This is a genomic window from Microtetraspora sp. NBRC 16547 (genome assembly GCF_030268965.1).
Classification (GTDB): Bacteria; Actinomycetota; Actinomycetes; order Streptosporangiales; family Streptosporangiaceae; genus Microtetraspora.
The window spans coordinates 1-87,342 of the sequence record NZ_BSSE01000030.1 but is presented as its reverse complement, the minus strand read 5'-3'; the positions used below and the strand labels follow the sequence as shown (position 1 = coordinate 87,342).

Annotated in this window: 78 protein-coding genes and 1 rRNA gene; 15 read left to right on the top strand and 64 right to left on the bottom strand. The window is 70.3% G+C overall.

Annotated elements, in window-relative coordinates; translation table 11 throughout:
• Together QSK17_RS30170 and tyrS are read right to left on the bottom strand one after the other, a co-directional pair.
• Window positions 1–97 (bottom strand): 16S ribosomal RNA (locus QSK17_RS30170); the annotation flags it as partial.
• A gap of 721 nt (window positions 98–818) precedes the next feature.
• Window positions 819–2,084, bottom strand: a complete 1,266-nt coding sequence (gene tyrS / locus QSK17_RS30165) for a tyrosine--tRNA ligase (protein WP_285708894.1) — start codon at window positions 2,082–2,084, stop codon at window positions 819–821.
• A 258-nt stretch (window positions 2,085–2,342) separates the two neighbouring features.
• Between tyrS and QSK17_RS30160 the strand changes: the two genes are divergently transcribed.
• Complete coding sequence (locus tag QSK17_RS30160) at window positions 2,343–2,717, top strand: arsenate reductase family protein (protein ID WP_285708893.1); 375 nt, start codon at window positions 2,343–2,345, stop codon at window positions 2,715–2,717.
• Window positions 2,718–2,820: 103 nt separating this feature from the next.
• On the opposite strand, the gene QSK17_RS30155 is transcribed toward QSK17_RS30160, so the two are convergent.
• From QSK17_RS30155 to argC, 9 genes are all read right to left on the bottom strand, one after another.
• A complete protein-coding gene (locus QSK17_RS30155; RefSeq protein ID WP_502889324.1) occupies window positions 2,821–3,711 on the bottom strand; it encodes a DNA-3-methyladenine glycosylase in 891 nt (296 codons plus the stop codon).
• The gene (argH, locus tag QSK17_RS30150) at window positions 3,693–5,132 is read right to left on the bottom strand and encodes an argininosuccinate lyase (protein WP_285708891.1); all 1,440 of its coding nucleotides are present in this window, start codon (window positions 5,130–5,132) and stop codon (window positions 3,693–3,695) included. Before argH ends, QSK17_RS30155 begins: the two co-directional genes overlap by 19 nt.
• 62 nt (window positions 5,133–5,194) lie before the next feature.
• Window positions 5,195–6,394 carry an argininosuccinate synthase gene (locus QSK17_RS30145; RefSeq protein ID WP_285708890.1) on the bottom strand — a complete coding sequence of 400 codons (1,200 nt, stop codon included), beginning with the start codon at window positions 6,392–6,394 and terminating at the stop codon, window positions 5,195–5,197.
• A 143-nt stretch (window positions 6,395–6,537) separates the two neighbouring features.
• Window positions 6,538–7,044 (bottom strand): arginine repressor, encoded by a 507-nt coding sequence (locus tag QSK17_RS30140; RefSeq protein WP_285708889.1) that lies wholly within the window; start codon window positions 7,042–7,044, stop codon window positions 6,538–6,540.
• Window positions 7,041–8,057, bottom strand: a complete 1,017-nt coding sequence (argF, locus tag QSK17_RS30135; RefSeq protein WP_285708887.1) for an ornithine carbamoyltransferase — start codon at window positions 8,055–8,057, stop codon at window positions 7,041–7,043. Before argF ends, QSK17_RS30140 begins: the two co-directional genes overlap by 4 nt.
• Entirely contained in the window at window positions 8,050–9,195 is a 1,146-nt protein-coding gene (locus tag QSK17_RS30130) for an acetylornithine transaminase (RefSeq protein ID WP_285708901.1), read from the bottom strand. The genes argF and QSK17_RS30130 overlap by 8 nt, the downstream gene beginning before the upstream one ends.
• Before the next feature lie 68 nt (window positions 9,196–9,263).
• Window positions 9,264–10,220, bottom strand: a complete 957-nt coding sequence (argB, locus tag QSK17_RS30125; RefSeq protein ID WP_285708885.1) for an acetylglutamate kinase — start codon at window positions 10,218–10,220, stop codon at window positions 9,264–9,266.
• Complete coding sequence (gene argJ, locus QSK17_RS30120; RefSeq protein ID WP_285708884.1) at window positions 10,217–11,371, bottom strand: bifunctional glutamate N-acetyltransferase/amino-acid acetyltransferase ArgJ; 1,155 nt, start codon at window positions 11,369–11,371, stop codon at window positions 10,217–10,219. Before argJ ends, argB begins: the two co-directional genes overlap by 4 nt.
• A gap of 156 nt (window positions 11,372–11,527) precedes the next feature.
• Entirely contained in the window at window positions 11,528–12,550 is a 1,023-nt protein-coding gene (argC, locus tag QSK17_RS30115; RefSeq protein ID WP_285708883.1) for an N-acetyl-gamma-glutamyl-phosphate reductase, read from the bottom strand.
• A gap of 193 nt (window positions 12,551–12,743) precedes the next feature.
• Here argC and QSK17_RS30110 point away from each other — a divergent pair, with 193 nt between their 5' ends.
• The gene (locus QSK17_RS30110; RefSeq protein WP_285708882.1) at window positions 12,744–14,426 is read left to right on the top strand and encodes a class I adenylate-forming enzyme family protein; all 1,683 of its coding nucleotides are present in this window, start codon (window positions 12,744–12,746) and stop codon (window positions 14,424–14,426) included.
• A gap of 115 nt (window positions 14,427–14,541) precedes the next feature.
• Here the strand turns inward: QSK17_RS30110 and QSK17_RS30105 are convergent, their stop codons facing one another.
• The 16 genes from QSK17_RS30105 to QSK17_RS30030 form a co-directional block, all read right to left on the bottom strand.
• Window positions 14,542–17,739, bottom strand: coding sequence for a penicillin acylase family protein (locus QSK17_RS30105; RefSeq protein ID WP_285708881.1), 3,198 nt, complete (start codon window positions 17,737–17,739; stop codon window positions 14,542–14,544).
• A gap of 210 nt (window positions 17,740–17,949) precedes the next feature.
• Window positions 17,950–20,514 carry a phenylalanine--tRNA ligase subunit beta gene (locus QSK17_RS30100; RefSeq protein ID WP_285708880.1) on the bottom strand — a complete coding sequence of 855 codons (2,565 nt, stop codon included), beginning with the start codon at window positions 20,512–20,514 and terminating at the stop codon, window positions 17,950–17,952.
• A complete protein-coding gene (gene pheS / locus QSK17_RS30095) occupies window positions 20,514–21,614 on the bottom strand; it encodes a phenylalanine--tRNA ligase subunit alpha (protein WP_285708879.1) in 1,101 nt (366 codons plus the stop codon). The genes QSK17_RS30100 and pheS overlap by 1 nt, the downstream gene beginning before the upstream one ends.
• A gap of 118 nt (window positions 21,615–21,732) precedes the next feature.
• Window positions 21,733–22,827, bottom strand: a complete 1,095-nt coding sequence (locus QSK17_RS30090) for a sensor histidine kinase (RefSeq protein WP_285708878.1) — start codon at window positions 22,825–22,827, stop codon at window positions 21,733–21,735.
• A 97-nt stretch (window positions 22,828–22,924) separates the two neighbouring features.
• On the bottom strand, window positions 22,925–23,764 hold the full coding sequence (locus QSK17_RS30085; RefSeq protein ID WP_285708877.1) for a TrmH family RNA methyltransferase: 840 nt from the start codon (window positions 23,762–23,764) through the stop codon (window positions 22,925–22,927).
• Window positions 23,765–23,832: 68 nt separating this feature from the next.
• On the bottom strand, window positions 23,833–24,213 hold the full coding sequence (gene rplT, locus QSK17_RS30080; protein ID WP_066943892.1) for a 50S ribosomal protein L20: 381 nt from the start codon (window positions 24,211–24,213) through the stop codon (window positions 23,833–23,835).
• A 24-nt stretch (window positions 24,214–24,237) separates the two neighbouring features.
• The gene (rpmI, locus tag QSK17_RS30075; protein ID WP_285708876.1) at window positions 24,238–24,432 is read right to left on the bottom strand and encodes a 50S ribosomal protein L35; all 195 of its coding nucleotides are present in this window, start codon (window positions 24,430–24,432) and stop codon (window positions 24,238–24,240) included.
• A gap of 132 nt (window positions 24,433–24,564) precedes the next feature.
• Window positions 24,565–25,164: a translation initiation factor IF-3 gene (infC, locus tag QSK17_RS30070; RefSeq protein WP_285708900.1), complete on the bottom strand. Its 600-nt coding sequence runs from the start codon at window positions 25,162–25,164 to the stop codon at window positions 24,565–24,567.
• 265 nt (window positions 25,165–25,429) lie between these two features.
• Window positions 25,430–26,290: a shikimate dehydrogenase gene (locus QSK17_RS30065; protein WP_285708875.1), complete on the bottom strand. Its 861-nt coding sequence runs from the start codon at window positions 26,288–26,290 to the stop codon at window positions 25,430–25,432.
• Window positions 26,287–27,429: an endolytic transglycosylase MltG gene (gene mltG / locus QSK17_RS30060; protein WP_285708874.1), complete on the bottom strand. Its 1,143-nt coding sequence runs from the start codon at window positions 27,427–27,429 to the stop codon at window positions 26,287–26,289. The genes QSK17_RS30065 and mltG overlap by 4 nt, the downstream gene beginning before the upstream one ends.
• Window positions 27,430–27,933: 504 nt before the next feature.
• Window positions 27,934–28,428 carry a Holliday junction resolvase RuvX gene (ruvX, locus tag QSK17_RS30055; protein ID WP_285708873.1) on the bottom strand — a complete coding sequence of 165 codons (495 nt, stop codon included), beginning with the start codon at window positions 28,426–28,428 and terminating at the stop codon, window positions 27,934–27,936.
• Window positions 28,429–28,456: 28 nt separating this feature from the next.
• Entirely contained in the window at window positions 28,457–31,129 is a 2,673-nt protein-coding gene (gene alaS, locus QSK17_RS30050; protein WP_285708871.1) for an alanine--tRNA ligase, read from the bottom strand.
• A gap of 1 nt (window position 31,130) precedes the next feature.
• Window positions 31,131–31,385, bottom strand: a complete 255-nt coding sequence (locus QSK17_RS30045; protein WP_285708870.1) for a hypothetical protein — start codon at window positions 31,383–31,385, stop codon at window positions 31,131–31,133.
• Window positions 31,382–31,759, bottom strand: a complete 378-nt coding sequence (locus QSK17_RS30040) for a DUF948 domain-containing protein (protein WP_285708869.1) — start codon at window positions 31,757–31,759, stop codon at window positions 31,382–31,384. The genes QSK17_RS30045 and QSK17_RS30040 overlap by 4 nt, the downstream gene beginning before the upstream one ends.
• A 172-nt stretch (window positions 31,760–31,931) precedes the next feature.
• Complete coding sequence (locus QSK17_RS30035) at window positions 31,932–33,248, bottom strand: replication-associated recombination protein A (RefSeq protein ID WP_285708868.1); 1,317 nt, start codon at window positions 33,246–33,248, stop codon at window positions 31,932–31,934.
• A 72-nt stretch (window positions 33,249–33,320) separates the two neighbouring features.
• Window positions 33,321–33,767: a DUF2231 domain-containing protein gene (locus QSK17_RS30030; RefSeq protein ID WP_285708867.1), complete on the bottom strand. Its 447-nt coding sequence runs from the start codon at window positions 33,765–33,767 to the stop codon at window positions 33,321–33,323.
• 427 nt (window positions 33,768–34,194) lie between these two features.
• On the opposite strand from QSK17_RS30030, the gene QSK17_RS30025 reads away from it, so the two are divergent.
• Entirely contained in the window at window positions 34,195–35,055 is an 861-nt protein-coding gene (locus QSK17_RS30025; protein ID WP_285708866.1) for a peptidylprolyl isomerase, read from the top strand.
• Between the two features lie 154 nt (window positions 35,056–35,209).
• Here QSK17_RS30025 and aspS read toward each other — a convergent pair whose 3' ends face one another.
• From aspS to QSK17_RS30010, 3 genes are read right to left on the bottom strand one after another with little or no spacing between them, the layout of a single operon-like run.
• Window positions 35,210–36,970: an aspartate--tRNA ligase gene (gene aspS / locus QSK17_RS30020; protein WP_285708865.1), complete on the bottom strand. Its 1,761-nt coding sequence runs from the start codon at window positions 36,968–36,970 to the stop codon at window positions 35,210–35,212.
• A complete protein-coding gene (gene hisS, locus QSK17_RS30015) occupies window positions 36,967–38,223 on the bottom strand; it encodes a histidine--tRNA ligase (RefSeq protein WP_285708864.1) in 1,257 nt (418 codons plus the stop codon). The genes aspS and hisS overlap by 4 nt, the downstream gene beginning before the upstream one ends.
• Window positions 38,223–38,927: an MBL fold metallo-hydrolase gene (locus QSK17_RS30010; RefSeq protein WP_285708863.1), complete on the bottom strand. Its 705-nt coding sequence runs from the start codon at window positions 38,925–38,927 to the stop codon at window positions 38,223–38,225. The genes hisS and QSK17_RS30010 overlap by 1 nt, the downstream gene beginning before the upstream one ends.
• 157 nt (window positions 38,928–39,084) lie before the next feature.
• On the opposite strand from QSK17_RS30010, the gene QSK17_RS30005 reads away from it, so the two are divergent.
• Entirely contained in the window at window positions 39,085–39,918 is an 834-nt protein-coding gene (locus QSK17_RS30005) for a peptidylprolyl isomerase (protein ID WP_285708862.1), read from the top strand.
• A 21-nt stretch (window positions 39,919–39,939) separates the two neighbouring features.
• A complete protein-coding gene (locus QSK17_RS30000; protein ID WP_285708861.1) occupies window positions 39,940–41,208 on the top strand; it encodes a DUF349 domain-containing protein in 1,269 nt (422 codons plus the stop codon).
• A 175-nt stretch (window positions 41,209–41,383) separates the two neighbouring features.
• Here QSK17_RS30000 and QSK17_RS29995 read toward each other — a convergent pair whose 3' ends face one another.
• The 19 genes from QSK17_RS29995 to pgsA form a co-directional block, all read right to left on the bottom strand.
• Window positions 41,384–43,570, bottom strand: a complete 2,187-nt coding sequence (locus tag QSK17_RS29995) for a RelA/SpoT family protein (protein WP_285708899.1) — start codon at window positions 43,568–43,570, stop codon at window positions 41,384–41,386.
• A 245-nt stretch (window positions 43,571–43,815) separates the two neighbouring features.
• Window positions 43,816–44,322: an adenine phosphoribosyltransferase gene (locus tag QSK17_RS29990; RefSeq protein WP_285708860.1), complete on the bottom strand. Its 507-nt coding sequence runs from the start codon at window positions 44,320–44,322 to the stop codon at window positions 43,816–43,818.
• Between the two features lie 110 nt (window positions 44,323–44,432).
• Window positions 44,433–45,485 (bottom strand): protein translocase subunit SecF, encoded by a 1,053-nt coding sequence (gene secF / locus QSK17_RS29985; protein WP_285708859.1) that lies wholly within the window; start codon window positions 45,483–45,485, stop codon window positions 44,433–44,435.
• Window positions 45,485–47,218, bottom strand: coding sequence for a protein translocase subunit SecD (gene secD / locus QSK17_RS29980; RefSeq protein ID WP_285708858.1), 1,734 nt, complete (start codon window positions 47,216–47,218; stop codon window positions 45,485–45,487). The genes secF and secD overlap by 1 nt, the downstream gene beginning before the upstream one ends.
• Window positions 47,219–47,260: 42 nt before the next feature.
• Window positions 47,261–47,686 carry a preprotein translocase subunit YajC gene (gene yajC / locus QSK17_RS29975; protein WP_285708857.1) on the bottom strand — a complete coding sequence of 142 codons (426 nt, stop codon included), beginning with the start codon at window positions 47,684–47,686 and terminating at the stop codon, window positions 47,261–47,263.
• Between the two features lie 305 nt (window positions 47,687–47,991).
• Window positions 47,992–49,053, bottom strand: coding sequence for a Holliday junction branch migration DNA helicase RuvB (gene ruvB, locus QSK17_RS29970; RefSeq protein WP_285708856.1), 1,062 nt, complete (start codon window positions 49,051–49,053; stop codon window positions 47,992–47,994).
• A gap of 84 nt (window positions 49,054–49,137) precedes the next feature.
• A complete protein-coding gene (gene ruvA, locus QSK17_RS29965; RefSeq protein ID WP_285708855.1) occupies window positions 49,138–49,758 on the bottom strand; it encodes a Holliday junction branch migration protein RuvA in 621 nt (206 codons plus the stop codon).
• 97 nt (window positions 49,759–49,855) lie between these two features.
• Entirely contained in the window at window positions 49,856–50,425 is a 570-nt protein-coding gene (gene ruvC / locus QSK17_RS29960) for a crossover junction endodeoxyribonuclease RuvC (protein ID WP_285708898.1), read from the bottom strand.
• A gap of 109 nt (window positions 50,426–50,534) precedes the next feature.
• Window positions 50,535–51,698, bottom strand: a complete 1,164-nt coding sequence (locus QSK17_RS29955; RefSeq protein ID WP_285708853.1) for a GNAT family N-acetyltransferase — start codon at window positions 51,696–51,698, stop codon at window positions 50,535–50,537.
• Window positions 51,699–51,865: 167 nt separating this feature from the next.
• Window positions 51,866–52,621: a YebC/PmpR family DNA-binding transcriptional regulator gene (locus QSK17_RS29950; protein WP_285708852.1), complete on the bottom strand. Its 756-nt coding sequence runs from the start codon at window positions 52,619–52,621 to the stop codon at window positions 51,866–51,868.
• A 3-nt stretch (window positions 52,622–52,624) separates the two neighbouring features.
• Window positions 52,625–53,215: a pyridoxal 5'-phosphate synthase glutaminase subunit PdxT gene (gene pdxT / locus QSK17_RS29945; protein WP_285708851.1), complete on the bottom strand. Its 591-nt coding sequence runs from the start codon at window positions 53,213–53,215 to the stop codon at window positions 52,625–52,627.
• A gap of 68 nt (window positions 53,216–53,283) precedes the next feature.
• The gene (locus QSK17_RS29940; RefSeq protein ID WP_285708850.1) at window positions 53,284–53,418 is read right to left on the bottom strand and encodes a hypothetical protein; all 135 of its coding nucleotides are present in this window, start codon (window positions 53,416–53,418) and stop codon (window positions 53,284–53,286) included.
• Between the two features lie 68 nt (window positions 53,419–53,486).
• Window positions 53,487–53,912, bottom strand: a complete 426-nt coding sequence (locus QSK17_RS29935; protein ID WP_285708849.1) for a MarR family winged helix-turn-helix transcriptional regulator — start codon at window positions 53,910–53,912, stop codon at window positions 53,487–53,489.
• A 129-nt stretch (window positions 53,913–54,041) separates the two neighbouring features.
• On the bottom strand, window positions 54,042–54,953 hold the full coding sequence (pdxS, locus tag QSK17_RS29930) for a pyridoxal 5'-phosphate synthase lyase subunit PdxS (RefSeq protein ID WP_285708847.1): 912 nt from the start codon (window positions 54,951–54,953) through the stop codon (window positions 54,042–54,044).
• Between the two features lie 159 nt (window positions 54,954–55,112).
• Window positions 55,113–56,117 carry a DUF3048 domain-containing protein gene (locus QSK17_RS29925; protein WP_285708845.1) on the bottom strand — a complete coding sequence of 335 codons (1,005 nt, stop codon included), beginning with the start codon at window positions 56,115–56,117 and terminating at the stop codon, window positions 55,113–55,115.
• Between the two features lie 131 nt (window positions 56,118–56,248).
• Entirely contained in the window at window positions 56,249–56,791 is a 543-nt protein-coding gene (locus tag QSK17_RS29920) for a LemA family protein (protein ID WP_285708844.1), read from the bottom strand.
• Window positions 56,788–57,921 (bottom strand): glycosyltransferase family 4 protein, encoded by a 1,134-nt coding sequence (locus tag QSK17_RS29915; protein WP_285708843.1) that lies wholly within the window; start codon window positions 57,919–57,921, stop codon window positions 56,788–56,790. The genes QSK17_RS29920 and QSK17_RS29915 overlap by 4 nt, the downstream gene beginning before the upstream one ends.
• Window positions 57,918–58,850, bottom strand: coding sequence for a phosphatidylinositol mannoside acyltransferase (locus QSK17_RS29910; RefSeq protein WP_285708841.1), 933 nt, complete (start codon window positions 58,848–58,850; stop codon window positions 57,918–57,920). Before QSK17_RS29910 ends, QSK17_RS29915 begins: the two co-directional genes overlap by 4 nt.
• Window positions 58,847–59,455, bottom strand: coding sequence for a phosphatidylinositol phosphate synthase (gene pgsA / locus QSK17_RS29905; RefSeq protein WP_285708897.1), 609 nt, complete (start codon window positions 59,453–59,455; stop codon window positions 58,847–58,849). Before pgsA ends, QSK17_RS29910 begins: the two co-directional genes overlap by 4 nt.
• A 262-nt stretch (window positions 59,456–59,717) precedes the next feature.
• Between pgsA and QSK17_RS29900 the strand changes: the two genes are divergently transcribed.
• On the top strand, window positions 59,718–61,850 hold the full coding sequence (locus QSK17_RS29900; RefSeq protein ID WP_285708840.1) for an elongation factor G-like protein EF-G2: 2,133 nt from the start codon (window positions 59,718–59,720) through the stop codon (window positions 61,848–61,850).
• A 120-nt stretch (window positions 61,851–61,970) separates the two neighbouring features.
• Window positions 61,971–63,593 (top strand): glycoside hydrolase family 10-like protein, encoded by a 1,623-nt coding sequence (locus QSK17_RS29895; RefSeq protein WP_285708839.1) that lies wholly within the window; start codon window positions 61,971–61,973, stop codon window positions 63,591–63,593.
• Between the two features lie 92 nt (window positions 63,594–63,685).
• Here QSK17_RS29895 and QSK17_RS29890 read toward each other — a convergent pair whose 3' ends face one another.
• The 3 genes from QSK17_RS29890 to QSK17_RS29880 form a co-directional block, all read right to left on the bottom strand.
• On the bottom strand, window positions 63,686–64,234 hold the full coding sequence (locus tag QSK17_RS29890; RefSeq protein ID WP_285708838.1) for an HIT family protein: 549 nt from the start codon (window positions 64,232–64,234) through the stop codon (window positions 63,686–63,688).
• Between the two features lie 235 nt (window positions 64,235–64,469).
• Window positions 64,470–66,449: a threonine--tRNA ligase gene (gene thrS / locus QSK17_RS29885; protein ID WP_285708837.1), complete on the bottom strand. Its 1,980-nt coding sequence runs from the start codon at window positions 66,447–66,449 to the stop codon at window positions 64,470–64,472.
• Between the two features lie 455 nt (window positions 66,450–66,904).
• On the bottom strand, window positions 66,905–67,180 hold the full coding sequence (locus tag QSK17_RS29880) for a hypothetical protein (RefSeq protein WP_285708903.1): 276 nt from the start codon (window positions 67,178–67,180) through the stop codon (window positions 66,905–66,907).
• Between the two features lie 15 nt (window positions 67,181–67,195).
• On the opposite strand from QSK17_RS29880, the gene QSK17_RS29875 reads away from it, so the two are divergent.
• On the top strand, window positions 67,196–67,804 hold the full coding sequence (locus tag QSK17_RS29875) for an ATP-binding protein (protein WP_285708896.1): 609 nt from the start codon (window positions 67,196–67,198) through the stop codon (window positions 67,802–67,804).
• 107 nt (window positions 67,805–67,911) lie between these two features.
• On the opposite strand, the gene QSK17_RS29870 is transcribed toward QSK17_RS29875, so the two are convergent.
• The 5 genes from QSK17_RS29870 to QSK17_RS29850 all read right to left on the bottom strand — a co-directional run bounded on the left by QSK17_RS29870 (window position 67,912) and on the right by QSK17_RS29850 (window position 73,480).
• Complete coding sequence (locus QSK17_RS29870; protein WP_285708836.1) at window positions 67,912–70,272, bottom strand: ATP-binding protein; 2,361 nt, start codon at window positions 70,270–70,272, stop codon at window positions 67,912–67,914.
• A gap of 185 nt (window positions 70,273–70,457) precedes the next feature.
• Window positions 70,458–71,432, bottom strand: coding sequence for a non-homologous end-joining DNA ligase (ligD, locus tag QSK17_RS29865; RefSeq protein ID WP_285708835.1), 975 nt, complete (start codon window positions 71,430–71,432; stop codon window positions 70,458–70,460).
• 33 nt (window positions 71,433–71,465) lie between these two features.
• Entirely contained in the window at window positions 71,466–71,951 is a 486-nt protein-coding gene (locus QSK17_RS29860; protein WP_285708834.1) for a flavodoxin domain-containing protein, read from the bottom strand.
• 107 nt (window positions 71,952–72,058) lie between these two features.
• Window positions 72,059–72,535, bottom strand: coding sequence for a CBS domain-containing protein (locus QSK17_RS29855; protein WP_285708833.1), 477 nt, complete (start codon window positions 72,533–72,535; stop codon window positions 72,059–72,061).
• A gap of 78 nt (window positions 72,536–72,613) precedes the next feature.
• Window positions 72,614–73,480 carry a universal stress protein gene (locus QSK17_RS29850; protein WP_285708832.1) on the bottom strand — a complete coding sequence of 289 codons (867 nt, stop codon included), beginning with the start codon at window positions 73,478–73,480 and terminating at the stop codon, window positions 72,614–72,616.
• 164 nt (window positions 73,481–73,644) lie between these two features.
• Here QSK17_RS29850 and QSK17_RS29845 point away from each other — a divergent pair, with 164 nt between their 5' ends.
• Window positions 73,645–74,286 carry a response regulator gene (locus QSK17_RS29845; protein ID WP_285708831.1) on the top strand — a complete coding sequence of 214 codons (642 nt, stop codon included), beginning with the start codon at window positions 73,645–73,647 and terminating at the stop codon, window positions 74,284–74,286.
• 117 nt (window positions 74,287–74,403) lie between these two features.
• Here the strand turns inward: QSK17_RS29845 and QSK17_RS29840 are convergent, their stop codons facing one another.
• Window positions 74,404–75,066, bottom strand: coding sequence for a CBS domain-containing protein (locus tag QSK17_RS29840; protein ID WP_285708830.1), 663 nt, complete (start codon window positions 75,064–75,066; stop codon window positions 74,404–74,406).
• Window positions 75,067–75,294: 228 nt separating this feature from the next.
• On the opposite strand from QSK17_RS29840, the gene QSK17_RS29835 reads away from it, so the two are divergent.
• Both QSK17_RS29835 and QSK17_RS29830 read left to right on the top strand, forming a co-directional pair.
• Window positions 75,295–75,963, top strand: a complete 669-nt coding sequence (locus QSK17_RS29835) for a pyridoxamine 5'-phosphate oxidase family protein (RefSeq protein ID WP_285708829.1) — start codon at window positions 75,295–75,297, stop codon at window positions 75,961–75,963.
• A gap of 101 nt (window positions 75,964–76,064) precedes the next feature.
• Complete coding sequence (locus tag QSK17_RS29830) at window positions 76,065–76,340, top strand: dsRBD fold-containing protein (RefSeq protein WP_285708828.1); 276 nt, start codon at window positions 76,065–76,067, stop codon at window positions 76,338–76,340.
• A 111-nt stretch (window positions 76,341–76,451) separates the two neighbouring features.
• Here the strand turns inward: QSK17_RS29830 and QSK17_RS29825 are convergent, their stop codons facing one another.
• Entirely contained in the window at window positions 76,452–77,297 is an 846-nt protein-coding gene (locus tag QSK17_RS29825) for a universal stress protein (protein WP_285708827.1), read from the bottom strand.
• 156 nt (window positions 77,298–77,453) lie between these two features.
• Here QSK17_RS29825 and QSK17_RS29820 point away from each other — a divergent pair, with 156 nt between their 5' ends.
• The 3 genes from QSK17_RS29820 to QSK17_RS29810 all read left to right on the top strand — a co-directional run bounded on the left by QSK17_RS29820 (window position 77,454) and on the right by QSK17_RS29810 (window position 79,673).
• Entirely contained in the window at window positions 77,454–77,804 is a 351-nt protein-coding gene (locus QSK17_RS29820) for a GerW family sporulation protein (RefSeq protein ID WP_285708826.1), read from the top strand.
• 5 nt (window positions 77,805–77,809) lie between these two features.
• Window positions 77,810–78,808, top strand: coding sequence for a zinc-binding alcohol dehydrogenase family protein (locus tag QSK17_RS29815; RefSeq protein WP_285708824.1), 999 nt, complete (start codon window positions 77,810–77,812; stop codon window positions 78,806–78,808).
• Between the two features lie 160 nt (window positions 78,809–78,968).
• Window positions 78,969–79,673 carry a CBS domain-containing protein gene (locus QSK17_RS29810; protein ID WP_352231863.1) on the top strand — a complete coding sequence of 235 codons (705 nt, stop codon included), beginning with the start codon at window positions 78,969–78,971 and terminating at the stop codon, window positions 79,671–79,673.
• 128 nt (window positions 79,674–79,801) lie between these two features.
• On the opposite strand, the gene QSK17_RS29805 is transcribed toward QSK17_RS29810, so the two are convergent.
• Window positions 79,802–80,245 carry an Hsp20/alpha crystallin family protein gene (locus QSK17_RS29805; protein WP_285708823.1) on the bottom strand — a complete coding sequence of 148 codons (444 nt, stop codon included), beginning with the start codon at window positions 80,243–80,245 and terminating at the stop codon, window positions 79,802–79,804.
• A 267-nt stretch (window positions 80,246–80,512) separates the two neighbouring features.
• Here QSK17_RS29805 and QSK17_RS29800 point away from each other — a divergent pair, with 267 nt between their 5' ends.
• The gene (locus tag QSK17_RS29800) at window positions 80,513–81,094 is read left to right on the top strand and encodes an Rv1733c family protein (protein WP_285708822.1); all 582 of its coding nucleotides are present in this window, start codon (window positions 80,513–80,515) and stop codon (window positions 81,092–81,094) included.
• 137 nt (window positions 81,095–81,231) lie between these two features.
• Here the strand turns inward: QSK17_RS29800 and QSK17_RS29795 are convergent, their stop codons facing one another.
• The 4 genes from QSK17_RS29795 to QSK17_RS29780 all read right to left on the bottom strand — a co-directional run bounded on the left by QSK17_RS29795 (window position 81,232) and on the right by QSK17_RS29780 (window position 86,167).
• On the bottom strand, window positions 81,232–82,563 hold the full coding sequence (locus tag QSK17_RS29795) for a hypothetical protein (RefSeq protein ID WP_285708821.1): 1,332 nt from the start codon (window positions 82,561–82,563) through the stop codon (window positions 81,232–81,234).
• Between the two features lie 282 nt (window positions 82,564–82,845).
• Window positions 82,846–83,493: a TetR/AcrR family transcriptional regulator gene (locus QSK17_RS29790; protein WP_285708820.1), complete on the bottom strand. Its 648-nt coding sequence runs from the start codon at window positions 83,491–83,493 to the stop codon at window positions 82,846–82,848.
• Window positions 83,494–83,772: 279 nt separating this feature from the next.
• A complete protein-coding gene (locus QSK17_RS29785) occupies window positions 83,773–85,410 on the bottom strand; it encodes an MFS transporter (RefSeq protein WP_285708819.1) in 1,638 nt (545 codons plus the stop codon).
• A gap of 241 nt (window positions 85,411–85,651) precedes the next feature.
• A complete protein-coding gene (locus tag QSK17_RS29780; protein WP_285708818.1) occupies window positions 85,652–86,167 on the bottom strand; it encodes a hypothetical protein in 516 nt (171 codons plus the stop codon).
• Between the last annotated feature and the right edge of the window lie 1,175 nt (window positions 86,168–87,342).

The window sequence follows — 87,342 nt, the reverse complement described above, 5'->3', positions numbered from 1 at the left end:
CGCCGCTCGAGTACCCCGAAGGGCCTTTCCGCTCGACTTGCATGTGTTAAGCACGCCGCCAGCGTTCGTCCTGAGCCAGGATCAAACTCTCCAAACAATGTCTTCGAGTTTTTCCTGGCCAACATTCGACATGAATGTCAACCAAAGGAATCCATCCCCCGCATCCGAAGACACGGTAAGACGGGGTTGTGCATCATGCACTGGCTTTTAGCACACTGTTGAGTTCTCAAGAAACGGACGCAACCACCATCGTGACCAGCCATGACGGCCGACCCCTCAGGGACGTTGATCTCGTTTTGTTCTCATCCCGAGAGTCTCTGCCGATCGCCGGCTGAGACCCACCGTGGGACTCAATCCCTGTCTCCAGGGCAACCATTCCAGACTACCTCACCCCCCGCTCCCTGTCCAGTCAGCCTGGTGGGCTGGGATCTGGACACCTTGCGGACCGGCCGGACACGACACCAGGGCCGGATCCATGAGGCTTGTCAGAAGTGACTGGCCCCCAGGGGACCCGTCCGCCTCGCGGCGTCCCGGTCTCTCGGGGCGAAGAGAACATTAGGCAACACCCGGCCCATCGTCAAATCGGCGCCATACCTACAAAACCGCAGGTCACAGCACTGATCAGGAAATTTTCGGCCGCTTCGCCGCAAGACTGTTACCCCCGTCACAGGCAATTTTGACCGTCATCCGACCTTCGCGGCGACGCCCGGACACTCTCTTCCCCGTGGTCGGACCGGCCCCGCAACGCCGTACGGCACGGCCTCGGGTCGGGAACCACGAGGCCGTGCCGTACGAAGTGAGACGGAACCGAGATGAGGTCAGCCGACCTCGATACCGCCGACGGTGCGCTTGCCGCGACGGAGCACGAGGAAGCGGCCGTGCAGCAGGTCGTCCTGAGCCGGCACGTACTCCTCATCGGTGATCTTCACGTTGTTGAGGTAGGCCCCGCCCTCCTTGACCGCGCGGCGGGCGGCCGACTTGGAGTCGACGAGGCCGCTCTCGGCCAGCAGGTCGACATACGGCATCCCGAGCGCGGGAACGGTCGCCTTGGGCACCTCGGACAACGCCGACTCGAGTGTCCGGGCGTCGAGCTCCTCCAGGGATCCCTGCCCGAACAGGGCGCGCGACGCGGCGATCACCTTGGCGAGCTCGTCCGCTCCGTGGACCATGGTCGTCAGGTCCTCGGCGAGCGTCCGTTGCGCGGCACGCGCGGCCGGACGCTCCGCGACGTCCTTCTCCAGTTCGGCGATCTCCTCCTGGGTCCGGAACGTGAAGACCTTCAGGAAACGCACCACGTCCCGGTCGTCGGCGTTCAGCCAGTACTGGTAGAACGCGTACGGCGAGGTGAGCGCCGGATCGAGCCAGATGGCGCCTCCGGCGGTCTTGCCGAACTTCGTGCCGTCGGCCTTGGTGATCAGCTTGCCGGTGAGCCCGTGGACGTGGGCGCTCTCGACGCGGCGGATCAGATCCACGCCCGCCGTGATGTTGCCCCACTGGTCGCTGCCGCCGAGCTGCAGTGTGCATCCGTGCCGGCGGTACAGCTCCAGGTAGTCGTTGGCCTGGAGGATCTGGTAGCTGAACTCGGTGTAGCTCAGCCCCTCACCGCCGAGCCGCGCGGACACGGACTCACGGGCCAGCATGCGGTTCACCGGGAAGTGCTTTCCGACGTCGCGCAGGAAGTCGATCGCGGACAGCTTCGACGTCCAGTCGAGGTTGCTGACCATCGTCGCGGACGTCGGCCCGCTGTCGAACGAGAGGAACTTCTCCACCTGGCCACGGATCCGGCTCACCCAGTCGGCGACGACCTCCGAGGAGTTCAGCGAGCGCTCGGTGCTGCGGCCGCTGGGGTCGCCGATGAGGCCGGTGGCCCCGCCGACCAGCGCGATCGGCCGGTGCCCCGCCCGCTGGAACCGGGTGAGGAGCAGAAGGCTGGCGAGGTTTCCGACGTGGATGGACGGCGCGGTCGGGTCGAAGCCCTCATAGACCGTGATCGGACCCTCGGCCAGTGCCTTACGCAGCGCGTCGGCATCGGTGGTCTGCGCGATGACATCGCGCCATTCGAGCTCATCGAGGATGTCGGTCACGATCCTGGCTTTCGGTGTCGATGGATGTACGGCTTTCGCCCCCGTACAAGCCTGCCTGATCACAAAACCCTATCGCCACTCAATAGCTGACCGGTCCGGGCGGTCGTGACGCGAGCGACCCGACGTACCGCTTGGGCCTGCCGGAACAAGCGGGTCGCCGTCCGCTCTCCCTCGCCGTGTGATTCCGGACACCTCGGGGGCGACGACCACCGCCGCGGTTCCGCGACCTCGCCGGGGCGCCGGCGAAAGAATGGCGGCATGGAAATCTGGATCAACCCGGCCTGCTCCAAGTGCCGCTCCGCGCTGTCCCTGCTGGACGCGGAGGGCGCCCAGTACACGATCCGCCACTATCTGGACGAACCGCCGACCGTACCCGAACTCGAAGACGTGCTCCGGCGTCTCAACCTGGAGCCCTGGGACATCGCCCGTGTCGGAGAACCCGTGGCGGCGGAGCTCGGCATGGCGTCGTGGCCGTGCGACGAGGGGAACCGCGGCCGGTGGATCGAGGCCATGGCGGCCCATCCGGTTCTCATCCAGCGGCCGATCATCACCGCGGACGACGGCACGGCGGTCGTCGGCCGGTCTCCGGAAGCGGTCCGCTCGGTCCTGCCCACAGCGGAAGATCCGGCCTGAGACTCCCTCGCCGCGCGCCGGACAGCGCGGAACCCGGCAGCGCGGAACCCGGCAGCGCGGAACCCGGCAGCGCGAGGCGGCCGACGCGGCCGACGCGAGACGGTCAGCGCACGTCGGGCTGAGGTCCCTCGGTCCGGCCGCGCCGACGCGGTACGTGGGGGCGGTAGGGCGAGACCGTCGGATCGCCGTCGATCCAGAAGCGCCAGGGGGTCTCTGCCCCGGTGGAGACCCCCGTACGGGGCCCCGTGTGGATGCGCGCCGGATCGGCCGGCACGCCGGAGAACACCCGGACCGGTCCCGTGCCGCAGCAGTCGAGGCCGTTGTGCCGCCGCTCGAAGCCGAGGGCGACGGCCAGCCGCGCCGGTCCCCTGGCCAGGTCCCGGTCGGGGACGTTCCGGCGTCCGCCGGAAGGGGTACGGCTCCCGCCCGTCCCGGCACCACCGGGGCTCACAGCATCCGAGGCATCGGGACGGCCAGGCGTTCCGGAGCCGGCCGGAACGGAGCCGCCCGCGCCGGACGGGAAGCGGCGGCGACGGACGAGGTCGGCTCCCGCTATCACCTCGCCGGCCCGCAGGAGGACGGCGGAGGCGTGGCCCTCCGGCAGGCAGACGAGGTTGGCGCAGAAGTGCATGCCGTACGTGAAGTAGACGTACAGGTGGCCGGGATCTCCGAACATCACGGCGTTGCGGAGGGTCCGGCCGCGGTAGGTGTGCGAGGCCGGGTCCTGGCCAGGCCCGCCGTACGCCTCCACCTCGGTGAGCCGCACGGCCACGGCACCGTGCGTGATCACCCGCCCCAGAAGGTCGGGCGCGACCTCATCGGACGGGCGGTCGAAGAACCCCCTGTCCAGGGCCGTCCCCGCGGGCGTGACACCTCCGGGCGCCGCGCCACCGGACCCGCCGCTCCCGGGCGCGTCGAGCCCGGGAGCCGATGTGACGGGGTCGCACTTGCGCGGCGCCGGGCCGGAGGCCATGGTCAGTTTCCGCTCGCCCACGCCGCCTGGACGTCGACGGTCTCGCGCAGGGCGGCGAGCTGGTCCAGGACGCGGTCGGGGGCGGTGCCGCCGTGAGCCTTGCGGGCCGCGAGGGCGCCGGCCACGTTCAGCACGTCCCTGACGTCCGGGGTGAAGTGCGGCGAGACCTTGGCCAGCTCCTCGTCGGTGAGGTCGCCGAGGTCCTTGTCGTTGACCTGGCACCAGACGACCAGGTGGCCGACGGCCTCGTGCGCGTCACGGAAGGGCACGCCCTTGCGGACGAGCAGCTCCGCCAGGTCCGTCGCCAGGGCGAACCCGTCGGGGGCGCTCGATTCGAGCTTGGCCGTGTTGACCCGCATGGTGGACACCAGGCCGGACACGGCGGGCAGGACCAGCAGCAGCGTGTCGACCGCGTCGAACACCGGCTCCTTGTCCTCCTGCAGGTCGCGGTTGTAGGTGAGCGGCAGGCCCTTGAGCGTCGTCAACATGGTCATCAGTGCGCCGATCAGCCGGCCGCTCTTGCCCCTGGCCAGCTCGGCGACGTCGGGGTTCTTCTTCTGCGGCATGATCGACGAGCCGGTCGAGTAGGCGTCGTCCATCTCGATCCAGCGGAACTCCTGCGAGGCCCACAGGACGATCTCCTCGCCCAGGCGGGACAGGTGCACGCCGATCATCGCGGCGCAGAACAGGAACTCGGCGGCGAAGTCGCGGTCGGCGACCGCGTCCATCGAGTTGGGCGCGGCGGCGTCGAAGCCCAGCTCCGCCGCGACCGCGGCCGGGTCGAGCGGCAGGGAGGAGCCGGCGAGGGCACCGGACCCGAGCGGGGAGATCGCGGCGCGCCGGTCCCAGTCCCGCAGCCGGTCGATGTCCCGCGTCAGCGGGTGGACATGGGCGAGCAGCTGGTGGCCGAACGACACCGGCTGGGCGTGCTGCAGGTGGGTCATGCCGGGAGCGGCGGTCGAGGCGTGCTCCTCGGCCTGGCTCATCAGCGCCGTCTCCAGCTCGACCAGGCGCGACACGATCGTGCGGACGTGGTCGCGTAGATAGAGCCGCAGGTCGGTGGCCACCTGGTCGTTGCGGCTGCGGCCGGCCCGCAGCTTCCCGCCGAGCGTGCCGAGCCGCTCGAGCAGCCCGCGCTCAAGGGCGGTGTGCACGTCCTCGTCGGCGACCGTCGGCCGGAACTCGCCGGATTTGCAGGCCCGCTCCAGGTCGTCCAGCGCTCCGATCATGCGCCCGAGCTCGTCCTCCGTCAGCAAGCCGGCACGGTGCAGCACCCGGGCGTGCGCGCGCGAGGCCAGCAGGTCGTACGGCGCGAGCCGCCAGTCGAACTGCACGCTCACCGACAGGCGGGTGAGCGCGTCCGCCGGCCCTCCCTCGAACCTGCCGCCCCACAGCCGCATCGGCTTGTTGTCCGCCACCGTCGTTCTCCCTCCGAGTTCCATCCGCGACCTTAACCGACGTGCGCCCCGGCTCCGCACCAGAGCCGGGGCGCACGGTGAACACCTCAGCCCTGGCGGGCGTCCCGGGCGGCCGCGATCTTGCTGGGCAGCGACCAGAGCTGGACGAAGCCCTTGGCCAGCGACTGGTCGAAGGCGTCGCCGGTGTCGTAGGTGGCCAGCGAGAAGTCGTACAGCGAGGCGTCGGAGCGCCGGCCGGTCACGACCGCGCGGCCGCCGTGCAGAACGAGCCGGATGTCACCGGACACGTGCTGCTGGGCGTCGGCGATGAACGCGTCGAGGGACTTCTTGAGCGGCGAGAACCACAGGCCGTCGTAGACGAGCTCGCCCCACCGCTGGTCGACCGAGCGCTTGAACCGGGCGAGGTCGCGCTCGACGGTGACGTTCTCCAGCTCCATGTGGGCCGTGATCAGCGCGACCGCGCCGGGCGCCTCGTAGACCTCGCGGGACTTGATGCCGACGAGCCGGTCCTCCACCATGTCGAGCCGGCCGACGCCCTGCGCGCCCGCACGCCGGTTGAGCTCGGCGACGATCTCGAACGGCGACAGCGCCCGGCCGTCGATGGCCACGGGGACGCCCTTGGCGAAGGTGATGACGACCTCGTCGGCCTCGCGCGGCACGGTCGGGTCGGCGGTGTAGTCGTACACGTCCTCGATGGGCGCGTTCCAGATGTCCTCCAGGAAGCCGGTCTCGACGGCGCGACCCCACAGGTTCTGGTCGATGGAGTACGGCGACTTCTTGTTGACGTCGATCGGCAGGCCCTTCTCCTCGGCGAAGGCGATGGCCTTGTCCCGGGTCCAGGCGTAGTCACGCGCGGGGGCGATGACCTTCAGGTCGGGGTTCAGCGCGGCCAGGCCGGCCTCGAAACGCACCTGGTCGTTGCCCTTGCCGGTGCAGCCGTGCGAGACGTGGGTGCCGCCGAACTCCTCGGCCGCCGCGGCGAGGTGCTTGACGATCAGCGGCCGGGAGAGGGCGCTCACCAGCGGGTAGCGGTCCATGTAGAGCGCGTTCGCCTGGAGCGCGGGGACGCAGAAGTCCCGGGCGAACTCCTCGCGGGCGTCGACGACGACGGCCTCGACCGCGCCGCAGTCGAGGGCGCGCTTCCGGATGACCTCCATGTCCTCGCCGCCCTGGCCGACGTCCACCGCGACGGCGATGACCTCGGCGCCGGTCTTGTCGGCGAGGAACGGGATGGCCACCGAGGTGTCGAGGCCGCCCGAGTAGGCGAGTACGACCCTGTCACTCATGATCTTTCTCCAATTGCGTGGTCACGTTTCATGTTTTCACAGGTCACAGCGCCTGCCGGCGCTGGTCTGCATGATCACGGGCGGAGAGTCGCCGGGCCCGCGGCGCGGTGCGAGCCGCCCGTGTGATCGCCGCCGCGACGACGTCAGCTTCGGCGGTCCGCCAGTTTCAGCAGGGCCTCCGCCAGGGCCTCTCCGCCCAGAGGGTCGCGGCTGATCACCAGGATCGTGTCGTCGCCGGCGACCGTGCCGAGGATCGACTCCCAGTCGGCGTGGTCGATGGCCGAGGCTAAGAACTGCGCCGCCCCCGGCGGAGTGCGCAGGATGACCAGGTTGGCCGACGCCTCCGCCGACACCAGCAGCTCCTCGGCGATCCCGCGGAGCCTGGCGTAGGGGTTCTCCCCCGCGCCCGTCCGGTAGAGCGGGATCCGGCCGCCTCCCTCGCCGGGCACCGCGTATACCAGTGTCCCGTCATCGGCCCGCAGCTTCAGCGCGCCCAGCTCGTCCAGGTCGCGCGAGAGCGTGCCCTGGGTCACCTCGACGCCGCTCTCGGCCAGCAGCCGGGCCAGCTCGGGCTGGGAACGGATCTTGTTGCGGGTGAGCAGGTCGACGATCCTGCGGTGCCGCGCCGCCTTGGTGAGAGGGATGGTCACGACGCCCCCAGTTCCGGCGAGTCCGCTCCGGCGGCCTGCCCGCTGCGCGTCACCAGCCAGTGCAGGAGCGCCTTCTGGGCGTGCAGCCGGTTCTCGGCCTGGTCCCAGACGACACTCTGCGGGCCGTCGAGCACCTCGGCGGTGATCTCCAGCCCCCGGTACGCGGGCAGGCAGTGCAGCACGATCGCGTCCGGCGCCGCCCGCGCGAGCAGGTCGGCCCCGAGCTGGTAAGGAGTGAACGCCGCCACGCGCTCGTCCTTGCCGTCCTGCCCCATCGACACCCAGGTGTCCGTGGCGAGGACGTGCGCCCCCGCGACCGCCGCCACGGGGTCGCTGACCGCCGCGACGGATCCGCCCGTGGCGGCGGCGATCTCGGCCGCCCGGTCGAGGATCACCCCGTCCGGCATGTATCCGGCCGGCGACCCGCTCCGCACGTGCATCCCGGCGGTCGCGCCGCCCAGGAGGTACGAGTGGGCCATGTTGTTCGCACCGTCGCCCAGGTACGCCAGGGTGACGCCCTTGAGCATGCCCTTGTGCTCGCGGATCGTCTGCAGGTCCGCCAGGATCTGGCACGGGTGGAACGCGTCCGTCAGCGCGTTCACGACCGGCACGGACGACACCGACGCCATCGCCTCGACGCGCTCCTGCCCGGACGTCCGCCACACGATGGCCGCCACCTGCCGTTCCAGGACGCGGGCGGTGTCCTCGATCGGCTCGCCCCGCCCCATCTGGGACGAGCCGCCGTCGACCACCAGCGGCAGGCCGCCGAGCTCGCCCACACCGACCGCGAACGAGACCCGGGTACGCGTGGACGGCTTGTCGAACAGCACCGCCACCGTGCGCGGCCCCGCGAAGGGCCGGTAGCCGTAGCGGTCCTTCTTCATCGCGTCGGCCAGGTCGAGCACCTGCCCCTGCTCCTCGGGCGTCAGGTCGTCGTCCCGCAGGAAGTGCCTCACCCGCGCCGGGTCCGCGCCCTGCCCGATCTGCTCCGAAATCGGTCCGTGACTAGGCATTGGCGGCCTCCAGGATTCCGGGAAGCGCGTCCACGAAGGACCGCACCTCGGCCGATGTGACGACGAGCGGGGGCGCGAGCCGTACGGCGTCGGGCCGCACCGCGTTGACGAGGAACCCGGCCTCCTGCGCGGCCTCCTGGACCTGCGCCGACCGGTCCGCGGTGAGCACGGCGGCGAGCCACAGGCCGCGTCCGCGCACCCCCTTGAGCAGCGGATGCCTGATCGCGGCGATGCCGTCCCTGAGCTCCTGCCCGACGGCCCTGACGTGCGTCAGCAGGTCCTCGCGCTCGATCGTGTCGAGCACGGCGAGGGCGGCCGCGCAGGAGACCGGGTTGCCGCCGAACGTGGAGCCGTGGTCGCCCTTGTCGAAGATCGTGCCGGCCGCGCCGAGCCCCACGCACGCGCCGATCGGCATGCCGCCGCCGAGCCCCTTGGCCAGGGTCAGCAGGTCGGGGAGCACGCCGTCCGCCTGGTGCGCGAACCAGTGACCGGTGCGGCCGATCGCCGACTGGATCTCGTCGGCCACCAGGAGCGCGCCGGTCGCGGAGCAGATCTCCCTGACCGCCTTGAAGTATCCGTCGGGCGGCGGCACGACGCCGGCCTCGCCCTGCATGGGCTCCAGGAAGACCGCCGCGCACTCATCGGTCACCGCGTTCTTCAGCGCGTCGGCGTCGCCGTACGGGACGAACCGGACATCGATCGGGAACGGGCCGAAGGCGTCGCGGATCGCCGGCTTGCCGGTCAGCGACAGGGCTCCGAGCGTCCGGCCGTGGAAGCCCATCTCGGCCGCGACGAAGTAGCTCCTGCCGTTCGCCTTGCCGTACTTGATGGCCAGCTTGAGCGCCGCCTCGTTGGCCTCGGTGCCCGAGTTGGCCAGGAAGACCCGGGCGGGCGCCCCCAACAGACCGCCCAGCCGCTCGGCGAGCAGCACCTCGGGCTCGTGCAGGTACAGGTTCGAGGTGTGCGCCAGCGTCGCCACCTGCCGGGACACCGCCTCGACCAGCGCCGGGTGGGCGTGCCCGAGGGAGCTGACCGCGATGCCCCCGATGAAGTCGAGATAGCGCTTGCCGTCGACGTCCCACACGGCGCTGCCCTCGCCGCGCGCGAGCGCGACCGGAGGCACGCCGTAGTTCGGCATGAACGCCGCCTCGAAACGCTTCCTGAGCGCCTCTCCTGCCGGGCTCCGGTCCGGCCTCGTCGCCTCGCTCACGCGTCCCCCTTGATCGGAATGGTGACCTGCATGCGATGTCCCGCCGGTGCGGGCACGGCCTGGGCGGGGGTGGAGTCGGGCAGCACCATCGTGCCGATGCCCTCGTCCGTGAAGATCTCCAGCAGCAGGGAGTGCGGTACCCGGCCGTCGAGCACGTGCGCCCCCGGGACGCCACCGCGCACCGCCGTGAGGCACGCCTCCATCTTGGGGACCATGCCGCTCGACAGCGACGGCAGCAGCTCGGCCAGCTCCGTCGCGGTGATCCTGCTGACGACCTCGTCGCTGTTCGGCCAGTCGGCGTACAGGCCCTCGACGTCGGTGAGCACGACCAGCTTGGACGCGCCCAGCGCGACCGCCAGCGCGGCGGCGGCCGTGTCGGCGTTCACGTTGTAGATCGCGCCGTCCTCACCGCGCGCGATCGACGACACCACGGGGATCCGCCCGTCGTCCAGCAGGGCCCCTACGGCTCCCGCCTCGACGCCGACGATCTCGCCGACCTGACCGATGTCGACCGTGACGCCGTCGACGACGGCGTGCTTGCGCTCGGCGGTGAACAGGTGGGCGTCCTCGCCCGACATGCCGACCGCGAACGGCCCGTGCCGGTTGATCAGGCCGACCACGTCGCGGTTGACCTGACCGACCAGGACCATCCGGACCACCTGCATGGCCTCGGGCGTGGTCACCCGCAGGCCGCCGACGAAGTGGCTCTCGATGCCGAGCAGGTCGAGGTGCCGCTGGATCTGCGGGCCCCCGCCGTGCACGATCACCGGCCTGAGCCCGGCGTACCTGAGGAAGACCACGTCGTCGGCGAACTTCTCGCGCAGGTGCTCCTCGGTCATCGCGTTGCCGCCGTACTTGATGACGACGGTCGCGCCGTGGAAGCGCGCCATCCAGGGCAGCGCCTCGATCAGCGTGTGCGCCTTGTCGAGCGCGCCGTTCTGCCGGGCCGTCATGAGGAGTACGCCGAGTTCTCGTGGACGTACGCCGCGGTGAGATCCGTGGTGTGGATCGTCGCGGAGTGCGGGCCGGCGGACAGGTCGATGGTGATCGTCACGTCGCGGGGACGCAGGTCGACCTTGGACCGGTCGTCGCCCACGGCGCCGCCGCGGCAGATCCAGACGCCGTTGATGGCCACGTTGAGCCGGTCCGCCTCGAACACCGCGTCCGTCGTACCGACTGCGGCGAGCACGCGGCCCCAGTTGGGGTCCTCACCGTGGATCGCGCACTTGAGGAGGTTGTTCCTGGCCACCGTCCGGCCCACCGTCACGGCGTCCTCCACGCTGGCGGCGCCCACGACCTCGATCGCGATCGCCTTGGAGGCGCCCTCCGCGTCGACCAGGAGCTGCCGGGTGAGGTCGGCGCAGACCGTGGTGACGACCTTCTCGAACTCGGCGAGGTCGGGCCGCACCCCGGACGCGCCGCTGGCCAGCAGCAGCACGGTGTCGTTGGTGGACATGCAGCCGTCGGCGTCCAGCCGGTCGAAAGTGACGCCCGTCGCCTTGCGCAGCACCGCGTCCAGCTCCTCAGAGGTGAGCTCGGCGTCGGTGGTGATGACGCACAGCATGGTGGCCAGCGCCGGGGCGAGCATGCCCGCGCCCTTGGCCATGCCGCCCACCATGTAACCGCCCTCGCCCTTGCGGAAAGCGATCTTGCTGACCGTGTCGGTGGTCCTGATCGCGTCGGCGGCGGCCAGGCCGCCGTCCCGGGAGAGCTGGGACACGGCCGTTTCGACGCCGCCGAGCAGCGCGTCCATCGGCAGCCGCTCGCCGATCAGCCCGGTGGAGCAGACCGCGATCTCGCCCGCGGAGTCCTCCAGCGCCGCGGCGACCTTCTCGGCCGTGGCGTGCGTGTCCTGGAAGCCGAGCGGCCCCGTGCAGGCGTTGGCGCCGCCGGAGTTGAGGATCACCGCCTTGACCCGGCCTCCGCTGAGAACCTGCGCCGACCAGAGCACCGGCGCGGCCTTGACCCGGTTGGCGGTGAAGACGCCCGCGGCCGCGCGCGACGGCCCGTCGTTGACGACGAGCGCGAGGTCGCGCGCGCCGCTCGCCTTGATGCCCGCGACGACGCCCGCCGCCCGGAACCCGAGTGGAGCCGTGACGCTCATACAACCTCCTCGCCTCGCGGCCGGGGGCCGCATTCGCGTGTCGCGTGTCGTTCTGTTCGCTCGCCGCGCCGTGTCACGCGACGTCCTCGCCTCACCGGAGGCTCACCGGAACCGCACCGGATCTCCGGTGGATTCGCGGGTCACGGGCCGGTCTGTTCACGGGGCCAGCCCGTTCACGGGCAGGCCGAGTTCCTCGGGAAGGCCGAGGGCCAGGTTGACGCTCTGGACGGCGCCGCCGGCCGTGCCCTTGGTGAGGTTGTCGAGGGCGGCGACGGCGACGACCCGCCCCGAACGCTCGTCGAGGGTGACCTGCAGGACCGCGGTGTTGGCACCGGCCGTCATCGCGGTCGCCGGCCACGTCCCCTCCGGCAGCAGGTGGAGGAAGGGCTCGTCCTTCACCGCCGTCTCGTACGCCTCCCGGAGCGCCGCGGCGGTGAGGCCGGGCGCGGCCGGCGCCGTGCATGTGGCGAGGATGCCCCGGCTCATCGGCGCGAGAGTCGGGGTGAAGGAGACCCGGACCCGCCTTCGGGCGACCCGCGCCAGGTTCTGCTCCATCTCCGGGGTGTGCCGGTGGACGCCGCCCACGCCGTACGCGCTGACCGAGCCCATCACCTCACTGCCCAGGAGGTTCGGCTTTGGCGCCCGGCCCGCGCCGGAGGTGCCGCTGGCGGCGACCACGACCACGTCGGGCTCGACGAGCCCGGCGGCGAAGGCCGGGAACAGGGCCAGCGTCACCGACGTGGGGTAGCAGCCGGGGACCGCGATCCTGCGGGCCCCGCGCAGCACCTCGCGCTGCCCGGGCAGCTCGGGCAGGCCGTACGGCCAGGTGCCCGCGTGCGTGCCTCCGTAGAAGTGGGTCCAGTCCTCGGCGCGCTCCAGCCGGAAGTCGGCGCCGCAGTCCACCACGACCGTGCCCTCGCCGAGCTGGGCGGCGATGGCGGCCGACTGGCCGTGCGGCAGCGCGAGGAAGACGACGTCATGGCCGGCCAGCGTCTCGGCGGTGGTCTCCTGGATGACGCGGTCCGCCAGGGCGGGGAGGTGCGGCTGGTGCTGACCGAGCCGCGTTCCCGCGCTGGAACCGGCGGTCAGCGCGCCGATCTCGAAGGACGGGTGACCGAGCAGCAGCCGGAGCAGCTCGCCCCCCGCGTAACCGGTCGCCCCCGCGATCGCCGCCCTCATCGGTCCCCCTGCATGTTCATGCGAACGTACTCATCTTCTTACCGAGAAAGAGTATGCATCGCATAGCATGATCATGCAAGCCGAAACGCCCGAGGTCGGGACGCCGGATCTATGCGTTCACATCCCTGGCCTACGTACCTACCGGTCGGTATCGTGACATTTCCGGTTACCATCGCGGCTTGGAGCACACTCCATGGCTATCACTCATGCCCAGGTTCAGGCCCAGCTCACCGCGCCCGGCCAGCTCTTCGAGATGGAAGAGGTAGAGGTCGGCGGAACGACGATCCGCGCATGGAAGCACGCTCCCCGGACGTTCCGGGATCTACTGGAGATCAGCCGTTTCCACGGGGAGAACGTCTTCCTCATCTATGCGGACGAACGGATCACCTACGAGGAGCACTTCCGCCGCGCGGCCACCCTGGCCCGCCGCCTCGTCGAGGACTACGGCATCGCCAAGGGCGACCGGGTCGCGCTCGCGATGCGGAACTATCCGGAGTGGGTCGTCTCGTTCTCCGCCATCCTGGCCTCCGGTGCGGTGGCGGTGCCGCTGAACGCGTGGTGGACCGGCCAGGAGCTGGCGTACGGCCTGGCCGACTCGGGGGCGAAGCTGCTGATCGCCGACGCCGAGCGGGCCGAGCGGGTCAGGGGCGCCGAGCCGGTCGGGGACCCGGAGGAGACCCGCGTGCCCGTGATCGTCGCCCGGGGCCCCGGTGCGAACCTGGCCGAGGTCATGGGAGAGGTGCGGGCCGACGTGACCCTTCCCCCGGTCGAGCTGGGACCCGACGACCCCGCGACGATCTTCTATACCTCCGGCACCACTGGCCGCCCCAAGGGCGCGCTCGGCACCCACCGCAACCTGGGACAGGCCCCCATGACCGTGGCGTACGCGATGATGCGCGCCACGGCGCTGGCCGGGAAGGACCCGGCGGGAGCGGCGTCGGTCCGGCGCGTCACGCTGCTCGCGGTGCCGCTCTTCCACGTCACCGGCTGCTTCGCCGTGCTGATCACCACGATTTTCAGCGGCGGCGGGCTGGCCCTCATGTACAGATGGGATCCCGAGCGCGCGCTCCAGATGATCGAGCGCGAGAAGGTCACCGTCCTGACCGGCGTGCCGACCAACGCCTGGCAGCTGCTGTCCCATCCCGCGTTCGGGCGCTACGACATCTCCTCCCTGACCTCCATCTCGTACGGCGGCGCGCCGGCGCCGCCCAAGCTGCTGGAGCGGATCACCGAGCTGCTGCCCGACCGGACGCCGTCCAACGGGTACGGCATGACCGAGACGACGGCGCTGGCCATCTACAACGCCGGCAAGGACTACGCCGCCCGGCCGGACAGCATCGGGCTTCCGCTCGCCGTCACGGAAGTGAAGATCTGCGACCCCCACGGAACGGAGCTGCCTACCGGCGAGGTCGGCGAGCTGTGCATCCGCGGCCCCATCGTGATCAGCGGATATTGGAACCGGCCGGAGGCCACGGCGGAGACCTTCGTGGACGGCTGGCTGCACACCGGCGATCTCGCCCGCGTGGACGAGGACGGCTTCGTCTACATCGTCGACCGGGCCAAGGACATGGTGATCCGCGGCGGTGAGAACGTCTACTGCGCCGAGGTCGAGGCCGCGCTGTTCGAGCATCCGGGTGTCGACGACGCCGCCGTGATCGGCGTCCCGCACGACGAGCTGGGCGAGGAGGTGGGCGCCGTCGTGCGCCGCAGGTCCGGCTCGGCGGTCGCCGCGGCGGAGCTCCAGGACTTCCTGCGCGGCCGCGTCGCGGGGTTCAAGGTGCCGGCGACGATCTGGTTCCTGAAGGAGGAGCTGCCCCGCAACCCGGGCGGCAAGATCCTCAAGACCGTGCTGCGCCGCCGGGTCCTCGACGCGTGACGCGCGTCACGGACCGCATTTGCATCCGCGACGTGCCCGGATTCCTGGGCGGCGCCGCACGCCTCCGGCGGGCGGGAGGCGCCCCGCCCGCCGGAAGGTCCGGAACGGCCGCTCGCTACCGGCCGTAGACCTCGAACTCGTAGAGCGAGTACCCGTAGGACGTGGCGCGTGTGACGCCCTGCATGCGGACATAGCGCGCGTTCACCGGAGCGAACGTGACGTTGTCCACGCCGCCGTCGCCCGTCGTGGTGGAGTAGACCGTGGTCCAGTTGCTCCCGTCGGTCGACGTCTGGATCCGGTACGCCTTGCCGTACGCCGCCTCCCAGCGCATGATCACCCGGGCCACGCTCGTGACCGACCCGAGGTCCACCTGGAAGTACTGGTTGTCACTGGACGCGCTCGACCAGCGGCTCGACCGGTCACCGTCGTTCGCCTTGGCCGCCGGGTAGAGGAAGCTCTCCTTGCTGGACGCGCTCGCCGTGGCACCGAGCGCCGCGTTGGCGACCGAGTCCCCGCGCCGCGCCGGGAAGGAGACCACCTGCTGGTAGGTCGGCCGGTTCTGCCAGGAGATCAGGTCCTGCTTGATCCCGCCGAGCGGCGACTGCCGTATCGCGTCCGCGCACCACTGGTTCCCGGCGGAGCACACTCCGTCGGCCGGGTAGGTGACCGTCGCGGGCTCGGCCAGCGCCGCGGACAGGCTGTCCAGCAGGACCGTACGGCACGCGTCCACGGTGGCCCCGCAGTACTTGTCCGGGAACGCTCCCTGCACAGGGTCCCCCAGCACGTTCCTGACGTCCTTGTCGACATAACCCCACCAGCCGTACTGGAACGACGATCCCTTGTGCGTCTGGGCCTCGTTCGCCGAAGGGGCAATGGCCGAGACGTCGCCCTGCTGCTGCCCGGAGGGCGATTCGTTGATCTGCAGGGCGTTGACCAGTGACTGGTACAGTCCGTCGCCGAGGCCGGGCCTGAACTGCGCCCGCACCAGCTTGGGCCACCAGGCGTCGAAGACGCGGATCGCGTCCGCGTGCGCGTACGTCTTGCTACCCGCGCTGGTCTCGGCGCGCCGCGCTCCGGCGGACGCCCAGGCGGACAGCTTGGACACGGCCGAGGCGAGCGCGGGGTCGGTCACCGTGGCGCTGTCGATGACGCGGAGCAGGTTGGGCAGCACCTTCCAGCCGCGCAGGTCGGTCGTCGCCGCGCCTGCCATGATCTTCGCGGCGCCGGCCCGGTCGAGGGTGCCCGAGGCGAGCGCGGCCTTCACCGGCGCGTCCAGGAGATCGCCCCGGTGCACCGAGCCGAAGCTGAAGTTGCCGTCCGCCGCCCCGTAGTCCTTGGCCTGCTTGTTGTTCCAGCTGACGAAGTAGTCCTGGTTGACCGCCTGCGGGTGGGTGCTCGCGGCCTCGTACGTCGCGGTGTTGGCGGCCGGATCGTACCCCGCCCACTCGTGCGCGGCGTCGGCGGCCATCGGCAGGTTCGGGTCCGAGACGGCCGCCCGCACTGGGCTGTTGCCCGACATGAAGTACGCCGAGTCCTGCGAGTTCACGTAGAACCAGTTGAACGCGAAGCCGATGTTGGCGGCCGAGTTCTGGAACGCCGCGGCCGATCCCATCTCCGTCGGGTCGTTGAACATCTGGAAGCCGACCGCCGAGTCGGGCTCGTGCCGGTAGGTCGAGCGCAGCGTGGTGAAGGCGGTCGGGACCCCGCCGACGGTGCCGCGCCACGTCACCAGCCCGTAATTCGTGCGCTTGATCACCAGGTCGTACGTTCCGGCGCCCGTCGAGTCGGCCGTGTTCGGCTTCCAGGAGTTCTTCTTGCGCAGCGTCTCCATGGCGGTGCAGGTGCCGTGGTACAGGTAGTGGTCCGAGCCCGTGGTCACCGTCCCGCCCTTCGGGTCGCACAGCGTGATCGCGTACGTGTCGGTGATGTCCTGGCCGGCGGATGTGGCGCTCCAGGCGTAGTCGGCGCCCCGGCCGAGCAGGACGTACAGGCTGAGCCCGGCGAAGGCGGCGCCGCGCGCCCGGATGCCGGGTCCGTTCAGTTCCTCCAGCATGAGCAGTTGCGGCGCGAAGTAGCCGGTCTGTGGGCCGAAGACCGCGACGGGGTGGCCGGTGCTCGACTTGGCCGCGGAGATCACGATCGCGTTCGACATGCCGGGCTTGGCGTTGTCGACGGTGAGACCGTCGAGCGGGCTCTTCGCGGCCGTCGTCGCGGAGGTCGCCGTTCCCGTCTTGTTCTCGACGATGTCGACGGGCGCGGCGGAGGCGTCCGGCAGGACGACTCCGGTCGCGCCCGCGGGCGCCGCTCCGGAGGGGAAGCTCTGCCCGTCGTGCAGGGTGAGCACGGTCTCCGGGTCGTTCTGGCTGCCGAACGCCGCCCAGATCTGGTCGCCCACCTCGGCGCCGTACTTGGCCCGCGCGGCGACCCTGACGAGGGCCGACTGCATCTCGCTGCCGCCGCCGCCCCCGAAGAGACCGCCGATCACCCCGGAGATCGCGACCAGGTCGGTCATGGCGAAGGCGACCGGTCCGCCCGCGTTGGTGATCGCGTCCATGTGCCCGGTCAGCACGTACTCGCCCGGGCAGTTGCGCTTGGACATGCAGGTGCGGATGTACGCGTTGATCCCGTCGATGTAGTTCCGGACGTCGGCGTACAGCTGAGCGCCCCTGGGGCCGGAGTCACGCAGCCGGTCGATCTGGGCCTGGAGGTCGGCCTCCGTGTAGGGGGAGTTACGCCAGACGCTCTGCTCCAACTCCCTGTTGCCCTGGGCGCCCCCGGCGAACGGGGTCAGCTCGCCCCGGCCGACGTGCCGCATCAGGTCCATGACCCACAGGCGATCCTGCGCGCCCGCGTAGCCGGCGCCGAACATGGTGCCCTCACGGGTGGTGCCGGTGATGTGCGGCACGCCGGTGGCCTTGTCCCGGACGATCGTGACGTCCGACCGGGGGCTGATCGTGCTCTCGACCTCGCCGGCGGGCACGCCGAAGGAGGCGTCGTTGAAGAACGAGGCGATCTGGTCCTCCGTCAGCCCGGTGTAACTCGAGATGAGCCCGGCGTACTTGCCCATCTGGTCGGCGCTGTGCGCGGGCCGGGTGCCGACGGACTGGTTGCCGAGGATGTCGGCCAGCGTGGCGTTGCCGTTCTCTCCTGGAGGGAGGACGTCGGCGCACTGCCCGAGGCAGTAGTCGCCGGAGACCTCGGCGGCCGCCGCCGGGGAGGAGGAGGCTGAGGCGGCGGGGGACGCCGGTAAGCCGGTGATCACGAGGGCGCACACGGCAGCGGCCGTGAACGCCCCTCGAAGGCGCGCGTGCATGGGGGAACTTCCCTTCGCGAGAAGCCGGGGTGGGGGTGATGTCATTCGCGCGCACGAATATGAGGGCTGCTCAGCTTGGGACGATACTCGTTGGTAACCCGGGGATCAATGGGCCATTTCGGCTCCGGACACGGCGATGCCCGCCCGGCACGGAGCCGGGCGGGCATCGACGGACCTCGTTCAGGCGGGTCCGGGCAGGTCCAGGCGGGGTCAGACGCCGCGGAGCTGGGCCCCGGTGCGCTCGTGGGCGAGCGCCACGGCGGCGTCGCGGGCCGCGGTGGTCTCCTCCACCGTGAGCGTCCGGTCCGGAGCGCGGAAGCGCAGCGAGTACGCCAGGGACTTGCGGCCCTCGCCCACCTGCTCGCCCGTGTACACGTCGAACAGCCGGACGGACTCCAGCAGCTCGCCGGCCCCCTCGCGCAGCGCGGCCTCGACCTCGGCCACGGTGACTCCGGCCTGGACGATCAGCGCGACGTCCTGGGTGGCCACCGGGTACGCGGACACGGCGGGGGCCTCCACCGGCCCCTGGGGAGTCAGGAGCGACAGCTCCAGCTCCATCGCGGCAGTGCGCTGCGGCAGGCCGTACGCCTCGACGACACGCGGGTGCAGCTCACCGGCGTGCCCGACGAGGACGTCACCCGCGTACAGGGCGGCGCAGCGGCCAGGATGCCAGGGCTCGTGCTGGTCGGCGCGGACCTCCAGCTCGATCCCGGCCTCGCGCGCGACGACCCGGGCCGCCTCCACGGCGTCGGCCCAGGACGCCTGACGGCCCTCACCCCACCAGCCGGACCGCTCGAACTCACCGGCCAGCACCGTGGCGACCCGGAACGGCTGCCGCGGCAGCGCGGTCTGGATCTCCGCGAACTCCTCGGGGGTCGGCCTGCGGTCGACCGCGAGCACCGGCGCCGCGGCCGGGGCGTCCGGCTCGGGCCGGTAGACCAGGCCGGTCTCGAACAGCGCCACGTCGCCGGCGCCGCGGCCCACGTTGCGGACCAGCGTCTTCAGCAGGCCGGGCAGGAGGGTGGTCCGCATGAGCGGCTCGTCCTCGCTGAGCGGGTTGACCAGCCGGGTCGCCCGCCGGCGCGCGTCCTCCGCGGGAAGCTGCAGGTTGTCCAGGTCGCGCACGCCGATGAACGGGTAGCAGAGCACCTCGACATAGCCGGAGTAGGCCAGCGCCCGGCCGACCCTGCGGCGCAGCCGCTGCCCCTCGGTCAGCCCGGCCCCGGCGGGGGCGGCGGGCAGCACCGATGGCAGATGCTCGTAGCCCTCCAGGCGGATGACCTCCTCCGCCAGGTCGTTCGGGTCGGTCAGGTCCGGCCGCCAGGACGGCGGGGTGACCGTGAGCGGGTCGTCGCCGCGCACGGCCAGCTTCTCGTGCAGGTCGCCGGTGGACACCATGCCGGTCGCGGCCACGCCGTGGCCGCCGGACTCGGCGATCTCACCCTCGGCGGCAGCGCCTTCGACCACCGTGCAGCCCACCTGCTCCAGTCGGCGGATCACCGTCTCCCGCTCGTACGGCAGGCCCGCGACGCGCCCGGGGTGCCCGGAGGGGATGACGATCCGGACCGGGGCGACGTCCACCTCGGCGTGCGTGACGCCCGGGTGGGCGGTGCCGGAGCCCAGCTCGACCAGGAGCCGGACGGCACGCCAGGACGCGGCGAGCGGCAGCTCGCGGTCCACGCCCCGCTCGAACCGCTTGGACGCCTCGCTGACCAGGCCGTGCCGACGCGACTCCCTGGCGATGCCCGTGGCGGAGAAGTGCGCCGCCTCGATCACGATGTCGGTCGAGGAGTCGGAGATCTCGGTGTGCAGTCCGCCCATCGTGCCGGCCATCGAGATCGGTCCCGAGTCGTCGGTGATGAGGATGTCCTCCTCGTGGAGCTTCCTCGTCACGTGGTCGAGCGTCTCCAGGGTCTCCCCCGGCCTGGCCCGCCGTACGACGATCTCGCCGGACAGGCGGGACCGGTCGAACGCGTGCAGCGGCTGGCCCAGCTCGAGCATGACGTAGTTCGTGACGTCGACGGCGAGCGAGACCGGCCGCATGCCGGCGCGGATGAGCCGCACCCGCATCCAGAGCGGGCTCTCGGCGGCGGGGTCGAAGCCGGACACCGAGCGCAGCACGAACCGGTCACAGGCCGTCGGGTCGGCGATCGACGCGGGATAGGACGGCTCCGCCGCGGCCGGGAGCTCGATCACGGCCGGGTCGCGGAACGGCACGCCGAACGCGGTGGCCGCCTCGCGGGCGACGCCCCGGATCGACAGCGCGTACCCGCGGTCCGGCGTGATCTCCAGCTCCAGCACGTCGTCACGGAGGCCGAGGAGCTCGACGACGTCCGTCCCGAGAGGCGTGTCCGGCGGGAGCAGCAGGATGCCCGGCGAGGACTCGGCGATGCCGAGCTCGGCCTCGGAGCAGATCATGCCGTCGGACTGCCGCCCGTAGGTCTTGCGCGAGCCGATCTCGAAGCCGCCGGGCAGGACCGCGCCGGGCAGCGCGACCGGCACGACGTCGCCCTCGGTGAAGTTGGTCGCGCCGCACACGATCTCGCGCGGCGCTGCCTCCCCCACCTCGACGAGGCAGTGCCTGATCGGCTTCTTGAAGCCGGTGAGCTCCTCGATGGCGACGACCTGGCCGACGACCACGTTCTTGATCTCGTGACCGTGGGACGCGATCGACTCGAGCTTGAGGCCCGCCGAGGTGAGCTTGTCGGCCACCTCCTGGGCCGTGACGGCGGGGAGATCGACGTACTCCCGCAGCCATGAAAGCGGGACCTTCATCAGACCTCCATTCCGAACGGCAGGGTGAAGCGGATGTCGCCCTCGACCATGTCGCGCATGTCCTCGGCGTTGTGGCGGAACATCAGGGTGCGCTCGATGCCCATCCCGAACGCGAAGCCCGAGTAGACGGACGGGTCGACGCCGCAGGCGATCAGCACGCGGGGGTTGACCATGCCGCAGCCGCCCCACTCGATCCAGCCCTCCGACTTGCACGTACGGCACGGCGGGTTGCCCGGGGAGGCCGACGCGCCGCGGCAGACGAAGCAGCGCAGGTCCATCTCGGCGGACGGCTCGGTGAACGGGAAGTAGTTGGGCCGGAACCGGGTGGTGATGCCCTCGCCGAACATCACCTCGGCGAACCGGTCCAGCGTGCCCTTCAGGTGGGCCATCGTGAGCCCCTTGTCGACCGCGAGCCCCTCGACCTGGTGGAAGACCGGGGTGTGGGTGGCGTCCAGCTCGTCGGTGCGGAAGACCTTGCCCGGGGAGATGACGTAGACCGGCAGATCACGCGAGAGCAGCGCGCGGATCTGCACCGGCGACGTCTGGGTGCGCAGCACCTTGCCGGAGTCGGGGCTCTCGACGAAGAACGTGTCATGCTCGGAGCGGGCGGGGTGGTCCGGCGCGATGTTCAGCGCGTCGAAGTTGAACCACTCGCCTTCGAGCTCGGGCCCCTCGGTCACCTCGTAGCCCATCGCGACGAACGCGTCGGCGACGCGCTCCTGCAGCGTGGTGAGCGGGTGCCGGGCGCCGCGCGTCCGGCGGTCCCACGGCAGCGTGACGTCGACGGTCTCCTCCACGAGGACACGCGCGTCACGCTCGGCCTCCAGCTCGGCCTGGCGGGCGGAGAGCGCCTCGCCGATGGCCTTGCGTGCGCCGCCGATGCGCTTGCCCGCCTCGCTCCGCGCCTGCGGCGGCAGCGCGCCGATCTCGCGGTTGGCCAGCGCGATCGGCGAGCGGTCGCCTGCGTGCGCGAGCCGTACCTGCTTCAGTTCGTCGAGGTCGCCCGCCGCGGCGATCGCGGCGAGGGCGTCGGCCTGTGCCCGCACGACCTCGTCGGCGTGCAGTGGCGTCACCTCGACCGGGTCATAGGTGTTCGACAAGAGAGAGCTCCGTATCCAGGGCTTAAGCGTGCACGAGTCTAGTGCCGGATGCGTCAAGATTCGCCCCCGCGAAGATCGACGGCGGGGTCCGGCGCGGTCGGCCCACCGGGTCTGAGGGTCAGGCGAAGTCAGGGGTCCCGGTGGGCACGGTAAATCGGAACTCGGCGCCGCCGCCGGGCGCGCGCTGCACGGTGATGGTGCCGCCGTGGGCCTCGACCAGGCCCTTGACGATGAAGAGACCGAGGCCGGTGCCGCCCCGCCTGCGGCCGTTGCCGCGCCAGAACTGGCGGAAGACGCGCGTGACCAGCTCGGGTGCGACACCCTCGCCCTGGTCGCGCACGGACACGGCCACTCCCCATTCGACGGCTTCGACCACTACCGTGACAGTACCGCGCCCGTGGCGCACTCCGTTTTCCAGCAGGTTGCCGAGGATCTGGTCGATCTTGTCCTGGTCGAGCCAGGTCTCCGGCAGCTCGCCGCGCACGTCGAGCCGGAACCGGTCGGCGGACTCACCCGCCGCGACCCGGCCCGCGATGAGCCTGCGGGCCCGGGCCGGAACGTCCACGACCTGGCGGTGGACCTCCAGCCGGCCGGACTCGATCCTGGACACGTCGAGCAGGTCGGTGATCAGGCGGGTGACGCGGTCGGCGTCGGCGTTGACCGTCTGGAGCATGACGAGCTTCTGCGCGTCGGTGAAGCGTTCCCACTTGGCCAGCAGCGTGGCGGTGAAGCCCTTGACGCTGGTCAGCGGCGATCTGAGCTCGTGCGCGACGGTGGAGACGAGGTCGGCCCTGCTGCGCTCCAGCCGGGCCCGGGCCGAGGCGTCGCGCAGCGTGATGACGACGCGGATCACCGGACCGGCGCGCTCCGGGCGGCGGACCAGGCGGGCGGCGAGGAGCACCTCCTGACGGCCGGGCAGGTGCACCGTGCGCTCGGGCTGCCGGGTCCGGGTGGGCAGGCCGCCGTGCGGGTCGAGGCACTTCCACCAGTCGCGGCCCTCGGGGTCGCGGAACGGCAGCGCGTCCGTGATGTGCCGGCCGACCGCCGTCCGGCGGGCCACTCCGGTCAGCCGCTCCGCGGCCCGGTTGACGAGCAGGACGACGCCTTCGGAGTCCGCCACGACGAGCCCGTCGGGGAGATCGTCGGAACAGACGTCCACACTCCCACCGGCGGCCGGTTCTCCGGCGCCCCGGGGAGTGCCCTCACCACGCACGAGACCGCCTCCCTCGATCCTGTGAAAGCCCGCCCGATGGGGAACCGAGCGCGCTCCAAGGCCGACAATAGCGGGTTTCCCGCTCTAGTCGGCCTTGTCAGACCGCGGGAGTAGATGGCTCTTCCCCATGATGTAAGGTCTGCCGCTGCGCCCGGGCCGAGGCGTACAGGCAGACCGCGGCCGCGGTGGCGAGGTTGAGGCTCTCCGCCCGGCCGTAGATCGGCACCCGCACCACCTCGTCGGCGAGTTCGAGCAGCTCCGGGGGCAGCCCCCACGCCTCGTTGCCGAACAGCCAGGCCGTGGGCGCGCCGAGATCGACGTCGTCGAGGGTCGCCTTGCCCGTGCCGTCCGCCGCGAGGACGCGCAGCCCGGCGTCCCGTACGTGCCGCACGGCCTCGGCCACCGGAGCCCCGGTCGCGACCGGAAGGTGGAACAGGCTGCCCGCGCTGGCCCGGACGCACTTGCCGTTGTACGGATCGACCGAGGCGTCGGTGAAGACGACGGCGTCGGCTCCGGCGGCGTCCGCCGTGCGGAGGACGGTGCCGGCGTTGCCGGGGTCGCGGACGTGGGCGAGCAGGGCGACCAGCCGAGCGCCGGACGGCACCGCCTCGGAGAGCGGGACGTGGACGAACCGGCAGACACCCATCAGCCCCTGTGGGGTGACGGTCTGGGCCAGCTCGGCCATGACCTCGCCGCTGACCCGGAAGACGGGGACGCCCGCGGCGGCCGCCGCTCCGACGATGTCGGCGTGCCTGGTCTCGGCCTCCGCCGTGGCGAACAGCTCCACCGTCACGCCGTCGAGCGTGAGGGCTTCACGGACGGCCTGCGGCCCCTCGGCCAGGAAGGCCCGGTCGCGGTCCCTGAAAGCGCGCTTGGCGAGCCGCCGCGCGGCCTTGACCCGCGGGGACCTGATGTTCGTGAGCTCGGATCCGGCCATGCCTTCCCTCGTCGAAAAAAGGGGCCCACCGGATGCCGGTGAGCCCCTTGAGTTCTGATTCGCCCGGCTCAGGCGACCGGCGCGTTCACGTCGGCCGGCAGGGCCTTCTTCGCCGCCTCGGCCAGGGTGGCGAAGGTCTGGCCGTCGTTCACCGCGAGATCGGCGAGGATCTTACGGTCCACCTCGATGCCGGCGAGACGCAGGCCCTGGATGAACCGGTTGTAGGTGATGCCGTTCGCGCGGGCCGCGGCGTTGATCCGCTGGATCCACAGGCGCCGGAAGGTGCCCTTCTTGTCCTTGCGGTCCCGGTACGCGTAGGTCATCGAGTGGAGCATCTGCTCCTTGGCCTTGCGGTACAGCCTGGACCGCTGACCCCGATAGCCACTCGCCCGCTCGAGGACGACCCTGCGCTTCTTCTTGGCGTTGAGCGCCCGCTTCACGCGTGCCATGTTGTTCAGTCTCCCCGGGGTCGGTTACTTCGCGAGCAGCTTCTTGATCTTCTTGGCGTCGGCGTCGGAAACGATGACGTCGCCCTCGAGCCGGCGCGTACGGGTGGACGGCTTGTGCTCGAAAAGGTGCTTCCGGTTGGCCCGCCGGCGAACGATCTTGCCGGAGCCGGTCACCCGGAACCGCTTCTTCGCACCGCTGTGCGTCTTCATCTTCGGCATCTCAGCCGTCTCTCCCTCGTTGGTCCGTGCCGACAGCCCGGGCCGGTAACCCGAGCCGGCGGCATGCCTGGCTCTGCGAGACCGTCCCGGTCTCGGCTTCTCCATGCGTGTCTGATCACTCAGACGAGCGCGTCACTCCGCGGGCGCGGATTCCTGCTCCTCGAAGGGGGCTTCCTGCTCCGCGTACTCTTCGCCGCGCTGTGCCTTGGCCGCCGCCTTCTCGGCCTTGGCCTCGGCCTTCTTCTTGTGCGGGCCGATGACCATGATCATGTTTCGCCCGTCCTGCTTGGGCTGTGACTCCACGAAACCCAGCTCGGTGACGTCCTCGGCAAGCCGCTGCAACAGCCGGAAGCCCAACTCCGGCCGGGACTGCTCGCGACCCCGGAACATGATCGTGACCTTGACCTTGTCCCCCGCCTTGAGGAAGCGCACGACGTGACCCTTCTTGGTCTCGTAGTCGTGCGGGTCGATCTTCGGCCGGAGCTTGATTTCCTTGATGATCGTATGTGCCTGGTTGCGGCGGGCCTCGCGCGCCTTCATGGCCGACTCGTACTTGAACTTGCCGTAGTCCATGAGCTTGCACACGGGCGGCCTGGCCGTCGCCGCGACCTCGACGAGGTCGAGATCGCTCTCCTGGGCCAGCTTCAGTGCATCGCCGATCGAGACGATGCCGACCTGCTCGCCGTTCGGGCCTACGAGGCGAACCTCCGGCACGCGAATACGATCGTTGATGCGGGGCTCGGTGCTGATGGGACCTCCAAAGGACTTCCGCTTGATGCTCGACCGTGCGGGAAAAACACAAAACCCCGCACGTCACGCATGCGGGGTCACTGAGCTCTCGTGGAGAAAGCTCTGGTTGTGATCCTTGACCCGTCCGCCTTTCGGCCGATCAGGTGGGAGGAGGACCTCCGCTTGCGCGTCCAGCCGGCATGCCGGACCGATCGAGTGACAACATTACCACAACCCGGCGACCGCCCCGGCTATTCCGTCCGGGCGGTCAGCCGGCCGCGGCGGCCCGCCTGAGGATCTCCGCCTCACCGGCCGCGCGCATCTCCTCGACCGGCACGTCCGTCCTGCCGGTCATCAGCTCGACCTGCCTGACCGCCTGGTGCAAGAGCATGGGGAACCCGCCGATGACGACACCGCCCCGCTCCCGTACGGCCGCGGCCAGTCGCGTCGGCCACGGCGAGTAGACCACGTCGAAGACCGCCTTCGCCCGGGCCGCCCGCGAGACGAAGACGTCCGCGGCTCCGGAGGGCAGCGTGGAGACCAGTAGGTCGACGTCGGCGTCGAAGTCCTCAAAGGTCCGTACGGCGACCATGACGCCGAGCCGTTCGGCCACCTCCAGCGTCTCGGCGGCCCGGGACCGCTCGCGCACGACCAGCGTCACCTCGCGCAGACCCGTCTCGCGCAGCGCCGCGATCGCGGATGCCGCCGTCGCGCCTCCGCCCAGGATCGAGGCGCTGGACGGCGCGATCACCCCGGCCTCGGCCAGCGCCCGGACGATGCCGTACACGTCGGTGTTCTCGCCGTGGCGGCGGCCGTCACGGAAGACGACCGTGTTGACCGCGTTCACCGCGACCGCGAGATCGGAGACCGTGTCGAGCAGTGGGAACACCACGCGCTTGAGCGGCATCGTCAGCGACAGCCCGGCCCACTCGGGGCCGAGCCCGGCGACCAGCTTCGCCAGCTCCTCCTCGCCGCACTCGATCGCGTCGTACCGCCAGCCGGACAGGCCGAGCCCGGCGTACGCGGTGCGGTGCAGGATCGGGGAGAGCGAGTGGAGAACCGGAAGGCCGAGGACCGCCGCTCTCCGCGCGTACGGCCCGGCTCCGGCGGCCGGGAGATCTCCGGTCATCCGTTGTTCCGGTTGAACTCTTCGACGAACTTCCCGAACTCCGACTCCTTGTCGGTGAACTTGGTGATGCCCTTCTTCGGATCGACGGTCACGAACCACAGCCAGGTGCCGTCGGCGGGCTTGAGCGCCGCCTCGATGGCGTGGTCACCGGGGTTGGCGATCGGACCGGGAGGCAGCCCGGGATACTTGTACGTGTTGTACGGCGATGTGCTCTCCAGGTCCTTGTGGCTGGCGGCGATGCCGTACTTGTTCAGGCCGTACATGACCGTGCTGTCCATCTTCAGGTTCATCGGCGGGTTCAGGCCGAGGCGGTTGTAGATGACGCGGGCGACCTTGGGCATGTCCTGCTGGTTGCCGGACTCGGCCTGCACGATGCTGGCGATGGTCATGATGTCGTGCGCGGTGTAGCCGAGCTGCTTCGCCTGGCGCTCCAGATCGAGCCGCTGGGCGGTCTGGTTGAAGCGGTCGACCATCTTGGTCAGGATCTGGTCCGCGCTCATCTTGGGCGAGATCTCGTAGGTCGCGGGGAAGGCGTAGCCCTCCAGCCGTCCCTTGGCGTACCGGGGAAGGCCGATGTCCTTCTTGGCGGCCTTCTGGAACTCCTCGACCGGCTTACCGCTGGCGGTGGACAGATCGGCGAAGATCTTGCTGAGCCGCAGGCCCTCGCGGATCGTAAGCGTGCCGCTGACCACGCGGTTCTTCGGGTCCAGCATGGTGACCGCGGACTCCGCCGACATGCCCTTGCGCAGCTTGTACTCACCCGGCTGGAGCGAGGAGCTCTTGCCCGCCGCGCCGATGGCGTTGACGAACGCCCGCGCGCTGGCCACGACGCCCTGCTCCTCCAGCTCCTGGGCGACGTCGGAGGCGGTCGCCCCCTCCTTGACCTCGACCACGACCTCGCCATTGCCGGTGCCGGTGAAGTCCTTCGGGACCAACATGCCGCGGAACCAGTGGAAGCCGTAGTAGCCGGCGCCGCCGAGCACCCCGGCGACGATGACCATGGCGAAGAAGGTGGCGGCGAAACCCTTGCGGCGCTGCCGTTTGCGCCGCCGGCGGCTGCGGTGGCGCTGGCTGCGGCTCGGGCCATGGGAACGGCGCCGTGAGGGCCCGTCGTCGTCGGATCCCAGCAGGAAGTCCATATCGAGATCATTCATAGTGCGCTGGCCAATCTCCCGGTACGACGCGCCCCACGTCAAGCGAGTGCGCAGAACCGAGGGGGTTCCGGCGTTCGATTACGCGCCCGACCCTGCTAGGTCGTGTCTGACACTCCCTAGGAGCGGGCGTGGGCCCCCGGTTCCGGGCCGACCGTCCTCCGCATGGGGAGGCGGCGCCCCGGACCGCCAGAGGGCCAGGACGATCCTTCCGGGCTCGGATGGTCATGTCCTAGATGGTCCCTAGGTACGCGTTCAGCTCTTCCCGGTATTTCACAAACTCGCCCTCTTTGTCGGTGAATTTGATGATCCTACGGTGAAGAGCGGTTCTGACAAACCGGCACTTTTCGCCCGTTTTGGAGCGAAGTGCCCTAAGTATGGCATCACTACCGGGTTGATCGGCGCGCTCGACCGAGAGCCGGGAACATGAACAGGCGGCCCGCTGGGCCACCGAAGCATCGGAACGGGCGGCCGGGGTCGCCGCGGCGGGCATCAGCCGGCTCCGCCGCTCGCTTCCTCGCCGCCGGCTCCGCCCGGCGGTCCGAGGGGGCGGCCCGGCGGCCTGCCGGTGGAGCGCTCGGAGTCGAGCGCGGCCTGAAGCAGCACCACGGCCGCCGCCTGGTCGATGACGGAGCGCTGGTTCTTCGCCTTCACGCCACTGGAGCGCAGCCGCTGCTGGGCGGTGACCGTCGTCAACCGCTCGTCGAAAAGCCGGATCGGGATCGGCGCGAGCCGCTCGGCGAGAACGGCGGCGAACTCCCGCGCCACCCCGGCCGCGTGGCTCTCCCGCCCCGAAAGGGACGTGGGCAGCCCCACGACCACCTCGATCGCCTCGTGCTCCGCGACGATCGCGGCGATCCGATCCACGTCACCCCGGCCCCGGCGCACGGTCTCGACCGGCGTGGCGAGCAGCCCCGAAGGGTCGCTGCGCGCCACGCCGATGCGTACCGCTCCCGCGTCGACGCCGAGTCGCACACCCTGCCTCATGGCCGGTTCTCCCCGACAGACCCGGCCGTCAGGTGAGGGACGAGGAGATCGTCTCCTCCACGGCGCGCAGCGCGTCGCCGATCGCCTCGGGGCGGGTGCCACCGCCCTGCGCGACATCGTCCTTGCCGCCACCGCCACCCCCAAGCGCCTTGGCGGCGACGCCGACCAGCCGGCCCGCCTTCAGGCCACGCTCGCGTCCCGCCTCGTTCACCGCGGCGACCACGACCGGCCGGTCGGAGGGGACACCGGCGACCACGACCACCGCGGCGCGGTCGCTCGGGAATCGGCCGCGCACGTCGAGGGCGAGTTTACGCAGGTCGTCGGGTGAGGTGCCAGCGGGCGCGCGGTGCGTGACGACCGACACGCCGTGCACGTCGGCCGCCCCGGCGGCCAGCTCGCCCGCGACCGCGAGCACCTGTGCCGAGCGGAGCTTCTCCAGCTCCTTCTCGGCCGTCCGCAGCCGGGTGACGATGCCCTCGACCCGCTCCGGCAGCTCCTCGCGGCGCGTCTTGAGCTGCTCGCTGAGCTGCGCCACCAGCACGCTCTCGCGGGCCAGGAAGCGGAAGGCGTCCAGGCCGACCAGCGCCTCGACCCGGCGCACGCCCGCGCCGATCGACGCCTCGCCGAGGACCTTGACCAGGCCGAGCTGGCCGGAGCTCGCCACGTGGGTGCCACCGCACAGCTCGCGGGAGTAGTCGCCGACCTCGACCACGCGCACCTCATCGCCGTACTTCTCGCCGAACAGCGCGAGCGCGCCCATGGCGCGGGCCTCGGACTGCGAGGTGTAGAACGCGTTGACCCTGAGGTCGTTGATCAGGACCGCGTTGACCTCGTCCTCGACGTCGCGCAGGACGCTCGGGGAGACGGCTCCGGCCGCCGTGAAGTCGAACCGGAAGCGGCCGGGGGAGTTCTCCGAACCCGCCTGCGCCGCGGACTCACCGAGCGCGTTGCGGAAGCCGCGGTGCACGAGGTGGGTCGCGGTGTGGCTGCGGGAGATCGCACGGCGCCGCTCCAGGTCGATCTCGGCCTGCGCCTGCTCGCCGACCCGGATCTCGCCGGTGCGGACCTTGCCGCGGTGCACGACGAGGCCGCCGATCGGCGACTGCACGTCGATGATCTCGACCTCGGCGCCCGCGGTGCGGATCACGCCCTGGTCGGACAGCTGGCCGCCGCCCTCGGCGTAGAACGGCGTCCGGTCGAGGACGATCTCCAGGGTCGTCCCCTCCCCCGCCGCCGGGACGGAGCCGCCGTCGACGATCAGGCCGATGACGTTCGCCTCGGCGGTCGTGTGGTCGTAGCCGAGGAAGTCGACCTTGCCGGCCTTCTCCAGCATGCCGCTGAAGACGGAGATGTCGGCGTTGCCGGTCTTCTTGGCCGCGGCGTCCGCCTTCGCCCGGTCCCGCTGCTCCTTCATGAGCCGGCGGAAACCCTCTTCGTCGACCTTGAGACCCTGCTCGGAGGCCATCTCCAGGGTGAGGTCGATCGGGAAGCCGTAGGTGTCGTGGAGCTGGAACGCCTGGTCGCCGCCCAGGGTGACGGCGCCCTTGCGCTTGGACTCCTCCACGGCCGCGTCGAAGATCGCCGTGCCGGTGCGGAGCGTGCCGAGGAAGGACGTCTCCTCCGCGTCGATGACGGTGTGGATGTTGGCCGCGTCGCTCTTCAGCTCGGGGTACAGCTCGCCCATCACGTCGATCGTGGTCGCGGTGAGCTCGTGCATGTACCGCTCCTCGCCCGCGCCGAGCAGGCGGAGGTTGCGGATGCTGCGGCGCAGGATGCGGCGAAGGACGTACCCACGGCCCTCGTTGGAGGGCAGGACTCCGTCGGCGACCAGCATCACGCCGGCGCGCGTGTGGTCGGCCACGACGCGCAGCGACACGTCCGCGCGGCTGTCCCGGCCGTACTTCGTGCGGGTGAGCTCGGCCGCCCGGTCGAGGATCTTGTAGGTGGTGTCGATCTCGTAGATGTTGTCGACGCCCTGCAGGATCGCCGCCATGCGCTCCAGGCCCATGCCGGTGTCGATGTTCTTGCTCGGCAGCTCGCCCGCGATGTCGAAGTCGACCTTGTTGCGGACCGCGCTGAGCTGGAACTGCATGAAGACGTTGTTCCAGACTTCGAGGTAGCGGTTCTCGTCGGCGACCGGACCGCCCTCGCGGCCGTACTCCGGACCGCGGTCGTAGTAGATCTCCGAGCAGGGACCGCCCGGGCCGGGCACGCCCATGTGCCAGTAGTTGTCGGCCAGACCCCGGCGCTGGATGCGGTCAAGCGGGACGCCGACCGTCTTGTGCCAGATGTCGGCCGCCTCGTCGTCGTCCTCGTAGACGGTGACCCAGAGACGCTCCTCGGGGAAGCCGAAGCCGCCGTCGGACTCCGACCGGGTCAGCAGCTCCCAGGCGAAGGGGATCGCCTGCGCCTTGAAGTAGTCACCGAAGGAGAAGTTGCCCAGCATCTGGAAGAACGTGGCGTGCCGCGTGGTCTTGCCGACCTCGTCGATGTCCGGGGTGCGGATGCACTTCTGGACGCTCACCAGCCTCGACGCCGGCGGCGTGCGCTGGCCGAGGAAGTAGGGCTTGAAGGGCACCATGCCCGCGGGTACCAGAAGCAGCGTCGGGTCCTCGGCGACGAGGCTGGCCGAGGGCACGACGGTGTGCCCGCGCTCTTCGAAGAAGCGCAGGAAGCGGCGGGCGATCTCTGCCGACTCCATTTCAGCGGCCATCCTTTACGTCGTGGTCGTGGTTTCTGTCAAGACTCTCGAGTCCCATGCGGGCCCGCAACTCGGTTTCCCGCTCCCGTGCGAGGGCGCGGACGTCCCCGGCGAACTCCACGAGCTCGCCGGCGATCCCGGCCGCCCGGCCGGCCGCGCGTCTGGCCACGTTCTCGGGCCGCATCGCCTGAAGCTTACGCATGGCCCAGACGGCGAGGCACGCGCCGACGGTGATGTAGAAGAACCGGCGGATCACGGGCGGCGCCCTCCGATCGCGCGACGGTCGCGCCGGGCCAGCGCCTCGCGCACGCCGTAGCCCAGGGCGGACATCTTGATCATCGGCCCGGCGAACAGCATGGCGGCGACACCGGTGATCTTCACCATGTTGCCGCTGACGTCCTTGACGTTCTCCGTGATCGCCTCGACCGCGACGAGCTGGCGGTTGGTCTCGTTGACCGTGTGGCCGACGTCCTCCAGGAGCGGCACCACCCGATCGCTCAGCTCGGACACCACCTTGGTGGTCTCGGTGAGCAGGCGGGCCAGCCTGACGAGCACGACGGCCATGAAGCACACCAGGATCGCCCAGAACATCGCGACGATCAGACCGGCGACCTCTCCCGCGGTTAGCATGTGCGGATCCGTCTCCTCGATAGGTGGCAGGCGCGTGACTCCGCTCGAACCCGCGCCGCGCGGAGTCGGCCTGGCGGATTCGGCTGGAATGGCAAGACCCTACCGCGAACGCCGAGTACGCCGAGGCCCACCACGCCTTTCCCTGGCTCTCCCGGGCCCTCCCCCGGCCCCGTCACGGACGGCTCTCGCCCCGGAGGAAGTCGCGGATCCGCGCCCAGCGCTCGGCGAACCGGGCCTCCGCGCCATGCTTGGTCGGCTGGTAGTAGCGCCGCTCCCTGAGCTCATCCGGGGCGTAGTCCTGCCGGACCAGGCCGTGCTCGAAGTCGTGGGGGTACTGGTAGCCCTTGCCGTGGCCGAGCTTGCTCGCCCCCGGATAGTGTGCGTCCCTCAGATGGGAGGGGATCTGCCCGATCATGCCGCGGCGCACGTCGTCCGCGGCGGCGCCGATGGCCGCGACGACGGCGTTGGACTTGGGCGCGAGAGCGCAGTGGATCACCGCCTGCGCGAGGTTGATGCGGCCCTCCGGGAGCCCGATGAACTCCACCGCCTGCGCGGCCGCGACGGCGACCTGGAGGCAGGTGGGATCGGCCATGCCGACGTCCTCCGAGGCGAAGATCACAATCCGGCGGGCGATGAACCGGGGGTCCTCCCCGGCCTCGACCATGCGGGCCAGGTAGTGCAGGGCGGCGTCGGCGTCCGAGCCGCGCATGCTCTTGATGAACGCGCTGATCACGTCGTAGTGCTGGTCGCCCTGCCGGTCGTAGCGGACCGCCGCCTTGTCGACCGCCCGCTCCACGACCTCGACGGTGATCTGGTCGGACAGCAGCGCGGCCGCCTCGAGGTAGGTCAGAGATCGCCGGGCGTCGCCGCCCGCGAGCCGTACGAGCTGGTCGAGAGCCTCGGGGTGCAGCGTGGCGCGCCCGGCCAGGCCGCGCGGGTCGCCGACCGCCCGTTCGAGGACGGCCCGCACGTCGTCCTCCGTCAGCGACTCGAGGGTGAGGAGCAGCGACCGCGACAGCAGCGGCGAGATGACGGAGAAGAACGGGTTCTCCGTGGTGGCGCCGATGAAGGTGACCCAGCGGTTCTCGACCGCCGGAAGCAGGGCATCCTGCTGCGCCTTGTTGAACCGGTGCACCTCGTCGACGAACAGCACGGTCTGCCGGCCGCTCATGCCGAGCTCGCGGCGGGCCTGGTCGATCGCGGCGCGTACGTCCTTGACGCCGGCGGACACGGCGGAGATCTCCACGAACCGGCGCTTGGTGGCGCCCGCCACGACGTAGGCGAGCGTGGTCTTGCCGGTGCCCGGCGGCCCCCACAGGAACAGCGACATGGGGGCCTCGCTCTCGACCAGGCGGCGCAACGGCGTACCCGGGCCGAGCAGGTGGCGCTGTCCGATCACCTCGTCCAGGCCGCGCGGGCGCATCCGGACGGCCAGCGGCTCCTGGCTTCTGTGGGCCTCCTCGGCCGCCGAATCGAACAGACTGTCCACAACCTCGACTCTAGCCGCTCCGATCCCCCCGGCACCCGCCCGTCGCGTCCGACGGGGTCGCCGCGGGAGCCGTCAACCGCCCCAGACCGCCGTCGCCCCGCTGTGCCCGGCGCGTACGACGTAGTACCCGGCGACGACGGCGAGAACCACGGAGGCGGCGGACAGCGCCGTGCCGACGGCCTTGGGCCACCTCCTGGCGCCGAAGACGAGCAGCAGGCCGACCAGGCCCAGCGCGGCCGTGCTGATCAGCAGCGGGGTCGCGAAGCTCTCGTGCGCCGCGACGGTGGCCGACGGCCGCCCCTCGAAGAGGCTCCGCTCGAAGGACTCGCCGCTCTCCTTCGCCACGAACACGGCGACAGGCGCACCGACCGCCGTCAGGACGACCATCCAGTCGAGCTTCCCGCGGAACCGGGGCAGCACGGCGTACGCGACGGACAGGAGGGCCAGCAGCGGCGTGAGCACGACCGCCGCGTGGACGAGCAGGGGATGGACGGGCAGGCCGAGGATCTCGTCGAACATGGGCGTCGCTCCTGGCTTCGTGATCGTGGCGGGGTGGTTCCTCACCCTGATACGGATTTGACCACGGCGAGGTTCTCAGAGGGATCTGAGAACAATATGAGCGCAAACGGCACTCCGGCCAGCGTAAGGACCCCCGCGCGGCCGTCACGTGGCGGCCCGGCCCCTGTGCGGGCGGGTGGCGGGTAGCGGAGCGTCCGCGTCGTCGTCTTCCGCGACAAACGTCAAAGATTGCCGGTGAACGTGGGGAAAGTGGAGGTAAGGCCCACCCGTCACCAAATAGCCGTAACGGGATGGCCTCATACCGCAAGATCGTGATTTTTGCTACTTGAGATACCTGTGAGTCTCCTGTTTACACCTACCCGACATGAACGCCGATAAAGTGACGCATCGCAAGTGGTCAAGATAGGTAAAAAGGGAAGGCGTAACGGTGACCGACACGGACCGACAGCAGCACCCGGCTCGGCCCAGGAGCAAGGCCAGGCGCACCATCGGCGTCGGCCTCAGTGTGCTCGCGCTCGTAGGGAGTCTCGCGGCGTGCAGCGAGGCGAAGGACTCCGCGGACGGGGCACCGACGCCCCTCCCCTCGGACGTGCCCTCCGCCATCCCCTCGGAACTCGCTGAGCCGACACCCACCGTCAAGGAGACCGACCTGCGCAAGGTCACCTGCGAGTACCGCAAAGACGACACCGGCAGCCCGGCGAAGTTCGTCGGCTTCCCGCCGAAGCAGCTGTCGAAGGCGGTGATCAACGCCAAGACGATGCTGATCCAGACCAACCTCGGCAACATCGTCGTCGACATCGCCCCCGGCGACACGCCCTGCACGATCAACTCGTTCGCGTACCTGGCGAGCAAGAAGTTCTTCGACAACACGGTCTGCCACCGGCTCACCACGGTCGAGACCAACGGCCTCGGCCTGCTCCAGTGCGGCGACCCCCAGGCCAAGGGCGACGGCGAGAACCCGACCGACGGCACCGGCGGCCCCGGCTACCTGTTCCCCGACGAGAACCTCGGGCCGCAGTACGCCCGCGGCGTGGTCTTCATGGCACAGGGCGGCGACGCCTCCAACTCCAACGGCAGCCAGTTCGTCATCTCCTACACCGACGAGAACGCTCAGCTGCCCGCGGCGTACACGCCGTTCGGGATCGTGCGCAAGGGCATGGAGATCGTCGACAAGATCGCCAAGGGCGGCGTCAACACCGCCAAGGACGGCGTCGACATCACCAGCGACGACGGCGGCTCGAACGCCCCCAAGACGAAGGTCGAGATCAAGACCATCCGGATCCTCTGACCCTCCGCGCACGCGCGACATGACATGGCCCCCGGGCCCGGCGGTGAACCGCCGGGCCCGGGGGCCATGTCATGTCCGGGTCATGTCCGTGTCATGTCCGGGCCGCCGGTTCCGCGGCGCCTCAGGAGCACCGCGGAACCGGCAACAGACCACGTCAGGCCTGCGGGGCCGCCTCGCCCTTCGGCTTGGCGTCCACCCCGGCCTCCTTGCGCTGCTCGGTCGTGATCGGCGTGGGAGCGGCGGTCAGCGGGTCGAACCCGGAGGCGGTCTTCGGGAACGCGATCACGTCGCGGATCGACTCGCCGCCCGCGAGGAGCATGCAGACGCGGTCCCAGCCGTAGGCGATGCCGCCATGCGGCGGCGGGCCGTAGTTGAACGCCTCGAGGAGGAAGCCGAACTTGCTCTCCGCCTCCTCCTTGGAGATGCCGAGCACCTCGAAGACCCGCTGCTGCATCTCTGCGCGGTGGATACGGATCGAGCCGCCGCCGATCTCCATGCCGTTGCAGACCATGTCGTACGCGTACGCCAGGGCCTCGCCGGGGTTGTCGTGGAAGGTGTCGGCGAACTCGGGCTTGGGGCCGGTGAACGGGTGGTGCACGGCCGTCCAGCCGGTCTGCCGGCCGACCTCGTCGACCACCGGCTCGAACATGGGGGCGTCCACGACCCACAGGAACGACCACTGCGACTCGTCGATCAGGCCGCAGCGGCGGCCGATCTCCAGCCGGGCCGCGCCGAGCAGCTCCCGCGAGGGGTGGGGCAGGCCGGCCGCGAAGAAGATCGCGTCCCCGGGCTGCGCGCCGGCGGCCTTGGCCAGGCCGGCGATCTCGGTCTCGGACAGGTTCTTGGCCACCGGGCCGCCGAGTCCGTCCTCCTGGACCAGCACGTACGCCAGGCCCCGGGCGCCGCGCGACTTGGCCCACTCCTGCCAGGCGTCCAGCTCCTTGCGGGTCTGCCCGGCGCCGCCCGGCATGACGACCGCGCCGACGTACGGCGCCTGGAAGACGCGGAAGGAGGTGTTGGCGAAGTACTCGGTCAGGTCGGTCAGCTCGACCCCGAAGCGCAGGTCCGGCTTGTCGGAGCCGTACCTGGACATCGCTTCGGCGTAGCTGATCCGCGGCAGCGGCGTCGGCAGCTCGTAGCCGAGGGTCTCCTTCCAGATGCGGCCGATCAGCGCCTCACCGAGCTCGATGACGTCGTCCTGGTCGACGAACGACATCTCGATGTCGATCTGAGTGAACTCCGGCTGCCGGTCCGCCCGCAGGTCCTCGTCACGGAAGCAGCGGGCGAGCTGGTAGTAGCGCTCGAGGCCGGAGACCATGAGGAGCTGCTTGAACAGCTGCGGGGACTGCGGCAGGGCGTACCAGTTGCCCGGCTGGAGCCGTACCGGCACCAGGAAGTCACGGGCGCCCTCGGGGGTGGAGCGGGTGAGGTTCGGGGTCTCGACGTAGACGAACCCGCGCTCCTTCATGACCTCGTTCGCCAGGTATGTCGCCTGCGAGCGAATCCGCAGCGCGTCGGCGACCTGGGCCCGGCGGATGTCGAGGTAGCGGTACTTCAGCCGCGCCTCCTCCGACACGCCGCTGCTGCCCTCGATCGGGAACGGCAACGGCGCGGCCTCGCTCAGCACCTCCACCTCGGAGGCGACGACCTCGACGGCGCCGGTCGGCAGGTCGGGGTTCTCGTTGCCCTCCGGGCGCACCCGGACCTCGCCCGTCACCTTGACGCAGTACTCCGAGCGCAGGTCGTGGGCGTGATCCTCCTCACGGAACACCACCTGGGCGGAGCCGGAGGCGTCCCGAAGGTCGATGAAGACGACCCCGCCGTGGTCCCGGCGGCGGGCCACCCAGCCCGCCAGCGTCACCCGCTGGCCTGCATGCTCCCTACGAAGCGTCCCTGCTTCGTGACTGCGGATCACGAGAATTTCCCCTTCAGGATGTCGACGACCTCGGCGATCGGCACCGCGGTCTGCTCGGCTGTGGTCAGGTCCTTGAGTTGCGCGGCTCCCGCCTCGAGATCTCGGTCGCCGATGATCAGGGCGTAACGGGCTCCGCTGCGGTCCGCGGCCTTCATCGCGCCCTTGACGCCGCGCCGGCCGAAGGCCATGTCGACCGACAGGCCCGCCCGGCGCAGCTCCGTCACCAGCGCGAACACCCGGCGCCGCGCCTCCTCGCCGAGGGGCACGGCGAACACGTCCATCGCGGCGGGCCGCTCGGCGAGCAGGCCCTCCGCCTCCATCGCGAGGACCGTGCGGTCCACACCGAGCGCCCAGCCGACACTGGGCAGCGGCGGGCCGCCGATCATCTCGCTCAGCCCGTCGTAGCGGCCCCCCCCGCCCACGGCCGACTGCGCGCCGAGGCCGTCGTGCACGAACTCGAAGGTCGTCCGGGTGTAGTAGTCGAGGCCGCGCACCAGCCGGGGGTCGTCGGTGTAGGAGACGCCCACGTCCGAGAGCAGGCCGCGGACCTCCTCGTGGTAGGCCTTGCAGGACTCGCACAGGTGGTCGACCACGAGCGGCGCGTCCGCCAGTTGGGCCTGCACGTCGGGACGCTTGTCGTCCAGCACCCGCAGCGGGTTGATCTCGATGCGCTGGCGGGTCGGCTCGTCCAGGTCCAGCCCGCGCAGGAACTCCTGCAGCGCGGCGCGGTAGGCGGGCCGGCACTCGCGGCAGCCCAGCGAGTTGAGCAGCAGCCGCACGTTCCGCAGGCCTAGACCGGCGTAACCGTCCACGGCGAGCAGGATCAGCTCGGCGTCGAGCGCCGGGTCCTCCGCGCCCAGCGCCTCGGCCCCCACCTGGGAGAAGTGGCGGTATCTGCCCTTCTGGGCCCGCTCGTAGCGGTAGTAGCTGCCGGAGTACCACAGCTTGACGGGCAGCGGTCCGCCCGGCAGCCCGTGCTCGATCACCGCGCGCACCACGGAGGCGGTGCCCTCGGGGCGCAGCGTGATGGACCGCCCGCCCTTGTCCTCGAACGTGTACATCTCCTTGGTCACGATGTCGGTCGACTCGCCGACACCGCGTGAGAACAGCCGGGTGTCCTCGAAGGCGGGCGTCTCGATGTAGCCGTAGCCGGCCCGGCGGGCCGGCGCGGACAGCCCGTCGCGTACGGCGAGTGCCCATTCGGAGCGCGGCGGCATCCAGTCGAAGGTGCCCTTCGGCGCTTGAAAGCTCATCACAGTCCCCTGGTCGGGCCGGCGGGCGGCGCGTCCCCGCCCGAGGCCTGCTGGTCGAGCAGCCCACGGAGGTAGGGGTTGGTCGCGCGCTCGCGGCCAATGGTCGTCTGCGGTCCATGGCCGGGCAGCACCGTCGTCTCGTCCGGCAGCGGCAGGCACACGGTGGCCAGGCTGCGCAGGATCGTCGCGTAGTCACCGCCCGGAAGGTCGGTACGGCCGATGGAGCCGGCGAACAGCAGGTCGCCCGAGAACATGATCTCAGGAACCCGGAACGTCACCGACCCCCTGGTATGGCCGGGCGCGTGGTCGACCGTGATCTCCAGCCCCGCGAGTTTCATGACGGCGCCGTCGGTCAGCTCGCGGACGTCGTCAGGCTCGGTGAACTCCAGCCCGCCGAACAGCATCTGCTTCGTCTGCAGGGACAACCCCTTGGCCGGATCCGACAGCAGCTCGCGGTCGTCGGGGTGGATCCAGGCGGGGATGTCACGCGCGCCGCAGACGGGCACGACCGACCACATGTGGTCGATGTGGCCGTGGGTGAGCAGCACCGCGACCGGCTTCAGCCGGTGCTCGCGCAGGACCTCGTCGAGGCCGTCGACAGCGTCCTGACCTGGGTCGATGACGACGCACTCCTCGCCTGCGGCGGGAGCGACGACGTAGCAGTTGGTCTGGAACGACCCTGCGGGAAACCCGGCGACGAGCACGGAATCGGCCTCTTCGTCTCAGAAGATGTATCAAGGAATGCGCGAGCGAATGTAACCGAAGGGTACCGGTGCGGGTCGGCGGGCTGCGAACCAATGCCCGTGTGCCGATACGATTCGCCCACCTCAATAGTCATTCTTGGACAGTCGGGAGGACGAAGTGGCCACCGGCAAGGACCGCCAGAAGCAGCTGGCCCGGGACCATTACCAGCGGCAGACGCAGGCGAGACTTGAGCGGCAGCGCAAGGCGCGGCGCACCGCGGTCATCGGGACGAGCACCGCCGTGGTGGTCGTAGTGGGCGCCGTCGTGGGGGCGGTCGCCTTCATGGGTCGCGGTGACAACGCCACCGCGACGGCCAAGCCGAGCGCGGCGGCCGAGGAGCCCAAGCCGTACGACCCGTCGACGGGGACGTGCTCCTACGTCGCCTCCAAGCCAGGGGAACAGGTCAAGAACGTCGGGATGCCGGCGGAGAAGGTCAGCACCGCGCCGGCGATCATGACGATCAAGACCAACTACGGCGACATCGTGGCGAACCTCGACGCGGTCAACGCGCCCTGCACGGTCAACTCGTTCAAGTTCCTCGCGTCGAAGGACTACTTCGACGACACCCGGTGCCACCGGATGGGCACCGACTTCCCCATCCTGCAGTGCGGCGACCCGCTCGCGAAGGCCGACGGCAAGAACCCCACCGACGGCCAGGGCGGCCCCGGCTACCGGTTCGTCGACGAGAACCTCGCGGGCGCCAAGTACAACCGCGGCGTGCTCGCCATGGCCAACAGCGGGCCCGGCACCAACGGCAGCCAGTTCTTCATCGTCTACGGGGACACCGGGCTAAGCCCCGACTACACACCTTTCGGTACCGTGACGAAGGGGCTGGAAATCCTGGACAGAGTGGCCAAGCGGGGCGTGATCCCCGGGGGCCTTAACGACGGCACGGGCGCACCCAAGCGGCCCGTCGAAATCAAAGACGTGACAATAACCAGCAAGAGCTGACGTAATACAACCAAGGGCACAATGAGGCCCTGGAGGCTGATTCGAGTGCGGGAGGACACCGTGACCACCGACCCGTGGGGCCGGGTAGACGACGACGGCACCGTCTACGTGCGTACGGCCGAGGGCGAACGAGCCGTCGGGTCCTGGCAGGCCGGTGAGCCGGAGGAGGCTCTCGCCTACTACCACCGCAAGTACGAGGAGCTGGCCGGCCAGGTCCAGCTTCTCGAGCAGCGGGTGAAGGGCACCGATCTGCCGCCCGCGCAGGCGGAGGCGAGCATCCTGAAGCTCCGCGAGGCGGTCGCCGAGGCTCACGCCATCGGCGACCTGGGCGCGCTCCAGGACCGTCTCGGCGCGCTCGGCGAGCTCGTCGGCAAACGCCGGGAAGAGGTGAAAGCCGCCCGTGACAAGGCGCGTGTCCACGCGCGCGACGTCAAGGAGCGGATCGTCACCGAGGCCGAACGGATCGCCGAGGACGCGACCCACTGGAAGTCCGGCGGCGAGCGCCTGCGCCAGCTCGTGGACGAGTGGAAGGCCGCCGAGCGGATCGACCGCGCCACCGAGGCAGGTCTCTGGAAGCGCCTGTCCGCCGCCCGTACGGCGTTCGCCAAGCGGCGCAAGGCGTACTTCTCCTCGCTCGACGAGCAGCGCGACGCGGTGCGCGGCACCAAGGAGCGCATCGTCTCCGAGGCGGAGACGCTCGCGGCCTCGACCGACTGGAACGCGACGGCCGCGGCCTACCGCGAGCTGATGCACCAGTGGAAGACCGCGGGGCGCGCCTCGCGCGAGGTGGAGGACGAGCTCTGGGCCCGGTTCAAGGGCGCCCAGGACCAGTTCTTCCACGCCAGGTCGGCCGTCTTCGCCGAGCGGGACGCCTCGTTCGCCGCGAACGCGGAGATCAAGGAGGCGCTGCTCGCGGAGGCGGGCAAGCTGCTGCCGGTCACGGACGCCCGGAGCGCCCGCGCGGCGCTGCGCGGCATCCTGGAGCGCTGGGAGGCGGCCGGCCCGGCGCCGCGCGAGCAGCGCGACCGGCTGGAAGGCGGCCTGCGCAAGATCGACGACGCCGTCCGCAAGGCCGAGGAGAACGAGTGGCGCCGCTCGAACCCCGAGGCCAGGGCCCGCGCCCAGGACACGGTCAACCAGCTCCGCAGGTCGATCGAGCAGCTTGAGGCCCGGCTGGCCAAGGCCCAGGCCGCGGGCCGGGACAAGGACGTCAAGGAGACCGAGGAGGCGCTCACCGCGCGGCGCTCCTGGCTTGAGGAGGCCGAGCGCACGCTCGCCGAGTTCTCCTGACCCGACTTCCGCTCCCGTCGTCCCCCGCCGCGCGCTTGCTCGCGGCGGGGGACGACGCGTCTACGGGCCTCGTGCGCCCGGATCAGGAAGCCGGCACGGGAGTCCGTCACTCGGCGGTCGCGGCGGAGCGATGGCGCGGTCCGGCGCGGCGCGGCAGGGCGGGGCGGCGGACGCGTCAGTTCGTCACGCGGTAGACGTCGTAGACGCCCTGGATGTTGCGCACCGCCTTGAGCACGTGACCGAGGTGCTTGGGATCGCCCATTTCGAAGGTGAACTTGCTCACCGCGACGCGGTCCCGGCTGGTCGCCACCGAGGCGGACAGGATGTTCACGTGCTGGTCGGACAGAGTGCGGGTGACGTCCGACAGCAGCCGGGGCCGGTCCAGCGCCTCGACCTGGATCGCCACCAGGAAGACGGAGTCTCCCCCGGGCGACCACGACACCTGCACGAGCCGGTCGGGCTGCTCGTTGAGCTGCTCCACGTTGGGGCAGTTCGTCCGGTGGACCGAGACCCCGTGACCGCGCGTCACGAACCCCACGATCTCGTCACCGGGGACCGGCGTGCAGCACCGCGACAGCCGCACCCACACGTCCGGGTCGCCGGCCACGATGACGCCCGCGTTGGAGCCGCCCCTGGGGCGCCCTCTGAGCTTCGTGGGGACCGCCGCCTCGGCGATGTCCTCCTCCGCCCCCTCGACGCCTCCGAGGGACTGTACGAGCTTCTGGACGACCGCCTGGGCCCCCGCGTGGCCCTCACCGACCGCGGCGTAGAGAGCCGACACGTCTGGGTACCTGAGGTCACGCGCGAGCGCGAGGAGCGCCTCGCCGGACATCAGGCGCTGGAGCGGCAGCCCCTGCTTGCGCATCGCCCGCCCGATGGCCTCCTTGCCGGCCTCGATGGCGGTCTCCCTGCGCTCCTTGGAGAACCACTGCCGGATCTTGTTGCGGGCCCGGCCGCTCTTGACGAACTTCAGCCAGTCGCGGGACGGCCCGGCGTCCGGCGACTTGGAGGTGAAGATCTCCACCGTGTCGCCGTTGCCGAGCCGGGACTCCAGCGGCACCAGGCGGCCGTTCACCCTGGCCCCGATGCAGCGGTGCCCCACCTCGGTGTGCACGGCGTACGCGAAGTCGACCGGGGTGGCGCCCTCGGGCAGCGCGATCACCTGGCCGCGCGGCGTGAAGACGAACACCTCCGAGACCGACAGGTCGAAGCGCAGCGACTCCAGGAACTCGCCCGGATCGGCGGTCTCCTTCTGCCAGTCGAGGAGCTGGCGCAGCCAGGCCATGTCGTTGACCTGCTTCCCCTTGGCAGCCGTGCCGGGGGCGCCGTTCGTCTCCTCCTTGTACTTCCAGTGGGCGGCCACGCCGTACTCGGCCCGGTGGTGCATCGCGCGGGTGCGGATCTGCAGCTCGATCGTCTTGCCCTCGGGCCCCATGACCGTCGTGTGCAACGACTGGTACATGTTGAACTTGGGCATCGCGATGTAGTCCTTGAACCGCCCGGGCACCGGCCTCCACTGGGCGTGGATCGTTCCGAGGGCCGCATAGCAGTCGCGCACCGTGTCCACCAGCACCCGGATGCCGACCAGGTCGTAGATGTCGTCGAAGGCCACGCCCTTGGCGATCATCTTCTGGTAGATCGAGTAGTAGTGCTTGGGCCGGCCCTTCACGGTCGCCCGGATCTTGGCCTCGCGCAGGTCCGCGGAGACCTTCTCGATCACGTCCTGGAGGAACAGGTCGCGGCGCGGCGCGCGCTCGGACACCATCCGGGCGATCTCGTCGTACCGCTTGGGATAGAGCATGGCGAACGCGAGGTCCTCCAGCTCCCACTTGATGGTGTTCATGCCGAGCCGGTGGGCCAGCGGGGCGAAGATCTCCAGCGTCTCGCGGGACTTCTGCTGCCGCTTGTGCTCGGGGAGGTAGCGCATCGTGCGCATGTTGTGCAGCCGGTCGGCGAGCTTGATGACCAGGACCCGGATGTCCCGGGCCATGGCGACGACCATCTTCCTGACGGTCTCCGCCTGCGCGGCGTCGCCGAACTTGACCTTGTCCAGCTTGGTGACGCCGTCGACGAGCAGCGCGATGCTCTCGCCGAAGTCGGCGCGCAGCTCCTCCAGGCTGTAGGCGGTGTCCTCAACCGTGTCGTGGAGGAGCGCGGCACAGAGCGTCTCGTCGTCGGTGCCGAGCTCGGCCAGGATCGTCGCGACGGCCAGCGGGTGGGTGATGTACGGATCCCCGCTCTTGCGTTTCTGGTCGCGGTGGTGGTGCGCGGCCACCTCGTAGGAGCGCTCGATCAGCCGGAGATCCGCCTTGGGATGGGTCGCGCGAACCGTCTTGAAGAGCGGCTCCAACACCGGATTCATAGCACCCCACTGCCCCCCGAACCGCGCCCGCCGACGTCGCAGCACAGGCGCGGGCTTCTCCTCCGCGGCCTCCGATGCGTCGCGCGCGGCTACCGGCTCAGCGGCCTCGGCGGACCGGGATTCGTTCCGGGCCCGCACGCCGTCGGGCACGACCACATCACGGGGCACACAGACTCCTCACGTCGAGTCCAGGCTCCCAAGTGTATCCGCGCCGCCTGCCCGCTTTTCGCCTAGGTGCGGTCAGATTAGACGGTTACCAGGGAGCGGACCTCCAGGTCAGGCAGCCGATCACGACCGGAGAGGAAGGACAGCTCCATCAGGACGGACACCGCGACGACCTGGGCGCCCGCTCTCCTGACCAGCTCCACCGTCGCGTTCGCCGTGCCTCCCGTGGCAAGCACGTCGTCCACGATCAGCACACGGTCGCCCGGGGAGAAGGCATCGGAGTGCACCTCCACCGTCGCGGAGCCGTACTCCAGATCATAGTTCGCCTCGAACGTCTGTGCAGGCAGTTTGCCCTTCTTGCGTACGGGGACGAATCCCACCCCCGCCCGGTACGCCACCGGGGCGGCCAGGATGAAACCACGTGCCTCGATGCCGACCACCTTGTCGAACGCCAGGCCGTCTCCGAGCTCGTCCACGACCTGCGTGAAGGCGCCGTGGTCGGCGAGCAGCGGGGTGATGTCCTTGAACATGACGCCCGGCTTCGGGTAGTCGGGAACGTCCCTGATCAGGGAAACCCACTCAGTCATTTTCCGCTCACTTCATGAGGACGGCGCCCCCGCGTCCCTCCCCCGATGCCGAGCATCGCGGGAGGCGGCACAGGGGCGCCGCCGCCGTCTTTACGCGTCAACGGTATCCGCTAACGCTTCTTGCGCTTTCCGTCGTCCGCGGCCGGGACCCCGTTCTGCGATCCCGCCACCACCGCCTGCTTGGCGCCGGCGGCGGCCTGCTTGGCGGCGGAGGCCTCCCGCTGAGCCACCCGCTTGGCGAGGGCCTGCCACTTCGGCTCGCGCTCCTTGAGCGTGACCAGGATCGGTGTGGCCACGCACAGCGAGGAGTAGGTGCCGACGACCATGCCGACGAACAGCGCCAGGGACAGGTCCTTCAGCGTGCCGGCCCCGAGCAGCGTCGTCCCGATGAACAGGATCGCCGCCACCGGCAGGATCGCGACCAGCGAGGTGTTCAGCGACCGGATCAGCGTGTGGCTGAGCGCGTTGTTCGCGGCCTGCGTGTAGGTCATCTTCGCGCTCGTGCCGAGGTTGGCCGTCACTTCCTTGATCATGTCGAAGACGACGACCGCGTCGTACAGCGAGTAACCGAGGATCGTGAGGAAGCCCAGCATGGTGGCCGGGGTGACCTCGAAGCCCGACCAGGCGTAGATGCCCGCGGTGATCACCAGGTCGTGCACGAGGGCCACGATGGCGGCGAGCGCCATCCGCCACTCGAACGCGAAGCTGAGGTACAGCATGATCGCGAGCATGAACACGGCGAGGCCGATCCAGGCCTTCTTGGAGACCTCACCACCCCAGGTCGCGCCGATGACCTGGGAGCTCACGTCGTCGGCCTTGAGGTGGTACTTCTTCGCGACAGCGTCCTGAACCTTCGGGACCTCGTTGGTGTCGAGGCTCTCCGTGGTGACCCGCCAGTTCGGTCCCGCCTCCTGGACGATGACCTGGTGGACACCGGCGTCATGGATGGTCTCCCTGACCTCCTCGACGCTGGAGTTCGCCACGCGAGGGAAGTCGAAGACCGACCCTCCCCTGAACTCGATGCCGAGGTTGAGGCCGTGGACGACCATGCCCAGGATGGAGATGGCCATCAGCAGGGCGGAGAGGCCGTACCAGAGCTTCCGCTTGCCGACGAAGTCGATGTCGATGTCGCCGCGGTACAGGCGGCTGATAATGCCCGGCATCACGCCTCCTGCAGGGTCTGCTCGGCACCGGTGCGGCCCATGCGCTCGGCGTCGAGCCCGGACAGCTTGTGGCCCTTGGAGAAGAACTTCAACCGCGCGACCAGCGACATGAGGGGCTTGGTGAAGAGGAACACCACCATGATGTCGATCAGCGTGGTCAGGCCCATCGCGAACGCGAAACCGGCGACACCGCCGACCGCGAGGAAGTAGAGCACGACCGCGGCGATGAACATGACCGCGTCCGCGACCAGGATCGTCCGCTTCGCCCGCCGCCAGGCGACCTCGACGGCGGCGCGGAGGGTGCGGTGGCCTTCCTTCATCTCGTCACGGATGCGTTCGAAGTAGACGATGAACGAGTCCGCCGTGATGCCGATCGAGACCACGAGGCCGATGATGTGCGGCAGCGACCATCGGAAGCCGACGTTCGCGCTGAGAAGGGCCACCGAGAGGTAGGTGATGATCGTCGCCACTCCGAGGCTGGCGATGCCGACCGCGCCGAGGCCCCGGTAGTAGAGCAGCAGATAGATCATGACGATCACCAGGCCGATGGCGCCGGAGATGAGGCCGCCGCGGAGCTGGTCCTGACCGAGCGTCGAGGAGACGGAGACGACGGAGCTCTGCACGAACTTGAGCGGCAGCGAGCCGTACTTGAGCTGGTCGGCGAGCTCGGTCGCGGTCTCCTGGGTGAAGCCGCCCGAGATCTCAGTGTTGCCACCGGCGATCCGGCCGTTCGAGGCGGGGGCGGTGATCACGAGGCCGTCGAGGACGACGCCGATCTGGTTGCGGGGCGGCTGCGCTTCGAACGCCTTGGCGGTAAGGTCGCTCCACTGCGACGCGCCCTGGCTCTTGAAGTCGAGGTTGACCACCCAGGCGCCGGTGTCCTGGCGCACACCCGCCGACGCGGTGGTGATCTGGGAGCCCTGCACCGCGGCCTTGTCGAGGATGTACCTCGCGGTGCCGTCCTGGCTGCAGGCCACGATCTGCTTGTCGGGGTCGTCCTGGGCGCCCTGGCCCTTGTTCTTCGCCGTGCAGTCGATCGTCCGGAATTCCTTCAGCAGGGCCGGGTCGATGCCGGTCAGGTCCTGCCCTGCGAGCGGATCCTCGCTCTCGCCCGGCGTGGCCGAGGGAGACGGCGACGGGGTCGCCTGGGCCCGTGAAGCCCGTGTCCCCGCCCCCGACTTCTCACCGGTCGCGGTATGCGACCTGGCGCGTCTCGTCACCGTGGGCGTCGGAGTGGGCTCGGCCAGCACCTTCGACACCGCGCGTCCGGCCGGCGAGGCGCCGGGGGACGGGGTCATGGCCGATGGGCTCGGCGTGGCGGCACTGGTGGGCAGGGTCTGCGGCGGGGTCGTGGCGGCGGCCACCGCGAGCACCTGGCGGAAGCGCATCTCCGCGGTGGTGGCGACCAGTTTGATGGCCTCGTCGCGGCCCGCCCCGGGCACCTGGATGACGATGTTGTCGCCGGCTCTGGCGACCTCCGCGTCCGAGATGCCGGTGCCGTTGACGCGGTTGCGGATGATGTTGACCGCGCGGTCCAGGCTCTCCTGCGGAGGAGCCTTGCCGTCGCTGGTGACCGGCGACAGCGTCACCGTGGTGCCGCCCGCGAGGTCGAGGCCGAACTTGGGGACGAGCGCCTTCTGCAAGACGACCGTCGCCCCCATGGCGAGGATGATCACCAGAAGAGCCAGGAGCGTGCGTCCTGGCTTGATCTGGCTACTGGTCGGTGGGGCCACTGGTGGTCGATTCTTTCGTCAAGGGATCTTCAGTGAGCGTACTCAGGACTGCTTGGTGCTCGAATCCTTGGCGTCCCCGTCTTCCGGGGTCTCGATCACCGGCTCGCCCTTGTTCTTCTGAATGTCCTCATGGGCGTCCTTTTGAACACCCTCTTCCGCCACGGGCTGGACAGAATCCGTCTCGTCGTCGGCGGCGTCCTCCACGGGCACGACAACCCGGCCGATCGCCGCCTTGACCCAACGGGTCTCCACGCCCGGCGCGATCTCCAGGATGACGTCGTCGTCCTCGAGGCCCACCACGGTGCCGAACAGACCGGTGGTCGTCATGACCCGCGCGCCCGGGGTGAGCGAGTTCTGCATCTGCAGCTGCTCCTGCTGCCGCTTGCGCTGCGGGCGGATCAGCAGGAAGTAGAACACCACTACCAGCAAGATCAGTGGCAGAAACGTCCCAAGCGGGTTGTTGCCCACGGGGGCCACCCTTTCCATTACGTGATGAACCGGCATGACACCGGAGGTCCAGTTACGCGTTTGAGCGCGGCGGCCGCGTCGCCGAGAAGCGTCAGCGTAAGCGGCCGGTCAAGCCACGCAGTGTAGGCGAGCCGCTCGAAGAGCGGCAACGAACCCACGATATGGCACGCGGGAAAGTGCCCATTTCAGCGTCTTTGCAACCGATCCGTGACCATGCACGCGTGCTACGTTCTTGGCATCCGACTTCCGTTGGCCCGATATTTCTCCATCTTTCAAGAGATATGCGGCTTTCATCAGCCGGGCATTCACGGCTCCGCGGCGTTCCGCTGGTCGTCCACGAGAACCGGAAGCGCGCCGAAGGCGTCGGGAGGCGGAACCAGGCCGAGGTGCGCCCAGGCCGCCGCCGTCGCCACGCGGCCCCGGGGGGTGCGGGCGAGCAGCCCCTGCCGGACGAGGAACGGCTCCGCCACGACCTCCACGGTCTCCGGCTCCTCCCCCACGGACACCGCCAGCGTGGACAGTCCCACCGGACCGCCGCCGAACTTGCGCAGCAGCGCCCCCAGGACGGCGCGGTCGAGCCGATCGAGGCCCTCGCCGTCCACCTCGTAGAGGTTGAGGGCGGCGGCCGCGATCTCCCGGGTGATCACGCCCTCGGCGCGGACGTCGGAGAAGTCACGCACCCGCCGGAGCAGGCGGTTGGCGATGCGGGGGGTGCCGCGCGACCGGCGGGCGATCTCGTGCGCGCCCTCGCCGGGCAGCTCGACGGACAGCAGCCGGGCCGACCTGTGCAGCACCTGCTCCAGCTCGGCCACCTCGTAGAAGTCCATGTGGGCGGTGAACCCGAAGCGGTCGCGCAGCGGCGCCGGGAGCAGGCCCGCGCGCGTGGTCGCCCCGACCAGCGTGAACGGCGCGATGTCCAGCGGGATGGAGGTGGCGCCCGGGCCCTTGCCGACGATGATGTCGACCCGGAAGTCCTCCATCGCGAGGTACAGCATTTCCTCCGCGGGCCGGGCCATCCGATGGATCTCGTCGATGAAGAGGACCTCGCCCTCGGACAGCGTCGAGAGGATCGCGGCCAGGTCGCCGGCGCGTTCCAGGGCCGGGCCGGAGGTCATCCGGAGCGGCGCGCCCAGCTCGGCCGCGATGATCATGCCGAGCGTGGTCTTCCCCAGGCCGGGGCCGCCGCTCATCAGCACGTGATCCGGCGGACGGTTGCGGCGCAGCGCGCTCTCCAGCACCAGCGAGAGCTGCTCACGCACCCGCCCCTGGCCGATGAACTCCTCCAGCCGACGGGGACGCAGCGCCGCCTCGATCGCGTGCTCGTCGCCCTCGGCGTCGGGCGACACCAGGTCTCGCTCAATGCTCACGACGGCCTCCCGGGGTCGGCGGTGCGCTGAAACTTTCACCGGCGGCGCCCACCGGCCGATTCATAGGCCGATTCACTGGCCGGCTCACCTGACGCTCAGCGCGCGCAGGGCCGACTTGAGCAGCGCGGCGACCTGGGGGGCCCGGCCGGCGGCGACCTCGGCGTCGGCCTCGGGGGCCACCGCGGCGACAGCCTCGTCCGCGTCCCTGGCGGAGTAACCAAGACCGACCAGGCCGGAATGGACGTGATCGCGCCACGGGGTGACCGGCGCCCCGCCGCCCAGGGCGGCGTTGACCGCCTCCTCCGGCGTGCCGAGCTTGCCCTTGAGCTCCAGGACGATGCGCTGCGCGCCCTTCTGCCCGATGCCGGGAACCATGGTCAGCGCCTTGATGTCGGCGCTCGCGACGGCCACCCGCAGCGCGCTCGGCGTGTGCACGGCCAGCATGGCGAGCGCGATGCGCGGGCCGACGCCGCTGGCGGTCTGCAGCATCTCGAACACGGCGCGCTCATCGTCGGAGGCGAAGCCGTACAGCGTGAGCGACTCCTCGCGGACGACGAGCGAGGTCGCGAGCCTGCCGGGCTCGCCCACCCGGAGGCCGGCCAGCGTGCCCGGCGTGCAGTGAACCAGCATGCCGACACCGCCGACCTCGATCACGGCGGCCTCCGGCCCGATCCCGGTCACCCGGCCCGCCACGGATGCGATCACTGCGCGCTCCCTCCCCCATCGGCCCGCCCGGCCTCGCGGACCACAGTCCTACCAGAAGGAACCGACATCCCGGTGGCCGGCGGCGTCATCGAGCGCCTCATCGGCCGGCCCCGGGATGGCGGTAACCGGGCGGGAGCGTGACGGCCGCCCCCGGGGCGCCTCTTCTGGCCAGGGCCTGGGCCAACCGGTTCTGCGCGCCCCCACGCCAGACGTGGCAGATGGCGAGGGCCAGTGCGTCGGCGGCGTCGGCGGGCTTGGGCATGGCGTCGAGCCTGAGCACCCGGGTGACCATGGTGCCGACCTGCTTCTTGTCGGCGTTACCGTTCCCGGTGATGGCGGCCTTGACCTCGCTCGGCGTGTGCAGCGCGACCGGCAGGCCCCGCCGCGCGGCGCAGGTGATGGCGACCGCGGACGCCTGCGCGGTGCCCATGACGGTGCGGACGTTGTGCTGGGCGAAGACCCGCTCCACGGCCACCGCGTCCGGCCGGATCTCGTCGAGCCAGCGCTCGATCTCGGCCTCGATGGCGACCAGGCGCGCGCCGATGTCGTCGTCGGCGGGGGTGCGCACCACCCCGACGGCCACCATGCGCAGCGCCGCGCCGGGCCGGCCCTCGACCGCGCCGAGGCCGCACCGGGTCAGCCCCGGATCGACTCCCATCACCCTCAGCTCGGGCAATCGCACCGGAACGCCTCCCCCGGGTCGGTTCTTCGCCGAACATCTGTTCGGCGAAGAACTCTACTCCCGCAGGAGGCGCGAGATCGCGGATAAGGCGGGATCAGAAGTAGTCGATCATGTACGGCGTGCAGTGGAAGGCCGAGTCGAGCGCCTCGTCGTCCTCGGCGGAGCCGCCCGTGACCAGGCCGGTACGGCGCAGCGTGGCCGTGGGGACGCCGGCGAACAGCGCGGACAGGCCGCCGACGGTGAACGTGGGCCCGTCGCCGGAGCCGGCGGTGGCCGTCCCCGATCCGGAGGAGACCTCCAGCCGCCACGAACCGGAGTTCGCCGGCCGCTGCGGGTCCTCGACGTGGACGACCGTGTCCAGCGAGACCCCCGAGGGGAACCCGCGCCGCGCGACAGCCGCTGGGAGGTCGATCAGGCGGAACATCCACCGCGTCTGCCTGATCTCCTCGTTCGACCGCTCGCGGAGCAGCCAGAGCACCGGGTCGTTCGGCTCGATGACCGCCGTGACCGACTTGGCGACCGAGGAGGCGGTGCCGACCAGCGACCAGAGGGCTCGCGTGGTCGCCTCGGACCCCGCCACGCAGCCGTCGACCTCGATGTCCCTGCCGCTCCACCGGTAGATCACGAAGCCGTCGTCGGCGATGTAGCAGAAGTCGTCGTCATCGGCGAGCCACAGCCGCCACGTGCGCTCGTCGTAGCACAGCGGGCCGGACGCGCGGGTCAAGGCGTAGACCCGCGCCATCGTGGCCATCAGTTCCGGCGCGTCGTCGGGGCCCATCCGGCGCAGCTTCACACCGGCGGCGCGGGCGTCTCCCGCGGCGAGCGTGCGCAGCGCCTCGGTGGGGAGGGTGATCTTGTTCAGACCGCCCGCGTGCTCCCAGCCCATGCCGCGATAGAGCGGCGTGGTCGCGGGATAGAGCGCGGAGGCGACATGGCCCAGTTCGGCCGCGCGCTCGATGGTGGCCCGCATGATCGTGCGGCCGATCCCGCGCCCCCGGTCCTCCGGCGCCACGGTGACGCCCGCGACACCGCCCATCGACAGCGGCCGGCCGTGCCACCACTGGGTGTACGCGTTGATCCGCGAGGTCGCGACCAAGCGGGGGCCGTCGAGGACACCGATGTAGCGCCCTTCCGACAGGAGCGGCCCCACCATCTGGCGCCAGATGTCGGCGTTGCCGCTGGAGATCGGCCCGAAGGCGCGCTTACGGATGTCGAGCACCGCGTCGAGGTCGTCGGCGGTCAGATCACGGATATCCACGAGCGCTCAAAATATGCCGCGCGCCGATCCGCCGCCAACCGGATTTCCGCGCTGCCCCCGCCTCACCGTCGCGGCCACGACACCGCCGCAACACAGCCACGACACAGCCACAACACGGCCATATGGCGGCCGGGGCACGGTGCGGGCGGCGGCTTCGCGGAGCCGGCCTACGCCTCCAGCTTCTCCATGATCTCGTCGGAGACGTCGAAGTTGGCCCAGACGTTCTGCACGTCGTCGCTGTCCTCGAGCGCGTCGATGAGGCGGAAGACCTTGCGCGCGCTCTCCTCGTCGAGCGGGATGTTCATGCTCGGCAGGAAGCTCTGCTCGGCGGACTCGTAGTCGATCCCGGCGTCCTGGAGCGCGGCGCGGACCGGGACCAGGTTCGTGGCCTCGCACACCACCTCGAAGGATTCACCGAGGTCGTTGACCTCCTCGGCGCCCGCGTCCAGGACGGCCATCAGCACGTCGTCCTCGGAGAGGTCGCCGTTTTTCGTCAGGAGGACGACGCCCTTGCGGTTGAACATGTAGGACACCGACCCGGGGTCGGCCAGGGAGCCGCCGTTGCGGGTCAGCGCGACGCGGACCTCGGACGCCGCCCGGTTGCGGTTGTCGGTGAGGCACTCGATCAGCACGGCCACGCCGCCGGGGGCGTAGCCCTCGTACATGATGGTCTGCCAGTCGGCGCCGCCGGCCTCCAGGCCGCCGCCGCGCTTGCGCGCCCGCTCGATGTTGTCGATCGGCACGGAGTTCTTCCGCGCCTTGGTGATCGCGTCGTACAGGGTCGGGTTGCCGTCCGGGTCCGGGCCGCCGGTCCGGGCCGCGACTTCGATGTTCTTGATGAGCTTGGCGAACAGCTTGCCGCGCTTGGAGTCGAGCGCGGCCTTCTTGTGCTTCGTCGTCGCCCATTTGGAGTGGCCGGACATCGCCTAGAACTCCCTCACCATTTCGACAAAATACGAATGCACCCGCGCGTCGCCCGTCAGTTCCGGGTGGAAGGACGTCGCGAGCAGAGGTCCCTGTCGGACCGCGACGATCCTACCCCCGGGCTCGGCCCGGCCCAGCACCTCCACGTCGGGTCCGACCGACTCGACCCACGGCGCGCGGATGAAGACGGCCCGGAGCCGTCCCCTGCCGGCGAAGTCGAGGTCGGCCTCGAACGAGTCGACCTGGCGGCCGAAGGCGTTGCGGCGTACGACCATGTCGATGCCGCCGAGCGTCTCCTGGCCGTCGATGCCGCCCTCGATCCGGTCGGCGAGCATGATCATCCCGGCGCAGGAGCCGTACGCGGGCAGGCCCTCCTTGATCCGCAGCTTGAGCGGTTCGAGCAGGTCGAACACGGTCGCGAGTTTCCACATCGTGGTCGATTCCCCGCCGGGGATGACCAGCGCGTCGACCGCGTCGAGTTCGCTCCTGCGGCGTACGGCCATCGCCTTCGCACCCGCGGCCTCGATGGCGCGGGCATGCTCACGCACATCGCCCTGGAGGGCGAGCACGCCGATCAACGGCGCAGTCGTCACGATCGTCCTTTCGTCCGGCGGTGGTCCCAGCGTAGAACCAAGGCGCAGAACGTCCCAACCCATACGCTTTATGCCTGTGCGGGCGAGGCGTCCTGGAAGGTGTGATCGACGTCGACGTGGTCCAGAACCGCCAGGTGGTGCCGCCGGGCGAACAGGATCGCGATGCCGGCCACGCAGCAGGCCGCTCCCACGTAGTACGGCACGGCGTTCCCGAACTCGAGATGGGCTGGCGGAGGATCCCGCCGGATTGCTGCGACAACGTGGGGCCCCTTCAGCTGCGGCCGAGCTTGGCGAGGGCGGGCAGGGCGACGTCGACGGCCGCGCGCTCCTCGGGGGTGAGGGCGGCCAGATGGCGGGCGAGGTAGGCGATCCTGGCCCGCCGTACGGCGTGGAGGCGGGTGCGCCCCTCGTCGGTGAGCTCCACGGTGCGGACCCGCGCGTCGGACGGGTCGGCCGCGCGCGCCACGAGCCCGGCCTCCTCCAGCCGGTTGATCTGCACCGTCATCGTGGGAAGCTGCACCGCGTGCTCCTCGGCCAGCTCCGTCATGCGCCGGCCGCCGCCCTCGAGCGAGCCGAGCACGGAGTACTGCTGGGTGGTGATCGGCTGGCCGGCCGTCGTGCGGCGCAGCAACAGCACAAGGTGGCGCAGCTCGCGGGACAGGCTTTCGGCCAGCACCTGTGTTTCATCCGTCGTCATACTTAGACATACTAACTTAGCCTGTCTAAGTATCTACCCGGCAGGGTCCCGCAATGCTGTCCCCTGAAATGCGGAAACGGCGGTCCCGAGTTACGGGACCGCCGTCGGTTCAGCCGCGAAGTGCCGCGATCACCAGCCGCGCTCGGCCAGCCGGTGCGGGACCGGGATGTCGTCCACGTTGATGCCGACCATCGCCTCGCCGAGACCGCGCGACACCTTGGCGACGACGTCGGGGTCGTCGTAGAAGGTGGTGGCCTTCACGATGGCGGCGGCGCGCTTGGCCGGGTCACCGGACTTGAAGATGCCCGACCCGACGAAGACGCCCTCGGCGCCGAGCTGCATCATCATCGCGGCGTCGGCCGGGGTGGCGATGCCGCCCGCGGTGAACAGCACGACCGGCAGCTTGCCGGCCTTGGCCACCTCGGCGACCAGCTCGTACGGCGCCTGCAGCTCCTTGGCGGCGACGTACAGCTCGTCCTCGGACAGCGAGGACAGCCGGCGGATCTCGGCGCGGATCGTACGCATGTGGGTGACGGCGTTGGAGACGTCACCGGTGCCGGCCTCGCCCTTGGAGCGGATCATCGCGGCGCCCTCGGTGATGCGGCGCAGCGCCTCACCGAGGTTGGTGGCGCCGCAGACGAAGGGGACGGTGAAACGCCACTTGTCGATGTGGTTGGCGTAGTCGGCCGGGGTCAGGACCTCGGACTCGTCGATGTAGTCGACGCCAAGCGCCTGCAGCACCTGGGCCTCGACGAAGTGGCCGATGCGGGCCTTGGCCATGACGGGGATCGAGACGGTGTTGATGATGCCCTCGATCATGTCGGGGTCACTCATCCGGGACACCCCGCCCTGGGCGCGGATGTCGGCGGGCACCCGCTCCAGCGCCATGACCGCGACGGCTCCCGCGTCCTCGGCGATCTTGGCCTGCTCGGGCGTGACGACGTCCATGATGACGCCGCCCTTGAGCATCTCGGCCATGCCTCGCTTCACACGGGCGGTGCCGACGGCGGTCTCGTTGACTTCGGGCGTGCTGCTGGACACGTTGCTACCTCACGAGGCGGACCAATGGAATCCCCTCCATGTTAGGTCCTGACCGAACCTTGGCCCGACGCGCCATCCTGTAAGGGTTACCTGTTCCTTTTGTACGCCCCGCCCACACCCTTGGGCGGCCCGCCCGTCCCCGCCGCCGCGTACCGGCTGTCAGGGGGCGACGGGCTTGCGCGAGGCGAGGACGACCCAGACCTGGCCGCGGGCGAACGGCATCGGTGAGCCGTCGGCCATGGTGTAGGTGGTGCCCTCCTCCTCCGAGGGGCGCTCCCACTTGACCTTGTAGGCCATGCCGTCCCGCAGGACGACGCCCGTGCCCTTGCCCACGGTGTGGACCATGGGCGTGTAGCTGCCGGTGAAGTCGTGGAACTCCGACCTGTCGGTCTTGACCCACTGCACCACGATCGTCGGCGCGCCCTGCTGGCCGCCCTCGGCCGCCACGTCCTTCTTGCCGTCCTGGCTGACCAGCCAGCGCTTGTGGGCCTCCGACCAGGCGAACTCGAAGCGCGCCGCGGGGTAGCGCACCTGGACCTTCTCCTTCGGGACGCCTCCCGCCGGGGGCTCGTCGGAGAACACGAAGCCGATGTCGTCGGCCTTGCTGGCCTGGGAGGCCTTGGCGAGCAGCTTCTTGGGGGTCGCGAACAGGTTGTACGGCGCGTACCTGCCCTGCGCCCGGAAGTAGGCGCCGGGCGCGCTGCTGTCGGAGACGTCGAACAGCGACGCCTTCTGCACGTACGGGATCATCTTGGTCTGGACGCCGGAGTACGACAGGGCGGGCTTGCCGAACTGCGGCAGGATGTGCAGGTCGGAGATGCGGGCGCTGCGGACGGGCCCCACCTCGGCCGGCACCTTGGACGAGAAGATCGCCATGAGGCGGGTCAGCCCGCCCTCGACCTGCTCGACGTAGACGATGTCGGCGCTGCGCACGCCCATCTGGGGCTTCCCCGCCGAGGTGTTCTCGATCTTCACGGCGAGCACCGGACGGCGCTGGGCCACGGGGAGACCGGTGAACGGGTGCTCGGGCGGCGGGGTGGGAGACGGAGAGGCGACCGCGGCCTGCGGCTGCGCGGGCGGGGCGTCGCCGTCGGAGGAGCACGCCGCCCCGGCGAGGACCGCCCCCAGACCAAGCGTGACACCGATCACCCGTTGCGCCCGCACCCCTCAGCTCCTCCCTTGGAGAACCGGCCGAACCGGCAGGAAATGCCGCGCCCGCACCGGCTCGCGCCGCGAAATGGCAACGAGCTTACCGGCGTCAGACAGTAGATCCCTCTTGGAACGGTCAAAACCGACTATTCCGCAGCGAAAGCCGCCGGTGGCGCGTCGTCGATCTCGAAGAACCGAGGATATTCGGTGTGCCCGGCCAATCTCAGTGACCGCGCCAGCCAGCGGCGTTGCGCCGTACGGGTGACGTCGACGGCGTTGTTGTAGAAGCGCCGGGAGTAGACGACCTTCGCGACCGCGGCGTCGAGCTCCTCCAGCAGCGCGGGCCCGGCCGGATGCTCGGCCAGCTTCTCCCGGAACCGCTCCTGGTCCACGACCGCGCGCAGCGTCCCGGACAGATCGCTCTCGGCGTGTTCGCGCTCATCCGGCCCGGCCGTACGGGCCTCATGGGCGGAGGCCGCGAGCACGAGCGAGGTCGCGGGGTCGAGGAGGCGCGACCCGGCGAGCTCCAGGCAGACCGCGGCCCGCCGCAGGAGGGACGCGTCCAGCGCGGCGTGCGCCGTCTCCAGCCGGATGTGCAACCGGTCGAGCCGGCCGGCCCGCCAGGAGATGTAGACGGCCGTGAGCACGACGAGCACGCCCACGACCAGGATCAGGACGGTGGTCGTCACGGGGCGTCGTCCTCCACGACACCGGCGGCCGCGTCGGTCACGGTCTCGTAGACGCGCAACACGTCGCGGGCGACGGTGGACCAGTCGTACTTGCGCACCGCGTGCCGGGCTTCGTCGGACAGCTTGGCGCGGAGCGCGGGATCGTCGAGCAGCCGGGCGGCCTCCTCGGCCAGGGCCTCGGGGTTGCCGGTCTCGAACAGCGCGCCGGCCTGGCCGTCCCCGAGCACCCGCCGGAACGCCGGGATGTCGCTGGCCAGGATGGGCGCTCCCGCCGACATGGCCTCGGTGAGCACGATGCCGAAGCTCTCACCGCCGAGGTTGGGCGCGCAGAAGACGTCGACCGAGTGGTAGGCGCGCACCTTGTCGGCCTCGCTGACCATGCCGAGCAGCCTCACCCGGTCGTGGAACCGCTTGGGCACGCGCTCCAGCACGTCGGCCGCGTCGCCGGGGCCGGCGATCAGCAGCCGGAGGCCCGGCCGGTCCTCCGCGAGGATCTCGAAGGCGGACAGCAGGACGGGCAGTCCCTTGCGTGGCTCGTCCATCCGGCCGAGGAAGCCGACGACACCGCCGTCCGGCCCCCACCCGGGCAGCGGCTCGGCGTCGGTGTACCGGGCGACCGTGACGCCGTTGGGGATGAGCACGGCGTCGCCGCCGAGGTGCTCGACCAGCGTCTTGCGCGCCGCGTCGGAGACCGCGATCCTCCCGGTGATCTTCTCCAGGGCGCTCTGCAGCATCGGCGCGGCCACCGACATGGCGCGGGACCGCTCGTAGGAGGCATGGAACGTCGCGACGATCGGGCCGCGCGCGACCCAGCAGGCGATCAGGCCGAGGGACGGCACCGCCGGTTCGTGCACGTGCAGCACGTCGAACCGGCCCTCGCGGATCCACTTGCGCACCCGGCCCGCCGACAGGAAACCGAACGCGAGCCGCGCGACCGACCCGTTGTACGGCACGGGCACCGCGCGGCCTGCCGACACGACGTACTGCTCCAGAGGGGCGTCCTCGCCCGCCGGGGCGATCACCGAGACGTAGTGGCCGTCGGCGATGAGGGCCTCGGCGAGGTCGCGGACATGGGCCTGGACGCCACCGGGGACCTCCCAGGTGTACGGGCAGACGATGCCGATCCTCATCCCCGCGGCTCCAGGTCGTCCAGCCACAGCCGCTGGAGCATGTGCCAGTCCTCCGGGTGCTCCGCGATGCCCTTCTCGAAGACGGCGGCCATGCTCTGCGTCATCACGGCGACCTTCTCCCGGCGCGTGCCCTCCTCGGGGACCGGGATCTCCTCGTGGATGCGCAACCCCCAGTCGGGCCCGTCGAACCACAGGACGGCGGGCAGCAGCGCCGCCCCCGTCTGGACGGCGAGGAGGGCCGGTCCGGCGACCATGCGGGTTCGGGCGCCGAAGAACTCGACCTCCACCCCGGAGGCGGTCAGGTCGCGGTCGGCGGGCAGGCAGACCGGTCGCCCCGCCCGCAGCCGCTGGGCGAGCGTGCCGAACGCCATGCCGCTGCCGCCATCCTTGCCGGTCAGCGGCAGCACCTCCATGCCGAGGCTCTGGCGGTAGGCGAGGAAGCGCTCGAACAGCGACTCGGGCTTGAGCCGCTCGGCCACGGTCGTGAAGGGGTGGCCCTTGTGCACCAGCCAGGCCCCGGCGACGTCCCAGTTGCCCATGTGGGGCAGGGCGAGCACAACGCCGCGGCCCCTGGCGAGGTTGTCGAAGATCGCCTGCTCGCCGCTGGCGCGCATGCCGCCGAGGATCCGCTCGCGGCTCATCGACGGGAGGCGGAACGCCTCGGCCCAGTAGCGGAAGTAGGAGCGCAGGCCCGCCCGGCTGAGCTCGCGCACGGAGGGGCCCGCCGCGTCGGCCCCGATGACCCGGGACAGGTTGGACTCCAGCCGGCGCACGGACTTGCCCTGCCTGCGCCACATCACGTCGGCGATGGACCGGAAGATCCATCCGGCCACGCTCTCGGGGAGGTGGCGCACCACCGCCCAGCCCGCGGAGTAGCTCGCGGCGACGATCCGATCGGCAACGGGTAGACGCCCGTGGGGGCGCTTCACCTGACCACCGCCTGTCGGTAGACGTGGACCATCCGCTGGACGACCGTGACCGCGCTCGCCCCCGCGAGCAGCCACAACCCGATCGCCAGGATGTACGGCACGCCCAGGCCCGAGAGGCCGGTCGCCACGAGCACGACGGCGATCCGCTCCCCCCGCTCGGCTATGCCGACGTTCGCGGTCATCCCGAGCCCTTCCGCCCGGGCCTTGGCGTATGACACCAATGCTCCCGCGACGAGGCAGAAGAGCGCTACGCCCGCGAGGACGATCTCGGGCTCGTCCTCGAGGATGAAGTGGAGGATGAGCCCGGAGAAGACGGCGGCGTCGCCGAGCCGGTCGAGCGTCGAGTCCAGGAAGGCGCCCCACTTGCTGCCCGTGCCGCCGCTCATCCGGGCGAGCACGCCATCGAGCAGGTCGGCGAGGACGAAGACAGTGATCGCGACAGCCCCCCAGAAGAGGTGGCCCATGGGAAAGAGGATCAGCGCCGCGGCCACCACTCCGAGGGTGCCGACGGCGGTGACGACATCGGGAGAGATCCCGTGGCGGGCGAGCACCCGCCCCAGGGGGGTCAGCACTCGGGTCACGGCGGGGCGCAGGACGTTCAGCATCGCGCTCCGATCGTAGGCCATGGAACGCCTGGTGAGGCGAGCAAGCCCATTCCGCCGAAAGGTCTTGTGATCTGCGCCACATGGGTAAAAGGTGAAGAACACGCGCCTGGGATTCCCGGCGGGGAGGACGGTCGGCCCGTCCTCGCCCGGCGGCTCCACGAGGGACACGACCTGAGGCGAGGGACCCGCCGACCCCAAGGGGCGCGCGCAGCGACGGCAGAGCGGCCGGCGCCCCCGGCCGCTCGCAGATCCGGGAGGCGAAGTGGCGGAGAAGGCGAACGGCGGCCCAACAGGGGCCGCGGGCAGGGCACCCTCGGCCGATCGGCCGGACACGGTGCGCAATGTCGTGCTGGTCGGCCATTCCGGAGCCGGCAAGACCACGCTGGTCGAGGCGCTACTGGCGGCGACGGGCACCATCGCACGTGCTGGCCGGGTCGAGGAGGGCAGCACGGTCAGCGATTTCGACGAGGTGGAGGTGCGCCAGCAGCGCTCGGTAAACCTCTCCCTCGCCCCACTGATGCACAACGGCATCAAGATCAATCTACTGGACACGCCCGGATACGCCGACTTCGTCGGCGACCTCCGGGCCGGGCTGCGCGGCGCCGACGCGGCGCTCTTCGTCGTCTCGGCGGTCGACGGCGTGGACGGGGTCACGCGGATGCTCTGGGAGGAGTGCGGGCTGGTCGGCATGCCCCGCGCGGTGGTCATCACCAAGATCGACCACCATCGGGCCAACTTCGACGAGGTGCTCGCGGCCTGCCAGGGCGCTTTCGGAGACGGCGTCGCCCCGCTGTACCTGCCCGTCGACGGCAGGGGGCTGCTCGGGCTGCTGTCCCAGCGGTTCCTCGACTACTCGGGCGGCGGCCGTACCGAGCGGGAGCCGGACCAGGAGCAGCTCGGGCTGATCGAGCAGTACCGCGGCGATCTGATCGAGGGGATCATCCAGGAGAGCGAGGACGAGTCCCTGATGGACCGCTACCTCTCCGGGGAGTCCATCGACACCAAGATCCTCATCGACGACCTGGAGAAGGCCGTCGCACGGGGCAGCTTCCACCCAGTGCTGGCGACCGCGCCGGGGACCGGCATGCTGGAGCTCCTGGAGATCATCACGCAGGGGTTCCCCTCGCCACTGGAGCACCCGCTGCCCGAGATCACCACGATCGGGGGCCGGCCCGTGACGGACATCACCGGCGACCCTGACGGCCCGCTGGTGGCTGAGGTCGTCAAGACAACGAGCGACCCGTACGTCGGGCGGATCAGCCTGGTCCGGGTCTTCTCCGGGACGCTGCGCCCGGACATGCTCGTCCACGTGTCCGGACACGGCCTCTCCGACCGCGGGCACGAGGACCACGACGTGGACGAGCGCGTCGGCGGCCTCGGCTCGCCTCTCGGGAAGGCGCAGCGCCCGGTCGCCAAGTGCGTGGCCGGGGACATCTGCGCGATCGCCAAGCTGTCCAGGGCCGAGACCGGCGACACGCTGTCGGACAAGGACCGGCCGCTGCTGATGAAGGCCTGGGAGATGCCCGATCCGCTGCTGCCGGTCGCGATCAGGGCGAGATCCAAGGCGGACGAGGACAAGCTCAGCCAGGCGCTGTCCCGCCTGGTGGCCGAGGATCCGACCCTCCGCCTGGAGAACAATGCCGAGACCCGCCAACTCGTGCTCTGGTGCATGGGCGAGGCGCACGCCGACGTGCTGCTGGACCGGATGGCCAGGCGGCACGGTGTGGATGTGGAGCGGGTGCCCCTCCGGGTGCCGCTCCGGGAGACGTTCGGCGGCCGGGCCCAGAGCATGGGCCGGAACGTCAAGCAGACCGGCGGCCACGGACAGTACGCCATCTGCCACATCGAGGTGGAGCCGCTGCCCTCCGGGGGCGGGCTGGAGTTCGTCGACAAGATCGTGGGGGGTGTGATCCCCCGCCAGTTCATCCCGTCCGTGGAGAAGGGCGTCCGGGCGCAGATGGAGCGCGGGGTGGTGGCCGGATACCCCGTGGTCGACATCCGGGTCACGCTGTACGACGGCAAGGCCCACTCCGTCGACTCCTCCGACATGGCGTTCCAGATCGCCGGGCAACTGGCGCTGAAGGAGGCGGCGGGCAAGGTGCCCACGCTGCTGCTCGAACCGGTCGACGAGGTCTCCGTCCTGGTGTCCGACGAGTTCGTGGGCGCCATCATGTCGGACCTGTCCGCGCGCCGCGGCAGGGTCCTCGGCAGCGAGCCGGTCGGCTCGGGACGCACCCTGGTCAAGGCCGAGGTGCCCGAGCTGGAGATCACACGGTACGCCGTCGATCTCCGCTCGATGTCCCACGGGACGGGGACGTTCCATCGGGACTTCCTGCGCTACGAGCCGCTCCCGCCGCACCTCGCGGAGAAGGTCACGGCCGCGGCCGAACGCTGATCCATCGGCGGCCGGGCACCTCGGCGCCCGGCCGCCGATAGGTGCGGTCGCTGGTAATTTCCTTCCCGGGTTCCCGCTTCGGGCCAAACCATCCGTTCGTCGATGCCACACTGATGACCCATGGCGAATCGGGAGGGCCGCCGCGGGCGGGCGATCAATGAGGACCGCACGGCGGGGCGGGTGCTGTCGGTGCGGGGTCCGCTCCTGGCCAGCCTGGTCGTCGCCGCCGCCAGCGCGAGCGCGGCGTACGCCTTCGGGCCCCAGCCCGCTCCGAAGACCCCGACGACGGTGCGGACGGCCGCGGCCGCCGAGACCTGCACGGCGAGCGGCTCCTTTCCCAAGCGGCAGCTCCGCGGGGTGTGGATCGCGACGGTGCACAACTCGGACTGGCCGTCGAGGACGGGGCTCACGCCGGCGCGGCAGCGGGCGGAGTACACCGCGATACTCGACAACGCCGTCAAACGCCGGCTCAACGCGGTGTTCGTCCAGGTCAGGCCCGCATCCGACGCGATCTACCGGTCCTCGCTCGAACCCTGGTCGCAGTACCTCACCGGCACTCCCGGCAAGGATCCGGGCTGGGATCCGCTGCCGTTCCTGATCTCCGAGGCGCACAAACGCGGTCTGGAGTTCCAGGCGTGGTTCAATCCGTACCGCGCGGCGTTCACGACGGACGTGTCGGCGCTTCCGGAGGGGCATCCGGCGCGGGTGCACCCGGAGTGGACGGTCAAGCACGAGGGACGGCTCTACTACAACCCGGGCCTGCCCGAGGTGCGCGACTGGGTGACCAAGGTCGTGACCGACGTGGTGCGCCGCTACGACGTGGACGGGGTCCACTTCGACGACTACTTCTACCCGTATCCCGGCAACGGCACGCGGTTCGCCGACGCCGCGGCGCACGCGGCGTACGGCAAGGGTGTGAAGCTCGCCGACTGGCGGCGGGACAACGTCAACAAGCTGGTCGCGCAGGTGTCCAAGGCCGTGCACCAGACGAAGCCGTACGTGAAGTTCGGGATCAGCCCCTTCGGCATCTGGCGCAACAAGTCGGACGACCCCAAGGGGTCGGACACGAAGGGCATGTCGGCCTATGACGCGATCTACGCGGACGCGAAGGCGTGGATCCGCGCGGGTTCCGTCGACTACCTCGTCCCGCAGCTCTACTGGCCCCGCGGGTTCTCGGTGGCGGACTACGAGGCGCTCGTGCCCTGGTGGGCCGAGGCGGTGCGCGGCAGCGACGTCGATCTCTACATCGGCCAGGCGCTGTACCGCGTCGGCACCAAGGACACCCCCGCCTGGACGAAACCGGCCGAGATGCCCTCCCACCTCACCGTGAACCGCCAGTACCCCGAGGTGAAGGGCGACGTCTACTTCAGCGCCGCCAGTCTCGCCACGAACCCTCTGGGCGTCCTGGACCGCATCGTCAAGAACCACTACACGCGGCCCGCCCTGCTTCCGGTGATCAAGGGCCTCCCCGCGACGGCTCCGGCCGCACCGGCGAGCCTGAAGAGCGCCGCCGGGACGCTGACGTGGTCTCCGTCCTCCCGCGCCCGGGCGTACGCCGTCTACCGGGCCTCCGGCAAGAACGCCGACTGCACGACCGTGGACGCGCACCACCTGGTGGCCGTCGTCTCCGCGGACGACCGCCTCTCATACACGGCCGAGGAGAGCGGCGACTACTACGTCACCGCCCTCGATCGGCTGAACAACGAGAGCGCCCCCGCCCAGGTCAAGGTCACGCTCCCCTGATCGCCCCTCCCCGGCGCTCCGCGTGGGAACGCGAACCGAGGGCGCGGATCGAGGGCACGGATCGAGGGCGCGGATCGGTCAGTCGGCCGGGGTCAGGGCGTGGGCCAGGCGTCGGCGAGCAGGTCCCGCGTGTCGCGCAGCAGTTGCGGGAGGACCTTGGTGTGCCCCACGACCGGCATGAAGTTGGTGTCGCCGCCCCACCGGGGCACCACGTGCTGGTGCAGATGGGCGGCGATGCCCGCGCCGGCGACCTGGCCCAGGTTCATGCCGACATTGAACCCCTGCGCACCGCTGGCCTTGCGCAGCGCCTGCAACGACCGCTTGGTGAAGTCGGCCAGCTCGGCAGTCTCCGCCTCCTCCAGATCGGCATAGTCGGCGACGTGCCGGTACGGGCACACCATCAGGTGACCCGAGTTGTACGGATACAGGTTGAGCACGGCGAACACGGTGGAGCCCCTGGCGACGACGAGGCCGTCCTCGTCGCTCATGGCGGGGATCTCACAGAAGGGGCAGCCGTCCCCGGGCCCCGATCCGCTGGGCTTGTTCTCCCCCTTGATGTAGGCCATGCGGTGCGGAGTCCAGAGCCTCCCAAACGCGTCAGGCACTCCCGCTCCCGGCTGCAGCTCCGGCTCGTTCGTCATGCGGGCCAGCATATTCCGGCCCCCGACGGCACTCGCGTACGGCTCCAGCGACATCCGCAGATGCCGGATAAATCACAACTCGTTCCGGGCCCGCGACGCCGACGGCGGCGCGGCCTGAGATGGTCCGCCCGTGCCGGGCGCACGACGACGAAGCCCCCGCCTCCGGAACGGAGGCGGGGGCTTCTGGTGAGCGGCCCGGGCGCCGGTCCCTCGCGGGGACACCGCCCGGGGTGTCTCAGACCTGGATCCGGCGCTCGACCGCGTCGACGATCTCGGCGATCGCCTCCTCGATCGGGACACCGTTCTTCTGCTCGCCGTTGCGGTAGCGGAAGGAGACCGCGCCGCTCGCGATGTCGTCGTCGCCCGCGAGCAGCATGAACGGCACCTTGGCCTTCTGCGCGTTGCGGATCTTCTTCTGCATCCGGTCGTCGGCGGTGTCGACCTCGACCCGGATCCCCTGCTCCCGCAGCCGCTTGGCGACGTCCTGCAGGTAGGGGGCGTGCGCGTCGGCGATCGGGATGCCGACGACCTGAACCGGAGCGAGCCAGGGAGGGAAGGCGCCGGCGTAGTGCTCGGTCAGCACACCGAGGAACCGCTCGATCGAGCCGAACAGGGCCCGATGGATCATGACGGGCGTCTGGCGACTGCCGTCGGCCGCCTGGTACTCCAGGCCGAACCGCTTGGGCTGGTTCAGGTCGAGCTGGATGGTGGACAGCTGCCAGGTGCGGCCGATCGCGTCCTTGGCCTGCACGGAGATCTTCGGCCCGTAGAAGGCCGCGCCACCCGGGTCGTTCACCAGCTCCAGCCCCGACTCGATGGCGACCTGGTGCAGCGCCTGGGTGGCCTCCTCCCATTCGGCGGGGTCGCCGATGAACTTCTCGGAGTCGTCGCGGGTGGACAGCTCCAGGTAGAAGTCCGGCAGCCCGAAGTCGCGCAGCACGCTGAGCACAAATCTCAGGAGAGACTTGATCTCGTCGGCCATCTGCTCCCTGGTGGTGTAGATGTGCGAGTCGTCCTGCGTCATGCCGCGCACCCGGGTCAGCCCGTGCACCACGCCCGACTTCTCGTACCGGTAGACCGAGCCGAACTCGCACAGCCGCAGCGGCAGCTCACGGTAGGAACGCCCCCGCGACCTGAAGATCAGGTTGTGCATGGGGCAGTTCATCGGCTTGACGCGGTACTCGGTGCCGTCCAGCTCGAAGGGCGGGAACATGTCGTCGGCGTACCAGGGAAGGTGCCCCGAGGTCTCGAAGAGCGACGACTTGGTGATGTGCGGGGTGTTGACGAACTCGTACCCCGCCTCCGCCTGTCGTCTGCGCATGTAGTCTTCCATCTCCTTGCGGATGATCCCGCCCTTGGGGTGGAAGACCGGCAGGCCGCTGCCCAGCTCCGGCGGGAAGCTGAACAGGTCGAGCTCAGCGCCGAGCTTGCGGTGGTCGCGCTTCTCCGCCTCCTCCAGCAGGTGGAGGTACTCGTCCTGCTTCTCGCGCGACTCCCAGGCCGTGCCGTAGATGCGCTGGAGCTGCGGGTTCTTCTCGCTGCCCCGCCAGTAGGCGCCGCCGGACCGCATGAGCTTGAACGCCGGGATGACCCGGGTGGTCGGCAGGTGCGGACCGCGGCACAGGTCCTTCCAGCACAGATCGCCCGACTTGGGGTCGAGGTTGTCGTAGATGGTGAGCTGGCCGGCGCCGACCTCGACGCTCGCGCCGTCGCCCGCGTCGTCCGCGCCGCCCTTGAGCCCGATCAGCTCCAGCTTGTACGGCTCGGCGGCCAGCTCCTCGCGGGCGTCCTCGTCGCTGACGGGACGCCGCCGGAAGGTCTGGCCCTGCTTGACGATCTCGCGCATGCGCTTCTCGATGCGCTTGAGGTCCTCGGGGGTGAAGGGCTCCTTGACGTCGAAGTCGTAGTAGAAGCCGTTCTCCACGGGCGGGCCGATGCCGAGCTTGGCCTCCGGGAAGATCTCCTGGACGGCCTGGGCCATGACGTGGGCGGTGGAGTGGCGCAGGATGGCGCGGCCGTCGGCGCTGTCGATGGCGACCGGCTCGACGACGTCGCCCTCGGCGACCTCGGCGGCCAGGTCCCGCAGCTCGCCGTCGATCCTGGCGGCGATGACCGACCTGCCGTCGGCGTCGAGCGCCTCCCCGGCCGTCGTGCCCGCCGCCACCACGCGCTCGGCTCCGGCGAGGGTGATGCGTATTTCGAGTGCGGCAGACACGCTTGCTCCTTGCACGATTCCGGATGGATGCGACGGCCGCGAATCCCGCGCCGGAGTGCGACGCGCTCGCGGCACCTCACCCTGTGATGTATACCTACCGATGCTACCGGTGCCGTCGGGGCGAATTCGCGCGATCACCCCCTGCCGCATCGATCCCTGATCACTCCGGCGCCGCCGCGCCGCGCGTGACTTCTTCGTGAAGCGTCACCCGCTGTCGTACAGGTGCGGCTCCTCGGCGAGCGCCCGCATCTCGGGCTCTCCCGAGCCGGTCCCGAAGAGCCCCGAAGAGCCTCAGCCGCCATGATCGCGGCAAATTTGTGCGATATGGGTACTTATATGGGGATTTATCCCCATCCCTCAGGCGTACGCCCGGAGAGAAGCTGGCACGGGGCAAGGTCCAGGCGGAGTCCAGGCGGACGAGGGACCCGGGGGGAAAGAACATGGGCGAGCAGGTGTCACCGTCCGCGTCCGCGGACACACTCGATCACGGCGCCGGTCACAGCGGCGGGCGCGGCGGCGGGCACGACGCCGATCGCCGGGCCGGCCGGGGTGCCGGGGACGGCGGCAGTGGCGGTGACGACGCCGGAGCGAGCAACGGTGACGGTGCTGGTGCCGGTGCAGGTGGCGGTCGCGCTGCCGGTGACGATGCGAGTCGCGGTGGGCGGGATCTCACCGGTGCGTCCTGGGGGCGGGCGCGGACCTGGCTCAGGACCGCCGCCGGTCATCTCCACAGGCCGCGCGCTCCCCTGCCAACCATTGACGACCCGAACGACGACCCGAACACCGCGTCCTGGGTCCTCACGCCGCAACCGTCCTGCGTGCGCCGGGCGCGGCGGCTGACCCGCGCCCAGCTCGCGGTCTGGGGTCTGCGGGACCAGCGTGACGTCGCGGAGCTGGTGGTGAGTGAACTGGTCACCAATGCGCTGCGGCACGCGGGCGGGCCGACCAGGCTCAGCCTCTATCTCCTCGACGGCACCCTCCGCTGCGAGGTCGAGGACGCGTACGCGATGCCACCGCCGACGACCCGCCACCCCGGCCACGCCATGAGCGAGACCGGTGCCCGCGACGGGATCCGCGACTCCGAGGACAGCGCCTCCGGTGACAGCGCCTCCGGTGACAGAGCTTCTGGAGGCCACGCCTCCGATGACGGCGGTGCCGTCGCGGCCGCCATCGACTGCGCCTCGTGCACGGACTCCGAGGACGATCATGGGCGCGGGCTGCACCTGATCGAGCGGCTCGCCTGCTGCTGGGGGTGCGTCCGCACCGCCACCGGCAAAGCCGTCTGGGTGGAGCTCCCGCCCCCGGGGCCCATCCGTCATACCTACAGCCACGCCCGGGACATGAGACACGCCTGAGGGCCGGCAGACCGGCGACCGACGCGCGGGATCCGCCGTCTGGATGGCTGATCCTGGAGGCTGGTCCGGGCGGGCGCTCCGTGCTGCTGGTTCGCGCGGCGGGAACCTCAGGAGTCGCCGAACTCGCGATCTTCGGCGGCGTGGTTCCGCTCACGGACCCAGACGGCGATCTGGGCACGTGAGCTGAAGCCGAGCTTGCTCAGGATGTGCTCAATGTGCCCCTCCGCGGTGCGCTGCGCGATCACGAGCGTGGCGGCGATCTCCTTGTTGCTCATGCCCTGGGCGACGAGTTGGGCGATCTCCGTCTCCCTGGGGGTCAGCGGCGACGTCTCGGCGGGCCGCTCCACGCGCTCCGCCTCGGGGGCCGCCTCCTCCAGCGCGTAGGCGACCGCCTCCTCGTACGGGAGCCTGGCCCCGCGTTTGAGCGCGGCGCGGTACCCGGCTTCCCCGAGCCCATCGCGGATCCGGACCTCACATTCATCGCGATAGGGCATCAGATACGCGTAGCTCGACAGGACCGTACCTATCGATTCCCAGATGGCCTGCAGCACTCCCCGCAACCGGCCGGCCCGTTCGTACTTCTCCTGGGTGGCGGCGATCCAGGAGAGCACCTCGATGTCCAGCCCGACGCCGAGCAGGTCGTCGAGCGACCGGTTGAACCGGAGGCTCTCCTTCTCCAGTTCGGCCGCGCGGACGTGGTCGCCCTGGCGCCAGGCTTCGATCCCGAGGGCCATCAGCGCGTACGCCCGGTGCCACCCCTCCCCGTACACGTCGCAGACCTCGACGCACCGCTCCCCCTCCGCGACGGCCATGGCCGACTCGCCGATCAGGGAGTACGACAGGCAGAGCCGCAGATAGGCGAACGCCTCACCCAGAGGATCATCGATGTCGCGATAGCGGCTTACCGCCTCCTCGTACAGCGCGATCGCCCTGGGGGCGTCTCCCTGGTAGAGGGCGACCACCCCGGAGAAGAGCGCGGCGTAGGGGATGATCCGCTCCAGGCCCAGGCTCTCCCCGAGAGCCCGGCTCTCCTCCAGCATCGTCTCGGCCGAGGTGATCTCGGCCTGGATGATGGCCAGCCAGGCGTCGGCCCACAGCGCCCTGGCCCGCGACTCGCTCGGCTCGCTCTCCGCCGCCAGGCCCTTGTCCAGCCAGCTGCGCCCCTCGTTCAGGTAGTAGCTGGTGATCCAGTGGTAGAGGAGGTCGGTCGCCATCTCCAGGCCGACGCGGGTCTCCGCCTGCGCGAAGCAGTACTCCAGCGCGGTCCGCAGATTGGCGTGCTCGCGCTGGAGCCGCGTGAACCACGCGACCTGGTCCGGGCCAAACAGCAGCCGGTCCGCCTCGGCCGCGAGACGCCGGTAGTAGTCCCGATGCCGCCGTCGCATCACGGCGTCCTGGCCGCACTCCTCCAGCCGTTCCCTGCCGTACTGCCGGATCGTCTCGAGGAGCCGGTACCGCATCGACGAGGACTGCTCATCCGGGATCAGGATGGACTTGTCGACCAGGCCGATCACCAGGTCGAGCACGTCCTCTCTGGCGATACCGTCCTCGGAGCAGACCTCCTCGGCCGCCTCCAGATCGAGGCTCCCGGCGAAGACCGAGACCCGCGCCCACAGCAACCGCTCCTGCTCCGTGCAGAGGCCGTAGCTCCAGTCGATCAGCGCGCGCAGCGTCCTGTGGCGCGGCAGAACGGCGCGCGATCCCGCGGTGAGCAGCCGGAACCGGTCGTCGAGTCGATCGAGTAGCTGGTCGAGGGACAGCGCCCGCAGCCGCACCGCGGCCAGTTCGAGCGCGAGCGGTATCCCGTCCAGCCGTCGGCAGATCCGCTCCACCGTCGTGTGGTTGGCCTCCGTGACCGCGAATCCGGGCACCACGGCGGAGGCCCTCTCGGTGAAGAGGCGTACCGCGTCGAACTGCGTCATCGTCTCCAGGGGCAGGACCATGCCGTCCACGTCGGGCAAGGTCATCGCGGGCACGGCCAGCGTCTGCTCGCCCGTGATGCCGAGGGCCTGCCGGCTCGTCGCGAGGATCCGCAGGTCGGACGTGGCCCGGGCGAGCGTCTCCACCAGCACGGCGCAGTCCTGCAGCAGGTGCTCGCAGTTGTCCAGCACCAGCAGCGCCTGCCGGTTCCTCAGGTGGTCGGCGAGAACTTCGACGCATGGCCGCGACGACTGGTTGCGGATCTCCAGCGCCTCGGCGACGGTCTGGCAGAGCATGTCCGGGTCGTCCAGCGCGGCCAGCTCGACCAGCCACACGCCGTCCGGGAAGGCCCGGCGCACGTCGGCGGCGATCCGGAGCGCGAGCCGTGTCTTGCCGACCCCGCCGGGGCCCGTGAAGGTCACGATGCGCGACTGGGACAGCAGACGCTTGGCCTCGACCACCTCGTGGCGACGGCCGATGAAGCTCGTCACCTCGGCGGGCAGCCGGTTTCCTGATCGCTTCGAGGTCTGGGATGTCTTCGCCGCCATCGAACGCCTCAGCTCGCGGACCGCCGTGCCTCTAATCGGACTCGACAGAATCCAGGTTATGTCTCCTCCGTAACTCAGTACACGCACAGGTACGCCACCGCGGACGGGTGGCCGGCCGGTGAGCGGCGGGCTTGCGGCGGGCTTGCGGTGGGTGATCGGCCGGTGATCGGCGAGCGGGCGGCGGGTCAGCCGGGTTCCCTGCCGACCTCCGCCGCGCGCCGGTCCGGGCGCAGCCCGCGCCAGCTCGGGTGGCGCAGCCGGCCGTCCGCGGTCCACTCGGCGTACCGCACCTCCCCCACCAGGACGGGATCGGTCCAGTGCGCGTGCCGCGCGTGCTCGCGCGGCACCTCGTCCGCGAACGGGCTGGTCGCGCGGTCCAGCGGCGCCAGCCGTTCCGCCAGGTCCGCGAGCATCGCGTCGGTGAAGCCGGTGCCGACGTGCCCGGCGTAGACCAGCCGCCCGGCTTCGTCGTGCACGCCGATCAGCATCGAGCCGATGCCCCGCGCGCGCCTCCCCTCGCCCGGCTTCCAGCCGCCGATGACGACCTCCTGGGTGCGGAAGTGCTTCACCTTCAGCCAGTCTCCGCTGCGCCGTCCCGGCTGGTACGCCGAGGACAGCCGCTTGGCGACCACGCCCTCCAGGAGCAGCTCGCGGCTGCTCTCGAACACCGTCGCGCCGCCTCCCGCGGAGTACGGCGGCACGTCCCAGCGCTCCCCCGCCGAGATGGTGCGGTCGAGCAGTTCGCGCCGCTCGACGTACGGCAGGCGGATCGTGGTGGCGTCCCCGAGGTGGAGGATGTCGAAGATCAGATACATGACCGGGGTGGCCCTGGCCAGCACTCTGATCTTGACGGGGTCGCGCTGGTGCATCCGCGGCTGGAGTGCGGCGAAGCTGGGCAGGCCGCGCTCCCCGAACGCCACGATCTCTCCGTCCAGCACGACCGCGCCCCGGACGGCGTCCGCGAGGGGGCCGAGCTCGGGATAGGCGACCGTGACGTCCAGCCCGTTGCGCGAGACCAGGCGCAGCCGCCCGTCCTCGACGTAGCCGATGGCGCGGACGCCGTCCCACTTCATCTCGTAGCCGAACAGCTCGTCCTGCGCCACCGATGGCAACTGCCCGAGCCGGGCCAGCATGGGCGCGTACGCCGGCAGGTGCCCCATGACGGGGCTCCTACCCGGCGGGCGGCCGGTTCGTCACCCCAGCTCGCGGGCCACCGCCTTCGCCCACGCCGTGACGTGGGCGGGGTTCCGGAAGTCGCCCGCCATGCTCCTGGCCATCGTGGACGCGGGGAAGCCCTTGGCGTCGGAGGCCAGCCGCCCTCCGAACGTGACGTGGCCGAGGACCTCCAGCCGGGCGCACCACCGGGTGACGTTCGGCGTGGGAGGGATCTCCCGCTCCACGGCCGAGTGGTCCAGCGGGCCGCTGCTGAACAGCCACACCGACAGGGCGCGCAGGGTGGCCGCGTGACGGCGGGCGAACCTCCGGGCGTCCTTGTGCCATCGCCTCGCGTAGACCGCGCCGCCGAGGATCACCACATCGTACGCACGTACATCCGCGGCATCGCCCGCCGCGACGACGTCGACCTGATGGCCCTCCTCGCGCAGCGCCCGGCCGATCCACTCGGCGATCTCGGCCGTGGACCCCCTCGTGGATCCGTACGCGACCAGTACCCGTGCCATGAAGATCACCTCCGGCGACCAGTGTCCGCCGGGCCGTGCGGCGCGTTCAGGGCCGAAGGTCGGTCCATGATCCGCCGATGGTCCTCCGGCACGGCACAGGTGGGCGATCAGTCTGGCGGGAGCACGGGATTGAGGTGGAACAGCCCGGTCCGCACCTCGCCCCGGCCCTTCTCCCCCTGTACGGCACGGCCGGCGACGGCTCTCAGGACATCGCTGACGGTGACCAGGCCCAGTAGCCTCCCCGCCGCCGAGACGACGGGAACGGCGTCGCAGCCGACGTCGAGCATGACGCCCGTGATCCGCGACAGCGGGTGCCCCGGGCCGACCTTGGGGAGCCTGCGCCGGTCCAGCAGGCTGCCCACCTGGCGGCGCGAGTGCTCGTCCGGGCCGCCGCCGCACCAGGTGGCGGCGACGTCCTCCCTGGTCAGGATGCCGAGCACGTGGCAGTCGTCGTCCACGACCGGCAGGTGGTGGACGCCGCCGCGGCGCATCAGCTCCCACGCCATCAGCGGGGACTCATCGACGGTGACCGTGACCAGTACGCGGGTCATGATCTGCTCCGCGGTCAGGTTCTCCACGCTCATCCCTTCTCCTCTCCCCGGCTCATGACCCCTCCCGAACTCTCCCGAACTTACGAACTCTCCCGGCTCACGAGCGCCGGCTTACGATGGCTCTCCCGGGCGCACGACGGCGACGGCGCAGTGAGCCCGGTGCAGGACCCCGTGGCCGACCGATCCCAGCACGGCCGAGCCGAACCCGCCGAGCCCGCGCGAACCGACCACGAGTAGGTCGGCCCCGCGGGAGAAATCCGACAGGACGGCGATCGGATGCCCGCAGACAGCCGACTGGGTCACCGGGACGTCCGGGTACTTCTCCCGCCACGGCGCGAGCTGCCGGCGCGCGATGTCCGTGCTCTGCTCGAGGACCTCGTCGAGCGCCCGGGTGTAGCCGATCGCGAACGGCGTGAACGCCGGTATCTGCCACGCGTAGACGACACGCACCCCGACGCCGCGCAGCTCCGCCTCCTCGAAGGCGTACCGCATGGCGGCCTCGGAGTGCTCCGAGCCGTCGAAGCCGACGACGATCTCCCGCTGCCCGGCCTTACCCGGTCCGCGTACGACCACGACCGGGCAGGTGGCGTGGCCGGCGACCCCCAGCCCGACCGATCCGAGCACCAGACCGGCGAAGCCGCCCATGCCCCTGCTGCCGACGACCAGGGCGGCGGCCTGCCTGGACTCGGCCTTCAGCTTCTCCACGACCATGCCCGTGGCCAGCTCCGCGGTGACCGCGAGCCCGGGGACGCGCTCCCTGGCGCGCTTGGCGGCCCCGCTGATCACGCCTTCGCAGTAGTCGGACAGCGACTGGTCGAATCCCTCGACCCGGTGGAAGGGGTACTTGTTCGCCCATGGCTCGCGGACGTGCACGATCTTCAGCGGGACGCCCCTGCGCGCGGCGTCGTCCGCCGCCCAGTCCACCGCCGCGGTCGATTGCGGGGAACCGTCGACTCCGACGACGATGGGTCCGGTCATGGCACGTCTCCTTCTCGGGGGCCTGTGATCTCCATTCCATCATCAGGCGGAACGGCCGCGCAGTGGCCCAACGTCCCACGGCTTCGGGACCTCCGCCCCGGACTGGGCCCGGCCGGTGCCCGCTCTCTACCCATCCAGACGAAACGGACGCTAGCGTGCATGACATGATTCGTGTATTCCTCCTGGACGACCACGAGGTCGTGCGACGCGGTGTGGCGGCCCTGCTGGAGGCCGAGGACGACATCGAGGTCATCGGCGAGGCCGGGACGGCCGAGTCCGCGATCGCGCGCATCCCGGCGCTCAAGCCGGATGTGGCGGTCCTCGACGTGCGGCTGCCCGACGGCAACGGCGTCGACGTCTGCCGGGAGGTACGCTCGCGGATGCCCGAGCTGGCCTGTCTCATGCTGACGTCCTTCGCCGACGACGAGGCGCTGTTCGACGCCGTGATGGCCGGGGCCGCCGGGTACGTGCTCAAGCAGATCCACGGCTCCGATCTCGTGGGCGCCGTCCGGACGGTGGCCTCGGGCCAGTCGCTGCTCGATCCGCAGACGACGGCGACCATGCTGCAGCGGCTGCGCGAGCAGGCCGGCAAGAGGGACCCGCTCGCCGCGCTCTCGGAGCAGGAGCGGCACATCCTGGAGCTGATCGGCGAGGGGCTGACCAACCGGCAGATCGGCGAGCGGCTCTACCTCGCCGAGAAGACCGTCAAGAACTACGTCTCCAACCTGCTGAGCAAGCTCAACATGCAGCGGCGCACGCAGGCGGCGGCCCTCGCCGCGCGGCTCAAGGTCGGTCGCGGCGAGTGACCCGCCAGGCGGGTGCTCCGGCCAGGGAGGAGGCCGGAGCACGGCCGAGCGGGGCCGGGGAGTGTTCCGTGGATCTTCTTGGCCTACCGCGGTCGCCGACATCCGTGGTCGGCAAACCTAGAGAAGCGGCGGGACGACCAGGTCGTTCTTGGCGAAGGTGATCTCGGTCGTCACGTCGATCACGCCCTCGACCGCGCGTACGGCCTCCACGAGATGGCAGACCTGGGAGCGCCGCCGCACCCTTCCCCTGATGGTCACCATGCCGGACTCGATGACGATCTCCAGGCATTCCGGATCGGCCTGCCGGATGATCACGTCCGTGATGTCCGCCCGTACGTCCTCGACCGGGCGGTTGAAGATCCGCAGCAGGTCGGACTGGTGCACGGTCCCGGCGATGCGCCCGCTGACCGGGTCGATCACCGGCAGCTGCTTGATCCGCTTCTCGTGCATCAGGCGGGCGGCGACCCGTACGGGCGTCCCGGGGGTCACCGTCACCGGTGGCGTGCTCATGATCTCGGCGGCGGTGACGCCGACCGCCTTGCGCTGCTCGCGGCGCCGCCGACCGGCGTCCAGGATCACGCTGGGTCCTCCGGAAGCACCGGTCTCCCGGATCAGCAGGTCGTCCTCCGACACCACGCCGACAGGCCGGCGTTCGGCGTCGACGACCGCCACCGCGCCCACCCTGAACCTCTCCATGGCGGCGGCGATGTCGGCGAATCCCGCGTCCTCCTGGACCGCGATCGCCACACGTCCCATGACGTCCTTGACGGTGACGGACATGGTTTCCTCCCTCGCTGCCGCGCCTACTTCGCTCCCCGACCAGCGTCCGCCCGTGGCTGAGCCGCTGGGCAGCGGCGTACGTCCTCCGCCAAAGGGGCTTAGGTCCCAGAGTGCCCCGGTTACGGCGGTATAAGCGGTCTTGGGAGGGGTATCGCGACGACACCGGCGGGAACGGCGTACCGTCGCACATGAAGGTGTCCTGACATCCGATCGAAAGAAGGGGAGCCGATGTCTCGCCGAACGGTCTCGCCCGGCGACCTGGGCCGCCGCATCGCCTATCACCGCAAGCAGCTGGGGCTCAGCCGCGACGACCTGGCGAAGCGCGCGGGAATGGCCCCCGGTTTCGTGGAATACATCGAGGAGACGGCCGCCTCGATCACCGAGGAGGCGCTGCTGCGGCTGGCAGCGGCGTTGGAGACCACCCCCGACGACCTTCTCGGCGGCGGGATGGATCGGCCGCCGGGCCAGGGACTCGCCGCGTCGCACCCGGTGCTGCACACACTCGATCCCGAGGAGTGCATGCGTCTCATCGCTCCCGGCGGCGTCGGCAGGGTCGCCTTCAGCGGGCCGGGCGGGCCGACGGTCTTCCCGGTGAACTTCAAGGTCCACAACGGGGCGATCGTCTTCCGTACGCAGCAGGGCGGCCCGATGGAGGAGGCGATGCGCACCGGCATGGAGGGCGTCGAGCTCACGATCGGTTTCGAGGTCGACCGCATCGACGACGTGAACCGAGAAGGGTGGAGCGTGCTCGTGCAGGGACCCGCGCACCACGTTTCGGCGGACGAGGTGAAGGAGGCGGCCGGCACCGGGGTCGAGCCCTGGGCCGGGGGCGCGCGCGAGGCGTACATCAGCATCGTCCCGCACCACATCAGCGGGCGCCGGATCCTCGGCTTTTGACGCAAATTCCCAGCAAAAGCTGTTAAATCGCGACATACCAGGCCAAAAGTCCCTTCCGCTCGCCTGGGACGGAGGGAAGGCTGAACTGGGAGGTGTTCGCGATGGAAGCCAAGGAATGGAACATCGAGATCTTCATCGATGAGGACGATGCCGACCAGGTGACGACGGCCAGAGCCGTACTCCACGCAGGTGACGCCAGCACCAGGCACGAGAGCGTGGCGCACGCTCGGCGCAACCCTCATGATCGGGCGGTTCCCCAGATCGGGGACGAGCTCGCGGCGGGGCGCGCCCTGTCCGACCTGGCCGCCAAACTGATCGAGGACGGCGCCGAGGACGTTGCGCAGTTCGCCGCGCCGTCGTCGTCTCGGGCTCGCTGAGGCCCCGGCCCGCCGCCGATCAGTCGATCCGCGGCAGGCCTGGCCGAACGATCCGCGGCAGGAAGTCCAGGGCAGGGCCGGTGGTGTTGAGGGCTCTGCCCTGGCCCGTGCTCAGCGCGGCGGGATCACGGCCACCGGGCAGTCGGCGTGCTCCAGGAGCGCATTGCCGACCGAGCCGAGCACCAGCCCGGCCAGCCTGCCCCGGCCCCGGGACCCGACCACGAGGAGTCCCGCCCCCTCCGACGCCTCCTTTATGACCTCCACCGGGTGCCCGTTGACGACGTGCTCGGTGACCTTCACGTCCGGGTGGCGCCGTGCCGCCTCCGCCAGCGCCTCCGTCAGCATGGCGCGCAGCCCGTCCTCCTCCTGGACCGACGCGGCGGCCTCGAAGCCGCCACCGGCGACGAGCCCCCGCCAGACGTGCACGGCGTGCAGCTCCACGTCGTGGAGCGATGCCTCGGCGAACGCGAATTCGACGGCTGCGGCGTTCGCGGGTGACCCGTCGACGCCGACCACGATCTTGCGGCGGTCGTTCGCCGGGAGCGTGCGCACCACGACGACCGGGCAGGCCGCCCGGCCGGCCACCCCGAGCGCCACCGACCCCACCAGAAGGCCGCGGAAGCCGCCGAGCCCGTGGTTGCCGACCACCAGGAGCTCCGCCTCCTCCGCCGCCTTCATCAGCGCGATCCTGGCGTCACCGGGCAGCAGGGCCGAGTCGACGGCCACGTCACCCTCCTGCTCGCCGATCCGGTCCAACGCCTCTCCGACGACGGACTCGGCCCCTTCGCGCATCCACTTCGCGACGTCCATGTACGGACCGTGCCCGGGCTTCTCGGACGCCCATTTCGGCATGGCGTGCGCCACTCGCAGCGAGGATCCACGCAGCGCCGCCTCCCGGGCCGCCCAGGCGGCCGCCTCCAGCCCCGCGGCCGATCCGTCGACTCCAACAATGATCATCTTTATCTCCCCCTCATCGTGGGCCTCATACATCCCTGTCTACCCTGCGGATCCATGGGTCCGGCGCCAGAAGCACGGCATGAGGAGCGCCGCCTTCGACATTTCGTGCCGCGTACGCGGGAATGAGTAAGAGGACATTCGACGCAAAAGGGGATCATGATGGACATAATCGAGATGATCGAGCAAGCTCAGGACAAACCGACAGTCAAGCGGGTGTTCGGCGAGCCGATCGTCCAGGAGGGGATCACCGTCATCCCGGTCGCCCGCGTCGCCGGCGGAGGGGGCGGCGGCAGCGGAAGGCAGGAGGGCGACAACCCCGGCGAGGGCGTGGGCGCCGGGTTCGGCCTCGGCGCGGCCCCCGCGGGCGTGTTCGTCATCAAGGACGGAACCGTGCGCTGGCAGCCGGTGGTCGACGTCAACAAGCTGGTCATCGGATGCCAGATCGTGATGGTGGTCGCGCTGCTGACCGTACGCACCATCGCGCGCCTCCGGGCCAGGAAGCGCTGAGCGGGATGGACGCCTGGGTGGTCGCCCGTCCGGGGCCGATCGCCATGCATCCCCTCGAACGGACGCGGCTCCCCGTTCCCGTTCCCGGCCCCGGCGAACTGCTCGTGCGCGTCGAGGCCTGCGCGGTCTGCCGTACGGACCTCCACCTGGCCGAAGGCGACCTCGCCCCGCGGCGGCCGAGAACCGTACCCGGGCACGAGGTGGTGGGCAGGGTGGAGGGGCACGGCCCCGGCACGGACGGGCCGCCGGCCGGCACCCGGGTGGGCGTGGCCTGGCTGCGCTCCACCTGCGGCCGGTGCCGCTACTGCCTTCGCGGGGCGGAGAACCTGTGCCCGGCATCCACCTACACCGGCTGGGACGCGGACGGCGGCTACGCCGAGTACGTCACCGTCCCGGCGGACTTCGCCTATCTCCTGCCGGAGGAGGGGGCGGCCGAGACTCTCGCGCCGCTGCTCTGCGCCGGGATCATCGGTTATCGCGCCCTGCTCCGCTCGGACCTGCCGCTCGGGGGCCGCCTCGGGATCTACGGCTTCGGCGCCTCCGCCCACCTGACGGCGCAGATCGCCATCGCCCAGGGCGCCGCCGTACACGTGATGACGCGATCGGAGCAGGCACGGGAGCTGGCCATGACGCTGGGCGCGCGGTCCGCGGTCGGAGCCTGGGACGCGCCGCCCGAGCCGCTCGACGCGGCCATCCTCTTCGCGCCGGTGGGCGACCTCGTACCGACCGCCCTCGCGGCCCTGGACCGCGGCGGGACACTCGCCGTCGCCGGAATCCATCTGACCGACATCCCGGTGCTGAACTATGAACGGCACCTGTTCCAGGAGCGGACACTGCGCAGCGTCACGGCCAACACCCGCGCGGACGGGCGGGTCTTCCTGGACCTCGCCGCGTCGTACCGTCCCCGGGTCGCGACCACGCCCTATCCGTTCGACGCCGCCGACCAGGCCCTGGCCGACCTGGCCGCCGACCGCGTCGAGGGAGCGGCGGTGCTGCTGCCGTAGTGGAAGAGGGTGTCAGAACGGACGTGAGGCGATGTGAAGCGATCATGGGCGGATTCATATGCCCGAACGGCCCTCCGGTTTGGGACTTACGACCTCTGCCCGCCGCCGTCCGGCGCCACTTTGATTGGTGCAGGCATTCCCTGACCGTGTTTGGAGGCACATGATGCGCGTCAAAGTGAAGGACGTCATGACCACGCATGTGGTGTCGGTCAACGGAAGCACTCCTTTCAAAGACGTCGCCGAAGTGCTCATCGCACACAGCGTCAGCGCCGTACCCGTGGTCGACGGCGAGGGACATGTGATCGGGGTCATCTCCGAGGCCGACCTGCTGCGCAAGGAACAGTTCAAGGAGCAGTACTACCGGGAGGGCTACCAGCCGCCGCTGCGCTCCCGGCTGCGGCACCGCCTGACGGAGAAGAACCACAGCATCAAGGACACCGCCCACGGTGACACCGCCGCTGAGTTGATGACGTCCCCCGCGGTGACGATCCCGCCTGGGGCCTCCGTCGTGTCCGCGATCCGGTTGATGGACCAGCACGGGGTCAAGCGACTGCCGGTGGTGGACGCGGAGGGCATTCTGATCGGCATCATCAGCCGCCAGGACATGCTCCGGGTGTTCGTACGCAGCGACACTCAAATCGCCAAGGAGGTTCGCGACGACGTCGTCGGGAATTCGCTCTGGTTGGAGACCTCGCAGATCGAGGTCGAGGTGTGGCAGGGGATCGTCACGCTGACCGGATGGACGACCCGGCGCAGCGACGCCGCGATCGTGGTCGCCATGGCGCGGCGGGTCCACGGCGTGGTCGATGTCGTCGACAGGCTGGAGTGGGGAGAGGACGACACCTCGCGCTGGGGCCGTAAGTAGCGGCTTCCGGACGGATCCCAGTCCGGACGCGCCCTCTACGCGGGGCGGTGCCCAAAGCAGCGAGAAAGGGCGGGAGACGCTCCCGCCCTTCGCCCGTTCGGCCCGTTCAGCCGGGTCACTCCCCCGGATCACTCCCCGGTCGGCTGCTCCTCTCCCGCCGTCCGCTGGATCGGGATCTTCCGTCCCTCGATCTTCTTCTCCTTCTCCAGGCCGACGCTCACTTCGAGGACACCGTCCTTGTACATGGCCTGGACATCGTCCTCCCGCGCGTCGGGTGGCAGGGTGAGGGACCGGTAGAGCGCTCCGTAGTGGAATTCGGAGCGGCGACGCTCCCTCGTCTGCTGGGTCTTCTCCGCGCGGATCTCCAGCACCCCGTTGGTGATGGTGATGTCGACGTCCTTGGAGGGGTCGATGCCGGGCAGTTCGGCCCGCACGACGTAGCGGTCGCCCTCCACGTAGTCCTCTATCCGGATGAGCTCCGCCGTCGTGCGCAGCCCCATCATCGGCGACTCCAGCCACTCCAGCAGGTCCGGGAAGGGCCACCCGGCCTCCCTGCGTGCGATGGCACCCATCTCCGACTCCCTTCTCATGCGCGCCTACACCTCCAGAACATCACCAGACGTGGGGCGGTGCGGCAGGGCCACAGGTCCCTGGCGGTGGGGACCATCGGCCGGAACCGCGAACCCTCCGAACGAACCCCGACCCCGGCCCGCCCGCTGCCTTCCGCCCGGCACGCGGGCCGACGGAGGAACGGACGAAGGTCCTTGCTGACCTGGGCCGATCAGCACTGTGCCCGGCGATGGGGATTCCCTAGCTTCGAGCACGTGTGGAGGTGTGGGATGAATACGCGCGTACCGGCGAGAGCCGCCAGATTCCTGGGGCTGGACCGCAATCCGCTGCGCCGTACAGCCGATCACGCGGAGTCGGCGATCCTGATCACGCTGCTCCTCCTCTTCTCCGTGATCATGCCGCTTGCGACGTACTACGCGACCCGATCGGCGTACGTCACCGCACAGACGGAGAACGCGGGCAAACACCAGGTGACCGCGATGCTGTACGAGCAGCCTTCCCCGGCGCGGACGGCGCGGCTCGGCGGGGCCGCCGATTTCCGGGCTGGCGCCCGCTGGCACACGCCCGATGGCGGGATCCACCAGGCGGTGATCCCGGTGGCGAGCACAGCCACGCCCGGCACGGAGGTGCGCGTCTGGGTCAACGCGGACGACCAGCCGTCCCGCGAACCCGCGAGCACACTGGAGATCATCATGGCGACCGCGATCATCGCCCTCGCGTCGCTGTCCGGGATCGCCGCCGTGCTGGCGATGCTCGTCGGCCTCCTCCGGTGGATCATGCAGCGCCGCAACCAGCGACGCTGGGAGGAGGCGTGGACGAACGTCGAACCTCGCTGGGCCCGCCGCTACTGAACGGTCCGTACTGAATGGTCCGTACTGAATGGTCCGTGCTGAACGGTCCGTGCTGAACGGTCCGTGCTGAACGGTCGGCGTAGGGCAGCGCCGGGTGGTCTGTGTCGGCGGTCAGTGTCGGCGGTCAGTGTCGGCGGTCAGTGCTGGGCGGTCAGTGCTGGGGCGGCGGAGCCGTTCACGGTCAGGACGCTCTCGAGCGTGGTGATCGCCGGAAACGTCCCGGTGTCGATGATCCCGTGCTCGTTGTACACGGTCTCCAACAGGGCGTGGGCCTTGGGCTCCAGCTTCCAGAGCGCGCGATACTCCCGGGCGGTCGCCAGCGGAATGCCGATCTCGTGCGCGATGTCGGCCGCGCGAGGAACGAAGCGGCGCTCGATCTCCCTGTCCCAGTACTGACGCGCGGCGCGCATCAGCGCGGCGCGCTGCGCCGTGTCGACCGGAGGGGCCGGTTCCACCATCTCCAGGTCCTCGTCATCGTCGTCATCGAGGAGCGCCGCGCCTGCCGGAGTTCCGGGTCCGGCCGGTACGGTGGCGCCCGCCAGGCCCGCTGCGGCGAGGAGGGCGGGATGCGAGGGATGCCCGGCCTGCGCGGTCTGCTGGTTCTTGTTCTCCTCTTCGGGCGCCCACGGGACGGGCGGGCTCAGGTCGATCAGCGCGGACGTGTTGTAGAGCGCACCGATCTGGGACAGCAACGCCTGCTGCCGGGCCGAGTCGACGGCCAGACCGGTGTACTCCACCGCCTGGTCCATCGCCCGGTCGAGCTTGGTGAGCGCGGCGCGGATCTTCCGGTCGGACGCCCCGGCCGCGCGCAGCGCGCGAGCACGCTTGGCGGCCAGTGCCACGCGGGTGAGCCTGCGATGGGCGTCCACCTCGCTCGCGGTGCGGTCGCCGGCCTCCGCCAGCCCGATCCGGACCATGACGCGCTCCGGGGTGATCCGCCAGTTGATTCGGGCCCGCCCAGTGATGCGGTGCCGTTCGATCGCCATGCCGCGTTCCCACAGCCACGCCGCGACGAGCGGGGCAGCGAGCCGGAACAGCGCCTCGGCCACGCTACGGGCGTCCATGCTGGACAGCACGGCCGACAGGCAGGTGAACACCCACACGGCGATGCCGTCGATGCCCGCTGAATAGTTCTCCCTCATGTTCCGGCGGGCCCGTACGGCACTGGTGATGACGGCGACTTCGATGAAGGCGAAGAGCAGGAGGCGGAGGGGGCCGTCGAATCCCAGGACGTCGCCCGAGAAACGCCACATGCCCTGCGCGGACACGCCCGTGGCGATGGTCGCGGCGACGATCGTGAGAATGTCCTCCGCCGGGCGGGGTGCGGCGAAACGTCGGAAAAGGTCGGCCAACACCCGATACGCGGCGCGAAGCACGAAATATCCGAGGACCAGAATGATCAGGGCGAAAGCGCAGATGAGGGCGGTACCGACTGGATGGTCCGACGTGAAGGCGGCGATTTGATCCATGGGGGGCATCAGTCACTGTCCGTCAGTCTCGAAGTACGCGAGGAATATCCCGCGATCATTCCAGAATGTCGGCATCTTGTTTGCGAAACGGAAGTTCGCAACGAGACAGATGGGAATATCGCCGGCCACAGAACCAGCCACACGGCCGAGGGTGAAAGCACAGCCTTGATCGCCCCGGAGGCCGAGCCGGTCAACAGAAGGCGACGGCGGGCAGCCGGACAGTCCCGGCCGCCCGCCGAGGAAATCCACGGCCCTTCGGAACCCGGGCGGCAGCCGGGCCGGTCAGCGGAGGGCGCGGCAGAGAGTGTCGAGGGTCACCCTGACGATCTCGTCGGGATGTTCCTCGGGATGTTCCTCATGGGGTTGCCGCTCGTCACCGGACGGCCGCTGCCGGCCGGATTTCCGCTCCTCGTCGCTCAGGAGGCGGGATCCCGCACGGAGGACGCCCCACGCGAGGTGGGCGCGCAGGCCCGCGTGGTCGTACCCGGCCTCGTCCAGCGCCTCTCTGAGCGGCTCGATCAGCGACTCGTGCAGCTCGTCCACGCGTTCCCGGCACTCGTCGGGCAGCCCGACCGCCTGCAACGCCGGGACGAGCGCGTAGTCGGGGCTGCCGACGAAGTCCAGCACCGCCGTGCCGTACGCGCGGATCCTGTCGTCGAAGATCGCGCCGTCACCCGCGTCCCGCAGGGAGGCGCGCAGGCGGATCAGCCACCGGGGGAAGGCGTCCTCAACGAGCTGGGCGAGGATGTCCGCGGTCGAGGCGAAGTAGCGATAGACGCTCGATCGGGCGAGGCCGACCCGGGCCCCCACGGCCGCCGGCGTGAGCGCCTGGACTCCCTGTTCCGCCAGGACCACGCGCGCCGCGTCGAGCAGGGCGGCGTGCTGGTTGGCCCTATGGTCGGCGACGGTCGCCGCGCTGATCCTTGGCATCTCCACCTCCAGTGCCGGCCTTCCAGTATCCGGCCCCGCGCGACCTCCCCGGCATGAAGCCGTTCCTGGTGCCGTGACCGGCAAGGTTTGCCCGGAAGGAGCGGTGTCCAGGGCGGTGCATCGCAAGGCGGAGGAGGAGCTCGTAGCGGAGCCTACGGCCGACATTCCCGGGCCCCGCGGAAAGTCCGAGCTTGCGAGGAGTTTTCGTGGGTGGGGCGACAACGCAGCGAGGTGCCGTTCTGGGCGACGCGACGGGGCAAAGATTGACGGGAGGGGCACTTAGTCGACCCGCTCCATTGTCGATCTCTCCTGCTCGTCGTCGCCTGTCTCGGCTCCGCCGTCGGCCAGGGCTTCGGTGTGGCCGCGGCCGGGCGCGGCGGCACGCGGAAGTAGGAGCGTGGCCCCCACACCTGCCAGCAGGATCAGCGCCGTGAGCAGCGTGACGCGGCGGGTCGTCTCCGCGGAGGCCGCCACCGCCGCCGCGTGGATCTCCGGCTCGCGCAGCCCGGCGATGGCCACTCCCCCGCTTTCCTGCACGGCGTGCGCCACCTCGGTCCGTACCTGGGCCGGGAAGTCGTCCAGGTGCCGCTCGACCGACGAGCCGAGCCCCGTGACCAGCACCGCGCCGAGCACCGCGACCCCGAGGGCCGCGCCGACCTGGCGTACCGTGCTCTGCAGCCCGGACGCCTGGCCCGACTGCCTGGGCGGCACATCGGCCATCAGCACGCTGGCGAGCTGCGCCGACGCGAACCCGATCCCCAGCCCGTAGACCACCAGCCATGGGACCGGCCGCCACGGGCTCATCTCGGCGTCGATCGACAGGGCGATGCCGAGCGCGCCGACGACTTCCAGGCCGACGCCGATCTGCACCACCATCCGCGAGCTCGCCTTCTTGACCAGGCCGGGGACCATGCCGCCGGCCAAGAAGGTGCCCAGGGCCAGCGTGGCGATCACCAACCCGGTCTGGAACGCGCTGTAGCCGAGCGCCGACTGCAGGAACAGCGGCAGCACGAGGATCAACCCGAACTCGCCCAGCGCCACGACCATCGCGGCCATCGCGCCGTACCGGAAGCTCGGCAGCGCGAACAGCGTCAGGTCGATCAGGACGGGACGTCCCACCCGCCCCCTGGCCCGCTCGACCAGCACCAGCGCGATCAGGGCTACGACCCCGATGCCGAACGCGAAGGGGACGGGGGTGACACCCTCGAATCGCACGCCGAGAAGGTCCGCGGGCCGCAGCGGGGTGAGCCAGCCGTACTTCTGGCCTTCGATGAGTGCGAAGACGACCGAGGTCGTGCCGATCACCGTGAGCAGGATGCCCAGGGGGTCATGGCCGGAGGCGTGCTCGTCTCGCGAGTCGGGCACGCGGAGCGTGCCAAGGAGGATCAACGCCCCGATGGGCAGGTTGACCCAGAACGCGGAGCGCCAGCCGTACTCGGTGACGAGCCAGCCGCCGACCAGCGGGCCGACGCCTGCCATGCCGCCGATGACCGAGCCCCAGACGGCGAACCCGATCACGCGCTGTCTGCCGGTGTAGGTGGAGTTGATGATGGCGAGGGTCATCGGGATGACCATGGCCGCCCCTACGCCCTGGACGACCCTGGCGCCGATCAGCGTCGGACCGCTGCTCGCGGCGGCGGCCAGGACGCTGGCCAGCAGGAAGACGGCGACCCCCGACGCGAAGAGGCGGCGTCTGCCGCGCAGATCGCCCGTACGGCCGAGCGGGATGAGCAACGCCGCGAACGTCAACGAATAGATGGAGTTGACCCACTCAACGTCGGTCGCGGTCAGGCGCAGATCCGCGATGATCGCCGGAACGGCGACGTTCACGATCGTCGCGTCCACGACGATCATCGACGTCCCCAGCGCGAGCACGACGAGGGGCAGCCAACCCTTGCGGGCATTTGGCGACATCATGTCGCTAACGATAGCAACACTGCGTCGCCATCTGTCGTCCCATCTGGCCACTCGCCGCCCCCCGTACCGATCGAGAACCCACGAGGGACCCACACACCGATCGGGGAACCCATGCGCCGATCGCGGAACCCATACCGATCGCGGAACCCACGCACCGATCGGAGAACCCACGAGGGCCCCCGTACCGGTCGCGGAACCCATACCGATCGCGGGATTCGGCGGCAGCCGGCCCGAAGCCTCGTCACCGCCGCCGATGGCGGGCCAGATCACGGGCGAGGTGCGACGGCCGCAACCCGCCGTTCGCCAGACTGCGCAAATCCGCCGCAGTGTCATGCATGAGCTGCACGTGGAAGTAGTTGATGTATTCGAGCACCGCGAAGAGCGCGAACGCCAGGCCGGGCCACGAATCGCGCCCAGGATCGGCTACGACGGCACCGGCGGTGATCGTCAGCCCGGTCACCAGCAGCGGGACGTCGGTCACTCGCGCGATCAGAAAGGCCTGCGCCCCGGGGAGGACGCCCGGCTTACGCAGTTGGCGCAGCTTGGCCGCCCAGTAGAGCGCGCCTTGAGTCAGAAGAACCGCGACCAGGGCGAACCCCACGAAGTTCGCCGTCGTCACAGGCAGGCCGACCAGCCCGAACCAGACCAACGCCTGAAACGGGATGTTGCCCATCTCGAGCAGAGCCAGCATTCGAAGGCGCGCCCGCACCTTCGAAGGTGCGCCGGGTGCCAAAGCAGGTATTCGGGAGACGACCATGAACCCATTCTGACGCTCCGGCGAGGCACAGCATCGGCCGATGGACGCATGCCCGTGCGTGGCGGCGGAGGCCACATGACGGCGACCTCGACGGCGACCTCGCACAACGTCGCGCCGCCCCGATCCCTGTCAGCGACACAACATCGTGCCGCCCCGACCCCTGCCAGCGACCTCACAGCGGTGTTGCGCTGCGCCGATCTGCGAGGGCGACATCCCCTCGCTTCGGGTTTCTATTTGATTCTGACATTTCACCAGGGACTGGCCGTAAAATATCCCTCTTTTCCAGAATTCACACCATGTCGTCGCATCTGCCGCCTTCCCCCCATAGGCGAATCGAAAACCGCTACAAATCGTCGAACCGTCTCACAACTTCCGCGCACTGAAAGCCGACATGGTGCTGTGTCGCGCTCCCGTCACGGGATCGCGACACGACGCGACGCCAGGATGCCGCACGTTCGCAGGCACGCAAGCCATCAAGCCATCGGAAACTGCGGACCGTCCGGAGTCGTCGCGCACTCGACCCCGTTCAACCACCCACCGGGCGTCCACACACCAGGAATATCGCTCAGCCCCGAGTGGAGTGGGATGAACCGGTAGGCGGCGGCGTACAGCACAGCACCCGCCCCGAGCGATGAGACGACGGCTGAACGCTAGACAAGACCGACCTACCCATACAGACGAGACTTGGGGGGCGTCACACCGGTAACAGCACAGGCGATGGCCACGCCGCGTCCGCCATAGAAAAGAGGACATATCGCGAAATTCCATTATAAATAGACGCCCCGCAAAAATGCATTGTGAATCCGTTGCGAATGCGTGTTCGAGTGTGGCATTATTCAGATGCGCGTTCGAATAGTCGGGGAGGGGGCGGGCGTGGCGGAGTTCTTCGGATCGTTGGAGTTCTTTTCGCGAGACGAGCGTCCTTCTCCGCCTGGGCCGTGTGATTCCGAGTGGTGGGATCAGATCACCTCGCGGGCGAAGTCCTGGAGGTCGGACGGCAGTTCAGCCCTTGCCCCCGATAAGGACTGCGCGGCACCCACGTCTGCCGGCAGCGGCACCGTCCACAACGGCGCTCCGGCCGCGGAGCAGCGGCCTGCTTCCGGATGCGGGAAAGCCTCCCACCGTGGAGGTGCCTTCGCCTATGGCGAGACTCCCCCCAACGGCGACGCCTTTCA

Coding starts and splice junctions, on each gene's coding strand:
- QSK17_RS30160 (WP_285708893.1), top strand. CDS start 2,343: ATGGAAATCTGGATCAACCCGGCCTGCTCCAAGTGCCGCTCCGCGCTG.
- argH (WP_285708891.1), bottom strand. CDS start 5,132: ATGGAACTCGGAGGGAGAACGACGGTGGCGGACAACAAGCCGATGCGG.
- QSK17_RS30145 (WP_285708890.1), bottom strand. CDS start 6,394: ATGAGTGACAGGGTCGTACTCGCCTACTCGGGCGGCCTCGACACCTCG.
- argF (WP_285708887.1), bottom strand. CDS start 8,057: ATGCCTAGTCACGGACCGATTTCGGAGCAGATCGGGCAGGGCGCGGAC.
- QSK17_RS30130 (WP_285708901.1), bottom strand. CDS start 9,195: ATGCCGAACTACGGCGTGCCTCCGGTCGCGCTCGCGCGCGGCGAGGGC.
- argB (WP_285708885.1), bottom strand. CDS start 10,220: ATGACGGCCCGGCAGAACGGCGCGCTCGACAAGGCGCACACGCTGATC.
- argJ (WP_285708884.1), bottom strand. CDS start 11,371: ATGAGCGTCACGGCTCCACTCGGGTTCCGGGCGGCGGGCGTCGTCGCG.
- argC (WP_285708883.1), bottom strand. CDS start 12,550: ATGAGGGCGGCGATCGCGGGGGCGACCGGTTACGCGGGGGGCGAGCTG.
- QSK17_RS30110 (WP_285708882.1), top strand. CDS start 12,744: ATGGCTATCACTCATGCCCAGGTTCAGGCCCAGCTCACCGCGCCCGGC.
- QSK17_RS30105 (WP_285708881.1), bottom strand. CDS start 17,739: ATGCACGCGCGCCTTCGAGGGGCGTTCACGGCCGCTGCCGTGTGCGCC.
- QSK17_RS30100 (WP_285708880.1), bottom strand. CDS start 20,514: ATGAAGGTCCCGCTTTCATGGCTGCGGGAGTACGTCGATCTCCCCGCC.
- QSK17_RS30085 (WP_285708877.1), bottom strand. CDS start 23,764: ATGGCCGGATCCGAGCTCACGAACATCAGGTCCCCGCGGGTCAAGGCC.
- rplT (WP_066943892.1), bottom strand. CDS start 24,213: ATGGCACGCGTGAAGCGGGCGCTCAACGCCAAGAAGAAGCGCAGGGTC.
- rpmI (WP_285708876.1), bottom strand. CDS start 24,432: ATGCCGAAGATGAAGACGCACAGCGGTGCGAAGAAGCGGTTCCGGGTG.
- QSK17_RS30065 (WP_285708875.1), bottom strand. CDS start 26,290: ATGACCGGAGATCTCCCGGCCGCCGGAGCCGGGCCGTACGCGCGGAGA.
- mltG (WP_285708874.1), bottom strand. CDS start 27,429: ATGGACTTCCTGCTGGGATCCGACGACGACGGGCCCTCACGGCGCCGT.
- ruvX (WP_285708873.1), bottom strand. CDS start 28,428: ATGAGGCAGGGTGTGCGACTCGGCGTCGACGCGGGAGCGGTACGCATC.
- alaS (WP_285708871.1), bottom strand. CDS start 31,129: ATGGAGTCGGCAGAGATCGCCCGCCGCTTCCTGCGCTTCTTCGAAGAG.
- QSK17_RS30040 (WP_285708869.1), bottom strand. CDS start 31,759: ATGCTAACCGCGGGAGAGGTCGCCGGTCTGATCGTCGCGATGTTCTGG.
- QSK17_RS30030 (WP_285708867.1), bottom strand. CDS start 33,767: ATGTTCGACGAGATCCTCGGCCTGCCCGTCCATCCCCTGCTCGTCCAC.
- hisS (WP_285708864.1), bottom strand. CDS start 38,223: ATGAGCTTTCAAGCGCCGAAGGGCACCTTCGACTGGATGCCGCCGCGC.
- QSK17_RS30000 (WP_285708861.1), top strand. CDS start 39,940: ATGAGGCCCTGGAGGCTGATTCGAGTGCGGGAGGACACCGTGACCACC.
- QSK17_RS29995 (WP_285708899.1), bottom strand. CDS start 43,570: ATGAATCCGGTGTTGGAGCCGCTCTTCAAGACGGTTCGCGCGACCCAT.
- QSK17_RS29990 (WP_285708860.1), bottom strand. CDS start 44,322: ATGACTGAGTGGGTTTCCCTGATCAGGGACGTTCCCGACTACCCGAAG.
- secF (WP_285708859.1), bottom strand. CDS start 45,485: ATGCCGGGCATTATCAGCCGCCTGTACCGCGGCGACATCGACATCGAC.
- QSK17_RS29950 (WP_285708852.1), bottom strand. CDS start 52,621: ATGTCCGGCCACTCCAAATGGGCGACGACGAAGCACAAGAAGGCCGCG.
- QSK17_RS29935 (WP_285708849.1), bottom strand. CDS start 53,912: ATGACGACGGATGAAACACAGGTGCTGGCCGAAAGCCTGTCCCGCGAG.
- QSK17_RS29915 (WP_285708843.1), bottom strand. CDS start 57,921: ATGAGGATCGGCATCGTCTGCCCGTACACCTGGGAGGTCCCCGGTGGC.
- pgsA (WP_285708897.1), bottom strand. CDS start 59,455: ATGCTGAACGTCCTGCGCCCCGCCGTGACCCGAGTGCTGACCCCCCTG.
- QSK17_RS29895 (WP_285708839.1), top strand. CDS start 61,971: ATGGCGAATCGGGAGGGCCGCCGCGGGCGGGCGATCAATGAGGACCGC.
- QSK17_RS29890 (WP_285708838.1), bottom strand. CDS start 64,234: ATGACGAACGAGCCGGAGCTGCAGCCGGGAGCGGGAGTGCCTGACGCG.
- QSK17_RS29870 (WP_285708836.1), bottom strand. CDS start 70,272: ATGGCGGCGAAGACATCCCAGACCTCGAAGCGATCAGGAAACCGGCTG.
- ligD (WP_285708835.1), bottom strand. CDS start 71,432: ATGGGGCACCTGCCGGCGTACGCGCCCATGCTGGCCCGGCTCGGGCAG.
- QSK17_RS29860 (WP_285708834.1), bottom strand. CDS start 71,951: ATGGCACGGGTACTGGTCGCGTACGGATCCACGAGGGGGTCCACGGCC.
- QSK17_RS29855 (WP_285708833.1), bottom strand. CDS start 72,535: ATGAGCGTGGAGAACCTGACCGCGGAGCAGATCATGACCCGCGTACTG.
- QSK17_RS29850 (WP_285708832.1), bottom strand. CDS start 73,480: ATGACCGGACCCATCGTCGTCGGAGTCGACGGTTCCCCGCAATCGACC.
- QSK17_RS29845 (WP_285708831.1), top strand. CDS start 73,645: ATGATTCGTGTATTCCTCCTGGACGACCACGAGGTCGTGCGACGCGGT.
- QSK17_RS29840 (WP_285708830.1), bottom strand. CDS start 75,066: ATGTCCGTCACCGTCAAGGACGTCATGGGACGTGTGGCGATCGCGGTC.
- QSK17_RS29835 (WP_285708829.1), top strand. CDS start 75,295: ATGTCTCGCCGAACGGTCTCGCCCGGCGACCTGGGCCGCCGCATCGCC.
- QSK17_RS29830 (WP_285708828.1), top strand. CDS start 76,065: ATGGAAGCCAAGGAATGGAACATCGAGATCTTCATCGATGAGGACGAT.
- QSK17_RS29825 (WP_285708827.1), bottom strand. CDS start 77,297: ATGATCATTGTTGGAGTCGACGGATCGGCCGCGGGGCTGGAGGCGGCC.
- QSK17_RS29820 (WP_285708826.1), top strand. CDS start 77,454: ATGATGGACATAATCGAGATGATCGAGCAAGCTCAGGACAAACCGACA.
- QSK17_RS29815 (WP_285708824.1), top strand. CDS start 77,810: ATGGACGCCTGGGTGGTCGCCCGTCCGGGGCCGATCGCCATGCATCCC.
- QSK17_RS29810 (WP_352231863.1), top strand. CDS start 78,969: ATGATGCGCGTCAAAGTGAAGGACGTCATGACCACGCATGTGGTGTCG.
- QSK17_RS29805 (WP_285708823.1), bottom strand. CDS start 80,245: ATGGGTGCCATCGCACGCAGGGAGGCCGGGTGGCCCTTCCCGGACCTG.
- QSK17_RS29800 (WP_285708822.1), top strand. CDS start 80,513: ATGAATACGCGCGTACCGGCGAGAGCCGCCAGATTCCTGGGGCTGGAC.
- QSK17_RS29795 (WP_285708821.1), bottom strand. CDS start 82,563: ATGGATCAAATCGCCGCCTTCACGTCGGACCATCCAGTCGGTACCGCC.
- QSK17_RS29790 (WP_285708820.1), bottom strand. CDS start 83,493: ATGCCAAGGATCAGCGCGGCGACCGTCGCCGACCATAGGGCCAACCAG.
- QSK17_RS29785 (WP_285708819.1), bottom strand. CDS start 85,410: ATGATGTCGCCAAATGCCCGCAAGGGTTGGCTGCCCCTCGTCGTGCTC.
- QSK17_RS29780 (WP_285708818.1), bottom strand. CDS start 86,167: ATGGTCGTCTCCCGAATACCTGCTTTGGCACCCGGCGCACCTTCGAAG.